This window comes from Mycolicibacterium iranicum (assembly GCF_014190915.1).
GTDB lineage: Bacteria > Actinomycetota > Actinomycetes > Mycobacteriales > Mycobacteriaceae > Mycobacterium > Mycobacterium iranicum_B.
Genome location: NZ_JACHVU010000001.1, coordinates 571058 through 684213, shown reverse-complemented (window position 1 = coordinate 684213; position 113156 = coordinate 571058). Strand labels below are relative to the sequence as shown.

The 113156-nt window shown below is 68.4% G+C and carries 111 protein-coding genes and 1 pseudogene (2 of these 112 running past the window's edge); 50 read left to right on the top strand and 62 right to left on the bottom strand.

Features of this window, described 5'->3' with window-relative positions:
- Window positions 1-75, top strand: the end of a protein-coding gene (locus FHR72_RS03125; RefSeq protein ID WP_311736036.1) for a glycoside hydrolase family 3 C-terminal domain-containing protein. Its footprint begins 2166 nt before the window's first position; the window shows 75 of its 2241 coding nt (coding positions 2167-2241); its start codon lies off the left edge, out of view; the stop codon is at window positions 73-75.
- Window positions 76-313: 238 nt separating this feature from the next.
- Here FHR72_RS03125 and FHR72_RS03120 read toward each other — a convergent pair whose 3' ends face one another.
- Both FHR72_RS03120 and FHR72_RS03115 read right to left on the bottom strand, forming a co-directional pair.
- Window positions 314-1456 (bottom strand): MEDS domain-containing protein, encoded by a 1143-nt coding sequence (locus FHR72_RS03120; protein WP_183466414.1) that lies wholly within the window; start codon window positions 1454-1456, stop codon window positions 314-316.
- A gap of 84 nt (window positions 1457-1540) precedes the next feature.
- Entirely contained in the window at window positions 1541-1852 is a 312-nt protein-coding gene (locus tag FHR72_RS03115; protein WP_183466413.1) for a CBU_0592 family membrane protein, read from the bottom strand.
- 98 nt (window positions 1853-1950) lie between these two features.
- Between FHR72_RS03115 and FHR72_RS03110 the strand changes: the two genes are divergently transcribed.
- Entirely contained in the window at window positions 1951-2877 is a 927-nt protein-coding gene (locus FHR72_RS03110; protein ID WP_183466412.1) for a LysR family transcriptional regulator, read from the top strand.
- A 16-nt stretch (window positions 2878-2893) separates the two neighbouring features.
- Here FHR72_RS03110 and FHR72_RS03105 read toward each other — a convergent pair whose 3' ends face one another.
- The gene (locus FHR72_RS03105) at window positions 2894-3856 is read right to left on the bottom strand and encodes an AraC family transcriptional regulator (protein ID WP_183466411.1); all 963 of its coding nucleotides are present in this window, start codon (window positions 3854-3856) and stop codon (window positions 2894-2896) included.
- A gap of 81 nt (window positions 3857-3937) precedes the next feature.
- On the opposite strand from FHR72_RS03105, the gene FHR72_RS03100 reads away from it, so the two are divergent.
- From FHR72_RS03100 to FHR72_RS03080, 5 genes are all read left to right on the top strand, one after another.
- The gene (locus tag FHR72_RS03100) at window positions 3938-4774 is read left to right on the top strand and encodes an NAD(P)H-binding protein (protein WP_183466410.1); all 837 of its coding nucleotides are present in this window, start codon (window positions 3938-3940) and stop codon (window positions 4772-4774) included.
- A gap of 70 nt (window positions 4775-4844) precedes the next feature.
- Window positions 4845-6104 carry an oxygenase MpaB family protein gene (locus tag FHR72_RS03095; protein ID WP_183466409.1) on the top strand — a complete coding sequence of 420 codons (1260 nt, stop codon included), beginning with the start codon at window positions 4845-4847 and terminating at the stop codon, window positions 6102-6104.
- A 95-nt stretch (window positions 6105-6199) separates the two neighbouring features.
- Window positions 6200-6463, top strand: a complete 264-nt coding sequence (locus FHR72_RS03090; protein ID WP_183466408.1) for a hypothetical protein — start codon at window positions 6200-6202, stop codon at window positions 6461-6463.
- A gap of 161 nt (window positions 6464-6624) precedes the next feature.
- Window positions 6625-7620 carry a hypothetical protein gene (locus FHR72_RS03085; RefSeq protein WP_183466407.1) on the top strand — a complete coding sequence of 332 codons (996 nt, stop codon included), beginning with the start codon at window positions 6625-6627 and terminating at the stop codon, window positions 7618-7620.
- Window positions 7621-7764: 144 nt separating this feature from the next.
- Window positions 7765-8373, top strand: coding sequence for an FHA domain-containing protein (locus FHR72_RS03080; protein WP_183466406.1), 609 nt, complete (start codon window positions 7765-7767; stop codon window positions 8371-8373).
- Here the strand turns inward: FHR72_RS03080 and FHR72_RS03075 are convergent.
- From FHR72_RS03075 to FHR72_RS03060, 4 genes are all read right to left on the bottom strand, one after another.
- Complete coding sequence (locus tag FHR72_RS03075) at window positions 8366-11344, bottom strand: Kelch repeat-containing protein (RefSeq protein ID WP_311736035.1); 2979 nt, start codon at window positions 11342-11344, stop codon at window positions 8366-8368. The two genes, FHR72_RS03080 and FHR72_RS03075, sit on opposite strands and share 8 nt — an antisense overlap.
- Window positions 11345-11434: 90 nt before the next feature.
- The gene (locus FHR72_RS03070; protein ID WP_183466405.1) at window positions 11435-12766 is read right to left on the bottom strand and encodes an ammonium transporter; all 1332 of its coding nucleotides are present in this window, start codon (window positions 12764-12766) and stop codon (window positions 11435-11437) included.
- A 96-nt stretch (window positions 12767-12862) separates the two neighbouring features.
- On the bottom strand, window positions 12863-13690 hold the full coding sequence (locus FHR72_RS03065; RefSeq protein ID WP_183466404.1) for a Rossmann-fold NAD(P)-binding domain-containing protein: 828 nt from the start codon (window positions 13688-13690) through the stop codon (window positions 12863-12865).
- Window positions 13687-14190, bottom strand: a complete 504-nt coding sequence (locus FHR72_RS03060) for a nuclear transport factor 2 family protein (protein WP_183466403.1) — start codon at window positions 14188-14190, stop codon at window positions 13687-13689. The genes FHR72_RS03065 and FHR72_RS03060 overlap by 4 nt, the downstream gene beginning before the upstream one ends.
- Before the next feature lie 103 nt (window positions 14191-14293).
- On the opposite strand from FHR72_RS03060, the gene FHR72_RS03055 reads away from it, so the two are divergent.
- A complete protein-coding gene (locus FHR72_RS03055) occupies window positions 14294-14890 on the top strand; it encodes a TetR/AcrR family transcriptional regulator (RefSeq protein ID WP_183466402.1) in 597 nt (198 codons plus the stop codon).
- A gap of 15 nt (window positions 14891-14905) precedes the next feature.
- On the opposite strand, the gene FHR72_RS03050 is transcribed toward FHR72_RS03055, so the two are convergent.
- A complete protein-coding gene (locus FHR72_RS03050) occupies window positions 14906-15688 on the bottom strand; it encodes a cyclase family protein (protein WP_311736034.1) in 783 nt (260 codons plus the stop codon).
- Window positions 15689-15884: 196 nt separating this feature from the next.
- On the opposite strand from FHR72_RS03050, the gene FHR72_RS03045 reads away from it, so the two are divergent.
- On the top strand, window positions 15885-16283 hold the full coding sequence (locus FHR72_RS03045) for an STAS domain-containing protein (RefSeq protein WP_311736033.1): 399 nt from the start codon (window positions 15885-15887) through the stop codon (window positions 16281-16283).
- A gap of 24 nt (window positions 16284-16307) precedes the next feature.
- Here the strand turns inward: FHR72_RS03045 and FHR72_RS03040 are convergent, their stop codons facing one another.
- The 7 genes from FHR72_RS03040 to FHR72_RS03010 all read right to left on the bottom strand — a co-directional run bounded on the left by FHR72_RS03040 (window position 16308) and on the right by FHR72_RS03010 (window position 26847).
- Window positions 16308-16511, bottom strand: coding sequence for a zinc-ribbon domain-containing protein (locus FHR72_RS03040; RefSeq protein ID WP_183466401.1), 204 nt, complete (start codon window positions 16509-16511; stop codon window positions 16308-16310).
- Between the two features lie 9 nt (window positions 16512-16520).
- A complete protein-coding gene (locus FHR72_RS03035; protein ID WP_183466400.1) occupies window positions 16521-18047 on the bottom strand; it encodes a phospholipase D-like domain-containing protein in 1527 nt (508 codons plus the stop codon).
- 94 nt (window positions 18048-18141) lie between these two features.
- Window positions 18142-19134, bottom strand: coding sequence for a glycoside hydrolase family 6 protein (locus tag FHR72_RS03030; RefSeq protein ID WP_183466594.1), 993 nt, complete (start codon window positions 19132-19134; stop codon window positions 18142-18144).
- An 86-nt stretch (window positions 19135-19220) separates the two neighbouring features.
- The gene (locus tag FHR72_RS03025) at window positions 19221-19841 is read right to left on the bottom strand and encodes a chemotaxis protein CheB (protein WP_183466399.1); all 621 of its coding nucleotides are present in this window, start codon (window positions 19839-19841) and stop codon (window positions 19221-19223) included.
- Window positions 19842-19843: 2 nt separating this feature from the next.
- A complete protein-coding gene (locus tag FHR72_RS03020; RefSeq protein WP_183466398.1) occupies window positions 19844-20692 on the bottom strand; it encodes a CheR family methyltransferase in 849 nt (282 codons plus the stop codon).
- A gap of 5 nt (window positions 20693-20697) precedes the next feature.
- Window positions 20698-24231 (bottom strand): response regulator, encoded by a 3534-nt coding sequence (locus tag FHR72_RS03015; RefSeq protein WP_183466397.1) that lies wholly within the window; start codon window positions 24229-24231, stop codon window positions 20698-20700.
- 6 nt (window positions 24232-24237) lie between these two features.
- Complete coding sequence (locus FHR72_RS03010) at window positions 24238-26847, bottom strand: two-component system response regulator (protein ID WP_183466396.1); 2610 nt, start codon at window positions 26845-26847, stop codon at window positions 24238-24240.
- A gap of 199 nt (window positions 26848-27046) precedes the next feature.
- Here FHR72_RS03010 and FHR72_RS03005 point away from each other — a divergent pair, with 199 nt between their 5' ends.
- Complete coding sequence (locus tag FHR72_RS03005) at window positions 27047-27472, top strand: EVE domain-containing protein (RefSeq protein WP_260155731.1); 426 nt, start codon at window positions 27047-27049, stop codon at window positions 27470-27472.
- Window positions 27473-27532: 60 nt separating this feature from the next.
- Entirely contained in the window at window positions 27533-27955 is a 423-nt protein-coding gene (locus FHR72_RS03000; protein ID WP_183466394.1) for a nitroreductase family deazaflavin-dependent oxidoreductase, read from the top strand.
- Between the two features lie 271 nt (window positions 27956-28226).
- Here the strand turns inward: FHR72_RS03000 and FHR72_RS02995 are convergent, their stop codons facing one another.
- Both FHR72_RS02995 and hadA read right to left on the bottom strand, forming a co-directional pair.
- The gene (locus FHR72_RS02995) at window positions 28227-29216 is read right to left on the bottom strand and encodes an amidohydrolase family protein (protein ID WP_183466393.1); all 990 of its coding nucleotides are present in this window, start codon (window positions 29214-29216) and stop codon (window positions 28227-28229) included.
- A 268-nt stretch (window positions 29217-29484) separates the two neighbouring features.
- On the bottom strand, window positions 29485-29934 hold the full coding sequence (hadA, locus tag FHR72_RS02990) for a (3R)-hydroxyacyl-ACP dehydratase subunit HadA (protein ID WP_183466392.1): 450 nt from the start codon (window positions 29932-29934) through the stop codon (window positions 29485-29487).
- A 120-nt stretch (window positions 29935-30054) separates the two neighbouring features.
- Here hadA and malQ point away from each other — a divergent pair, with 120 nt between their 5' ends.
- The gene (gene malQ, locus FHR72_RS02985; protein WP_311736032.1) at window positions 30055-32043 is read left to right on the top strand and encodes a 4-alpha-glucanotransferase; all 1989 of its coding nucleotides are present in this window, start codon (window positions 30055-30057) and stop codon (window positions 32041-32043) included.
- 103 nt (window positions 32044-32146) lie between these two features.
- Window positions 32147-33178, top strand: a complete 1032-nt coding sequence (locus FHR72_RS02980) for a fused (3R)-hydroxyacyl-ACP dehydratase subunits HadA/HadB (RefSeq protein WP_183466391.1) — start codon at window positions 32147-32149, stop codon at window positions 33176-33178.
- Window positions 33179-33189: 11 nt separating this feature from the next.
- Here the strand turns inward: FHR72_RS02980 and FHR72_RS02975 are convergent, their stop codons facing one another.
- The gene (locus FHR72_RS02975) at window positions 33190-33897 is read right to left on the bottom strand and encodes a dienelactone hydrolase family protein (RefSeq protein ID WP_183466390.1); all 708 of its coding nucleotides are present in this window, start codon (window positions 33895-33897) and stop codon (window positions 33190-33192) included.
- 82 nt (window positions 33898-33979) lie between these two features.
- Between FHR72_RS02975 and FHR72_RS26815 the strand changes: the two genes are divergently transcribed.
- Window positions 33980-34180 carry a hypothetical protein gene (locus FHR72_RS26815; RefSeq protein WP_260155730.1) on the top strand — a complete coding sequence of 67 codons (201 nt, stop codon included), beginning with the start codon at window positions 33980-33982 and terminating at the stop codon, window positions 34178-34180.
- Window positions 34181-34195: 15 nt separating this feature from the next.
- The gene (locus FHR72_RS02970) at window positions 34196-34816 is read left to right on the top strand and encodes a lysophospholipid acyltransferase family protein (RefSeq protein WP_396888383.1); all 621 of its coding nucleotides are present in this window, start codon (window positions 34196-34198) and stop codon (window positions 34814-34816) included.
- A gap of 13 nt (window positions 34817-34829) precedes the next feature.
- Here FHR72_RS02970 and FHR72_RS02965 read toward each other — a convergent pair whose 3' ends face one another.
- Window positions 34830-35069 carry a hypothetical protein gene (locus tag FHR72_RS02965; protein ID WP_260155729.1) on the bottom strand — a complete coding sequence of 80 codons (240 nt, stop codon included), beginning with the start codon at window positions 35067-35069 and terminating at the stop codon, window positions 34830-34832.
- Window positions 35070-35237: 168 nt separating this feature from the next.
- Here FHR72_RS02965 and FHR72_RS02960 point away from each other — a divergent pair, with 168 nt between their 5' ends.
- The 3 genes from FHR72_RS02960 to FHR72_RS02950 all read left to right on the top strand — a co-directional run bounded on the left by FHR72_RS02960 (window position 35238) and on the right by FHR72_RS02950 (window position 39612).
- Complete coding sequence (locus FHR72_RS02960) at window positions 35238-36383, top strand: spore photoproduct lyase family protein (RefSeq protein WP_221192900.1); 1146 nt, start codon at window positions 35238-35240, stop codon at window positions 36381-36383.
- Between the two features lie 94 nt (window positions 36384-36477).
- Window positions 36478-37716 (top strand): glycosyltransferase 87 family protein, encoded by a 1239-nt coding sequence (locus FHR72_RS02955; RefSeq protein WP_183466389.1) that lies wholly within the window; start codon window positions 36478-36480, stop codon window positions 37714-37716.
- A 327-nt stretch (window positions 37717-38043) separates the two neighbouring features.
- Window positions 38044-39612, top strand: a complete 1569-nt coding sequence (locus tag FHR72_RS02950; RefSeq protein WP_183466388.1) for a hypothetical protein — start codon at window positions 38044-38046, stop codon at window positions 39610-39612.
- A gap of 132 nt (window positions 39613-39744) precedes the next feature.
- Here the strand turns inward: FHR72_RS02950 and FHR72_RS02945 are convergent, their stop codons facing one another.
- From FHR72_RS02945 to FHR72_RS02905, 9 genes are all read right to left on the bottom strand, one after another.
- Window positions 39745-40356, bottom strand: a complete 612-nt coding sequence (locus tag FHR72_RS02945) for a hypothetical protein (RefSeq protein WP_183466387.1) — start codon at window positions 40354-40356, stop codon at window positions 39745-39747.
- Window positions 40357-40463: 107 nt separating this feature from the next.
- Window positions 40464-40910, bottom strand: coding sequence for a VOC family protein (locus tag FHR72_RS02940; protein ID WP_183466386.1), 447 nt, complete (start codon window positions 40908-40910; stop codon window positions 40464-40466).
- Between the two features lie 135 nt (window positions 40911-41045).
- Complete coding sequence (locus FHR72_RS02935) at window positions 41046-41483, bottom strand: hypothetical protein (protein ID WP_183466385.1); 438 nt, start codon at window positions 41481-41483, stop codon at window positions 41046-41048.
- A gap of 35 nt (window positions 41484-41518) precedes the next feature.
- A complete protein-coding gene (locus tag FHR72_RS02930) occupies window positions 41519-42301 on the bottom strand; it encodes a TauD/TfdA dioxygenase family protein (protein ID WP_183466384.1) in 783 nt (260 codons plus the stop codon).
- On the bottom strand, window positions 42283-43332 hold the full coding sequence (locus FHR72_RS02925) for a D-alanine--D-alanine ligase family protein (protein ID WP_183466383.1): 1050 nt from the start codon (window positions 43330-43332) through the stop codon (window positions 42283-42285). The genes FHR72_RS02930 and FHR72_RS02925 overlap by 19 nt, the downstream gene beginning before the upstream one ends.
- 1 nt (window position 43333) lies before the next feature.
- A complete protein-coding gene (locus tag FHR72_RS02920; protein ID WP_183466382.1) occupies window positions 43334-44680 on the bottom strand; it encodes an ATP-grasp domain-containing protein in 1347 nt (448 codons plus the stop codon).
- Window positions 44680-45528, bottom strand: coding sequence for an O-methyltransferase (locus FHR72_RS02915; protein WP_311736031.1), 849 nt, complete (start codon window positions 45526-45528; stop codon window positions 44680-44682). The genes FHR72_RS02920 and FHR72_RS02915 overlap by 1 nt, the downstream gene beginning before the upstream one ends.
- Complete coding sequence (locus FHR72_RS02910; protein ID WP_183466381.1) at window positions 45525-46748, bottom strand: sedoheptulose 7-phosphate cyclase; 1224 nt, start codon at window positions 46746-46748, stop codon at window positions 45525-45527. The genes FHR72_RS02915 and FHR72_RS02910 overlap by 4 nt, the downstream gene beginning before the upstream one ends.
- A 10-nt stretch (window positions 46749-46758) precedes the next feature.
- Window positions 46759-47424 carry an HAD family hydrolase gene (locus FHR72_RS02905; RefSeq protein ID WP_183466380.1) on the bottom strand — a complete coding sequence of 222 codons (666 nt, stop codon included), beginning with the start codon at window positions 47422-47424 and terminating at the stop codon, window positions 46759-46761.
- A 201-nt stretch (window positions 47425-47625) separates the two neighbouring features.
- Here FHR72_RS02905 and FHR72_RS02900 point away from each other — a divergent pair, with 201 nt between their 5' ends.
- From FHR72_RS02900 to FHR72_RS02885, 4 genes are all read left to right on the top strand, one after another.
- Window positions 47626-48198, top strand: a complete 573-nt coding sequence (locus FHR72_RS02900; RefSeq protein ID WP_183466379.1) for a TetR/AcrR family transcriptional regulator — start codon at window positions 47626-47628, stop codon at window positions 48196-48198.
- A gap of 68 nt (window positions 48199-48266) precedes the next feature.
- The gene (locus FHR72_RS02895) at window positions 48267-48881 is read left to right on the top strand and encodes a TetR/AcrR family transcriptional regulator (RefSeq protein ID WP_183466378.1); all 615 of its coding nucleotides are present in this window, start codon (window positions 48267-48269) and stop codon (window positions 48879-48881) included.
- A gap of 25 nt (window positions 48882-48906) precedes the next feature.
- Window positions 48907-49563, top strand: coding sequence for an enoyl-CoA hydratase-related protein (locus tag FHR72_RS02890; protein WP_183466377.1), 657 nt, complete (start codon window positions 48907-48909; stop codon window positions 49561-49563).
- A 21-nt stretch (window positions 49564-49584) separates the two neighbouring features.
- Window positions 49585-50763, top strand: coding sequence for a lycopene cyclase family protein (locus tag FHR72_RS02885; protein ID WP_221192899.1), 1179 nt, complete (start codon window positions 49585-49587; stop codon window positions 50761-50763).
- A 211-nt stretch (window positions 50764-50974) separates the two neighbouring features.
- On the opposite strand, the gene FHR72_RS02880 is transcribed toward FHR72_RS02885, so the two are convergent.
- Window positions 50975-51589: a dihydrofolate reductase family protein gene (locus FHR72_RS02880; protein ID WP_183466376.1), complete on the bottom strand. Its 615-nt coding sequence runs from the start codon at window positions 51587-51589 to the stop codon at window positions 50975-50977.
- Window positions 51590-51723: 134 nt separating this feature from the next.
- Here FHR72_RS02880 and FHR72_RS02875 point away from each other — a divergent pair, with 134 nt between their 5' ends.
- Window positions 51724-52791, top strand: coding sequence for an FAD-dependent monooxygenase (locus FHR72_RS02875; RefSeq protein WP_183466375.1), 1068 nt, complete (start codon window positions 51724-51726; stop codon window positions 52789-52791).
- Window positions 52792-52800: 9 nt separating this feature from the next.
- On the opposite strand, the gene FHR72_RS02870 is transcribed toward FHR72_RS02875, so the two are convergent.
- The 4 genes from FHR72_RS02870 to FHR72_RS02855 form a co-directional block, all read right to left on the bottom strand.
- Entirely contained in the window at window positions 52801-54195 is a 1395-nt protein-coding gene (locus tag FHR72_RS02870; protein ID WP_183466374.1) for a fatty acid desaturase family protein, read from the bottom strand.
- 14 nt (window positions 54196-54209) lie between these two features.
- Window positions 54210-55307 (bottom strand): ferredoxin reductase, encoded by a 1098-nt coding sequence (locus FHR72_RS02865; RefSeq protein WP_183466373.1) that lies wholly within the window; start codon window positions 55305-55307, stop codon window positions 54210-54212.
- A gap of 296 nt (window positions 55308-55603) precedes the next feature.
- Complete coding sequence (locus tag FHR72_RS02860) at window positions 55604-56404, bottom strand: SigB/SigF/SigG family RNA polymerase sigma factor (RefSeq protein ID WP_311736030.1); 801 nt, start codon at window positions 56402-56404, stop codon at window positions 55604-55606.
- Between the two features lie 254 nt (window positions 56405-56658).
- A complete protein-coding gene (locus FHR72_RS02855; protein ID WP_183466372.1) occupies window positions 56659-57168 on the bottom strand; it encodes a MarR family winged helix-turn-helix transcriptional regulator in 510 nt (169 codons plus the stop codon).
- A gap of 116 nt (window positions 57169-57284) precedes the next feature.
- Between FHR72_RS02855 and FHR72_RS02850 the strand changes: the two genes are divergently transcribed.
- Window positions 57285-57803: a copper chaperone PCu(A)C gene (locus tag FHR72_RS02850; protein WP_183466371.1), complete on the top strand. Its 519-nt coding sequence runs from the start codon at window positions 57285-57287 to the stop codon at window positions 57801-57803.
- Between the two features lie 24 nt (window positions 57804-57827).
- Here the strand turns inward: FHR72_RS02850 and FHR72_RS26400 are convergent, their stop codons facing one another.
- On the bottom strand, window positions 57828-58784 hold the full coding sequence (locus tag FHR72_RS26400) for a lipoprotein LpqH (protein ID WP_260155727.1): 957 nt from the start codon (window positions 58782-58784) through the stop codon (window positions 57828-57830).
- Window positions 58785-58885: 101 nt separating this feature from the next.
- On the bottom strand, window positions 58886-59863 hold the full coding sequence (locus FHR72_RS02840; protein WP_183466370.1) for an AraC family transcriptional regulator: 978 nt from the start codon (window positions 59861-59863) through the stop codon (window positions 58886-58888).
- A 331-nt stretch (window positions 59864-60194) separates the two neighbouring features.
- Here FHR72_RS02840 and FHR72_RS02835 point away from each other — a divergent pair, with 331 nt between their 5' ends.
- The 3 genes from FHR72_RS02835 (at window position 60195) to FHR72_RS02825 (ending at window position 65462) form a co-directional block, all read left to right on the top strand.
- Window positions 60195-61121 (top strand): serine hydrolase, encoded by a 927-nt coding sequence (locus tag FHR72_RS02835; RefSeq protein WP_183466369.1) that lies wholly within the window; start codon window positions 60195-60197, stop codon window positions 61119-61121.
- Window positions 61122-61273: 152 nt separating this feature from the next.
- Entirely contained in the window at window positions 61274-63307 is a 2034-nt protein-coding gene (locus tag FHR72_RS02830) for a toprim domain-containing protein (protein WP_183466368.1), read from the top strand.
- A 16-nt stretch (window positions 63308-63323) separates the two neighbouring features.
- Window positions 63324-65462 carry a DNA gyrase subunit A gene (locus FHR72_RS02825; RefSeq protein ID WP_183466367.1) on the top strand — a complete coding sequence of 713 codons (2139 nt, stop codon included), beginning with the start codon at window positions 63324-63326 and terminating at the stop codon, window positions 65460-65462.
- Between the two features lie 13 nt (window positions 65463-65475).
- Here the strand turns inward: FHR72_RS02825 and FHR72_RS02820 are convergent, their stop codons facing one another.
- Window positions 65476-66372 carry an SBBP repeat-containing protein gene (locus FHR72_RS02820; protein ID WP_183466366.1) on the bottom strand — a complete coding sequence of 299 codons (897 nt, stop codon included), beginning with the start codon at window positions 66370-66372 and terminating at the stop codon, window positions 65476-65478.
- Window positions 66373-66426: 54 nt separating this feature from the next.
- Window positions 66427-67527 (bottom strand): coiled-coil domain-containing protein, encoded by a 1101-nt coding sequence (locus FHR72_RS02815; protein ID WP_183466365.1) that lies wholly within the window; start codon window positions 67525-67527, stop codon window positions 66427-66429.
- A gap of 331 nt (window positions 67528-67858) precedes the next feature.
- Between FHR72_RS02815 and FHR72_RS02810 the strand changes: the two genes are divergently transcribed.
- The 3 genes from FHR72_RS02810 (at window position 67859) to FHR72_RS02800 (ending at window position 71785) form a co-directional block, all read left to right on the top strand.
- A complete protein-coding gene (locus tag FHR72_RS02810; protein ID WP_183466364.1) occupies window positions 67859-68128 on the top strand; it encodes a hypothetical protein in 270 nt (89 codons plus the stop codon).
- 54 nt (window positions 68129-68182) lie between these two features.
- Window positions 68183-69802 carry a S53 family peptidase gene (locus FHR72_RS02805; protein ID WP_183466363.1) on the top strand — a complete coding sequence of 540 codons (1620 nt, stop codon included), beginning with the start codon at window positions 68183-68185 and terminating at the stop codon, window positions 69800-69802.
- A gap of 63 nt (window positions 69803-69865) precedes the next feature.
- Window positions 69866-71785: a GumC domain-containing protein gene (locus FHR72_RS02800; RefSeq protein ID WP_183466362.1), complete on the top strand. Its 1920-nt coding sequence runs from the start codon at window positions 69866-69868 to the stop codon at window positions 71783-71785.
- Between the two features lie 28 nt (window positions 71786-71813).
- Here FHR72_RS02800 and FHR72_RS02795 read toward each other — a convergent pair whose 3' ends face one another.
- Complete coding sequence (locus tag FHR72_RS02795; protein ID WP_183466361.1) at window positions 71814-72524, bottom strand: FadR/GntR family transcriptional regulator; 711 nt, start codon at window positions 72522-72524, stop codon at window positions 71814-71816.
- 122 nt (window positions 72525-72646) lie between these two features.
- Between FHR72_RS02795 and FHR72_RS02790 the strand changes: the two genes are divergently transcribed.
- From FHR72_RS02790 to FHR72_RS02760, 7 genes are all read left to right on the top strand, one after another.
- Window positions 72647-73162: a gluconokinase gene (locus tag FHR72_RS02790; RefSeq protein WP_183466360.1), complete on the top strand. Its 516-nt coding sequence runs from the start codon at window positions 72647-72649 to the stop codon at window positions 73160-73162.
- Window positions 73163-73198: 36 nt separating this feature from the next.
- On the top strand, window positions 73199-74638 hold the full coding sequence (locus FHR72_RS02785; RefSeq protein ID WP_183466359.1) for a GntP family permease: 1440 nt from the start codon (window positions 73199-73201) through the stop codon (window positions 74636-74638).
- A 93-nt stretch (window positions 74639-74731) separates the two neighbouring features.
- Window positions 74732-75370 carry a DUF3887 domain-containing protein gene (locus FHR72_RS02780; protein ID WP_311736029.1) on the top strand — a complete coding sequence of 213 codons (639 nt, stop codon included), beginning with the start codon at window positions 74732-74734 and terminating at the stop codon, window positions 75368-75370.
- A 146-nt stretch (window positions 75371-75516) separates the two neighbouring features.
- On the top strand, window positions 75517-76461 hold the full coding sequence (locus FHR72_RS02775; RefSeq protein WP_183466358.1) for a DUF5996 family protein: 945 nt from the start codon (window positions 75517-75519) through the stop codon (window positions 76459-76461).
- The gene (locus FHR72_RS02770; protein WP_311736028.1) at window positions 76398-77180 is read left to right on the top strand and encodes a stage II sporulation protein M; all 783 of its coding nucleotides are present in this window, start codon (window positions 76398-76400) and stop codon (window positions 77178-77180) included. Before FHR72_RS02775 ends, FHR72_RS02770 begins: the two co-directional genes overlap by 64 nt.
- 79 nt (window positions 77181-77259) lie before the next feature.
- Complete coding sequence (locus tag FHR72_RS02765; protein ID WP_260155726.1) at window positions 77260-77721, top strand: DUF4174 domain-containing protein; 462 nt, start codon at window positions 77260-77262, stop codon at window positions 77719-77721.
- Window positions 77722-77767: 46 nt separating this feature from the next.
- Window positions 77768-78439: a CIA30 family protein gene (locus tag FHR72_RS02760; RefSeq protein WP_311736027.1), complete on the top strand. Its 672-nt coding sequence runs from the start codon at window positions 77768-77770 to the stop codon at window positions 78437-78439.
- An 18-nt stretch (window positions 78440-78457) separates the two neighbouring features.
- Here FHR72_RS02760 and FHR72_RS02755 read toward each other — a convergent pair whose 3' ends face one another.
- From FHR72_RS02755 to FHR72_RS02730, 6 genes are all read right to left on the bottom strand, one after another.
- Window positions 78458-79285, bottom strand: a complete 828-nt coding sequence (locus tag FHR72_RS02755) for a hypothetical protein (protein ID WP_183466356.1) — start codon at window positions 79283-79285, stop codon at window positions 78458-78460.
- 151 nt (window positions 79286-79436) lie between these two features.
- The gene (locus tag FHR72_RS02750; RefSeq protein ID WP_311736026.1) at window positions 79437-80627 is read right to left on the bottom strand and encodes a cytochrome P450; all 1191 of its coding nucleotides are present in this window, start codon (window positions 80625-80627) and stop codon (window positions 79437-79439) included.
- 4 nt (window positions 80628-80631) lie between these two features.
- Window positions 80632-82215 (bottom strand): bifunctional 3-(3-hydroxy-phenyl)propionate/3-hydroxycinnamic acid hydroxylase MhpA, encoded by a 1584-nt coding sequence (gene mhpA, locus FHR72_RS02745; RefSeq protein ID WP_183466355.1) that lies wholly within the window; start codon window positions 82213-82215, stop codon window positions 80632-80634.
- The gene (locus FHR72_RS02740; RefSeq protein WP_183466354.1) at window positions 82212-84098 is read right to left on the bottom strand and encodes an acyl-CoA synthetase; all 1887 of its coding nucleotides are present in this window, start codon (window positions 84096-84098) and stop codon (window positions 82212-82214) included. Before FHR72_RS02740 ends, mhpA begins: the two co-directional genes overlap by 4 nt.
- The gene (locus FHR72_RS02735) at window positions 84095-85033 is read right to left on the bottom strand and encodes a fumarylacetoacetate hydrolase family protein (RefSeq protein ID WP_183466353.1); all 939 of its coding nucleotides are present in this window, start codon (window positions 85031-85033) and stop codon (window positions 84095-84097) included. The genes FHR72_RS02740 and FHR72_RS02735 overlap by 4 nt, the downstream gene beginning before the upstream one ends.
- Entirely contained in the window at window positions 85030-86151 is a 1122-nt protein-coding gene (locus FHR72_RS02730; protein WP_183466582.1) for a VOC family protein, read from the bottom strand. Before FHR72_RS02730 ends, FHR72_RS02735 begins: the two co-directional genes overlap by 4 nt.
- A gap of 126 nt (window positions 86152-86277) precedes the next feature.
- Between FHR72_RS02730 and FHR72_RS02725 the strand changes: the two genes are divergently transcribed.
- Window positions 86278-86982 (top strand): TetR/AcrR family transcriptional regulator, encoded by a 705-nt coding sequence (locus FHR72_RS02725; RefSeq protein ID WP_183466352.1) that lies wholly within the window; start codon window positions 86278-86280, stop codon window positions 86980-86982.
- A 79-nt stretch (window positions 86983-87061) separates the two neighbouring features.
- Window positions 87062-87454, top strand: a complete 393-nt coding sequence (locus FHR72_RS02720) for a hypothetical protein (RefSeq protein WP_183466351.1) — start codon at window positions 87062-87064, stop codon at window positions 87452-87454.
- Window positions 87455-87469: 15 nt separating this feature from the next.
- Here FHR72_RS02720 and FHR72_RS02715 read toward each other — a convergent pair whose 3' ends face one another.
- The 3 genes from FHR72_RS02715 to FHR72_RS02705 all read right to left on the bottom strand — a co-directional run bounded on the left by FHR72_RS02715 (window position 87470) and on the right by FHR72_RS02705 (window position 89650).
- Entirely contained in the window at window positions 87470-87889 is a 420-nt protein-coding gene (locus FHR72_RS02715) for a DoxX family protein (protein ID WP_183466350.1), read from the bottom strand.
- A 48-nt stretch (window positions 87890-87937) separates the two neighbouring features.
- Entirely contained in the window at window positions 87938-88375 is a 438-nt protein-coding gene (locus FHR72_RS02710; protein ID WP_183466349.1) for a MarR family winged helix-turn-helix transcriptional regulator, read from the bottom strand.
- 78 nt (window positions 88376-88453) lie between these two features.
- A complete protein-coding gene (locus FHR72_RS02705) occupies window positions 88454-89650 on the bottom strand; it encodes a PucR family transcriptional regulator (protein ID WP_183466348.1) in 1197 nt (398 codons plus the stop codon).
- 114 nt (window positions 89651-89764) lie between these two features.
- Here FHR72_RS02705 and FHR72_RS02700 point away from each other — a divergent pair, with 114 nt between their 5' ends.
- The 3 genes from FHR72_RS02700 to FHR72_RS02690 all read left to right on the top strand — a co-directional run bounded on the left by FHR72_RS02700 (window position 89765) and on the right by FHR72_RS02690 (window position 92287).
- Window positions 89765-90676, top strand: a complete 912-nt coding sequence (locus FHR72_RS02700) for an AurF N-oxygenase family protein (RefSeq protein WP_183466347.1) — start codon at window positions 89765-89767, stop codon at window positions 90674-90676.
- The gene (locus FHR72_RS02695; protein WP_183466346.1) at window positions 90673-90939 is read left to right on the top strand and encodes a DUF4873 domain-containing protein; all 267 of its coding nucleotides are present in this window, start codon (window positions 90673-90675) and stop codon (window positions 90937-90939) included. The genes FHR72_RS02700 and FHR72_RS02695 overlap by 4 nt, the downstream gene beginning before the upstream one ends.
- A gap of 157 nt (window positions 90940-91096) precedes the next feature.
- Entirely contained in the window at window positions 91097-92287 is a 1191-nt protein-coding gene (locus tag FHR72_RS02690; protein WP_183466345.1) for a YbfB/YjiJ family MFS transporter, read from the top strand.
- On the opposite strand, the gene FHR72_RS02685 is transcribed toward FHR72_RS02690, so the two are convergent.
- Entirely contained in the window at window positions 92229-93152 is a 924-nt protein-coding gene (locus tag FHR72_RS02685) for a LysR family transcriptional regulator (RefSeq protein WP_183466344.1), read from the bottom strand. The genes FHR72_RS02690 and FHR72_RS02685 overlap by 59 nt on opposite strands.
- 127 nt (window positions 93153-93279) lie before the next feature.
- Here FHR72_RS02685 and FHR72_RS02680 point away from each other — a divergent pair, with 127 nt between their 5' ends.
- On the top strand, window positions 93280-93993 hold the full coding sequence (locus FHR72_RS02680; protein ID WP_183466343.1) for an SDR family NAD(P)-dependent oxidoreductase: 714 nt from the start codon (window positions 93280-93282) through the stop codon (window positions 93991-93993).
- A gap of 1 nt (window position 93994) precedes the next feature.
- Window positions 93995-94360 carry an SgcJ/EcaC family oxidoreductase gene (locus tag FHR72_RS02675; protein WP_183466342.1) on the top strand — a complete coding sequence of 122 codons (366 nt, stop codon included), beginning with the start codon at window positions 93995-93997 and terminating at the stop codon, window positions 94358-94360.
- Between the two features lie 18 nt (window positions 94361-94378).
- On the opposite strand, the gene FHR72_RS02670 is transcribed toward FHR72_RS02675, so the two are convergent.
- The 4 genes from FHR72_RS02670 to FHR72_RS02655 form a co-directional block, all read right to left on the bottom strand.
- Window positions 94379-94888: a cupin domain-containing protein gene (locus tag FHR72_RS02670; protein ID WP_183466341.1), complete on the bottom strand. Its 510-nt coding sequence runs from the start codon at window positions 94886-94888 to the stop codon at window positions 94379-94381.
- Between the two features lie 120 nt (window positions 94889-95008).
- Window positions 95009-95746: an SDR family oxidoreductase gene (locus FHR72_RS02665; RefSeq protein ID WP_183466340.1), complete on the bottom strand. Its 738-nt coding sequence runs from the start codon at window positions 95744-95746 to the stop codon at window positions 95009-95011.
- Between the two features lie 196 nt (window positions 95747-95942).
- A complete protein-coding gene (locus FHR72_RS02660; RefSeq protein ID WP_183466339.1) occupies window positions 95943-97292 on the bottom strand; it encodes an AraC family transcriptional regulator in 1350 nt (449 codons plus the stop codon).
- Window positions 97293-97409: 117 nt separating this feature from the next.
- Entirely contained in the window at window positions 97410-97850 is a 441-nt protein-coding gene (locus FHR72_RS02655; RefSeq protein ID WP_183466338.1) for a pyridoxamine 5'-phosphate oxidase family protein, read from the bottom strand.
- Window positions 97851-97990: 140 nt separating this feature from the next.
- On the opposite strand from FHR72_RS02655, the gene FHR72_RS02650 reads away from it, so the two are divergent.
- Both FHR72_RS02650 and FHR72_RS26810 read left to right on the top strand, forming a co-directional pair.
- Entirely contained in the window at window positions 97991-98359 is a 369-nt protein-coding gene (locus FHR72_RS02650) for a hypothetical protein (protein WP_183466337.1), read from the top strand.
- Between the two features lie 166 nt (window positions 98360-98525).
- Window positions 98526-98701: pseudogene (locus FHR72_RS26810) on the top strand (IS110 family transposase); the annotation flags it as partial.
- Window positions 98702-98841: 140 nt separating this feature from the next.
- On the opposite strand, the gene FHR72_RS02645 reads toward FHR72_RS26810, so the two are convergent.
- From FHR72_RS02645 to rpsF, 6 genes are all read right to left on the bottom strand, one after another.
- A complete protein-coding gene (locus FHR72_RS02645) occupies window positions 98842-99105 on the bottom strand; it encodes an amidase family protein (RefSeq protein ID WP_260155779.1) in 264 nt (87 codons plus the stop codon).
- Between the two features lie 571 nt (window positions 99106-99676).
- On the bottom strand, window positions 99677-102031 hold the full coding sequence (dnaB, locus tag FHR72_RS02640; RefSeq protein WP_183466335.1) for a replicative DNA helicase: 2355 nt from the start codon (window positions 102029-102031) through the stop codon (window positions 99677-99679).
- Between the two features lie 508 nt (window positions 102032-102539).
- Window positions 102540-102995: a 50S ribosomal protein L9 gene (gene rplI / locus FHR72_RS02635; protein WP_183466334.1), complete on the bottom strand. Its 456-nt coding sequence runs from the start codon at window positions 102993-102995 to the stop codon at window positions 102540-102542.
- Window positions 102996-103005: 10 nt separating this feature from the next.
- Window positions 103006-103263, bottom strand: coding sequence for a 30S ribosomal protein S18 (gene rpsR / locus FHR72_RS02630; RefSeq protein ID WP_183466333.1), 258 nt, complete (start codon window positions 103261-103263; stop codon window positions 103006-103008).
- Between the two features lie 42 nt (window positions 103264-103305).
- Window positions 103306-103818, bottom strand: a complete 513-nt coding sequence (locus tag FHR72_RS02625; RefSeq protein ID WP_183466332.1) for a single-stranded DNA-binding protein — start codon at window positions 103816-103818, stop codon at window positions 103306-103308.
- Between the two features lie 98 nt (window positions 103819-103916).
- Window positions 103917-104207, bottom strand: coding sequence for a 30S ribosomal protein S6 (gene rpsF / locus FHR72_RS02620; RefSeq protein ID WP_024444222.1), 291 nt, complete (start codon window positions 104205-104207; stop codon window positions 103917-103919).
- Between the two features lie 175 nt (window positions 104208-104382).
- On the opposite strand from rpsF, the gene FHR72_RS26340 reads away from it, so the two are divergent.
- Complete coding sequence (locus tag FHR72_RS26340; RefSeq protein WP_221193048.1) at window positions 104383-105060, top strand: hypothetical protein; 678 nt, start codon at window positions 104383-104385, stop codon at window positions 105058-105060.
- Here FHR72_RS26340 and FHR72_RS02610 read toward each other — a convergent pair.
- The 3 genes from FHR72_RS02610 to FHR72_RS02600 all read right to left on the bottom strand — a co-directional run bounded on the left by FHR72_RS02610 (window position 105047) and on the right by FHR72_RS02600 (window position 109732).
- On the bottom strand, window positions 105047-106675 hold the full coding sequence (locus FHR72_RS02610; protein WP_311736045.1) for a glycosyltransferase family 87 protein: 1629 nt from the start codon (window positions 106673-106675) through the stop codon (window positions 105047-105049). The two genes, FHR72_RS26340 and FHR72_RS02610, sit on opposite strands and share 14 nt — an antisense overlap.
- A 47-nt stretch (window positions 106676-106722) precedes the next feature.
- Window positions 106723-109236 carry a transglycosylase domain-containing protein gene (locus FHR72_RS02605; RefSeq protein WP_183466330.1) on the bottom strand — a complete coding sequence of 838 codons (2514 nt, stop codon included), beginning with the start codon at window positions 109234-109236 and terminating at the stop codon, window positions 106723-106725.
- Window positions 109237-109297: 61 nt separating this feature from the next.
- Window positions 109298-109732 (bottom strand): DUF5318 domain-containing protein, encoded by a 435-nt coding sequence (locus FHR72_RS02600; protein WP_183466329.1) that lies wholly within the window; start codon window positions 109730-109732, stop codon window positions 109298-109300.
- 145 nt (window positions 109733-109877) lie between these two features.
- Here FHR72_RS02600 and FHR72_RS02595 point away from each other — a divergent pair, with 145 nt between their 5' ends.
- From FHR72_RS02595 to FHR72_RS02585, 3 genes are all read left to right on the top strand, one after another.
- Window positions 109878-110750: a DUF1707 SHOCT-like domain-containing protein gene (locus FHR72_RS02595; protein WP_311736025.1), complete on the top strand. Its 873-nt coding sequence runs from the start codon at window positions 109878-109880 to the stop codon at window positions 110748-110750.
- Between the two features lie 117 nt (window positions 110751-110867).
- Window positions 110868-111413 (top strand): PadR family transcriptional regulator, encoded by a 546-nt coding sequence (locus tag FHR72_RS02590; protein WP_183466328.1) that lies wholly within the window; start codon window positions 110868-110870, stop codon window positions 111411-111413.
- 70 nt (window positions 111414-111483) lie between these two features.
- Entirely contained in the window at window positions 111484-112572 is a 1089-nt protein-coding gene (locus tag FHR72_RS02585; RefSeq protein WP_183466327.1) for an inositol-3-phosphate synthase, read from the top strand.
- A 100-nt stretch (window positions 112573-112672) separates the two neighbouring features.
- Here the strand turns inward: FHR72_RS02585 and FHR72_RS02580 are convergent, their stop codons facing one another.
- Window positions 112673-113156: the 3' portion of a GOLPH3/VPS74 family protein gene (locus tag FHR72_RS02580; protein WP_221192894.1), read on the bottom strand. Its footprint extends 221 nt past the window's final position; only the last 484 of its 705 coding nucleotides appear in the window; its start codon lies off the right edge, out of view; its stop codon occupies window positions 112673-112675.

Here is a 113156-nt window from a genome sequence, read left to right as displayed (position 1 = left end):
CTGGACCGGATGGTGGCCTTCTCCGGCGGAGCGGTGACCCGCGAGGCCTTACAGGCCCTGCTGCAGGACAGCTGACCGCGCGAGAAGGTTACGACCGCCCGCGGGCGGGTAAGCAGGCAGTGCCGTGACGGTCGTTACGAATCACTCAGTAATTGTCACGGTGCCGTGCCCACTACCTGGAAGGGAAGCCTGCGATGACAACGCCTGAGCCTCAGGACGAGACCGAGGAAGTCTTGACCACCCCCGCCACCCCGGGTGCGGAGGCACTGCCGTCGGAATCCGAAGAGGGCGGGGTCTCACCCGAGTAGGGGTCTCACCCGAGGAGGTTCTGGATCTGCAGGAGGAAGTCGGTCGCGGCGTCCCGGTCGGGGCGCGGGCCGTCCGATCTCCACCTCTCGACCAGAAGGCCGGCGACGTCGCGGAGCTTGGCGTTGTTCTGCTGCGACATCACCTTCAACAGGCAGAACGCGTCGTCGTCGGTCAGGCCGTAAGCCTGCATCAGCATGCCCTTGGCCTGTTCGATCGCGGGTGCGTTGGCCAGTTTCGTCCGCAGATGGCTGACTTCGGCGATCAGGTCGACGTCTCGGTTCTGGGCGACGGACCCGGGTGTCAGCACGGTTCGCAGGTGGGTCAGGTCTCCCCCGGCGGCGGCCACTGCAGCGACGTCGGGGTGGGTGGTGCGCAGGGTGACCTCCACACCGTCGTCGCGAGCCACGGTATCGAGAACACGCAGTGTGTCGATCTCGGCGACAGCCAGATCAGTGCCGTCGATCTCGAAGTGCTGTCGACCGGTCTGCCGCCAGATGCGCCGCACGTCGCGCGTGAACGGCACGCTGCCGTGCTTGTCGATCTCGCCGCTGGCGGCGAGGTCCGCATCGTCGGTCGCATACAGCTGAAATGCGGCCGTGGAGTTGACATAGGGGTGCATGCACACCGGTGCCGGCGATCCCGTGGTCGATCCGGCACGGTCGAAGGCGCACAGCGCCGAGACAGGGAGCGACACCATCTGCCGGTCGACGAGGTACTCGAACACCGAGAACGCCTCGGTCTGTTCGGGGGTGCGCGACACCGCGGTGGCGTCGACGATCGCGCGGAATCCGGTGTGACCGTCGCTGATCGCCCGCTCGGTGGCCTCGACGCGGCGTCGCACGGAGGCCTCGGGATCGACGACGTCTGTGCCGGCGACGAATTCGTAGAAATCCGACACCACCGACACCTCGATCGGACCGTCGGCCACATCGGCGGCGAGCTCACCGCGCAGCTGATCGGCCTCGGCGGCCAGCGTCCTCGGTGTACCGTCCGCGACGTAGATCACGTACTGGCCGCACCGCAGGCCGTCGATGGCGTATTCCGCGGCGCGGCGCAGGAACTCGCGCCGGTGCCGGTATCCCCAACCGAGATGTCCGAACGGGACCAGCCCCGCGGCACTGTCGACGACAGCGTGTGCGCGACCCACTGTCATCACCACCCGTCGCCAACCTGGACATGGTCTGGCAATTTTACGCCTCGGCGCTGCCTGCGACGTGCCGGTCGGTGGCGCTCAGTGACTACAGAGGCAGTCCTGCCGTGGGCCGGACCAGTGGTGCGTCACCGTCACGCGGGTTGCGGGGACGACGGTCTTTCTGCGCAATGCGGCGTTCACCGTCACGACACCCACCGCGGCCCAGACGAAGTTCGACACCGCGCTGGGCCACGCGCCGTAGAGCGCGCCCGCGCTGCCGCCGAGCATCCCGCCGACGATGTTGAGCACCGCGTAGCGGCGTGAATTCGACTGCAGCCAACCACGACTCACCATCAGGTAAGCAAGAAGCGTCCCCACGGTTCCCACCCACCCCAGGGCTGCCGCGATCATTGCGCACCACCTTTGCACTCGTTGACGCGAACGAGTATCACGGCAGAACGGGTTAAACACAATTGAATAAGATTGCACTGTCGGTTTAGCATTTGTGAATGGATATCGACCCGCGACGGCTCCGTTATCTGCTCGCGGTGGCGCGCGCCGGCGGAGTGCTGGCCGCAGCGGACGAGATGCAGATGACCCCGTCGGCTGTGTCCCAACAGATCGCCCGGCTGGAGCGGGAGACCGACAGGGTGCTGATGACCCGCACCACCCATGGCTCGGCGCTGACACCGGAAGGGCACGCCCTCGCCGAGGCGGCCCTGCAGATCGAACAGACCCTGGCCTCGGTGCAGGTCCGGCTCGAGCGCGCGGACGCCGAGATCCAGGGCACCATGCGCCTGGGCGGCTTCCAGTCCTTCCTGGCGGTCGTCGTGGCCCCCCAGCTGGCGCAGTGGAAACGGCAACTGCCCGGGGTGCACTTCGAGGTCGTGGAGTCCGAACCCGAACCCCTGATGCGCGCCCTCAAAGACGGCGACCTGGATGCCGCGATCGTCGAACTCGACGCGGAGGACTCTCCGAAGAGGGTGCCGGCCGGCATGATCGAGGTGCCCCTGCTCGACGAGCCGTGGAAGCTGGTGGTGCCGGCGGGCACGCTGGCCTCCGACGTCGCCGAGCTGGGCCGCTTGGCCCTCCCGTGGCTGGGCATGGGGTTCTCCGGTGCCAGCGCCCACGCGGTGGCGCGACTGCGCCGCGCCAGCGGGATGAACCAGTCCACCGTGCACCGCTACTTCGCCACGCAGACCGCGCTCGCCCTGGTCGCGGCCGGGGAAGGGATGGCACTCATCCCGATGCTGGCGCTGCAGGGGGCGTCGCAGGACGGCATCGAGACGCTCGACGTCCCTGGGCTCGGCACCCGCCGCATCGTCCTGCGTAGCTACTCACGAGGGAAGCAGGCCAACAACCTGGTGACCACGATGACCGGTCTGCTACACGAGGCCGTGGCCCACCTGTCACAGGATGGCACCGAAAACGTCTGAGGCACAGTGCCTCTCGTCATTGACAGGATTGCGCCACCGCGTCCAGGCGGCGCAGCGCCGTGCGCCGGAACTCGCTCGGGTTGGCGCCGCGCACCCGTTTGAACGCCGCGCTGAACGTGAACGGGTCGTGATAGCCGACGGCACGGGCGATCTCGCCGACGGTCGCCGTGTCCTGTTCGACCAGCAGATCCATGGCCAGCGTCATCCGCCACCCGGTGAGGTAGCTCAACGGCGGCTCGCCGACGAGATCGGCGAACCGCTTGGCCAGCGTCGAGCGCGACACCCCCGTGCGCGCCGCGAGCGAGGAGACGGTCCAGGGCGCCGCGGGTTCGGCGTGCAGGAGCCGTAGCGCGTCGCCGACGACCGGATCACGTTGCGCCGACCACCATGCCGGCGGCGCGCCGCCCGGCCGGTCGAACCACTCGCGCAGCGTGCAGACCAGCATCCAGTCCAGGAGCCTGTCGAGCACGACCTGCTGACCCGGAATGTCGAGTGCGACCTCGGCGGCCAGATGGTCGAGCACGGCGTCGCCGGTACCGCCTCCGTCGACGCGCAGCACCGTCGGCAGTGCATCGAGCAGCCGGCGGCTGATCTCCCCGCGAACGGGATATGCGCCGACGATCAGTGTCGTGGTGCCGAATTCGCCGCTGTCGCCGTCGTTCCAGCCGAGCCGATGGCGGGTGCCGCCCTGGTCGGGCGTCGCGCAGAACTCCCCGCAGGCCACCGGCTCGGCCCGGGTGCCGACCTCGTCGACGAACGTGAACGTCTCCGGCCCGCGCACCACCACGGTGTCACGATCGCGCAGTTCGACAGGTTCGCCGTGGTCCGGCACGATCCAGCCCCGCCCGCCCAGGACCGTGCACAACGTCAGCGGTGCACCGTCCACGAAGTGCAGGGACCAGGGCGCCGACAGCGTGGAGCTGCCGAAGAGCGAGCCGTGCGCCCGCACACCACGGCACAGATCTCCGAAGACGTCCACTGCGCCCACCTTAGACGAATTCACAGGCAATGCGGCTTCAGACCCATGGAATCGTCCGACATGTTTCGGTTCACTGGGGACATGACTTCAGAAACCGTTCTCGTCCTGGGCGCCACCGGAAAGACCGGGCGCCGTGTCGCTGCACGGCTGCGGCTGCGCGGCACCCCGGTGCGGCTGGCGTCGCGCTCCAGTGAGACACCGTTCGACTGGTCCGATCCGGGCGGCTGGGACGCCGCCCTGCGAGACATCGACGCCGTCTACATGGTGGCGCCCGCGACGCCCGGACCTGCCCACGACTTCGTCGCCCGGGCGGAACGCGCCGGGGTACGGCGGATCGTGCTGCTGTCGGGGCGTGGCGCCGACACGTGGGGTGACTCGGAATTCGGCCGCGACATGCGCTCTGCCGAAGACGCCGTCCGCGGGTCGACGCTCGACTGGACAGTATTGCGGCCCAACAACTTCGCGCAGAACTTCGACGAGGAACTGTGGCTCGAGCCGATCCTGGCGGGCGAGCTGGCGCTGCCGGCCGCAGACGTCCCCGAACCGCTGATCGACATCGAAGACGTCGCCGACGTGGCCGCCGCGGTGCTCACCGACCCCGGCCCGCACGCCCGCCGGATCTACGAACTGTCCGGGCCGGACGCGCTGACCTTCGCCGAGGCGGCCGACGTCATCGCCCGGGCCGTGGGGCGACCGGTCACCTACAAGCAGATCTCGCCTGCCGAGTACACGGCCGCGCTCGTCGAGCAGGGCCTGACCGCCGACGACGCCCACCACATCGCCGAGATGTTCGTGATGATGGACCGCGGGGTGCTCTCGACACCGACCGACGGCGTCGCCGCGGTCCTGGGTAGACCTGCACGGTCATTCGAGGAGTACGTGCTGCGCACGGCGGTGTCGGGGGTGTGGTCGAGGTGACCCGCCCGCACGACTGAGGTCGGCCCCGGAAAGCAGCGCCGTGCGGCCCGTAGTGGGATATGACAGAGCGATGGCGAACCCAGCGCTGCGCCCGGCCGGAGCGCCCACGGCCTTCCGCTTCCCGGACACCACGGCGCGCCGCCGCCGTCTGCGCACCCTCGTGCGGCGGTGCACCGGGGTGGACCCGTTCCCGTCCGACGCGGTCGCCCGGGCGTTCATCGACGGGCTGAACGAGGGTGACCCGGTGGCCGAACGCTTCGTCGCCGAGACCTACCACGGCCCGCTGGGCGCCCGGAAGGCCCGCGACCTCGTCGAGGAGGCCCAGCGGGTCGGCATCGACAACGTCCCGGAGGCACCGGAATCGATGCGCGCTCTGTTCGACGAGTTCGAGCAGCTGCCCGACTGGGTGGTGCCCGAGCTCGTGGAGGAGGGCGCGGCGGTATGGCGGCGCTGGGCCTATGCGCTCGGGGCACTGGGCAACGCCGGCACCAACGACACCTACACCGAAGGCTGGCTGGCCGTGCCGCTCTCGCTGTCGGGCGGGTATGCCGGTGAACGCGCGCTGCACCGCTACCTGGAGACCTCGCGCTGGTGGATCGAGGTGTGCCGGCCGGGGGCGATCCTGACGCCCGGCTCGCCGGGGCGCGCCATCTCCCTGCACGTGCGCATCATGCATGTCAGTGTGCGGGCCAGGGTGCAACAGCACCCCGAATGGGACACGCGCCGTTGGGGTTTGCCGATCAGCCAGTCGGCGATGCTGCTCACCCTGCTCGGCGGCAGCGTCGCGCCGGCGTTCGGACTGTTCCCCCTGGGTCACCTGACCTCGCCGCGCGAGATGCGGGCCGTCCTGCACTTCAACCGGTACTGCGGACATCTGGTCGGCGTCCGCTGCGACGGCTACTTCCCGGAGAGTGTCGCCGACGCCTGGCGCATCCTGCTGATGGCCGACGCCGCCCGCAGCTACGACAGCGCGGCCAGCGGCGCCGAACTCGTCGAATCCTTCGTCCCCGCCTTCGCACCTCCGGCGGGGCTGCGTGGTGTCGCGCGACTGCGCTCCGAGTACCACTACCGCGTGCAGGCCGGCTATCTGGGCCTGTACATGCTGCCGTGGAACCGCCGACGCTATGAGTTGCCCTCGGCGATTCCGGGAATTGCTTTGCTGTGCCTGCGAACTCCGCTGATCGCCGCGATCGAACTGCTGCGCCGCGCCTCGCCTGCCCTCGACCGGCGCTGGCAGCGGTTCAACCTGAGGCGGTGGGAGAACTGGCTGCAGTGGCAGTCGGCGGGCCGGGCCGCGGCGTTCGAAGCAGCTACTCCGCTGCGCCGCTAGCGAGGCCGGATTGTTGGGATCGGTAGCCCACCGCCGCCGATGTACTCAGGTCATCACGTCGCCAACCGGGCGGCCATGACCAAAGGACCACCGCGATGACCTTCCTTCCCGCCCGCCTCCAGGAGCAGATCGACCGCGTCGACCGCACCCGCAGCCTGATCTTCGGCATCTCGGCCGGGGTCACCGCGCTGTGGGCGGTGTATCGCGTGTTCTGGCTGCTGTACTCGGCGTCCGTGCTCTCCAGCGTCGGACTGTCCTCGGCCACCCTGCTGTTCTCACTGGTGCTGTGGACCGCGGTCGGTCTGGCCTCGGCCGCAGTCGGTGCGGCGTTCCTGATCCGCTACGCCAGGAACACCTGACGATCACCCGGGGCCCCGGCGGCGACCTTGCCGCCCGGAGAGGTTTTCCTCACCGCCGGGGTCACCGATCTCCCTGCGCCGGGGATTACGACGGGCCTGCCGGTGACGCGACGATGGTGTCGTCCTGAACGACCCCCGCGACAACCGACCCGAGGAATCCCATGGTCACCACGACACGCATCGACGGCACCCGGCACCGCGAAGAACGCACCGTGCGTCTCCGCCCGATCGACCTGCGCCCGATCGACCTGCGCCCGGTCGACGTGCGCCCGACCGACCTGCGCCTGACCGACCTGCGTGTCCGCCCACTCCCGGCGAAGGCCCCCGTCGCCGACGGCGAGACGCGGCGCCTGCGTCCGCTCGACCTGCCGGTGGTGGCGACCGTGGCCAACACGGTCCGGCAGCGCTACGCCGATCTGAGTTCGATCGACAGTAGGCCCACCGCATGGACCGCCGCCCGCGTCGTCCTGGTGCTGGCGTTGGCGTCCATGCCCATCCTGGGGATCTCGGCCGACGTGTTCGGCCTGGTCCCGCAGAGCACGACGTCCGTGGCGGTGATCGTGCTGAGCGCCGTGCTGGGTGCGGTGATCGTCTTCTCCCCGCACCGCATCGACATGATCGTCGGGCGTGGGCTCATCGCCGGTATGGTGGCGTGCATCGTCTACGACGGGGCCCGACTGTTCGCCGTGCACATCCTGGGCCTGATGGGCGATTTCATCCCCGTGATGGGCTCCTGGGTCACCGGCGAGCCCGACACGACGGGTAGCGCCGCGGTGGGCTACGTGTGGCGTTACCTCGGCGACGGCGGCGGGCTGGGTGTCGCCTTCTTCGTCGTCGCGTTCGCGCTCGGCATCGACCGCTGGCGGAACGTGTACGCCGTGGCGGCCGCAGTGGTGTTCGCGGTCGTCCCGACATGGGCCGGGCTGATGGCGACCGTGGCCCTGGCGCCGCGCGGTCAGCAGATGATGTTCCCGCTGACGACCGCCACGGTGACGATCACGTTGGTCGGCCATCTGATCTTCGGCCTGGTGCTGGGGCTGGCCTTCCTGAAAGCCCCACGCGGACAGGGTCGCAGCGGGTGGCCGTGGCAGCCGCTGCTGTACACCGCACCGATGCGGCGGGTCGTCGGCTCCGTCCGCCGAATCACCCGCCACTGAGTTGACCCACCAACCGCGGGTCGCCGGGAGTTTCCCGGCGGTCCGCGGTGTCGTTGTGCGACTGCTTGTGGGACAACGGCGTTCGCGAGTTCCCTGCACGGCCCGACGCCGGTGGGTCAGAATTGCCGCGAGAGGAGGCCCGCCGTGCCGTCACATCTGGAGATCTCCACACCGGCCGGCCGGGAGCTGGTCGCGCTGAGCGGCCCACGGGCCACCCTCGGGAAGTCGTCGACGAACACCGTCCCCCTCGCACACGACGAGACCGTCTCGCGGTTGCACGCGGTGTTGGAGAACCTCGGATTCGCCTGGTCCATACGAGATCTCGGGAGCCGCAACGGCACCTACCTCAACGGCGAGCGGATCACCGCAGAGCGGGTCCTGCGCTCGGGCGACGAAGTGCGGGTCGGAAAGTCGCGGCTGCTCTTCTGGGAGGTTCGGAACGACGGTGACGGGCCGGAAGAGGAGACGATCTCCGCACAACCGCTGGACCTGCCGCCGCGGCTCACGCCGCGCGAGGTCGACGTCCTCCTCGTGCTGTGCCGCCCGCTGGTCTCCGACGCCCCGTTCCCCGAGCCGGTGTCGGTCCGGGGGATCGCGTCCGAGCTGTTCGTCAGCGAGGCCGCGGTCAAGCAGCACCTGCAGAACCTCTACGAGAAGTTCGGCGTCCCGGCGCAGGGAGATCGCCGCGTGCGGCTCGCCAACGAGGCGCTGCGCCGCGGCGCGGTGACGATCGCCCAGCTGCGCGCTACCTGAAGTCGAGCGCCTCGACGGTGGCCACAGGCCCCTCGTGGGTGGGCCGGTCGGCTCCCCCGATGCAGTAGACGGTGTTTCCGACCGCGGCGACCACCTGACCGTGCACCGGAGTGGTGATCGGCGCCAGCTCCGTCCATTTCCCGGCCGCGATGTCGTACATCTCCACTATGTCCAGCACGCGGGTCGGCTCCTCGCCCCCGACCGCGACGATGCGCCCGTCGAGGAACGCCGCGCCGTAGCTGCCTCGCGCAGTGGGCATGTCGGGCAACCGCTCCCAGGTGCCGGCGGCCGGGTCGAAGCGTTCCACCGCCGCGGAGTTCTCGTCGGCGCTCAGCGACCGGCCGCCGAGTGTGTAGACGTGGACGCCGTCGGACACCGCCGCGAGATGCTCACGGGGCGTGGGCATCGGCGCGCTCTCCGACCACGAGTCGCCGTCGAAGGTCTCGGTCTGCAGGACCAGCTGCTTGTCGTTCTGCCCGCCGAGGACGACCAGCCGGTCGCCCACCACCGCGGCAACAGGTGCGGCCCGCGGATACCGCAGGGGCGGCAGCTCGGTCCACTGCCCGTCGCGGAACGCGTACACCGTGTTCGACGCGCTGGCGATGCCGTCGCCGGCGCCGCCGATGACCACGACCTCGCCCCGGTAGGTCACGGCCGTGGCGTGGTGCAGCCCGACGGGCAGCGGGGGCTGGTCGCGCCACTGCCCGGTGCGCGGGTTGTAGGTCTGGACCGTCCGCAACGTCTCGCCGTGGTGGATGCCGCCGGCGATCCAGATCTCGTCGTCGAGCACCGTCCACGCCATCATCAGGCGGGCGCTCGGCGCGTCGGGCAGGGCGCGCCACGCCGGCGCCGGTTGCGGGCGGCGCGGCGGCAGCTTCAGGGCTTCGGCCGATGCGGTCAGCCGGCCGTCGGCGGTGGTCCCGCCGATCGCGTACACGGTCTTGCCCACCGCCGCGACCGCCGGTCCCTGCCGCACGGTACCCAGCGCGGGCAGGTCGCTCCACGCGGTCCCGGTCCCCTGTGTCGTCGTGAGGTCCAGCGCCACAACGTCTTTGGAGGCGCGCCCGGCGGAGCTCCCGCCGACGACCACGATGCGGCCGTCGGCCACGACGACCCCGGCGTCGCTGCGCCCACCGGGCAGCGGCGTCAGCGTCGCCCACGTGTCCGCGACCGGATCGTAGGCCTCCACGGTGTTCAGGTCGCCCGTTCCGGTGGTCCCGCCGATCGCGTAGACGCGGCCGTCGTCGGACGCCGCGCCCAGCAGGCGGCGGGGGGTCGGGATGGGCGCCGCGCGCCGCCAGGACGATCCGTCGAACACCTCGGTGGACGCCAGCAGGCGGCCGTCGGCGTCCACGCCTCCGGTGACGACGATCCGGTCGCCGACCACCGCGGCCCCGGCGGCGGCTCTGGGCTCCGTCATCGGCGGCAGCTGCGTCCAGTGTCCGTCGACCATCCGCCACACCTGATCGGTGGCGACGGCGGTGTCGGTCCCCTCGGTGCGCCAGCCGCCCAGCACGACGGGGTTTCCCCGCCACGTCACGGCCATGGCCCGCTGGACCGGGACCGGCAGGTCCTCTCCGCTCTTCCAGCCGTCCAGGGCCGGGTCGTACCCTTCGTGCGCTCCGCCGGCACGCCCGTCTGGACCTGCGCCGCCGAAAAGCCAGAGGGTGCCGTCGGTTTGGGTGGTGGCCACGCCACCGCGGACCACGCGCGCATCGGCGGTCGGGGTCCAGCCCGTCACCGTCTGCGCGGCGGGCACCGCCGACGACGCCCCGGCGGCTTCCCGGGCCTCACGGGGCGATCGAGCCATCTGTACTCCGGTGACGACGACCAGCAGGGCGGCCAGTGCCGCGGCCACGACCAGCAGCGGTCTGCGGCGCCACCGCCGCGGGGTGGGTGCCGCAGGTAGGGGTGCCGGGGACACGGATGCCGGAACGGGCACGGCCCAGGGCAGACTCGACGCGCTGATCGACGCGGTGTGGGCGAACATGCTCGCCTCCGGCACCACGCTGCGGGGGCTTTCGCCTGCACCAGCCGCCGCGGGTTCCGGGGGATTCACCGGCTCGCTGAGGGCCATCGGGTCGACGGGAATCCCGTTGCGGCGCTGCACTTCCTGCAGTTCACGCCCGAGCTCGTCGGCGGACGCCTGCCGGTCGCCCGGCTCGCGCGCCATGGCTCGCTCCACGGCGGCGCACACGTCGGCGGGGATCCCGTGGGGGCGCAGGTCGGGTACGGGTGTCTCGGTGATCCGCAGGTAGTGCGCGATCAGATCCTCGTCGGGCCTGCGCTCGTGCGGGGGCCCGCCGGCGATCAGCGCGTACAGGGTGGCGCCGAGGGAGTAGACGTCGGCCGCGGCGGTCGGCGGCCGGCCCCCCAACACCTCCGGGGCCGTGTACGACAGTGTGCCGGTGAAGAATCCGGTGACCGTCTTGTATCCGCCGGCGATGCGCGCGGTGCCGAAGTCACTGAGCTGGGGCTCGCCGTAATCGTTGACCAGCACGTTCGCCGGCTTGATGTCGCGGTGCAGTGTCCCGGTCCGGTGCGCGGTCTCCAGCGCCCCGCACAGCTTCACTCCGATGCGCAGCGCCTCGGGCCAGGCGACGGGGCCTTCGCGCCGCAGACGCTGGGCCAGCGATCCCCGCGCGTGGTACGGCATCACGAGGAAGGGGCGGTTCCGGTCGGTGACACCGACCTGCAGGATGTTCACGATGTTCGGGTGCCCGGACAGCCCGCCCATCGCGAAACCCTCACGCATGAACCGTTCCCGGTCGTCCTCGTCGAGGTCGGAGGCCAGGACCTTGATCGCGACACTGCGGCCCAGCGACTGCTGGTGGCAGCGGTAGACGACGCCGCCACCGCCGCGGCCGACCTCGGTGGCGTCCGGGAAACCGGCCCCGGCCAGTTCGGCGGCGATACCGGCGGAGGCCCGGCCGTCTTCTGCGGGAACGGGGCGATCTTCGACGCTGGGCACGGCAACTCCTTCGATGGGAATGCCGTGAGCGTGCACCTCTGCGTTGACGCCGCCGTTCGAGATTCGTGAAATGCCCTGTTCAGGGGCTTGTCAGCGCTGCGGCTCCGCGCGGTCGTCGTCGTCGCGCTCGGGCCGGGGCGCAGGCGCGCCCGGTGTGCCGAACAGGCCGGGCCGCCGCGGCGCGGCATGCCCGTGCACGCCCTCGGCGTAGGCCGTCTCGGCGTGCTGGGAGAAGTCGACACCCGACGTCTCGTCCTCGGCGCTGATCCGGAATCCCATGAAGCGGTCGATCAGCTTGGCCAGCGCATAGGACACGACGAACGCGTATCCCGCGACGACCACGACGGCCAGCGCCTGCTTGCCGAGCTGCGTCAGACCGCCGCCGTAGAAGAGGCCGCGCGGACCGCCGGTCATCACGTCGGTGGCGAGCAGACCGATCAGCAGCACACCCACGACGCCGCCGACGAAGTGTACGCCCACGACGTCGAGCGAGTCGTCGTAGCCGAGGCGGAACTTCAGGCCGATCGCGAAGGCGCACACCACGCCTGCGGCGATCCCGACCACGGCGGCGCCCAGGGTGTCGACGGTCCCGCAGGACGGGGTGATGGCGACCAGGCCGGCGACCACGCCCGAGGCCGCACCGAACGTCGTCGGCTTGCCGTCGCGCACCTGTTCGACGGTCAACCAGCCCAGCATGCCGAGGCAACCGGCGACCAGGGTGTTCAGGAAGATCGCCGCGGCGGTTCCGTTGGCACCCAGCGCCGATCCGGCGTTGAACCCGAACCAGCCGAACCACAGCAACCCGACCCCGAGCAGCACGAACGGCAGGTTGTGCGGACGCATGGCGTCCTTCTTGAACCCGATGCGCGGCCCCAGTACCAGAGCCAGTGCCAACGCCGAAGCGCCCGACACGATTTCGACGACCAGGCCGCCGGCGTAATCCAGCACGCCGAGGTCGAACAGCCAGCCGCCCGGCGCCCACACCCAGTGCGCCACAACGGCGTACACGACGACCGCCCACACCGGGACGAACACCACCCAGGCGGCGAACTTGGCACGGTCGGCGATGGCGCCGCTGATCAGCGCCGCAGTGATGATCGCGAAGCTGAGCTGGAAGGTGGCGAACAGCAACTCGGGTACCTGGCCGTGCGCCGTGTCGGGTGCGATCCCGCTCAGGCCGATGTGGGAGAGCCCGCCGATCAGTCCACCGGCGCTGTCCCCGGTGAACGCCAGGCTGTAACCGACCAGCAGCCAGGACACCGTGACCAGCGGGATGGCGATGAAGCTCATCATGATCATGTTGAGCACGCCGGTCGTGCGGACCATGCCGCCGTAGAAGATGGCGAGCCCCGGGGTCATCAACAGCACGAGGGCGGTACTGGTCAGCAGCCACGCGGTGGCGGCGGGATCGATCTCGTTCAACGCCCGGCTCCTTCGACGTCCGACTCCTTCGGCGGTCCCGAACGAGGATGTCGGGCTCGCGTTTCGGCTACGCGGCGATCGTGTTTCCGGAATGTTTCACAGCATCGACCGGTGGCGGGCCAGGAATTCCGCCACCGAACGCGCCGGGCGGCCCGTCAGCCGCGGCACCGTGTCGGTGACCCGGTCTTCGGAGCCGTGGCTGATCGCCTCGTCCATGCCGGCGAGCACTGCGGCGAAGTCGGCAGGGACCCCGCTCGCGGCGATCTGTTCGGCGCGCTCGGCGGCGCCGACGGCCTGGTGCCGGATCCGGCGTCCGGTGAGTTCGCCCGCCAGCGCGCACACCTCGGCGTAGCTCAGCGCCTGCGGGCCGGTGATGACGTGGGCGGCGTTCGGCGGGCGGTCCTGCAGCAGGCAGTGCGCGGCGACAGCCGCGATGTTCTCGGCGTCGACGAACGCGACACGCCCGTCACCGGTGGCCGTCGTGACGACCCCTGCCCGCAGCCCCGCCGCGACGGGGTGGTCGCCGAGAAAGTTCTGCATGAACCACGACGGCCGCAGCACGGCCCATTCCGGGGCGATCTCGGTGACCAGCCGGTACAGCGCGCCGAGCCCGCGGTCCGCGGGTTCGGTCGCCGACGAGCTGAGGAGCACGACGCGACGCAGGCCGAGCCGAAGCCCCCTCGTCAGGAACGGTTCCACGATCGGGGCGGGCTCGGCCTCGCCGACCGGAGCGACCAGGTACATCCTCTCCACCCCCGCCAGGGCCGGGTCGTAGGTGTCCGGGTCGTACCAGTCGAAGACCACGCCGCCGGGCGCGGGCCGGCGGCTGGCCTCCCTCACGTGCGCGCCCTGGGCGGTCAGCAGACGGCTCACCGCCTGTCCGGTGTTGCCCGTCGCGCCGGTGACCAGGATCGGGGCGCTCATGCCGGCTGCCCCAGCACCTCGGCGGCGGCTTGCGGGCTCCAGTAGTCCCGGTAGGTGACGATGCCGTCGTCCCCGACGCTGATCACCGCGATGTAGCCGAGCCGGTAGGGCTTCTGCGTCGCCACCGCCACCCCCTCGACCTCGAATTCCACGACGACCGTCGACGGATCTGCGGTCTGATGCCGGGTCTGGGAGGCGATGCCGCGGACGTCGAGCATGGCGGTGTATCCGGCGAGGTAGTCGACGACGGCGGCCTGCCCGTCCAGGCGGGCGGGCTGTCCGGCGGCAGCGAACGGAAACTCCATCGTGCCGTCGGGCGCCCACAGCAGCGCGAACGCCGTCATGTCGTGCGCCAGCAGCAGCTCCAGCCCGCGGTCGACGACGGCGTTGGTGTGCAGGCGCCGGGCCTCGTCGGTGGTCGGCCGGGACGCCGCGGTGGTCGGGCGGGACGCCCCGGGGTGATGAGACGCGGGGCGATGAGACGCGGGGGGATGAGACATCGGGGCTCCTCGTGATCGCGGGCTGTGGACGGGACGGTTCCGTCCCGTTCACAGTAACGCGGAAGCGGACGGGTCTGTTCCGTCCGTCCGTTACGGTGGCGTCATGCCCGAGACGCGACGCCCGGCGACCGGGGCGGCGGTGTTCAAGCCGGAGGTGACCGACGCGATCACCGCCGCCGCCATCGAGACCTTGGTCGAGGTCGGTTACGCCAGGTTGTCGATGGAGAGCGTGGCCAGGCGCGCCGGTGTCGGCAAGAGCGCGCTCTACCGGCGGTGGCCGTCCAAGGTCGACCTGGTCACCGCGGTGCTGGCCCAGCTCAGCGTGCCGACCGACCCGCCGCCGGACACCGGCACGCTGCGCGGCGACCTGCGCGCCATCGTGCAGGCGGTGGCCGACTGGTTCACCGACGCGCGCCTGCGGGCGATCCTGCCGAGCCTGATCGCGGAGTACCAGCGCAGCCCGGCACTGGCCGAGGCCAGCGCCGCCCACATCGGCGAACCCCGCCGGGCCTGGGCGCGGCAGACCCTCGACCGTGCCGTGGAGCGCGATGAGGCGACCCCTGCGCAGGCCGAGCTTCTGCTCGACCTGCTCGCGGCGCCCACCTATTGGCGCGTCCTACACGACAGACCCGTCGACGACGCCTACCTCGACGAGCTCGCCGAGATGCTGACCCGCGCGGTCGGGACGTCTCCGGGCTGAGCCCGCGACAGATCGTCAGTCGGCGTCGAGGAGCGCGACCGCTCGGGTCCACCCCGCCGATGCGGCGTGGACCTTGACCGGGAAGCAGGAGATGTGGAACCCGGTCGCCGGCAGTTGCTCCAGGTTGTGCAGCTTCTCCAGATGGCAGTAGCCGATGTCGCGTCCGGCGCGGTGACCCTCCCAGATCAGCGACGCATCGTGGGTCTCGGCATAGCGCCGCGCGGTGTAGGAGAACGGCGCGTCCCAGCTCCACGCGTCGGTCCCGGTGAGGCGTACCCCCTGCTCCAGCATGTGCAGGGTCGCGTCGCGCCCGACGCCGCATCCGCGCTGCACGTAGTCGTCGTGGCCGTATCGCGTTCCGGCGCTGGTGTTGACGACGACGATCTCCAGCGGGGACAACGTGTGACCGATGCGGCGGAGCTCCGCGTCGATGTCGCCGGGGGTGACGACGTAACCGTCGTCGAGATGCCGGAAGTCGAGCTTGACGCCGGGCTGGAAGCACCATTCGAGCGGAACCTCGTCGATGGTGATGGCACGCTCGCCGTGGTTCATGGTGGACGCGAAGTGGTACGGCGCGTCGAGGTGGGTGCCGCTGTGGGTCGTCATCGACACACGTTCGATGGCCCACCCCTCGCCGTCGGGCAGATCGGCTTCCGTCGCGCCCGGAAAGAAGGCCAGGACGTCGCCGACCGTGTCGCGGTGGGTGAAGTACTCGAGCTGGGGCCGCAACCCGGGCGGATCGGAGGCGATGCCGTCGCGGAGGGGCACGGAGATGTCGATCAGGGTGCGCTGGCTCACCAAGCACGAATACCGCGTGCGGCCGGGAGACGTGTCGATTTCGCCGAATACGGGTACCAGCGGTGCGGGGCAGGGCAGTTCTCATCTGTAGACGAAGTGGAGTGTTGATGGGCCGCAAGATCCAGCGGACAGGTACCGGCATGCCGGACGCACCAGAGATGGCGTGCAGCACCGCGAATCCGACGGACATCGGCTCGTGACCCGCTCGACCGACACCCGCGTGAACGGCTTGCGCGTGGAGAGCAGCACCCGGGATCGCGTCACCGTCATCAGCGCTGACGGCCCCGTCGACCTCGCCACGTGTCCGGTGTTGGTGGAGGCCATCAACGCCGCACTCGCCACCGACCCCGCCGCCCTCGTCCTCGAACTCTCGAAGGTCGACATCCTCGGGTCGGCGGGCCTGGAGGTCCTCGTCCGGACCCGGCACGCCGCAGACCCACAGATGTATCTCGCTCTGGTCGCCGACGGGCCGGCCACCAGCCGGGTCATCGAGATCACCGGCCTGAACCTGGTGATGCCGCTGCACAAGTCGCTCGACGACGCGATGGCGGCATGGCGTGCGCGCCAGGACGAGACAGGCGGGCAGCGCGGCTAGTGCCCCGGCCCGCCGGGCGTTCGATCAGCCGGCGACGGACGTCCCGCAGATCCCGCACACCTCGAATGTCCGGCGCTTCCATCGCGCGACGGGGATGAAGAACAGACTCGCCTGACGGTACTGCCGCATCCGGGTCCACTGGGTGGTGTTGTGGCAGCGCGGACAGGTCCGCACCTGACCGGCGCCGAGGATCGTCTGCTTGGTGCCGAACCCGAAGAACAACAACACCGTCTCAGCCTAGCCGCGTGCCTCGTTGTCGACCGCGGTGGTCTCGGCGCGCACGAACGACAACATCCGCGGCAGCACCCTGGACAGGGGCCAGCCCACCACGCCGGTGAGCAGGCTGACGGCACTCTGCGTGAGCGACGGCGGGACCCGGTCGGGGTCCATCAGGTCGTTCTCGGCGAACGGGCTCGCATCGGCCGACACCATGAACTCGGTGAACCTGCGCAGGGAGCGACCGGTGCTGCGCAGGGCGTCCACCGCGCCGACGAAGGACCCGCCGCGGGCCAGCTCGGCGCGGAAGGTCTCCTGGGGCACCCCGAGGTGTTCGGCGACCAGACCGTCGCGGGTGTCGACGATGTGGCGGCAGACGTCGTCGCGGTCTCCGGCGGCGTTGTCGATCGCGAGGTCACACTCGCTGTCGAACCCGAGCGACCGGTTGTTCAGGTTCGACGACCCGATGCGCAGGAACCTGTCGTCGATCACCATGACCTTGGAGTGGACGTAGACCGAGTCGCCGCCCTTGACGGCAGGCCAGTAGACGCCGAGTCGGCCGTGTTCGTCGGCGTCCCACAGCAGCCGCAGCATGCGCTCGCGCGCGCTGTCCATCGATTCCTGCTCCAGACGGCTCTCCGAGCTGCGGGGCAGCACGATCACGATCTCGGGGCCGTCGGGTTCGCGGAGCCGTTCGGCGACGGCCTCAGCCAGCGTGCGCGACGCCAGGTACTGGTTCTCCAGGTAGATCACGTCCCTGGCCGCGGCGATCGCTGCCAGGTCCAGTGCTTCGACCTCGCGGACCTCGGCGCGTTGCCGCAGCGCGGGCAGCGTCCGGGCGATTCCCACCTCGACGTTGCGTAACGACGGTTCCAGCCGCAGGGGCCAGACCGGTTCCTGGGTGCGAAGTCGGGGCAACGTCTCGCCGGTGGCGTTGTACCACCGTTCCCGCGCCTGCTCGGCCAGCCCGCGCGCCGCGGCTCCGTCGACGGCCGCCGCGACCTCGTGGCGGGGTCCGTAGGGCTGGCCCGAGGTGTTCCGGCCCGGGTCGTCGGGGGTGTGCTCGCGGGTGTCCCACCGGCCGACGGTCAGGTCGATCCCGCCGCAGAAGGCCACCGCATCGTCGATCACGACGATCTTCTGGTGGTGCACCGCGCCGGTGGGGTGCGCGCCGTCCACCGCGAAACGCATTCGGCGCGAGGTGATCTGGTTGAGGAATGCGACCGGGGTGACGCCGAACCAGAAGCCGTCGAACGCCGGCAGCAGGCGCAGGTTGGACTTGAGCAGGTACACCCTCAGGTCGCGGCGCCCCAGCAGCAGCCAGTGCAGGAACAGGCCGAGATGGTTGGGGCCCGACATCGTCGCGCCGCCCGGTTCGAAGGAGGTCCGGTAATCGAGGTCCCAGCCGATCAACATGATGCGGCGTTCGGCCCGCAGCATCGCCGCCTTGACGTCGGCCAGGTAGTCGGCGCCGTCGATGATCGTGGCGAACCTGTCCGCGCGTGCCGTACGCCAGCACGTCTGTCCCGGCACCAGCAGGGGTTCCATGGGTCTCCCTTCCCCCATCACTGTCTATAAGACGGTGGCGCGGAACGAAACCGAATGTCCCAAACCGGTGGCGTGGCTCACAGCCGCGCCCGTGTCACCACCCGGCGTTGCGGGCCAGGTCGATCGCGTACTGCGCGACGAAGGTGCCGGCGCTGGCGGCGCCCCGGCACGAACCGTCGGACTCGCCGGGACGCTTGACCCACAGGAAGGCGTCGACCGACGGGTTCCCGGTGTCGGTGGTGGGACGCACACCCAGGGCGCGGCCGCTGGGATTGCACCAGTAGAGGGGATCTCCCTCAACCGGTCCGGCGCCGTTGCGCGACGTGTCGATGACGTAGGGCTTGCCGCCGGTCATGCCCGAGACGGCGCCGCCGTAGCCCATCGACTCCTGGGTGGTGAAGAAGTTCGCGGTGTTGAGGCTGAAGCCGCGTGCCTTGGCGATGCCGACCTGGTTCAGCCGGTCGGCCATCACGTCGGCCGCCACCCAGCGTGAGTGGCCGGCGTCGACGTAGACGGCGGTCGCCGGGTTGCGGGTCAGGGTGTCCACGGCGTAGCGGATCAGGTCGAAGCGCTCCTGCTGCTGGCCCGGTGACAGGCAGTCGGCCATCGCCAGCGCATCGGGTTCGAGGATGACCGCGGCGGGCCCGCCACCGATGGCGGCCGCGACCCCGTCGATCCAGGCGCGGTAGGAGTCGCCCGAGCCGAATCCGCCGGCGGCGAAGCTGCCGCAGTCACGGTTCGGGATGCCGTAGAGCGCCAGCAGCGGCATCGTGCCGGCCGCCTGCGCGGTGGCGATGTACTTGGCGTCCACCGCGGGGGTGGAGAGATGGTCCATCCAGTACGCCGTCGGGGTGTTGACGACCGCGGCGAGCAGCGGGTCGGAATTGCCCTGCGCGGCGCGCATCCCCTTGGAGTTCGGGTTGACGTAGAACGGCCGCCCGACCAGCGGGTTCCCGTCGGCGGCGAGCCGGACGGACGGTGCCGGTCCGACTGATGTCGGCGCGGCGACGGCGCCGACACCGGCGACGGCGGCCACGGTCAGGACGGGGGCGATCCAGCGTGCGACTGCACCGGCTGCGGAGAACATCACGATTGTGAAACTTAGTGCGGCTTTGCTAGGAGCGCCAATTCCCGACGATGCGCCCCGGGTCCGGCGGATGTGACGGTCGGTGACTACCCGAGTGCCTGCGACAGCCACGTCCCGATCCCGGCCGGGTCGGCCATGTGGTCCGGCGCCACCGTCCGCAACGCCGCTTTCACCGCGACCGGCGCTTCGCAGCTGTCCGGATCCTGCAGCACCACGCGACCGCCGGCCGCCTTCACCGCCTCACACCCGGCGGCCCCGTCCTCGTTCGCGCACGAGAGAAGCACCGCGACGGTCGACTTCGTGAACTCGGCGGCGCTGATGAACGTCACGTCGAGCGACGGCCGCGAGTAGGCCACCGGCGCATCGAGGGTGAGGTGGGCGCGCACACCGGGTGCCGACGCGTACGGCGACAACGGGGTGGCCGGGTTCGCGGCGGTGGCCCGGTTCCTCCCGACCAGCAGGTGGTAGCCCGCGGGCGCCACGGTGACCGCGCCCGGCGGGCACGTCCACGGGCTGTCGGCGGGCTCCGCGACCGGGATCCCGGTGTAGGTCTGCAGCACCTGGGCCAGCGGCGAATGGTCGGGCGAGCGGTGCAGCACCACGCAGACCACGCTGTCACCGGCATCGGGGAACGTGCCGAAGATGCCCCGTAGTGCCTTCATCCCGCCGGCGCTGCCTCCGATGACGATCACGCCGGCGCCCGGCACGCTTACTTCTGGCCCTTGAGGAAGATGCCGAGGCGACGATCCACCGGGGAGAACAACCCGTTGCCCTCGGCGGTCAGCGCCTCGCGCGGCCCGATGACGAGGTTGCCGAACGGGGCCAGGCTGTCGCGGAAGATCACCTCGACCCGGCGCTGCAGCGTGTCCTCGAAGTAGATGAAGACGTTCCTGCACAGGATCAGGTTGAACTCCCCGAAGGTGCTGTCGGTGGCGAGGTTGTGGGAGAAGAACTCCACACGCGCGCGCAGCTCGGGGCTCAGGATGCACCGGTCGTACTTGGCGATGTACCAGTCCGAGAAGGGGCGCTGCCCGCCGCTGGCCTGGTAGTTGCGCGTGGCCCGCACCATGGCGTCGGCGGGGTAGATCGCCGCCGCCGCCGAGCGCAGCGAATCGTTGTCGATGTCGGTGGCGAAGATCGTGGTGCGGTCCAGCAGCCCCGCTTCGTCCAGCAGGATCGCCATCGAGTAGGCCTCCTCGCCGGTCGCGCAGCCCGCGATCCAGATGCGGATGCGCGGATAGGTGGCCAGCCGCGGCAGCAGCTCGGCGCGAATCTTGGCGAACACCTGGGGATCCCGGAACATCTCGGTCACGTTCACCGTCATCGAGGCCAGGAAATCGGTCAGCAGCGTGGGGTCGCGCAGGACCCGCCCCTGCGCCTCGGAGATGGAGCCGAAGCGATGCCGCTCCACGAACGCCGCGAGCCTCCGGTTGCGCGACGCGTCGCTGTAATGGCGGAAGTCGTATCCGAGGTACTCGTAGACGGCGTAGAAGAACGCGTCCGCCTCGATCACCCCCAGTTCGCGCGACGGGGCCGAATCGGGCTGTCCAGCAGTCATTCTCGTCAGATCTCCGAGGGCGTCCGCTGCCCCCGCGGCTGTCCTGCCAGCCAGACCCGCAGCACGGACGTCAGCTGGTCCATGTCCACGGGCTTGGTCACGTAGTCCGAGGCGCCGGCGTCCAGACACTTCTGACGGTCGCCCTTCATCGCCTTGGCCGTCAGCGCGACGATCGGGAGGTTGCGCCACCGGGCTTCGGCGCGGATCCGGCGCATGGCCTCGTAGCCGTCCATCACGGGCATCATGATGTCCATCAGGACGAGCCCGATCTCCGGATGCTCGGCGAGCGTGTCGAGACCGGCCTGACCGTTGCGGGCGGGCAGCACCGTGATGCCGTACCGCTTCAGCGCGCTGCCGAGCGAGAAGACGTTGCGGACGTCGTCGTCGACCAGCAGCACCGTGTTGCCTTCGAGCGACTCGTCGATACGCCGTGGGTTGGAAAGGATTTCGCGCGCCGAGTCCGGCATGTCGTTGGCCACGCGGTGCAAAAACAGCGCCGTCTCGTCGAGCAGCCGTTCCGGTGATTTCGCGTTCTTCAACACGATCGCGGCGGCCAGGGCTTCCAGCCGTTCGGTCTCGGCCAGTGTCAGTTCCCGGCCCGTGTGCACGATGACGGGCAGGCTCTTCTGCTTGAGCTGGTCCTTGATCTGCTCGATCAGGTCGATGCCGTCGATGTCGGGCAGACCGAGGTCCAGGACGAGGCAGTCGTAGGACGTCGGGCCCGACAGCTCGGCGAGCACCTGCTCGCCGGTGGCGACGCAGGTGATGTCGATGTCGTCGCTTTCGATCATGTGCTTGACGACCTGGCGCTGGTTGGCGTCGTCCTCGGCGACCAGCACGTGCCGCGGGCCGGGTTTGAGGAAGTCCGCCGTCGAGGTGAACATCGAACGCAGGGCCGAGATGTCGGCGGGCTTGTTCAGTGTCTGGATCGCGCCCATCCGGCGGCCGCGGCCGTCGTCGTTCGCGCCGGAGACGACGTTGACGGGGATGTGGCGCGTCGCGAGGTCGTGCTTGAGGACGTCGAGCACCACCCAGCCGGCCATGTCGGGCAGCCCGATGTCGAGGGTGATGGCGGCGGGCTGACGCTCCTTGGCCAGGGCCAACGCGGTCCGGCCGCTGGCGGTGACCACCGAGTCGAAGCCCGCCTCGGACGCAAGCTCCCCCATCATCCGCGCGAAGGTGGGGTCGTCCTCGACGATCAAGAGCACGGGCTTACCGTTTTGCGGCCAGTCGACGTCCGACACGTCGACCGCGTCGAACCGGGCCGCAACGTCATCGGTCACCGGCTCCGAAATCTGCTGTACGACAGGCGGTGCCGGGGCCGGTGCAGGACGGCTCGGCGCAGGGCGGGCCGGCGCGGGACGTTTCGCCGGCGCCCGCCGCGCCGACGGTGTGGCGTTGACGGAGGCGGGGGGCTCGACGGGCAGACAACAGGTGAACGTCGAACCCTCGCCCAGAGCGCTGCGCAGCGAGATGTCACCGCCGAGATGGCGGGCCAGCTCGCGGCTGATGGCCAGCCCGAGGCCGGTGCCGCCGTACTGCCTGGCCGAACCGCGGCCGGCCTGCTGGAAGGACTCGAAGATCAGGTGGTGGTCCTTCTCGTCGATGCCGATCCCGGTGTCGGCCACGGCGATCGACAGGAAGCCGTCCCCGGGGTTCCCCTCGGCGTCGGCCGCCCCGGCCAGGTCGACGGTGACCGAGCCCTGGTCGGTGAACTTGATCGCGTTGGCCACCAGGTTCTTGGCGATCTGTTTGACCCGCGTGTAGTCGCTGACGAGTTCGGTGGGCGCCGACTCGTGCACGACGACGTCGAACACGACGCCCTTGTCCTGGGCGATGGGGCGGAAGGTGCGCTGCAGGAAGGTGACGAGCTCGGCGACCTCGATCGTCTCGGTCTCGACGTACAGCGAACCGGATTCCACCTTGGCCAGGTCGAGCACCTCGTCGATGAGGTTGAGCAGGTCCTTGCCGGACTGCTGGATCGTCTCGGCGAACTCGTGCTGCTTGGCGTTGAGCGGTTCGTCGGAGTCGGTAAGGAGGCCGGCGAGGATCAGGATGCTGTTCAGCGGGGTGCGCAGCTCGTGGGACATGTTGGCCAGGAAGTCCGACTTGTAGCGCGAGGAGACGGCGAGCTCCTCGGCCTTGGCCTCCAGGGAGCCGCTGAGCCGCTGCAGCTCCTCGTTCTTGAGCTCCAGCGATCGGGACTGCGCCTCGAGGCGCTCGGTGCTGGCCTTGAGCTCCTCCTGCTGCGAACGGAGCTCCTCGGTCGTCTCCTCCAACTCGGCGTTCTGCGCCGACAGCAGGTCCTCGCGTTGCGTCAGTTGTTCGTTGGTCGCCCGGAGCTCTTCCTCCTGGGTCTGAAGCTCCTCGGTCTGGGCCTGCGACACCCGCAGCAGTTCGCGGGTCTTCTGCGCCGACTCGACGGCGCTGATCGCCACGCCCGCGCCCAGAGCGATGCTGTCGAGAAGCTCGATGTCGTCCTCGGAGAACAACCGTAGACCGGCCAGCTCGAGCACGCCCAGCACCTCGGACTCGAACTTGATCGGGATCAGGATCAGCGAGACCGGGCTGGTCTTGCCCAGACCCGAGACGATCTCGACATAGTCGGAGGGGGCGCCGGTCACCTCGATCCTGTTGCCCTCCAGTGCACATTGGCCGACGAGACCGTCCCCGAGCCCGTAGGAGCTGGGCAGGTCCTTGCGCCGGTGGAAGGCGTACGAGGCCACGAGGGCATACCGGTCGTCCTGGTCGGGCTGCTTCAAATACAGGGCGCCGTGTTTGGCGCGCACGGCCTCGGCGGTGCGGGAGACGATCAGATTGCACGCCGCCGCGAGGTCGTCGATGGCCTGCACGTCGGTCATCAGCTTGGCCTGGGTCTCCTGGGACCGGCGGGCCTTCTCGCTGTGACGGGCGGACGTGGTGACGGTGCGGTGGATGTTGCGGCTGGTCAGGAACAGCAGCGTGCCCAGACCGACGACGATGACGCTGGCGAACGTCCACAGCAGCGCGCGGGTCGTGCTGATCGCCTGTGCCGCGGCATTATTCGCGTCGTCGACGACCCGCAGAGTCTCCCGTTCGATTCGTCGGAGCTGAGTGTCGAGCAGCGCGGCCTGGTCGTCGCCGTCGCTTTCGGCCTGTGCGGCATTCTCGATTCTCTGCAGCCCCGCACGGTGCGCCGACTGCAGGTCGGACCATGTGCTCAGCGCCTCTTCGTACTGCGTGCTGATCGTCCGATCCGTCGCATCGGCGGCCGCGTCGCTGAGTTCGGTTTCGAGGGCGCTTTCCAGCTCGCCGAGTTCGTCGATGAGCTGGGAGCGCCGGGTCGGTTCTGCGGTGTCCAGAACCTCGTTGTAAGAAGCCAGGTACGTCTGCAGATCCCGGCCGATGTCGATGGCGGTGACCTGGGAGACCCTGGCTTCGGCCCGCTGCTCGTACAGTCCGCTGATCCGGTTGGTCTGGATCGTGTACAGCGTGTTGGCCAGCACGACGGCGAGAAGCGCTGATCCGCACAGGATCGCCAACCGGGTCGCAAGTTTCATGTCACCCTAGCTCTCGGCAGCACCGCGCCGGGCCCCGACGGCCGCACGGCTGTGGACATAGGCGGCCAGGTCGGTCATCTCGATCGGACGCGCGTACAGAAATCCTTGCTGCAGAACGCATCCCGCATCGCGGAGCCAGTCGGCCTGCTGCTGCAGTTCGACACCCTCGGCGATGACGTGCGCCTGCATACACGCCGCCACGGCGATCTGGCTGCGGACCAGCCGCTGCACCCGTTCGTTGCGGTGGACTTCGGCCACGAAGGAACGGTCGATCTTTAGCCAGTTCACCGGGACGTGCATCAGGTTCGTCATGCTGGCGTGCTCGACACCGAAATCGTCGATGGCCAGGTTGAATCCGTAGTCCCGGGCGCCGCTGAGCGCGATGTGGGCCGGCGCCGGATCGCTGTTGAACGCTCGCTCGGTGAGCTCCAGGCACACGCTCTCCGGGGCGATGCCGAGCAGCTGGTGGGCGGTGAGCAGGTGCTCGATGAAGCTGTTGTCGAGGACCTGCTCCGGGGAGACGTTCACGTGCAGCTTCAGATCCGCCCGTCCCAGGGTGGCGAAGTCCTCGAAGCTGCGCATCAACACCCACCGGCCCAGCGCACCCGCCTGCCCGGAATCCTCGGCCAGGGAGACGATCTCGGACGCGGGCACCTCCTCGTCGCCCGCCCGCCAGCGCACCAGGGCCTCCACCCCGAACAGCCCGCCGGTCGCCGCGTCCACGATCGGCTGGTACACCATCCGCAGATCCGACCGGGCGATCGCCTCGGACACCTCGGCCCGCCGGTTAGCCTTGCCGTGATGCCGCGAACCGATGCCGTCGGTGTAGAGCACGCACTCGTCGAGGCGGTTCTTCTTGGCCTCGAACATCGCGATGTCGGCCTGGTTCAACAGGTCTTCGGGGGTGTGGGCGTCGGCGCCGAAGCACGAGATGCCGAGGCTCAGCGACGGTTGCAGCGTCGCGGACTTGCAGATCACCGGCTGCGACTGCACGCGTTCGAGGATGGTGTTGCCGGCGACCACCGCCCCCGCCGGACTCGATACGTTGTCGAGCACCACCACGAACTCGTCGCCGCCGATACGGCACACCAGCGTGTCGGGGCTGACCGCCGACCGCAACCGCGCGGCGACCTCGAGGAGCAGTTCGTCCCCGGTGTCGTGGCCGTAGGTGTCGTTGACCATCTTGAACTGGTTGACGTCCAGGTACAGCAGCGCGATCAGCCCGGTTCCGGTCTGCTGCCGAGCCAGGGCCGCCAGCCGCTCGGTGAGCTGTCGCCGGTTCGCCAGGTCGGTGAGCGGATCATGGCTGGCGAGATGACGGATCTCGGTCTGCGCGCGCTTGATCTCGGTCAGATCGTGGACGACGACGGCGACCAGCAGATCGACCGAGTCGCCGATCGGTGAGAGCGTCGCCATGACCTCCACGCCGCGCCCGTCGTGGGCCGTCAGGGTCATCTCTAGCGAAACCTCCTGGCGCGTGGCCAGTGTCACGTCGAGCTGTTCTTCGAGCCGTTGCCTGTCGGCGGGCGCTGCGAGCTCCACGATCGACCTGCCCAGCAGAGTGTCGTCGTCGCCGTCGAACAGGGCCGTGGCGGCCTTGTTCCTGCTGCGGATCACACCGGAGACGTCGACGGCGAGGATCGCGTCCCCGGTCGCCTGCATGACGGCGGCGTACTCGGCCTGCACGCGGTACAGGGTGGCGTTGGAGATCGCGAGCGCGGCGGCCGCGGAAGCGCCACGGAACAGGGCGGATTCGGCCTCGGTGAACTCCGGTCCGTCGACCCGGCCGACGCACACGACGCCGAAACGCTGACTGCGCGCGGCGAGCTCCTCGACCATGACGGCGCGGTACGCCGTCGAGTTCTGGATCTGTTCGGCCGAGGGATCGACCATCAACGCCTGCAGCAGTTGCGACGTCGATCCAGACTCGGTGTGCGACAACGACTCATGCCACCCGTGATCGGGGGTGGGCAGCCGTAGGACGCATTCGGCGTCGAACAGCTGGCTGAGCTCGGAGACGATGGTCCGCTCCAGCGAGGGCAGGTCGATGCTGGCCTCGGCGAAGATGTTCGTCAGGCGTTCCCGCCGGCGGGTGAAGGCGAGTTCGTCGCGTTGCCTGATCTCGGCGGCCCGGGCCACCTGCAGCTGCTGTTCGTGCAGGTCTGCGGCCTCGCGGCGCAGCCGGGTGAATGATCGATCCAGTTCGAGCAGGGCCTTGACCTTGGCGAGGAAGACCTGCCTGGACACCGGTTTGACGAGAAAGTCCACGGCGCCCAGGTCATAACCGCGGTCCAGGTCGCCGGCCTCGGCCTGTCCGGTCAGGAAGATGATGGGCGTCGAGGCGAGTTCCTCGACGTCGCGGATCAGTTGCGCGGTCTCGAAACCGCCCATCCCGGGCATGTTGATGTCCAGCACGATCACGGCGACCTTGCGCTGCAACAGCGCGGTGAGCGCTTCTTCGCCGGACCCGGCCTGCGCGATGTCGCAGTCCAAAGGTTCAAGCACCGTGCACAGCAAATCGCGCAGCCGGGCGTCGTCGTCGACGACGAGCACCATCTGCTTGTCGTCGGCCGTGCTGCGTTCCCCCGCGGCACCCTCCACCGACACAGGGATCATGAACCCCTCCTGTGTCCCCTCCGGGACAGGCACATCCAGCTCTCCCCGCCTAGGCCTGCGATCACCACCACTCGTCCCATCTCGAGCCGCTGACGGCTGTGGCGGGGTCGACTGCGTGATCAGCATAGTGGGCCGACCCGTTTTCGGCAGCAAACCGGCAAAGAGCGGGTACTGCAGTTCATGTGGAGGTTTTCGGCTGATGCCGCAACGCAGTGTGACAGTGGAGACGCTCGGCGCCTGGGTCATCAAGTGCAACCCGCAGGCGACCGCGCTGGAGCCGATGCGCGCCGCCGGTCGGGCCAAATCCGAGTGGTGCGTTGCTGACAATTACCGCTCCCGGCTGATGCTGGCGGGCCAATGCGTCCTGTTCTGGGTTTCCGGCCATCCGCGCCGCGGAATCTGGGGAGCGGGCACCGTAACCGGCACGGCGGTGGCACGGGACGGTCGATGGCATGTTCCGGTCGACATCCCGCTGTTCGACGAACCCCTGACCGCGACCGAACTGGCGTCGATCCCCGGGTTGCGGGACATGGAGGTCTTCCGTTCTCCCCAGCAGTCGAACCCGTCGTGGATCAGCGCCGCACACTTCGCGCTCGTCGAGCCGCTCTTGCCGTCCGCTGATTAGATGTGCCCGCACCGGCAACAGTGGGAATACCGGGGCGGTGCGAGAAAGTTGGAGGCAACGATGAGCGAGAACGCAGAACTGAGTCCCACCGATTGGGTCCGCGAACAAACCGAGCGCATCCTGGCGCAGGGTACGACCGACGGCGTCGAGGTCCTCGACCGGCCGATCGTGCTGTTCACCACCACCGGCGCGCAGTCGGGCAAGAAGCGCTATGTGCCGTTGATGCGCGTGGAGGAGAACGGCCGCTACGCCATGGTGGCGTCCAAGGGTGGTGATCCCAAGCATCCGAGCTGGTACTTCAACGTGAAGGCCAACCCGTCGGTCACCGTCCAGGACGGCGAGAAGGTCATCGAGGGCGTAGCCCGCGAGATCGACGGCGAGGAGCGCGAGCACTGGTGGAAGCTGGCCGTGGAGGCCTACCCGCCGTACGCCGAATACCAGACCAAGACCGACAGGCAGATCCCGGTCTTCCTCGTCGAGTGACGCGTCCCCGGGCGCGCGCCGGTCAATGAGAACCGGCGGCGGAGGACCTTGGGGGTGGGGACTTTGTGCCCTACTCGGGCCCTGGTCCGTGTCCGTAGAACGGTAGAAGGACGGTGACGATTGAGCGGGCCGCGCTCTAGGCACAGTCAAGATGACCGGCGGGCGCGGCCCCCAGGTGTTGAGCAGCTAGCCCCTGAACCCCATGGTCATCGCCCGCCGCAGGGCTGTCAGTTTCCCGGTGTCAGTTCCCCGGGTGTCGATTCCCCTGGTGTCAGTTCCCCAGGTGTGCGGGGAGTCGGCCCGCGAACAAGCCGATCGCGTTCTCGGAGGCCACCTTTCGCCGCGTGGCGTCCTCCATGGGGAACGACGCCAGGAAGTCGGCGCCTGCCCGGTTGTCGTCCATCGGGTAGTCCACCGAGAACATGACGCGGTCGGCGCCCATCACCTCCAGCGTGCACGCGAACGACGGCGGGCAGAAGTTGCCGCTGGTCGTGACGTGCACGTTGCTGCGTAGATAGTCCGACGGCAGGCGCTGCAGGCGACCGGCCGAGGCATCCCCACCCAGGCCGTAGTAGCGGTCGATGCGGTAGGCCGCGAACGGCAGCATCTCCCCGAGGTGGCCGATGATCATCTGCAGCCGCGGGAATCTGTCGAACAGACCCGAGTAGATGAGCCGCAACATGTGGGTGCCGGTTTCCGCGGCGAAACCCCACGACGCCAGATGCAGGCCATCGCCGACGTACGGCGCGAACCACGCCTCCATCACCGCGGGGTGGGGTGTGGTCGGGTGCAGGTAGACGGGCACGCCGAGCTCCTCTGCCCGGGAGAACAGCGCGTCGTAGGCGGGGTCGTCGAGGTAGCGGCCCTGGCAGTGGCCGTTGACCAGCGCCCCGAGAAGGCCGAGCTCGGTGACCGCGCGTTCGAGCTCGGCCGCGGCCGCCTCCGGGTCCTGGGTCGCCAGCGTCGCGAAACCGCCGAAGCGGTTCGGGACGGCGCGAACGGTGTCGGCCAGGTCGTCGTTGGCGCGCCGGGCCAGATCGACCGCGTGCCCGGCGTCGGTCTCGTCCTGCACCCCGGGGTCGAACAACGACAGGATCTGGAAGTCGATCCCGGCAGCGTCCATTTGTTCTAGCCGTAGCGACCCCCTGTCGTAGAGCCGCTGATGGGCGACGCGGTCATGGGAGCGCAGCCACTCACCCACCACATTGCCGGCACTGGCCGGATCCCAGGCGTAGTGCTCTTCCAGCGCGATCACCGTCATGGCCCCTCCGCGTGTCGTCGTCCTGCACCGCCGTCACCGTGTTTGCACCGTAGCCCGGGATCTCCGCAAACCGCTGAATATTGAATGCAATATTCGTCGCGACACTTTCGCTAAATGGACAGCTCGCAACCATTGTCGCGCCCTACACTGTGAGGTGCGTTGGACGGGGAACGGTTGCTTCTGCTCCCTCGCTAGGCGACGAAGCGGACGCAACCGGAGTGTTGAGAACACAGCACTTACCCTTGGTCGCCACCCCGGGGAGCGGGTGTCACTGCTCCTCGCTGCGCCCCGCCATCGTCGTGTAGTCCTCCTGCACGATCTCGCCGTGCTGGTTGGTGATGCGGCTGCGGATGGTCAGGACGTCCGCACCGAACGCCTGCCGCAGTGAGTCGAGCCGGATGTGGCAGTAGAGCTTGTCGCCGGCCTTGATGGGCCGCCGGATCGTCAGACCCTGCTCGGCCTGGACGATTCTCTCCTCGGTGATCGGGATGTTGGCGTGTTCGAAGAATGCGAGCTGCGCCTTGAGGCCGAAGATCGCGATGAAGGTCAGCGGCGCGAGGATCGTGTCGTGTCCCAGCGCGGCCGCGGCGTCCTCGTCGAAGTAGGCGGCGTCGTCGTTCTTGACCGCGACGGCGTACTCCCGGATCTTCTCCCGGCCGACCTCGAAATGATCGGGATACAGGTAGGTCATGCCGACGATGTCCGGTGAGAGCGCCACAGGGTCGAACCTAGGGCAGGCGGCGGGCTGGTGTGGAAAATCCCAGCACGGGTATAGCCGCGGCGTGCTTTCACACCGCGCCCGCACCCACTCTTCCGCGCCCGCGATGGGGAGCCTTCGGTGACGGCTGGATCCACGACGGTGCCCGACGATCTGCGTCGGCTGGCGGCTGCCCACGGCGTGGCCACCACGTACCGCAACGAGCGCCGCGAACCCGTCGAGGTCGACGCCGACGTGGTCATCCGGGTGCTCGGGTTGCTCGACGTCGAGGCCGGAACCGAGGCGGCCCGCGCCGCCGAGTTGGCCAAGCTGGCCGAGCGCGACCGCGCCGGCGTGATCGCCCCGACCATCGCTGTGCGCGTGGACGGCCGGCCGCAGCCGCTGGCCGGGGCCGCGGCACTGGTCGGCGAGGACGGCACCCGCGTCGACGTGCAGGACGAACTGCCCGCAGACCTGGCCCCCGGCTGGTACCGCCTGCACACCCGGGACGGTCAGGAGGCGACGCTCGTCGCCGCCCCGCCGCAGGTCCCGCCGTCCCCGTCGACGTGGGGCTGGATGCTGCAGCTGTACGCGCTGCGCTCGGCGCGGTCGTGGGGAATCGGCGATCTCGGCGATCTGCGGGAGTTCGTGGACTGGACCGCCGCCGAGCACGGGGCCGGCGCCGTGCTGCTCAACCCGTTGCACGCCCCGGGGCCCACACACCCGGTGCAGCCGTCGCCGTACACGCCCTCGAGCCGTCGGTTCGCCAATCCGCTGGCGCTGCGCATCGAGGACATCGACGCCTATGGCCGCGCCGACGCCGTCACCCGCGCAGAAGTGGACTCGCTGCGGGTGTCGGCCACCACCGAGCGGATCGACCACGACCTCGTCTGGGCCGCCAAACGCGATGCGCTGGAGCTGCTGTGGCGCTCCGAGGGACGGCCGGACCCGTTCGCCGAGGGTGCGGCCTCCGACGGCCTCCGCGACTTCGCGACCTACTGTGCGCTGGCCGAACGGCACGGCGGCCGGTGGTCGACGTGGCCCGAGGCGCTCCGGGACGTGACGGGCCCGGCGGTCGCACAGGCGCGACGGGAGTTGGCTCCCCGCTTGGCCTTTCACGCCTGGGTGCAGCAGCGGTGCGCCGAGCAGCTGATGTCGGTGCGGGCAGCGGCGCGCGACGCCGGGATGGCGCTGGGGGTCTTGCACGACCTCGCCGTGGGAGTCGATGCCGACGGCGCCGACGCGTGGGCGCTGGCCGACGTGCTCGCCGCCGGGGTCAGCGTCGGGGCGCCGCCGGACAATTTTACGCCCCGCGGCCAGGACTGGGGCCTGCCGCCGTGGCGGCCCGACCGCCTGGCGGCGACCGGCTACGCCGCGCTGCGGGACATGCTGCGCGCGGTGCTCGCCCACGCCGACGGGTTGCGCATCGACCACGTGGCCGGACTGTGGCGCCTGTGGTGGATACCGCCGGGCGACGGACCCGACCGGGGCACCTATGTCCACTACGACGCGGACACCATGCTGGCGGTGCTGGCCCTGGAGGCGCACCGGGCCGGCGCGACGGTCGTCGGGGAAGATCTCGGCACGGTCGAACCCGAGGTGACCCAGGCGCTGGCCGACAACGAGATGCTGGGCTGCGCGGTGTCCTGGTTCACCCGCGACCAGGACGCTCCCGGTGAACCGTTGCTGCCGCCGGACCGGTGGCCTTCGCGCGCGGCCGCCAGCATCTCCACCCACGATCTGCCGACCGCGGCGGGCTTCCTGCGCGGGGAGCACGTGCGCGCACGGGCCGATCTGGGGCTGCTCGACGACGTCCCGGCCGAGCAGGCGAACGCCGACCGGGAACGCGCCGAGTGGCTGACGCTGCTGCGGGGACAGGGGCTGCTGCCCGACGGCACCTCGGATCCGGACGAGACCGCGATCATCGCGGCGATGCACCGGTTGCTGGCGGCGGCGCCGAGCCGGCTGAAGCTGGTCTCGCCCTACGACGTGATCGGCGAGACCCGCCAGCCCAACCTGCCGGGAACGGTGGACGAGTATCCGAACTGGCGGCTCCCGTTGCCCGTCACCCTGGAGGAGCTCATGGGCGATCCCCGGGTCGCCGAGATCGCGGCGGCCTTCCGGCGCTGACGCGATCGGTGTGTCTCGCGCCGGCGGGCACGCGTTAGTGTGCGTGATCGGCCATGCGCAACACCCCATGCGCCGGTACGCGACAGAACGGTTGAGCACATTCATGACTGCAGCAGCAGAATCGTCGCCGCTCGAAGCCCGGGTCGGCCATTACTACCAGATGGACGGCACCTACCTCGTCGGCCGCGAGAAGGTCCGCGAGTACGCGCGCGCCGTGCAGGACTACCACCCCGCGCACTGGGACGTCGCTGCCGCGCAGAAGCTGGGCTACGCCGATGTCATCGCGCCGCTGACGTTCACCTCGGCGCCGGGCATGCAGTGCAACCGCCGCATGTTCGAAGAGATCGTCGTCGGTTACGACACCTATCTGCAGACCGAAGAGGTCTTCGAGCAGCACCGCCCCATCGTGGCCGGTGACGAGCTGCTGATCGATGTGGAGCTGACGTCGGTGCGCCGGACCGCGGGCCGGGACTTCATCACCGTCACCAACACCTTCACCGACACCGAGGGCGAGCGGGTGCACACGCTGCACACCACCGTCGTGGGTGTCACCGCCGAGGACATCGACGCCTCGGTCAAAGAGGCCGTACAGAACGCGATGATGCACGACATGAACATCCTCGACATCGGGGGTAAGGACGCCGAGTACGAGAAGACCGTGCGGCCCGACGGCGAGATCCGGGTCTCGGAGGGCGGGGCGACCCGCACACCGGGCACCCCGTCGTTCGAGGACGTGACGGTCGGCGACGAGCTGGAAGTCCGGCACGCCCGGTTGTCCCGAGGTGACCTGGTGAACTACGCCGGGGTGGCCGGTGACGCGAACCCGATCCACTGGGACGAGGACATCGCCAAGCTCGCGGGCCTTCCCGATGTGATCGCCCACGGCATGCTGACGATGGGCCTCGGCGCGGGGTTCGCCTCGGCGTGGACGGGTGACCCCGGCGCGGTGACGCGGTACGCCATCCGCCTGTCCCAGCCGGCGATCGTGTCCGCCAAGGGCGGCGCCGACATCGAGTTCACCGGCCGCGTGAAGTCACTGGATCCGCAGACCCGCAGCGGGGTGCTCTTGGTCGGGGCGAAGTCCGAGGGCAAGAAGATCTTCGGCCTGGCGACCCTGAACGTGCGCTTTCGCTGACACCGCGCGGCTCAGCCGTCACCGCGCAGATGATCGCCGAAGAAGGCGAGGATCCGCTGCCAGGCGTCCTCGGCCTGCGGGGCCGAATGGTGCAGCCCGGCGATCCGTTCCACGACGTGCAGCGGTGACGGCATTTTCCACTGGTTCATGAAGCTGTGGCCGACCCCCGGATACTCCTTGATGTCGCGCGTCACGGCCGGGTCGAGGCTCTTCTCCAGCGTGGCGGCGGCCCCGGGCAACAACCGGTCGTCGGCGCCGTAGCTGGCGACGAGGGGGCAGGAGCGGGTCGGCGCGCCGGTGGCCGGCGGGAACGGCCCGTAGTTCGGTGCGGTCGCGTCGAACACGCCGCGGTCGGCCAGCAGCAGGCAGAATCCGCCACCCATGCAGAATCCCGCCGACCCGACCTTGCCGTTCGAGCGGTCGTCGGCGCGAAGCTGCTCAGCTGCGGCGATGATGTCGTCGACGGCCGAGCCGGACCCGGTCGCCAGCGCCCGGAACGCGCTGACGATGCACATCGGTTTGGGGCCCCGCTGGAAGAGCGCCGGCGCGAACGCCAGATAGCCGTTGTCGGCGAACCGGTCGGTGATGCGCCGGATGTCGTCGTTCAGTCCGAACACCTCGTGCAGCACGACCACCGCGGGCCACGGGCCCGGCCCGGTCGGAACGGCGAGGTATCCGGGCAGCCGGCCCTTCGGCGTGGGTAGTCCGGCATCGGCCATACAGATCGTCCCTCCGTCGGTGGTGTCAGATCTCTACCCGTTCCGACGTGGCGCGAACGCGGTTTTCGGGTACCGCACGTGCGTGGAATCAGCGCCGCACGTCCCCGGCCCTCCGTCCGCCGAGACGCTGGGGCGCATGCTGCGACTGCTCGAACCGGCACGCAAGCTGGTCAACCCCAAGGTCTACGGGCGTGAGAACCTCCCCGCCGGGGGCGCGCTGCTGGTGGGCAACCACACGCTCATCGGCCTGCTCGACGCGCCGCTGCTGTGCGCAGAGCTCTGAGAGCACGGAATCGGTGTGCGCGTCCTGGGCAACCACGCCCACTTCAAGCTGCCCAGGTGGCGGGACCTGCTATCCGCTGTCGGCGTGGTCCCGGGCACCCCGGCCACGGCCGAGGAACTCATGCGGCGTGGCGAGACGATCCTGGTCTTCCCTGGAGGCGGCCGTGAAGTGGCCAAGCGCAAGGGCGAGAAATATCAGCTGCTGTGGGAGAACCGGATGGGTTTCGCACGGCTGGCGGTCAAGCACGGGTATCCGATCGTCCCGTTCGCCACCGTCGGCGCCGAAGATTCCCTGGACGTCGTCGTCGATACGGACAACGCGCTGTGGGCGCCCGCGCGCCGGCTGTTCGAGAGGGTGTCGGGAAGCCCCGACCTGTTTCCGATCGTCCGCGGTATCGGGCCCACCCCGATCCCGCGGCCCGAGCGGCAGTACTACTGGTTCGGCGAGCCGATCGCGACCGACGACATCGCCACCACCGACGACCGCGCGGTGTCAGAGGTCCGGGACCGGACGAAGACGGCGATCGAGGGGGGTATCTCGTTCCTGCTCGACGAGCAGCGGGCCGACCCCCAGAGGTCGGTCGCTGCCCGCCTGTTCGGACCCGAACGCCGCACCACGAGGCCGCGGTCGGGCTAGTGGGGCGAACGGGTCAGTTGCGGACGCTCGTGTCGACGTGGGGCACCTTCACGGTGGGCACCAGATCGTCGAGCCAGGGGCTGTTGCTGTCCTCGCGGCCGTAACCGTGGTGCCACCCTGAATCGTGGCGGGGACCGCCGAAACCCCATCCGCCGTCGTCGGCCTGCGCCGGGCCGGCGAAGCCGACCACCGCTGCGGACAATGCGCCTGCGAGGATGCCTGCCAATCGGATTTTCGTCGTCGATGTCATCATCGATTCGCCTCTTCCACTTATTATTTCGGTCGTCAGGCGGCATCCCGGCGACATCGCGTGTAACCCGGGGCGGCACGGTTTGATTCCCCCTGTTCCTCTGGTCACATCGGTGCGCAAGCCGCCTCGGCGAGGAATCGGCGTGGGGCCCCATCCGTTGGACAGAGCACGATGACGATGCCGGACGCCGCTGCTGTGTCGAGCCCCACCTTCCTGCCGAGCCCCATTCCCCTGTCCGCTCCGAGACCCCCCGTGCTGTGGACGCCCGCGCGGGTGCTCGCGACGCGATCGGCCGCGCAACTGCCCCACGGCGAGGAGATCCTGCGCCGGTGCGAAGCCGCCGGCGTACCCGACATCCAGGTGCTGGCCGGTGACCGGATGCCCTCGATGCGCGGCGACTCCGACCGTGCCGCGTATGCCCGTGCCAAGCAGACGCTGGCCGTCGTGGTGGCGCCGCCGTCGAAGCGCCGCCTCCAGCCCATCCCGCCGAGCGCGGACTGGCGGGTGGACCTGGCCGAGGGCTGTCCCGGCCACTGCCAGTACTGCTATCTGGCCGGGTCTCTGTCGGGCCCGCCCCTGACGCGGGTGTATGCGAACCTTCCCGAGATCCTCGCGGGAATGGACGACTACGTCGGGCGCGGCACCATCACCTCCTCCTCGATCGAACGGGCGGGCGAAGGCACCACCTTCGAGGCGTCCTGCTACACCGACCCGCTCGCGCTGGAGCATCTGACCGGTTCGCTGTCGGCGACCATCGCCCATGTCGGCGCCACGGACTGGGCCGCTCCGGTGGGACTGCGGTTCACCACCAAGTACGACAACGTCGCTCCGCTGCTCGACCTCGACCACCGGGGGCGCACCCGTGTCCGCATCTCAGTCAACGCCGAGGAGATCACCGGCCGCTTCGAAGGCGGCACGGCCCGTCTCGCACAACGGATCGCCGCGATGCGCGGACTGGCGCTCGCCGGGTACCGGGTGGGTCTGACGATTGCGCCGATCATGCCGATCCCGCAGTGGCGCCTGCACTACGGACAGCTGCTCGCCGACGTGGCGGCGGCGACGGCGGACATCCCCGACCTCGACCTGACCGTCGAATGCATCACCCACAGGTTCACCGAGGTCAGCAAGAACGTGCTGACGACCTGGTACCCGCGCACCAAACTGGAGATGGACGAGGCACAGCGCACCCGCAAGTTCGGCAAGTACGGTGCCGCGAAGTATGTGTATCCCAAAGACGTGATGTCCGAGCTGCATTCGTGGTTCGATGCCGAGATCGAGGCGGTGCTGCCCGGAGCCAGGGCGCTCTACTGGACCTGATCTTCGCGGCGGGCTGCGCTGGGCGGTAATTTGGTCCGATGACCACCGCGCCGCTCCCTGACCCGGACCGGGCGGTCCTCGTCGGCGAGGTGGCATGACACGGCTGACGGTGAGCCGGTCGCTGGTGGCGGTCCTTGCGGTGTGGGCGGCGGTGTCGGTGGCGCTGGCGTTGACCACCGTGGGTCCGACGGACAACTGGGGATTGTTCGACGGGGGCGGCGATCTCGACGTGTACCGCAAGGGCGCCTGGCACGTGATGTCCGGTGTGCCGCTCTACGAGCTGCCGGTCGACAAGAAGTTGTTCTACACCTACACGCCGTTCTCGGCGCTGTTGTTCATTCCACTGGACCTGCTGCCGTCCGTATCCGACCGGCACCTTTTCCTCGCCGCCAACCTCGTGGTCCTGACGGCGGTCGTCGTCCAGTGCTGGCGCCTCGTGGGTTACCGCGTGAGCGTCCGCCTGGTGGGTGTCTCGGTTCTGCTGGCCCTGGGGTGCGTCTTCCTGGAACCCGTTCGCACCACGCTGTTCTTCGGTCAGATCAACCTGATTCTGATGTTGCTGGTCCTCGCCGACGCCGTGGGCGGCACCCGGAGTCGCGTCGCCGGGGTGGGCACCGGCGTGGCGGCAGGCATCAAACTCACGCCGCTCTTCTTCGTCCTCTACTTCGCGGTGCTGCGCCAGTGGCGGGTGGTGGCCGTCGCGGTGTCGGCGTTCGTGACCACACTCGTGATCGGGTTCGTTCTGCTGCCGCAGGATTCGCGCACCTACTGGGGCGGTACCTTCCTGCGCTCGGAACGCATCGGCGACACGCTGATCCACCCGTCGAACCAGTCGCTGCGGGGTGCGATGGCCCGGATATCCGGGGACTACCCGCCGACCTGGTTGTGGCTGGCCCTGGCGGTGCCGATCGTCGCCGCCAGCCTGTGGACGGCGTTGCGGCTCTACAGGTTCGGGGATCGACTGCTCGCGGTGACGCTCGTCGGACTGACCTCGGCGGTGGTGTCGCCGTTCTCGTGGACACACCATTGGGTGTGGGTTGTGCCGCTGATCGTATGGCTCGTCCACCGCGCCCTTAATTCGTGGACGTGGTGGCTGGTACCTGCCGGGCTGTTCGTCGCGATGGGTGCGTGGCCCCACTGGTTCCGGGGTCTGCGCGATCCACGCATCGGCTTCTATCTGTTCCCGGACACCTATGTGCCTGATGTAATGCTGCGCAATTCCTACGTCTGGCTCTACGCGATACTGCTGGTCGCCTGCGTCGCCTACACGCTCCGCGTCGGCCGGCGGGCGAACGTCGTTGACGGGCAGAATCTTTCGGTCCTCAGCGCGTAGCAGGGCGCGGTCCGGGCGAACCCCTGGCGTCACGCACGCCCCGTCTGGCAAACACGATGAGCAATGACTGCCCTCCGCCGCGGCTCGTGGATGCACCGTGCCCAGCGACGATAACAACTTTGCGGAGTCCCCCGACCCTTGCGCTTTCTTGCTGCTTGACCTCGATTCCTATACTGCGTGAGCGTCAATAAATTGTTTGCTCGTATGGTTTATACCAAATCCTTGACCCCGGGTCTGGCAAACACTTACATTGCAGCTGTCAGTCGACAGCAAATCCACAGAATCCGCCTGCAGCGGGTCTGACATCAATCGTCGAAGGGGCCGATTATGTCCACACACCACAAGCTCACCCGCTCCACGGGCGTATCGGCTCGCCACTACGTTACGGCCGGGCTGGGCGCCGCCGCGGTCGTGAGCGTGGGTGCGCTGTCGGCCGCACTGGCCGGCGAGGCGCCCACCGAGAGTGCCGCCCCCGCCGTCCAGCTGGTTTCGACGGAATCCACTCTGACGTCGAACGACTGGTTGTACCTGTACACCCAGCGCGACGGCGCCGCCTCGCCCGCAGCGTTCACACCCACCGCCCTCGCGGCCGCAAGTGCCAACGGATTCAATCTCTTTCGGCCGATAGGGTCCGGCGGATGGCTCATCGGCAACGGTCTCGACGCCCAGGCGGGCTGCGAGGGCGCCGCGTGCAACGGCGGTAACGGAGGCCTGCTGTTCGGCAACGGCGGCAAGGGCCTCAACGGTGGCCACGGGGGTAACGGCGGCATCTACTTCGGCATGGGTGGCGACGGCGGCGAGGGTGTCGCAGGCGGCACCGGCGGCCGAGGTGGCGCGGGCGGGTTGTTCTTCGGCACCGGAGGCAACGGCGGCAAGGGTGGCACCGGCGCCAACGGCACGGAGCCCGGCCAGGACGGCCAGGCGGGCGGCAAGGGCGGCGCCGGGGGTGCCGGCGGGTTCTTCTTCGGATCCGGTGGTACGGGCGGGCAGGGTGGCACCGGCGGCGACGGGTTCAGCGACGGTCTGTCGACCCTGCCGCCCGGCGACGGCGGGGACGGCGGCGACGCCGGATCCGGCGGCAGCGGTGGGCTTTTCGGCCGGGGTGGAGCTGACGGCAACGGTGGCGACGGCGGGGACGGCGGCGACGGGATCACCGGAGACGGCAGCTTCGGCGGCAATGGCGGAGACGGCGGCGACGGCGGCGACGGCGTCGTGGGCGGCGCCGGCGGAGACGGCGGGCTCGGCGGGCTCGGTGACGAAGGCTTCGGTGGCGGAGAGGGCGGCGAGGGCGGCACCGGCGGTGACGGTGAGGTCGGCGGTGCCGGCGGTACCGGCGGCGCCGGCGGCTCGGGTTCGGCTGGATCCGACGGAGGGCTCGGCGGTTCCGGCGGTGACGGCGGCGAAGGCACGACGACCGGTGGAGCGGGCGGCACCGGCGGCACAGGTGGGCTCGGCGGCCAGGATCTCGAGGACAACGCCGACGGCGGTGACGGCGGGCAGGGCGGTGAAGGCGGAGCGGGCGGCGTCGGACCGACGGGCGGTGCCGGCGGCACCGGCGGTGACGGTGGACTCGGCGGCGGTGGCGGTGAGAACGGCACCGGCGGCGACGGCGGCACCGGCGGACCCGGTGGCCTGGGCGGGAGCAGCAGTCTCGACGACGGCGGCGCCGGTGGTACCGGGGGCGACGGCGGCACCGGCGGCGACGCACTCGAAGGCGGCACCGGCGGCTCGGGCGGGTTCGGCGGTGGCGGCGGCACCGGCGGCTTCGGCGGCAGTGGCGACGCCGGCGATCCCGGAGCCCCGGGCGGCGCAGGTGACGACAACGACGGCACCGACGGCGGCTCCGGCGGCGAGGGCGGAAGCGGCGGCTCCGGGGGCGACGGCGCCTCGGATTGAGCCTCGGCCGCCCGGTCGGCGGACGCGGTAGGCACTGACGGCGGCCCGCACCCTGCGCGCAGGGTGCGGGCCGTCCTCGTGTCAAGCGACGCTTGCTGTCAAACGACGTCTGCAATCAAACGACGCTTGCAATCAAACAACGTCGACGACCTGTCCGGACGCGTCGGTACGCACCTGCTTGCTGCTCCGTTCGCCCTCGACGTTGAGGAAGATGGTGATGTCCTCGCCGAACGGCAGGTTCCGCTTGATGGTCAGGCTCTGCACCTCTGCGCCGGGGATCTCGCTGGCCGTGACCGCATTGCCCACGGCGGTGACGATGGCGGCGCTGGGCACCTCGTCGGTGCCGAACAGGTTCTGCCGCAGCGCTTCCGTGTCATCGTCGTAGTCGACGGGGCGCGATGCCCCCACTGCGCCGGCGGTGTAGCTCCACTGGTTCAGCTCGGTCGGCGCCGCCGGGTCGATGGCCTGCACCGTCAGCACACCCGGTACGACGGTCACCTCCACGACCTGCATGGGGTTGGCGCCCACCTTCTCCGAGATCGCGGACATCGCGCCGTCGATTCCCTCGGCGGTGAACAGGTCGCCCGACACGCTGTGGACGATCTGCTCGGTGCCCGACGCGACGACCTGCGCGGCGGTGTCGGCGGCGGCGTTCCTGATCTCGGCGACCTTGGTGCAGCCGCTCAGCGCGGTGGCGGCGATGGCTGCAGCGGTGAGGGCGACGCCGAGGCGGGTGGACTTCATCTGTTCTCTCCTGTGTCTCCGGTCCCGCGGTGTTCCGGCGGGGCGTGGGCACAGCGTGTCCGGGCGGCCTCGCTACCGATCCCAATTTCTGTGGAGGCGTATCACCGTCAGCGGCCGGGCAGCCGCGTCGTGACTTCCTGCAGCACCCAGGAGTTGCCATCCGGATCGTCGAAGGCCGCATAGGAGGCATACGTCCGTCGCTGCGGATCGGGGCCGGGGACCCTGGCCGCGGTGCCCGCATGGTTGAAAATGCCTGTGCGGTCGTGGAACACGGGGCTGATCTCGACACCGCGGTCCTCCAGCTCGGCGCGCGCCCCCTCGATGTCGTCGACGACCAGGTACAGGCCGTCCGCGGAGCCGGGCAGACCCGAGGCGACACCGTCGCCGAAGATGACCGACGCCCCCGATCCCGGCGGCGTCACCTGCACCACGCGGTAGCCGTCTTCGACGGCGAAATCGGCGTCCAGGCGCCAGCCAAGGATGTCGTGGTAGAAGTGGACCGACTTGTCCACGTCCGACACCGGGACCACGATTACTTCCAGTGCGAATTTCATGGCGATTCGCCTTTCACTCGGTGCGTTCGAGCCGTGGCGGATGTCGCGGTTCGGACAGTCTTCCCCGGCCGAACTGCCGGGATACGCGTCCCAACGCCCGCGGCGCCGACATTCATCCCGTCGGAGAATGCCGAGTCAGGGAGTGATGCGCAGTTCTTCGCCAGGATGTGAGCTCAGCGTGACGACCACGGTGCCGCCGCCCGTCACGAAGGTGGTGTTGGCGTAGCCGATGAAGCCGTAGTGGCCGTCGATGGTGGAGACCGCGGAGATGTCACCGTGCCCGGTGGCCCCGGTTTCCAGATTGGTCCACGTCGCGGTGACGGTCAGCGCGCAGGACCCGTCGTAGACCCCGGCGTCGTAGTTGATCGCCACGCGCACACCGTCTTCGACGCGGTCCACGACCTGGACGGGCACGACCTGGGCCTCGGCCCGCACGGTACCCCCGCACGACGGGGATGCCACCACCGGCACCGCGGGCAGTAGCGCGAAATCCTCGGCCGCGGCCGGCGCCACACAGAGCCACGGCGCCAGCAGCGCGAGCGACAGCACCCCTACGGCACGCATCGAAGTCATGCCGGTGTATCGGCGCATGCCGCCCCGGCGTTAGCTCACGGCCGAGCGGCGGTTCCGTCGGTCACCATGCCGCGGTGCATGACGCGGTCCCCGACCACACCGGCATGGTCGGCGCGGTGCATCACGCAGCGGTTGTCCCACATCACCACGTCGCCCGCCGCCCAGCTGTGCCGGAGCACGTTGTGCGGCCGGATGGACATCCCGAACAGATAGTCGACGGTCTGGGCCGATTCGTCCGGTGACATCCCGCTGATCGACACACAGCGTTGGGGCGTGGACAGGTACAGCGCCCTGCGTCCGGTGACGGGATGCGCGAGGAGCACCGGGTGCTCGGCACGGCACTCGTCGTCCTCGGTCAGCGTGACACCGGTGGCGACATGGGTGATGACGCGGCCGTCGAGGCCGGCGCGCATGTCGTCGGGCAACGCGTCGTGGGCCCGGTACTGGTTGCTGAACAACGTCTGCCCGCCCTGCTCGGGCACCGTGACCGCGCGCAGCGCGGTGTAGGCGGGCGGCTCCTGCACATAGCTGGTGTCGACGTGAAAGGTGGACCGCGGCGGGCGGGTCCGTCCGACGTTGGTGACCACGTTCAGATCGGGATGGGTCGCGACGGGTGTCTCCCCGGTGGTGAAGACGATGTCGCCGAAGCTGCGCAGGAACCGCAGCAGGCTGTCGTCGTCGGCGTCCTGACCACGCAGGATCACCACTCCGTGCTCGGCCAGGAGCGTCCGAACGGCCGCGGTCTGTGACGGCTCCAGCGCGTCCACGGCCAGATCGGTCACGAGGGCGCCCAACGGTTCTAGAACTGTGACATGCATGCGGTCCCCTCCCTGTCGAGCTCGTGCAGCGCGTCGGCGAACAGGTCGGTCAGGCCCGTGCCGGCAGCGTGGGCCATGGTGGCGATCACGCTGCTGGGGGCGAACGAGCAGTACAGCCCGGCTTCGAGGAACCACGGGTTTCCCGCCGGGTCGATCCGGAAGTCGAACAGGCTGTAATCACGGCAGCCCAGCGCCTCGTGGCAGCGACGTGCTGCGGCCCACACGGTGTCGGTGACAGGATCGTCGGTGGGCACGATCCAGGCCCGGCCCGCATCCTTGGCCACCAGGTACATGTCGCCGGCCTCGGTGCGGTCGAGCTTGTCCTCGCGCAGGCGGATGGGCCGGCCGTCGCCGAGCGGGTATTCTTCCAACGGCAGGCAGACCAGCTCACCGTCGCGAACCACGATGCCGCAGCGCACTTCTCGCCCCAGCTCGATGTAGGACTCCACCAGCGCAGCCTCGCCGACCGAGAGCGCGTCGTCGACGGCGCGGGCGTAGTCGGCGTCGCCATCCACGAAGGTCACGCCGACGGAGTTGTCAGAGGCAACCGGTTTGACCACCACGGGGTAGCGCATGCCGGTGCGGGTCCGGTCCCGGACCACCCGCGCCGAGGGTACGGACACGCCGGCCGCGCTCACGACGGCGCGGGTGCGCACCTTGTCGGCGCCGACGGCCATGACGTCGCCCGGGCTGCCGAGGTAGGGAACGGCGAGGGTGTCGAACAGCGACCGGTAGACCGTCATCCCCGGCAGGCAGAACATCTGGGGGACCATCACGTCCACACTGAGCTGCTCGATGTATGAGATCGCTTGCGCCAGTGGCATATCAGGCGCAAGATCCAGGGCCTGCGGAGAGAGATCGGTGGGAAACGACCAGCGGCCTCCGGGTCGGACATAGGCGATGCGCATCCGGTAGCGGGCCGGATCCTCCAGCGCGGAGATGCTGGCGGTGGCATAGAGCCGGGAGAGTTCGGCGTGGAACTCGTCGACGGGCGATCCGACGAGTTGCAGCACGGTGCGAGGAGCGGGCATGTCAGTCGCCCCCGGACTCGACGAGCTTGCCGATGTTGAAGTCGATACGGCTCCATCCGCGGCGCTGCCGGAAGTTGGCCAGCAGCAGCGAGGGGATCTGGAGGTGGTGGACCATCAGGTACGGGACAGGATCGTCCCAGGAGAAGATCGCGTCCTTTCCGGTCAGGATCGTGCGCAGCCGCTGCAGGCGTTTCGGCTGGGTGAGCAGGCGCCACAGCTCGTGGTAGATCCAGTAGGTGGGCCGGGCCTCGGGGCGGGGAACGATGGTCGGGTGGTCACCGTCGAGATAGGCCGGGGCGACCCGGGGGTCGTCGTAGAACATCGTGATCGCCGAGTGGGTGCGGGGGTTGCACTCGATGGCATACGCATGGCCGTCGGCGGCCTCGATGAAGTCGAACGAGACCTGGCCCGTCAACCGCAGTTCGCGAACGAAAGTGCGGACCCACGAGGCGATCTCGGGCTTGTCGAGGTGGGCGTAGTTCAACTGGAATGCTGACGACGCGCAGCAGCCGTACACCTGGATCTCCCCGTCGCGAACGGTGGCGTGGGTGCAGTACTCGGTCCCGGTGACGAACTCCTGCAGAATCCATGGGTCGTCGTCGGAGATGCCGAGCGAGTGGGCGAATTCGCTGTTCGACCGCGGCGTCTCCGAGGACAACGGGGTGAGATCCATCCGGCCGACGGGGTTGTAGGCGATGCGCTTGAGGATGTAGCTGCGTCCCGGCGGGAACGCGAACGAGTCGACCTGACGGGCGTCGGTGATGCGGTGCGAATCGGGCACGCGCAGCCCCAGCGACGCTGCCGTGCGGGCGAATTCGGCCTTGTCGTCGACCCTGCGCACCATCACCGGATCGAGGTGCAGCATTTCACACATGTCGCGCAGCTGCTCGCCGGCGTCGGCGTCGGGGATGCTGGCCGCCGGCGCGGAGACCGGCACCACCACGTCGACGCCTTCCCGGCGGATGATGTCGGCGAGCGCCCGTCCGTAGTTGGCCGCGGTGGGTTCGGGGACGGTGTAGAAGGCATCGACCGCACGGGAGAAGCGATGGCCGGTGTACCGGTACTTCGCCGATTCGACCAGGACGACGCGATGGCCACCGGCGTGGAACGACCGTGCCAACTGCAGGGCCTTGGTCATCTTGCCGCCGGTCACCAGGATCGTCCTGGCGGGCTGTGTCTGCGACGCCGCCCTCGGCGAGCGCGTCGCAAGAGCCAGCGCGACCAGCGCGACGTCCACGGGCAGCGTCAGGGTCAGACCCAGCAGCGTGAGGATCGTCCGGCCCGCGTCGGACGATCCGCTCTCCACGGCGACGTCATCGGCGCGAGACGCGTTGGCGGTCAGGGTCATCAGCGCACGCGCCGGATCAACGTCACCCCGTCACGTATCGGAATCAGCACCTGTTCCAGCCGTGAGTCCTCGGCGATCGCGCGGTTGAACGCCGCGATCGCGTCGCCGTTGGCGGTGCGTCCGGCGCCCGCGTACGGCTGTCCCTGCATCAACGTGTTGTCCACGGCGATCACGGCGTCGGGGGTGAGCAACGGGTTGTCGAGCAGGTAGTCGAGGTAGGCCTGATAGCCGGCCTTGTCGGCGTCGATGAACACGAAGTCGAACGGCGGCCCGCCCGGAGTCTGCGCGAGCATGCGCAGGGTGTCCATCGCCGGCCCCACCGCGACGGTGATGCGTTCTCCTACCGTTGATTTCGCGAAGCACTGCTGCGCGAACTCCGCGACGTCGGCATCGACCTCGCATGCCAGGACCGTACCGCCGTCGGGGAGCGCTTCGGCCATGGCGAGCGCCGAATAGCCGGTGAACATCCCGATCTCCAGCACCCTGGTGGCGCCACTGAGCCAGATCAGGAACTTGAGCAGCTGCCCCTCCACGTGGCCGGACAGCATCTCCTGTTCCAGGAAGACCGCTCCGTCCGGTGCCTCCCGGTGGGCCCAGTCCGTCACCGCCGTGCGGGCGGCCAGCGCTGCGAGATCCGGCGACTCGGGTGTCGTGCACTCGGCCACATAGGGGTCCAGACCTGCCGCCAGATCCCGTGCCCGCTGTAGCCGGTCCGCGAATTCCGGTGCGAAGTAGCCGAATTCTTGCAGCTCTCGACTCAGTGCCGCGAGCTCGCCGGCCAGGATCGTCGTCGGCGTGACGGGGCGCGGGGCGCCGACGTCCACGGCCGGCACGGCGGTGCTGCTCACCGTGTCTGGCCCGCGTCGGCGGGGGCGAACATGTCGACGCCGTCTCCGCCGCGCGGCAGGTCGAGACACACCTTCTTGTGCAGGGTGAGTGTCTCCGCCAACTCCTCGATCGTGACGTCGTTGAGGAAGCGGCACTGTCCGATCGGATCGGGAATGGCGGCGCGCAGCAGCCCGTCCCGTGTCTTGAGGATCGACGCCGTGGCGCTCTCCAGCAGTTCAGGGGTGAGGAGTTCACTGTCGAGAGCCAGGCCCAGTGCGCTCATCACGCCCAGCACCCGGTCGCGCTCGGCGGTCGTGAGATGGCCGCGCTGTTCGGCCAGGGTGGTCGACAGCGCCATGTCGATGTTGATGGCGTGCCCATGGAAGAACGGCGGGTCGGGGGTGAGTTCCAGTGTGGGACTCCATGTGTGGCCGAAGGCGATCACCCGGTCCAGGTCGATCTCATGCAGGTTGGGCGCCTCCAGTTCGAGCATGGTGGCGATGGCACGGAAGGTGACCTGATCGCCGATGCGGCGCAGTTCCGGGGTGCCGTCGAGGTGCCCGAAGCGGGTGCGCAGCAGGTCGGGGCCGTGCGCCTCCAGCAGGTCGAAGATCTCGTCGTTGCCGACGACGGCGATCTTGATCAGCTCGGCCATGCCGTTGCGCACCTGATCCTCGGGCAGCGTCTGCAGGAACGAGAAGTCGAGGAACACCTTTTGGGAAGCGTGATAGGCGCCGAGGCGGTTCTTGTGCTTGCCGTGGTTGACCGCCACCTTGATCGAGACGCTGGCGTCGATCAGTCCGATCAGCGTGGTGGGGATGCGGATGTACGGTGTGCTGCGCCGGTAAGCGGCACAGGCGAATCCGGCGACGTCGGTGGTGAGACCGCCGCCGACCACCAGCACGGGTTCGGTGCGAACCAGGCCGTAGGCATCGAATTCCTCGACGATCTGCTCGAACGTGTCGAGCGATTTGGCCGTCTCCCTGATCTGGATCGGTATCACCGTCGGTGTGATCCCGTGGTGGTCGAAGTACGCCTCGATCTGTTCGCGGTAGTGGGCGTTGACCGTCTCGTCGACCACCATCAGAGTGCGGCCGTAGGGGCGATAGCAGTCGGCCAGAGCCGGGTGCGCGGTGTCGAACACGTTGTTCACATACTGCAGGTCGTATTCGATCTTCTCGTAGCCCTCGACGTGGAACGTGCTGTCGGAGACGTTCACTCGGGCCTTCATGGTGCTCATGGTTCTCCTGTCAAGCCTTGATCAGCGCGACCACGTCGTCGGGGCGCAGCGCCTCGACCGTCGTCGCGGCGCCGCTGAAGTCGGCGTCTGCGGTGTTCTGGTTCGGGAAGGCGATGCAGGTCAGACCCGCGGCGGTGGCCGAGCGAACCCCGCCCTCGTTGTCCTCGATGGCGACGGCCCCGGCTGCGTCCTCGCCCAGCGTGTCGAGCGCGTACTGGTAGGCGGCGGGATCGGGTTTGCCGGTGCTGACCGACGAGCTGTCGACGATCACGTCGAACGTGTCGCTGGTGATGTCGGGTGAGAGCGCCCGCAGGAGTGCGGCAATGTTGTCCCCGGAGGTCGTCGTGACGAACCCGACCCTGGTGCCGTCGTCCTTGGCGCGCCGCACGGTGTCCAGCACGCCCGGGCGCGCGGACACGTCCTGCGAGGACAGGAGCTCTTGGAAGATGGCCGATTTCGTGGCGTGTACCTCGGCGGCGTCGACCTCCTGCCCGCGTTCGCGGGCGAAGTCGGCGATCCGGTCCTTGCCGCCGTTGCTGCCCAGCATGGAGACGTAGTCCTCACGCGACCAGTTCCAGTCGAGTCCGTGGGCTTGAAAGGCTTCGTTGAAGGCGCGGCGCTGAAGTTCGGAGGTGTCGGCCAATGTGCTGATGGAGCCGAAGAAAAGTACAGACATGGAGATCCTTCCCTGGCGGCGCGACATCCCTGCCGGCACCGGCCTGGCGGCAGTCCGGTCAGAACCGGCCCCCGCTGATGGATTAGCAGTACAGTACTGATCAAAACGTCCATCTCTGTATTTGTCTACCACTAATGGACAAAATGTCCATTAGATAACTTTTGTCGAGTTAATTGACGCGACGCTCGGCTGGGAGGTGACGTGGCACGGTCCGACCGGACACCGTCGGAGACCCCGGACGCCCGCGTTGCGCGGACCCGCGCCGACGTCGGACGCGCGGCGTTGCGGATACTCACCGACGACGGCGCCGAAGCGTTGACCCACGCCTATGTCGCGGAGATCGCCGGCTACTCGAAGACCACGCTGTACGCGCACTGGCCCTCGCGGCTGGACCTGGTGATGTTGGCTCTCGACGCCATCGGGGAGATGCCGCACAACGAACGCACGGGCGACCTGCGCACCGACATCATCGGTGAGCTGCAGGTCTTCCGTCAGGCGGTCATCGACCTGCGCCTCGACCACATCCTGTCGGTGATGGCCCAGTGGGCCGGAGTCGAGGAGATGGCCCAGGTCCGCGACCGGATCAACTCCCAGGGCCAGCAACCGCTGCGCACGATGCTCGCCGAGATTCTCGACGGGGCCGAACTGCAGGCTGCGACGTCGATGCTGACCGGTGTCGTCGCCTGTCCCACATTGATGTTCGGCACCCTTCCCGACGACGACGTCATCGAAGCGGCCGTGAACCTCGTGCTGCAGGGCACCCACGCGAACTAGACCCCACCGGGCCCACTTATCTGCCTGTTGGCAGATAACAGAGCAGACGCTCTGTTATGGTGGCCCGCATGCCTCGCCCCCGGGTGCACGATCTCGACGCGGTGCTCGATGCCGCGGAGCGGTTGGCGGTCAGCGCCGGTCCCGCCGCGGTGACGATCCGCGCCCTGTCCGAGGCCACGACGATGTCCAACGGCGCGCTGTACCACGCCTTCGGCTCGCGGGCCGCGCTCCTGGCCCGCGCCTGGGTGCGGGCCGCGCAGCGATTCCTGCAGTTGCAGCGTGACGGCGTCGACCTGGCCCTCGGGGCACACACAGGCACCGCCGTCGACGCCGTCGTGGCGGCCGCGCTGTGCCCGGCCACGTTCCTCGATCGAAGTCCCGCGTCGGCGCAGTTACTGCTCACGGTCTCTCGGGACGAACTACTGCGATCCGCCGAACTTCCCGCCGGAGCGGCCGACGACCTGCGCCGGCTCGACGACGCACTCGGGGAACTCTTCGCGCGTCTGTCCGATCGACTGTGGGGGCGCATCGACCGGCCCGCCCTCGCGCTGGTGCGTACCTGTGTCGTCGAACTGCCGACGGCATTGCTGCTGCGGGGCAATCGAACCGCCGACCCCGATGCCCGTCTCCGCCTCGAAGCAGCCGTGCGCGCCGTCCTGAGCATCCCGCCCGTCCACCCCTGAGCCGCCCCCGTCGAAAGGATCCACCATGCCCGCAGACCTGCAGTACCGCGACAAGGTCGCCGTCCTCACCCTCGGCGAGGACGAGAACCGCTTCTCCCCGGACTTTCTGGACACCCTCGATGCTCAACTGGCCGATGTCGAGCAGCATGCGCACGCGTTGATCACGACGGGCATCGGCAAGTTCTACTCCAACGGCTTGGACCTGGAATGGCTGGGCGCCAACGGCTCTCGCCTGCCGTGGTATGTCGGCCGGGTGCAAGAGCTGTTCGCCAGGATCCTGACATTTCCTCTGCCGACCGTGGCGGCGGTCAACGGCCACGCGTTCGGTGCGGGGTCCATGCTGGCCGTCGCCCACGACTTCCGCGTGATGCGTGAGGACCGAGGCTTCTTCTGCTTTCCCGAAGTCGACATCAAGATCCCGTTCACCCCGGGCATGGCGGCGCTCATCCAGGCCAAGGTGCCACCTCAGACCGCAGTCGAGGCGATGACCACCGGCCGGCGCTACGGCGGCGCCGAGGCCCGGCACGCAACACTCGTCGATGACACCGCGCCCGAGGCGGGCGTGCTCGACAACGCCCTCGCGCGGGTGCAGCCCCTTCTCGGTAAGGATTCCGGAACGCTCGGCGCGATCAAGTCCACGATGTACGCCGCCGTCGTCGAGGCGCTGCGAAGCACGGAGTGAGCGAAGGGCACGATAGGACGGATGGACGTTCTGGTGGTCGGCGGCGGCCCCGCGGGGATGGCTCTGGCGGGGGCGTGCGCTCGGCTCGGTCTGGACACCGGGCTTCTCGACCCCCACCCCGAGCGAGCGTGGACGGCGACGTACGGGATGTGGAGCCGGGAGCTGCCGGCCGACCTGCCGGGGTCCACCGTGGCGGCCACGGCCGCCGGGCGGGTCATCGCACTCACGGAACACCATTTGGGCTGGGACTACGCCGTTCTCGACGTGCCGGCCTTCCGTGCGCATCTCGCCGGTCAGCTCACCGGGGTGCACCTGCACGCCGGCCGGGCCGTCGGCTCCCCGGAACGGGGGGTGGTCGCACTGGCCGACGGTTCGCAGTTGCGGGCGTCGGTCGTGGTGGACGCCGGGGGCCGTGCCCGCCCCCTCGCTCCGGCAACGCCGTCTCGTACACCTGCTGAACAGACGGCCTATGGGGTGATCGTCGACCGGGACGCCGCGTCACCTCTCATCGCCGACGGCGAGGCGTTGTTCATGGACTGGCGCGCCGACCACGGCGAGACGGGGTGGCCGACGTTCCTCTACGTGATCCCGCTGGGGGGCGACGAGGTGCTGCTGGAGGAGACCTCGCTGGCACGGCGGCCCGGGCTGCCTCTGTCGACGCTGCGCAGACGACTGCACGCCCGGCTGGCCCGCCACGGGATCGAAGTGCCGAAAGACACCCGCTCCGAGAAGGTTTCATTCCCGGTGGACCAACCCCGCCACCACGGCGCGGGCACCCTCGGGTTCGGTGCTGCCGCACCGTTGATTCACCCCGCAACCGGGTACAGCGTGGCGTCGTCGCTACGTCTCGCTCCCCAGGTGGCCGGTGCGCTCGCAGCCCACCTCCCCCGCGATCCGGACGCCGCCCTGTCTGCGGCTCGAGACACCGTGTGGCCGTTGGCCGCACAGGTGATCCACCGCTTCCGCCGGATCGGGCTGGAAGCGCTGCTCCGGATGCCTCCGGACGACGTCCCCGGCTTCTTCGAGCAGTTCTTCACCCTGCCCGACAGGCACCGTTGGACCTACCTGACCGCCAGGGATGACGTCCGGGGCACCGCGGCGGCGATGAACTCCCTCTTCCGCGCCTCCGGTGGCCGCCTGCGACGACACCTCGTCACCTCCGCCGTGCTCCCCCGGGTCCGAAGCAATGACGCGCCGTAGGACGAGCCGGCTCCGAATATCCCCATCGTGATTGTCGTTGTGAAAGAGCGGTGCGTGGGCGGTCACCCACGCGCTGGCCGTTGACGGCCCCATCCACGAAACCCACCTGGTGGACCCCCGGGACACCGACGACCCGGCGGGCTGGCGCACCGAGATCGGCCGGCCCGTCTTCCATCGCTGCCACGGCGGACTGACCGGCACGCGTTCTCAATCAGCGCAGGACGCGGTACCGCAGGTGGGCGACACCCGGAGCCTCCAAGACGCGCACGAGTTCGAGCGCGGGAGCGCCGCGGTCGAAGCCGTCGAACAGGCGCTCGCCCGAGCCCAGGATGTGGGCGCTGATCTGCAGATCGATCTCGTCGACGATCCCCGCGGCAAGGGCCTGCCTGGCGCACGAGCCGCCTCCCGCGATGGAGATGGGGCCGCCGTCGGCAACCGCACAGGCCTGCGCGTACGCGGACTCGATCCCGTCGGTGACGAAGAAGAACGTGGTGCCGCCGTTCAACTCGATGGGGGCATGCTCATGGTGGGTCAGCACGAAGACCGGGCAGTGATACGGCGGTTCGTCACCCCACCACCCCTGCCACTGCGACGCGCCCCAGTCGCCACGTACCGGGCCGAACATGTTGCGTCCCATGATGGTTGCCCGCATCCCGTCGAGCATCTCTGACACGACCTGCCGATTGACGGGATGTGCACTGGCAGGCCCGATGTGCCATTCGTGGAGCAATTCGCCGCCGATGCCGAGTGGGTGCTCCATCGACTGGTCCGGTCCGGCCACGTATCCGTCCGCTGATATGGACATCGAGAGATTCGTTCTGGTCATCCGGCCTCCTTCACCGCCACGCGCGCACCTGCGCCACCCATTGGACCCGTCGGTGCGGAAAATCTCATCGCCGGCCGTTCACGTTCTGCGGCAAATGCGCGCCCCCGCTCTACTACAGGCCGTAGTATGAATTGATGCGGGTGGGGATCATCGGGGGTGGCTTCGCCGGCCTGGCCGCCGCCATCGCGTTCCGCCGAACGGGTCACGACGTCACGGTGTTCGAGCGGAACGCCGGCCCGTCGACGGCGGGCGGGGCCATCGTGCTGGCCCGCAACGCGCTGACGTGCCTGGCGATGCTGGGTATCGACCGTCGTGAGGATGCCGCGGCATGGTCGCGAATCCCCGCGGTGATCCGCCGTCCTGACGGTCGAGTATTGGTGCACAGCACCCTCTCCGGGCTCACCGGAGGCGGCGACGTCGTCACCGCACCCCGGGCGCGGGTCATCGAGTGGCTGACCGGGCAGGTACCGCCTGACTGCCTGCACTATTCGGCGCCGGTGCGCGCGGTGGACCCGGACGGGACGGTCCGGGTGGGGGACCACCTCGAGCGGCGTTTCGATCTGGTCGTCGCCGCCGATGGGGTCCACAGCGTGGCCCGCCGCCTGCTGTGGCCTTCTGCCCTCGCGCCGCGATCCACCGGAACCGCGGGATGGGCGTGGATCGTCGACCCGGGGCTCCGCGAGGGATACGGCACGGTGTGGGGCGCCACCGCCGACTTCGGGATCCTGCCACTGGTGGACGGTCGCACCTACGTGTACGGCGGAGCGCCCCGAGGGGCCGAGCTCGCACAGTTCCGGCGGTGGGCTGATCCTTTGCCGGCGTTGATCGACGCCGCCCGCCCGGAAAGCACCGCCACCCCCGAGATCTACGAAGCGCGTCCGCCCCGCCAACTGCGGCGCGGGGCGGTGGTCCTGATCGGCGATGCGGCGCACGGCATGCGCCCGACCTTCGGGCAGGGCGCCGCGCTGGCCATGGAAGACGCAATCACGCTGGCCTACCGCGGCGTGGCGGGCCTGGCGGCGCGCCGGTCGCGCATACTGGCGATGTACTACGCGTCCAAGGCCGGATCCTGGTTCGCCACACCAGGTTCCGCGCCGCTGACGGCCGTGCGCGATGCGGCGCTGCGCGTGACGCCGGACCCGCTTTTCGGTGCCATGGCGGGTGCTGTCAGCCGGTGGCGGCCGCCGACCATTCCGCCGTGATCGTGTGGGCTAGTCCGAACCCCGCGGCGGCGGATCGACAGCGACCCCGCTGGATTGGTGTTCAGGGCCGGCGTCCGGGTGCTCGGCGGGAACGCGCTCGCGGAAGCGGGCGGCCTCACTGTCGCCTTGCGGGCGCCGTTCGACGTCGTCCCCCCGGTAGGGGCCCGGCTTCGGCCGCGGCTTTCCGCCGGGGAACGCGAGGCGGACGATGGTGCGCTGCACGGTGAACCACTGCTTACCGAAGCGACCCGAGTTGTACGGCAGGTCGTAACGCTGGCAGATCTCCTTGATCTTGGGCGCGATCTCGGAGTACCGGCTGCTCGGCATGTCCGGGTACAGGTGATGCTCGACCTGGTAGCCGAGGTTGCCGCTGATGACATGGAACAGGGGGCTGCCCTCGATGTTGGCCGCGCCGAGGAGTTGGCGCACATACCAGCCGCCGCGGCTCTCGTTGGCGACCTCCTCCTCGCTGAATGTGTAGGTCTGATCGGGGAAGTGGCCGCAGAAGATGATGGCGTGCGCCCACACGTTCCGGACCAGGTTGGCCAGCACGTCGGCGCCCAGTGTGCGCAGATAGGTGCTCTCCACACCCGGGAGCACGGTGTCGAGGACGTTCGCGACCCGCGACGCGCGTGAGCCTTTGGAGAGCTGGCGCACGCGGCGGCCGAGGCGCGACCGGGCGGGCTGGTCGATGCGGTCGCCCAGCAGCAGTTTGGTGAGCGCGAAGGCGCCGGCACTGACGATCGGCCAGCCCAGGTAGTCCTTGACGATCTGCTGGCGGGCCTTGCCGGCGATGCTCTTGAAGTCGTCTTTGAGGTCCGCCATCGTCTTCTGGCCGCGCCACAGCGCCTCGACGTCCGTATCGTGCAGCGCCACCCCCCATTCGAACAGCATCATCAGGAGGAAGTTGTACAGCGGCTGCCCGAGGTTGGCGCGGCGCCACTTCTGGTTGGGGTCGACCCGCATGATCTCGTAGCCGAGATCCTTGTCCTTGCCCCTGATGTTGGTGAAGGTGTGGTGGATGTAGTTGTGCGAATGCTTCCACGCGTCGGCGCTCGACGCGGTGTCCCAGTCCCAGACAGACGAGTGGATATCCGGGTCGTTCATCCAATCCCACTGCCCGTGGAGGATGTTGTGGCCCAACTCCATGTTCTCCAGGATCTTGGCCATACTCAGGCACGCGGTGCCGAGGACCCAGGCGGTGCGCGAGCGTGAACCCAGCAGAAGTACCCGGCCTGCGACCACGATCTGACGCTGCACCGAGATCACCGTCTTGATGTAGTGGCGATCGCGGTCGCCGAGTTCGGCGAACACCTCGTCGTGGATGGCGTCGAGTTCCTTGGCGAGCTTTTCCAACTCCTGCTCGCTCAAGCGGGAGAGCGGGCTCTCGATTGATGTGCTCACGTCAGTCCTTCCGATCACAATTCGACGGCGATGTCGCCCTCGGGCGCATGGATGCAGATCCGGATGTCCCCTCCGGTGGGTTCTGTGACCTCGCCCGAACGCAGGTCGCGGACCCGTCCGGACTTGAGCGTGCCGACACAGGTATGGCAGATGCCGATGCGGCAGCCGTAGGCGAGGTTGAGCCCGGCCTGCTCTCCGGCCTCCAAAATCGGTGTGCCGCCGTCACACTCGGTGGAGGTGTCGCTGTCGAGGAAGGTGATCTCGCCTCCCTCCCCGGCGCCGGCGTTGCCGCCGATCTTGGGCTGGAACCGCTCGAAATGCAGCCGGTCGGGGTCGCCGTTGTCCTCCCAGAAATCGATGAGCCCGTCGAGCAGTTCGCCGGGTCCGGAGCAGAACGCTTCGCGGTCGCGCCAATCCGGACACAGGTCGTCGAGGTCGCCCGGAGACATCCGGCCGCGCTCCGAGGTCAGCCGGATGTCGAGGCGCATCGTGTCGTAACGGCGATCGAAATCCTCCAGGACCGGTAGGAACATCACCTGTTCCCGGGATCGGTCGGAATGGAAGACGACCACGTCGCCGAGTTCGCCCCGGCGGTCCAGATCGCGCAGCATGCTGATGATCGGGGTGATGCCGCTGCCCGCGCTGATGAACAGCATCTTGGCCGGAAGCGGATCCGGCAGCACGAATTCACCCTCGATCTCACCCAGACGCACCACCTCACCAGGCTGGATCTTCTGCACGAGATACGGGGAGACGACCCCGTTGTCCACCTTTTTCGGCGTCACGCTGACCAGCCCGTCGCTGGGGTGGGGCTCGGAGGTCAGCGAGTACGCGCGCCAGTGGTAGCGGCCGTCGATGACCAACCCCAGGCGCACGTACTGGCCGGGCTTGTGCCCGGGCCACTCATAGCCCGGCCGGATCAGCACGCTGGCCGCCTCACTGCCCTGCGCCTCGACCCGCTCGACACGTCCCCGCAGCTCCTTGGTGGTCCAGAGCGGGTTGACCATCTCGAGGTAGTCATCGGGACGCAGGGGCCGGAACAGGTGCCGGATCAGGCGTAGGAACATTCGCCGTCCCCGCGGCACCGTCGGTTGCGCGCCCCGCTCTGCCATGCTTGTCCCCTTCGCTCATGGACTTCGAAGCCGCGTAGTGACTCGCGTCACAGACCGTTCCGGCCACCGTGTTGCCGCTTCGGTGACCGGTGAAACATGAACCCTGATCTTTTTGTCGCTGGACCCCGCCGGCGACCGGGGAATCGGAATCGCACGGCGCCGACTCGGCGTCGATCCAGTGTCGTGCAACGGTTTTCGCATGCCTCGGCGGCCTCTGTCAGATCCCTGCCAGCTTGCTGCAGAAAGGCGCAGAAAGGTTAGTGGTAGCGATACTTGCGATGCCGCAACGAACACGGTCACGCACAGGGTTCGAGGTCGTCGGCGCACACCAGCCTACGCATCTGCCGCAACGCATCCTTCAGCAACCGGCACACCTGCACCTGGGAGACGCCAAAAGTCTCGGCCACCTCACGCTGGGTCAGCCCGTCGAAATAGATCAGCCCGACGATCTCGCGCCGCCGCGGGTCGAGCTGCGCCACTGCCGTCCGGAGCAGGATGCGGTCCTCCACGAGCGAGAAACCCGGGTCGTCCACACCGCACCGCGCCCCCAAGGTGTCACCGCCGCCGCCATCGCCCACCGCGGACACGGCGTCCAATGACACGGGCCGGTAGGCCGTGTTAGCCCTGCGGGAATGGTCGAGTTCCGCGGCGCCGACGTCCAGTTCCTCGGCGACCTCGTGGACGCTCGGCGCCCGCCGCAGCCGTTGAGCGAGGGACTCCGTGGCCTCCCGTGCGCGGAGGTGCGTTTCCTGCACGCGGCGGGGAACGCGCACGGCCCAGGTGCTGTCACGAAAATACCTGCGGACCTCCCCGCGGATGGTCGGTACCGCGAACGCCAGGAAGTGGCCCTTGGCCGGGTCGTAACGGTCGACCGTCTTGATGAGCCCGATCCGGGCCACCTGAAGGAGGTCCTCCTTCGGCTCCCCCCGGTCGATGAAGCGGTAGGCGATGTTGTCGGCGAGGGGCAGACACGCCGTGATGATGCGTCGTCGCCAACCCATCCGCTCGTTGGCGTCGGCGCTGTTCCTCAGCTTCTCGAAGAGTTGCTCGACGCCGGGGGCGGATCCCCGGCCGTCGTCTCCCACAGAAGTGTTCACTGCCCTCTCCCGATCTCGGTGGAACCTGTGGATTCACGCCTACCCGGTGCCGTGGCTCAAACACGCATTATCGCAATCGTTGCGTAATCGCAATAATTGGGGACTGGTCAGCATTGCGCCAAGAGGCGGCTGCCGACCAAGGAAGTATCAGGTCTTCACTGACGGGAAACACTGTCGGAACGCAGAGGGACGCACCATCGAGATTAGAGCGGACGAGACTCTTGGCAGACCATCCGACGGATGACCGCGGCGGTTCAGCGCAGCGGCGGCCACAGGGCAGCAACAACCGGTCCGTCGCCGCCCGGCTCTCCCGCCGCCGCGGCGAAGGTGGCCAGCGTGTCGGCCAGGTCGTCGACGGCGTCGCGGGGCATCGCGCGCAGGACCTTCTCGATCGCGGTGCGACGCTGCCGCGTGACCTTCTGCACGAGACGCCGCCCTGCCGCCGTCATCGTCAAAGTGATGTTGCGACGGTCGGTCTCCGCCTCGCGGCGGTCCAACAGCCCGCCCCTCGCCAACCGGTCACAAGTTCTGCTGGCATTGGACGGATTGACGCCGAGTTCGGCGGCCAGGGACGCCAGATTCATGGGCCCCCGCGTGTAGATCAGCACCAGAACCCGCCACTGCGGAACCGTCACCACGTCTTCGACGGTTGCCAGCGAGGTCGCGGCAATACCGACCAGCGCCCGCGACGCGCGCAGCACCGCGTCGACCTGATCGGCGCGGGGGCCCTCATCGGCCCCGTGAGCCTTGTTCGGCGCAGCCACCACTGCATCTTGATCCCGGCCGGGGGGCAACGCAAATCACGGTTCGGCGCGCCGTGGTGAAACACCGCGGCGTATCCGCATGCCGCACAGAAATGACGACAACAGAAGGAGACACCGTGCAACACACCTCGCTGTACCGCTACATCGCCCCTGTCCCCCTGGCTCTCGCGGCGGTGGTTCCGATCGCCGGATGCGACGACACCTCCCCCAGCGGCTCATCGAACCGCGGCTCCGGATCACTCACCGAGGGAACGACTGTCGAGAACGCTTTCATCGTGCCGAGCTTCCTTCCGGGACACTGCGCGATTCAGCTCGACGCCGGCGCCGCGATGAGGTTCACCGTCACTAACGGACATCCCGCGGAGGTCGAGCATCTGTCGGGTCTATCCACCGATGCCACCCCCGCCGCCTCCATTCCCGTCGCGGTGGACATCCCACCCAAGTCGACGGTCGGGGTCGGGCAGCCCAGCGCTGGACCCGAGGACGCGGGCGGGTCCCTACCCGCGGTGCGGCTCAGTTCTCTGGATCCGCAGCTACGACCCGGGATGTCGGCGGAGGTGACCTTCCACTTCGAGCGCGCCGGCGAGATCACGATGCGGGTGCCGGTCGAGGCGTGTCCCACCCAGCAGCGCTGACGCCGGCCGCACGGCCGGCCGGCCTCAGCAATCGGTGCGGATCGCGAACCGGGCGGTGGCGCGTTCGGCGGGCGCATCCTGGTAGTAGCCCTCGGCGGTTCCGACGACGATGAGCGTCCCGTCGACGATCTCCGCGGTGGCGTCACCGACCGTCTCGTCCCAGAAGCTGCCCGAGAACGTACCGAGACCATCGATCTGCACAGCGCGCGCTTGCACGGTCGGGCCGGTGTTCACCTGGGCCTCGAAACCCGGCGTTTCCTTCAAAGTCTTGATGTGCCAGGTCCACCCGACCTGCTCGCAGTCGATGCGGGGTCGCGGATCGACCGCCACACCGTTGATGATGACCTCGGCTTTGTGCGTGCCCAACGCCGCGTACCCGTCGGTGCATCCGCTCGCCAACACGCCGGTGAACACTGACGTGACCATGACGAGGCTCGTCCGGTGCCGATTCGCCGCAGCAGTCGAAACAGACATGTGGGCAGGTACCCCCGGCGCAGGCAGATGATACGGGCGAAAGCCGTTGCGGTGGCGTATCAGGACGAAGCCGGGGGGTACGTCACCGGCATGCGATTCACTGTGCTCCTCGCCGCCGTTGTCGCGGTGATCGTCGGTGTCGTCGGCCTTGCGGCTCCGGTGTCGGTGTCTCCGGCATTGCTCGACGTCGAATGCGGTAGTGCACTGTCGCCCGATCTCTCGGCGGCCCGTGCGCTCGATGACGGGGATGCCGCGAATACCCCGACGGCCGAGGGGGTTCTCGTCGATGTCGACTACACGGATCTGTGCCGTATGGATCTCGGCGATCGGCGGCTGTGGACCAGCCCCGTGATTCTCGCCGGTCTCCTCACGTTGACAGTGTTGACGGTCGCACGCGTGCGGGCGCGACGATCGGCAACGGCGCCACAGCGATGACCGTCGATGGACGGGAACGTTTACATTCCTTGCGCCTGAGCAATCATGTTCGTAGCGCACGTGCTCGTCCATGCCGAGGAATGGTGATCCGATGACCAACGGCTCCCACGTCGAGATACTCGCCGACCAGGACGGTCCGTCTACCGACGACAGGGTCTCATGAGGATTCCCCGCTAGCTGCGCAGTGTGCTCTCCGGATCGCACCCATAGGTTCTGGCGTAGAGCTCCCGGAAGCGTTCGAGGCGCCAGAATCCCCACCGGTGGGCGATGTCCTCGACCGAGGTACCGGACGGGTCGGCGGCGACGAGCGCCTCGTGGGCGTGGCGCAACCTCACCTGGCGTAGGTAATCCGTCGGGGTGCTGCGGTGGTGCCGGCGGAACATGCTGTGCACCGATCCGACCGACACGCGCGCAGCGCGTGCGATGTCGCAGACCGAGATGTCCCGCCACGCTTCGTCGTCGACGAACGCCGTGGCACGGCGCAGTGCCTCCGGGTTGTCGTCGTCGCCCGTCGGCCGGACCGTCTCGCCGGTCCGCCCGAGCGGAAACGACGCCAGCACGGAGGCCGCGAGGTACTGCATCACGGCACCGCCCACCAGCGGTTCAGTCGCCGCCGACGTGTTGGCCAGCACACCGTGGCGGATGTGGTCGACCACATCGACGAGGTGTTGGTTCGCCGCCGCGGTCACGGGCCGGGAGCTCTGCAGGCTCAGCGTTTCGGGACCGTCCAGGCCCGCGGCCTCGGCAAGCGCACGGCGCGGGATCGTGAGCAGGTGATAGTGGGCGTGGAAGACACGACCGGCGAACGGACGCCCTTCCTCCCCGCCGTAGACGACGACGTCCCCGGTGGTGTGCGCGCGGGCGGGCTGCCGATGCTGTGTCTCCTCCAGGACCCCGGACCGCACCCGGCACAGGAGCAGGCCGTCGGTGGGCTCCATGTCGAAGCTCATCTCGTAGTTCAGTTCGGCGTCGTCCACGCTCAACGAGCCGACGTAACTGCGCCAGATGCGGGTGCGCGTGCTGGGCTGATCGCCGCTGCTGCGGATGTGGATCGCACCGAACGAGTCGCTGAGTTGCTGTTCAGCCACTCCCAGATCGTCGGTGTCGATCAGGATGCCGTTGTCGACCATCGCTTCACGAGTCCCCGCCATCGCCCAGTTTCGCTGACCGCCTGCCCCCGCAGCCGGATCCGGCCAGTGTACCCAGATGAGTGACCCGATACGCGACACAATTCGCAGACGTCATATTTGCTGTACCGGCGGGCCCGATTCGACCAGCGCCGAGCTCCATTAAAACGACGCGGATTGCCGCCGCGTCGGCGCATTTGCTGCCGCGGCGGGAAGCCCTGCCTTGTCGCCCGCGAGGACGGCCCCGCGCTCACGCTGCCACCGCCTGCAGTTCCTGCGGCGCGGTTAGGCTGGGACAACGGTGAGCGCAGCGTTGATCTTGTTCCCGTGATCATGACTTGTCTGGAGGGCATCTATGCGTCGGCGGCAACTTCCGAAACGGACGTTGACGGGAATGGCGATCGTCTGCGCGGCTCTGCTCGTCAACGGCTGTGAGGCCCAGGTCTGGGGAACGCCGCCCGGGCAGGACGCGCCCCGGGCACCGATGGCTCCACAGGCCCCGGCTCTCGCCCTTCCCGCGGCGCCGCCGGCGCAGCCGACGGCATCCTTCGACGGCCTGGATGCGCGCGTGAGTCAGGCCACCGCCGACGCGGCCGACACCGGGGCCGACATCGAGGTCGTGGTGCAGGACCGCACCACCGGACAGACCGTGTCGAACGGATCTAACAGGCCGTTCCCGATCGCATCGGTGGTGAAGCTGTTCATCGCCGACGACCTGCTGATGCAGGAGTCGGAAGGCAGAACGACACTGTCCGCGGCCGACCGGCAGTCCCTCGACATCATGCTTCGCTCGTCCGACGACAGCGCCGCGCAGAACTTCTGGGACCGAAGCGGCCAGAATGCGATCATCGCGCGGGTCGTGGCTCGCTACGGACTGACCGGCACCACCGCGCCGTACAACGGACACTGGGACGTCACCCAGAGCACGGCAAGCGATCTCGTCCGCTACTACGACAAGCTGCTCGACGGCAGCGGAGGGCTGCCACCGGCGCAAGCCGACATCATCCTCGATAATCTCGCGCAGTCGACACCGACGGGAACCGACGGATATCCGCAGCGGTTCGGCATCCCCGAGGGCCTCTACGCCGAACCGGTCGCGGTCAAGCAGGGCTGGTTCTGCTGCTGGAACGGCGGCAATCAGCTGCACGTGTCCACCGGCGTCATCGGACCCGACCGCCGCTACGTCATGGCGATCGGCTCGCTGGACCCCACCAGCGAGGCCGCCGCCCGTGCGAACATCACCCAGGCCGTCAAGACCATGTTCCCGGCCGGGAAGATCTGACCGCTTCGGCCCGACGACCGCCGCGGCTGCACGACGATGTCGGCCGCGGCCTTTAAGATTCCTGCGGCACACCCTGGTTGCCGAGTGGATCACCGTCAGCATCCTGCGCGTTTCGGTCCTTACCTGTCCGGTCTCGATGGAAAGGACGAGCTGTGAGTTACACCGCCGCCGACATCACCGAACTCGACGATGTCCAGCACACACGGCTGCGGCCGGCGGTGAACCTCGGACTCGACGTGCTCAACACCGCGCTCCGCGAGATCGTGGACAACGCGATCGAAGAGGTGGCCGACCCCGGCCACGGCGGGTCCACCGTCACCATCACCCTGCACCCCGACGGATCGGTCAGCGTCGCCGACGACGGCCGGGGACTGCCGGTGGACTCCGATCCGGTGAACGGGAAGAACGGCATCGTCAAGACCCTCGGCACCGCGCGCGCGGGCGGCAAGTTCTCCGCGCATTCCGATGCGACCAGCACGGGCGCGGGGCTCAACGGGATCGGCGCGGCAGCGGCCGTGTTCATCTCCGCGCGCACCGATGTCACGGTCCGCCGCGCCGGCAAGACGTATCTGCAGAGCTTCGGCGGTGGCTACCCCGGTGTGTTCGACGGCAAGGACTTCGACGCCGCTGCCCCGTTCACCCGCTCCGACACCCAGAAGCTGCGCGGGACGGCCAACCGCACCCCCGAGGTTCACGGCACGACGGTGCGCATCCTGTTCGACCCGGCGGTCGTCCCCGACTCGACCGTCGACATCAATGAGGTCCTGCTGAGGGCGCACGCCGCGGCGCGGATGTCCCCGGGCGTTCACCTGATCGTCGTCGACGAGGGTTGGCCCGGTGACGAGGTGCGCCCCGAGTTGGTGGAGCCGTTCGGCGGCCCGTGGGGCACCGACACCCTCCTTGACCTCATGTGTGCCGCCGCCGCCACCCCGGCGCCGGAGGTGCGTGCCGTCGTGGAGGGGCGGGGTGAATACACCACCGGTCGCGGCCCGACGCCGTTCCGCTGGTCGCTGACCGCGGGCCCGGCCGAACCGGCCACCGTCGCCGCATTCTGCAACACCGTGCGCACCCCCGGTGGCGGGTCGCACCTGACCGCGGCGGTGAAGGGGCTGTCCGAGGCCCTCGCCGACCGCGCCTCCCGCATGCGCGACCTGGGCCTGGCCAAGGGCGAAGACGGCCCGGAGGCACAGGATTTCGCCGCGGTCACCGCGCTGGCGGTGGACACCCGCGCTCCGGACGTGGCGTGGGACTCGCAGGCCAAGACGGCCGTGTCCTCCCGTTCGCTGAACGTCGCGATGGCACCGGACGTGGCCCGCAGCGTCACCATCTGGGCCGCGAACCCCGCCAACGCCGACGTCGTCTCGCTGTGGACGAAGCTCGCACTGGAGTCGGCCCGGGCCCGGCGCAGCGCCGAGGGCGCCAAGGCCCGGTCCCGGGCGGCGTCGAAGGCCAAGGGTCTCGGCACGAACCTGTCGCTGCCACCGAAGCTGTTGCCCAGCAGAGAGACCGGGCGCGGGTCCGGCGCCGAACTGTTCCTCTGCGAGGGCGATTCGGCGCTGGGCACGATCAAGGCCGCCCGCGACGCGACGTTCCAGGCCGCGTTCCCGCTGAAGGGCAAGCCGCCGAACGTGTACGGGTTCACCGTCAGCAAGGCCCGGGTCAAGGACGAATTCGATTCGATCGAGCGCATCCTGGGTTGCGGTGTGCGCGACAACTGCGATCCCGAGGCGTGCCGCTACGACCGGATCCTGTTCGCCTCCGACGCCGACCCCGACGGCGGCAACATCAACTCCAGCCTGATCTCCATGTTCCTGGACTTCTACCGCCCGCTCGTCGAGGCGGGGATGGTCTACGTGACCCTGCCCCCGCTGTTCGTCGTCAAAGACGGCCAGCAGCGCATCTACTGCCAGGACGAGTCGGAGCGCGACGCCGCCGTGGCGCAGATGAAGGCGACCTCGAAGCGCAAGGTGGAGGTGCAGCGCAACAAGGGCCTCGGCGAGATGGACGCCGACGACTTCTGGCATACGGTGCTGGATCCGCAGCGGCGCACCGTGATTCGCGTGCACCCCGACGACGGTGAGAAGAAGCTGCACCACACCTTGTTCGGCGGGCCACCGGAGGGCCGGCGGACGTGGATGGCCGATGTGGCCTCCCGCGTCGACACCTCAGCTCTCGACCTCGACTAGGACATAGGGAAACATCGTGACCGCCACCCTCGACCTGCCCGAGCAGAATCCCGATCTGGTGCTCGAGCAGAGCGCCGACGACTACTGGAACCACTACCAGCTGACCTTCGCGCTCTACAGCGTCAGCGACCGCGCCATCCCGTCGGCGTTCGACGGGCTCAAGCCGGGGCAGCGTCGCCTGCTCTATCAGATGCATGAATCGCGACTCCTGCCCGGCAACAAACCGCAGAAGTCCTCGAAGGTCTGCTCGGCGGTCACCGGAAACCTGCACCCTCACGGCGGTGCGTCGATGTACGGTGCCGCGGCGCTGATGGCCGCGGACTTCCAGCGCGTGAAAGTCATTGACGGACAGGGCGCTTTCCCGCGCATCCAAGGTGACATCCCGGCGGCCGACCGCTACACCGAGATGCGGTTGTCGGCGCCCGGGGCGGCGCTGACCGCCGAGCTCAGTGATCACGCCGTGCCGATGGTCCCGACGTTCGACGGTGAGTGGATCGAGCCGACGGTACTGCCCGCGCAGTGGCCGGTGCTGCTCTGCAACGGCGCGGTCGGCATCGCCGAGGGCTGGGCCACCAAGGTGCCGGCCCACAATCCGCGTGAGGTGATGGCTGCGTGCCGGGCGCTGCTGAAGACCCCGAACATGACCGACGACAGACTGGCCAAGCTGATCCCCGGACCGGATTGGGGCTGCGGCGCCACCGTCGTCGGCACGGCCGGGCTACGGGATTACCTCACCACGGGCCGCGGCGCATTCACGGTGCGCGGCACGGTGTCCGTCGACGGCAAGAACTGCGTGATCACCGAGTTGCCTCCCGGTGTCGCGAGCAACACTGTGCAGGAACGGATCCGAGCGCTGGTCGACTCCGGGGAACTGTCCGGCGTGGCCGACATGTCCGATCTCACCGACCGTCGCAACGGGCTGCGAATCGTCGTCACCGCCAAGCGCGGCCACAGTGCCGAGCAGATCCGCGAGCAGCTGCTGGCCCTGACGCCGCTGGAGGGGACGTTCGCCGCCAGTCTGGTAGCCCTCGACGAGAACCGGGTGCCGCGCTGGTGGTCGGTGCGGGAACTGATCGCCGCCTTCCTGTCCCTGCGTGACTCGGTGGTGCTGCACCGCAGCCAGTACCGGCTCGAGAAAGTCACCGCGCGACGGCATCTGGTGGCCGGCCTCATGCTCATCCACCTCGACATCGACGCCGCCGTCGCGGTGATCCGCGGATCCGACACCGTCGACGAGGCCCGTCAGGGTCTGCAGGACCGGTTCGCGATCGACGCCGTGCAGGCCGATTACGTACTGGCGCTGCAGCTGCGCCGGCTCACCAAGCTCGACGTCATCGAACTGCAGGCCGAAGCGGAGAGGCTGGACGCCGAGTTCGCCGAGCTGACCGAACTGGTCGACAACCCCGAGGCGCGCCGGAAGGTCATCGACCAGGAGCTGGTGGAGACGGCGAAACTGTTCAAGGGGCCGGAATTCGACCGCCGCACCGTGCTCGACGTGGACGCGACACCGACGGCATCCAGCTCCGACGAGGACGGTCCACGCGAGCGAAAGGTCAACGTCGCGTGGCGACTCGACGACCGCGGCGTCTTCTCCGACAGGCACGGCGAGCTGCTCACCACGGGACTGGGCTGGGCCGTGTGGACCGACGGACGCGTGAAGTTCACGACGGGGGGCGGTCTGCCCTACAAGATCCGCGACATCCCGGTCGCACCCGACATCACGGGGCTACTGGTTTCGGGGGTCCTGGCACCGGGAGCGCACCTCGCTCTGGTGACGCGCCGCGGCAGGGTGCTGCGGATCGATCCGGCCGCGGTGAATCCGCAAGGTGCCGCGGGTAACGGCGTGGCGGGGGTCAAGCTGGCGGGCGACGGAGACGAAGTGGTCGCCGCGCTGCCCCTGACGTGTGCGAACGGCGAGGCCATTCTGTCGATCTCGGAAAAGGGCTGGAAGGTCACCGAAGTCGCCGACATCCCGGTGAAGGGCCGCGGCGGCGCCGGTGTCGGCTTCCACCCGTTCGTCAACGGCGAGAGCGCGCTGCTGGCGGCGACGGTCTCCCCGACGGGATATGTCCGTGGCACGCGGGCGGTGCGGGCCGAGAAGCGGTCGAAGGCCTCGACCAAGGGGTCCGGCGCGGACGTGACGCCGGCCGGTTAGCGGACCGCGCGGTCTACCGGGCAGCGAGTTTGACGACCCCGGAGGGGGTCCACTTCGCCGACGCCATGACGTACACGTTGCCGTCGCTGTCGACGGCGATGTCGGTGGGCGACTGAATGTCGGTGAACGGCAACTGAACCCAGTCACCTCCGTCGGCGGCCCTGCGCGACACGGTGCCCGCCCGATTGTCGGTGACGTACAGATTGCCCGCGGCGTCGACCGCGAGCCCGCCGACGTCGCCGGGTGCGTCGATGGGTTCGGCGCGTGTTGCATCCCTCGGGATCTTCAGCAGCGACCCGTCGGCGTACGCGTACACGGTGTCGTCGGCATCGACGACCATGTGTCCGATGTCGTGAACGCCCTGCACCGGCAACTCGGTCGGTGCACTCGCGCCGGGATCGAGTTTCATCAACCTGCCGCTGTCGTTGTCGCCGAGATAGACGGCGCCGTCCTTCCCGACGGCGATCTCACTCCACTGCCGCAGCACTCCGAACGGGAGGGGCTCGGGGCTGGTCGATCCGGGTGCGAGGGTCTCGACAGTCTTGTCGGGACCCACGAAGGACAGGGTGCCATCGGGGGCGACGGCAAACGTCGACACGGGCGTGCCGCTCAACGGGGCCGGCTTGTCCGCCTCCGGCGCGAGCGTCACCACCCCGAACGCCCCGCCGAGGTAGAGAACGTTCTGGGCGTCGACGGCGATGCGGTTGTATCCCGGTGCGTCGGGAAGCCTGGTCTGCGGGCCGGACTGCAGCGGGACATCGGCGGCCGAGGAGCTGGCCGGGGTGTCCGACGAGCACGCGCTGAGAGCAGCCACCACACCGACCGCGGCGGCCGCGACCGCGGCCCGAAGGATCCCCGTTGCCGGGATGCGCGTCGGAGTCGTGCTCGCTGTCGACTGCGGTGCGTCCATTCCAGGGATCCTAGGCAGCGACGGCGTCGTGCTGGGCCCTCCCGGGGCCGGCGATCAGCGTCGCGGCGTCACCGTGATGTGCACGTGGTCGAAGTGGCCGTAGCCGGAGGCCTGCGGACCGGCCGGCGTGTAATAGGTTCCGCGCCAGATGACGTCCTGCAGTCCGAACCGGCCGGCATTGCTCATCGCGTACGCGAGGATCTGGTCGCCGAGCGCGATGCCCTCGGGGCTGTCGGGGTTCGGAATCATGATGTCGATCGCCAGACCGTTCGGGTGCCACGGCTTCGAGTCCGGCCGCACCCCGTCGATGTCGGAGATCTGCGGGAACTGCCGGCTGACAGCGCGGGCAGCCAGGACGGCGTTGGGCTGCAACCCGGCTTCGTAGGCGACGCCGACCGGCAACGCCTCGGGGTTGTCGGGGACAGCGCCCGCGGGGGGCGGAGCAAGGTCGCCGGGCGGCACTCCGGGCAGCGCGGCGATGGCCGGGCCTCCCGGTGGGAGCGCGCCCGGCGGCGGGGCACTGTCGACGATCGCCCGCTGTTGCGGTGTCAGCGCCGCGTACTGCGCCTCCGCGGCGGCGATCTGGCGCAGAAGTTCGCTGAGCTTCGCCTGCAACTCGGCGCGCACCGCGGCGGCCGACTCGGCGGCCGTGCGGGCGTCATCGGCCGACCTCGCGGACGCCTGGGCCGCGGCGCCGGCACGGTCACGTGCGGTGTGGAAGGCCGCGATCTGCTCGGCGATCCCGGCGCCCACCGTGCGCTGCAGGGACAGCTGGTCGATCAGCTGCTGCGGGGAGGCTGCGGTCAACACCGCCGCGAACTGGCCGTCGCGGCCGCTCATGTAGCTCATCGCCGCGATCCGGTCGGCCGCGGCCTGAAGGGGCTGCAGCTGAGCGTCGGCCAGCTGCAGTGCCGCCAGGTCGCCGCGGTGGCGCTCAGTGGCTGCTGCCTGCGCGGCGCTCTTGACCTCTGCATCGTGCTGGGCCGCGGTCACGGCCTCGCGACTCTGCACCGCCTGCTGGGACAGCTCGTTGAGTTTGGCCAGCGCGTCCGCGGCCGGGTCGGCTTCGACGTCGCCCACCGGGAGGGAAAGCACCAGGACCGCGGTCGCCACAGCAGCGGCTGTTCGGCGAAGGTACGAGCGCACCCCGGTCACGCGGATCGGCACATCCTTGGCTCAGGGACCCACACGGCCCGGCTGTCGATGACCCGGCAAGGCTACGAACTGGCACCGGCGATGTCTACTCGTCCCGGCGCGCCGCGGGCCGACACCGTCGCGCCGCCACTCCATCCCGGCGCCCCCGACGGTGGGGTCGGGTGATCGGCGCAGGTCCAGCGCAGGTGAGCAGGGGAATGGCCCGGGCCCGGCGATGCGTTAGTCCTCATGATCGAGATCTTGAACCTACGATGAAAGCGCCCCCGCAAGGGTCCGCAGGTCATCGGCTTGGCTGAAGACACCCCCGTAGAGAACTAGTAAAGGACCGAACATGGCTTCACAACGTCTGGGCCGTCGCATCTCGGCAGCGGTCGGCGGAGGCGCCGTCATCGCGATGATCTGTTTCACCGCATCGTGCAGCACTGACAGCGAGACCCCCGAAGAGTCACCCACCACGACCACGACCACCACGACGACCACGCCTCCGCCGCTGAGCCCGACCGAGAAGGCCCCGAACCCGGACGGCCCGGGCATCTTCACTCCCCCGGTCACCGCGCCTCAGCCCACGGTCAACCCGGGCCGCGACGACTACGGCAACTGATCGCAGGACATGCCCGGACCCCGTCCGGGCATGTCCTCCAGTTCGAGCCCAGCCATGACAGCGCCGGTCACACCCAAGGCGACCGTCCGCTCGCTGACCGCCATGCTCGCCGTCGGGGCAGTGCTGGCGGGGATAGGCCTGTCGGTCAGCGAGCCGGAGCGCGATGAGGCGGTCATCGACGGCCCCTTTGCGTCGCTGCTGGATGCCTCGACCGATCTGGGGCCGGCGCAGGAGCAGCGGATCGAGCTGACCGCGAGCCTCATCGACCGGTCCCGGCCGACGGCGCTGATCGATTGGGCCGAGGATCGGTCGCTGTCGGTTCGGTGGCGACCCGGCGACGACTGGGTGGTGGTCGAGGGATCACCCGGTGCCGTCGGGCAGGCCTTCGATGTCTCCGTCCGTGACTACCGGGGACGGCGGGGTCAACTGTTCTATGCCTCGCCGCACCAGCCGTCGGTGCCCGAGCATCTGCGGGCGGAGGTGGCCGAGATCGGCCGGATCCTGAGCTACCTGCCGCACCGCATGTCGCGGCCCGAACACGTGCCGCTCGACGTCCCCGACCGTGGCTTGTCCCCCGCGGCGCTGCTGAACACCTACAACGCCGACGATCTGGCCCGGGCAGGGTTCACGGGGAAGGGGATCACGATCGTGGTCTTCGCCTTCGACGGTTTCGAACAGTCCGACCTGGACTCGTTCACGGGCATGTTCGGCCTGCCGCAGTTCACCCCGGAGATCGTCGGGGGAATGCCGGGCGAGTCTCGGGGTGAGCTGTCGATGGATCTGCAGGTCGCCCACGCACTGGCACCCGACGCCCGCAAGGTCGTGGTGAACGCCCGCCCGACGTTCGAAGGTGGTGGCGGCTACCGCAAGATCGGCGAGATGCTCGAAGACACCGACCGCAGGTTCCCCGGCGCAGTGTGGAGCTTCTCGATCGGCTGGGGCTGCGACAAGCTCATCACCGCCGCCGACCTCGCACCGGTGCGGTCGGCGCTGCGCACCGCCCAGTCCCACGGCACCACCGCCTACAACGCCAGCGGTGACCTCGCCGGCATGGAATGCCGTGGCGGACAGGACTGGTCGTCGGTGCCCAGCGAACAGGACATCGGTCTGGACTCGATCGCCTCGCTGCCCGAGATGACCAGTGTCGGGGGCACCACTCTGTCCACCGATGCGGACGGAGGCTGGGTGTCGGAGCAGACCTGGTTCGACGTGCCCCTCTCCCAGGGCACCGGCGGCGGGGTCTCGACGTTGTTCGAACTTCCGCCCTGGCAACGCGTGGCGGCGGCGTCGGTGCCGCGGGAGCGCAACACCGGGATGCGCATGACCCCGGATGTCGCCGCGGTGGCCGACCCGTTCACCGGCGTGAAGATCGTGCTCAACGGGCGGGTGGTCGTGGGCGGCGGTACGTCGCAGTCGGCGCCGATCTGGGCCGGCCTGACAGCAGTGATGAATCAGTACCTGCTGGAGAACAACGGGGCGCTCATCGGCGACATCAACCCCCTGCTGTATCGCATCGCCGAAGGCGCTCCGCGCCCGGCCTATCGCGATATCACGTTGGGCGGCAACGCCGTCGACAATGCCGGCCCCGGCTATGACCTGGTGACCGGTCTCGGTACGCCCGACATCGACAACCTGGTGCGGAATCTGCAGATCGCGCAGAAGGTGCAGGCCTGATGAGCGCTTGCGCGAAGAAGCGAGCGCACTGATGAGCGCTTGCGCGAAGAAGCGACGGTACTGATGAGCGCTCCTGGCATGACGGAGTGCCCGACCTGCGAGTTCGATGTTCCCGCAGGCGAATTCTGCGGGCACTGCGGCATGCCGCTGGCTGACCACCGGCGCGGCGACGGGCCGCACTGGCTGCGGGCGCGTGCGTTCAGCGCGGCCTCCGGGCAACGGCTGCTGACGCCGGCGCTGACGAGTTCGCTCTTCCCGCATCTGACGCCGCGCGCTCGCACCGTGTTCCTGATGGGCCTGGGGCTTCTCGCGACCGCCCTGACTGTCGCCACCGTGCTGCGGATGCCGGCGGCATTGATCGCGGTGGCCTCGCTCGGCCTGCCGATGCTGTTCGCGCTCTACCTTCGCGAATCCGATGTCTTTCATGATCTTCCGCGCAGATGGCTGGTGCTGACAGCCGCGCTGGGTACCGGACTGGGCGCAGGGTGGGCCTTGTTGACCGGGGCGGCCGTCGCGCGTGCCTACGGCGTCCCGCTCGGCGCGGGCATCGCCGGCGAACGGATCCTGCGCGACGGGCTCGCCGTCCCGATCGGCAGCATGCTGCTCATGCTGGTCCCCGCGCTGGTGACCCGATGGTCATGGCGCGGCAGCCGGGAGGCGCTGGACGGCTACATCATCGGAGCTCTGGGCGCGCTCACCTTCACTGCGGCCGCCACGTTGACACGGCTGGCGCCTCAGTTCACCACCGGCATGATCAACCGCGTGCGACCGCTCGACGGACTGCTGGTCGAGGCCGGTGTCCGCGGCATTGCGATGCCCCTGACCGCAGCCGCGGTGGGTGGGCTCATCGGCACGGCGCTGTGGTTCACCCGCCCGCCCACCAAAGCCCTGGAACACCGCAACTTCGTCCGGGCCACCCTCGTCCTCATCGCGGTCGTCGTGGTGGCCATCTATGCCTCGGTCGGTCTGGTCGACGTCGCCCGTCTGCCCCAACTGTGGCAGCTGGCCGTGCATTTGGGATTGACCGGCATCGCCCTGCTGGCTCTGCGGATCGGCCTGCACCTCGCGCTGCTGCACCAGGCGCACGGCGATGTCCACGCCGACGAGCCCATTCTGTGCGTGGAGTGCAACCACGTGGTGCCGGATGCGCCGTTCTGCGCCCGGTGCGGCGCGGCGATGCAGGCGTGCTCGCGGCGCTCGCTCGACGCCCGGCGCGCGGAACGTCCGGTCCGTCTCGCCGACGACGTCGCGCCCGGGGAGATCACCGTGGGCCTGTTACCGGGCTACTCGATACACGCCGGCACGTACGAGGCGCCCCCACGACGGACCACGTCGTTCCGCACGGTGGCGCTGGGGCTCGGCATCGCGGTCACGGTGGTCGCCGCTGGGTTGGTCGGGCTCTCCGGCCTCATCTCCGACCCCGCGCCCAGGTACATCTGTCCGCCCGACTGCGGTAGTCCGCCGATGAACCGCGCGGTGGAGATCAATCCGCGGTTCACCTCATCGGACGGGGCATTCTCGGTGTCCTACCCGGCCGAGGGGTCTGCCTACGAGGTCACCACCCGCGCCGACGGGGTGACCGCGGTGTTGCAGGCCGGTGACGGCGGCACGATGCAGTTGGTCAGTCGCCCGGCCGCCGGGCGCAGCGCCGAGGAGATCGCGGTCGAGCTGGTGAACGAGACGTTCCCGGACACCAGGACCGCCTACGAGATCCCGAACACGATGGTCGGCTACCAGCCGGGTTACGGGTACGCCGCGGACCTGTGGCCGCAGGGTGCGATGAACAGTTCCACCCGCATGCGCATCATCGTGATGGTGGCGGTGAAGAACGACCTGGCGTTGATCGCCGCTGCGGTGGGGCCGTATCGGGCGTTCGGACCGGACTTCGGTTCGGGCAAGCCGTCGGCTGTCTCCCTGCAGTTGGCGCTCGACATGGGCAAGTACGTCAACAGTTTCAGCTGGCGCGGCGACCCGCCGCGGTAGTCCGCGGGACGTCGTCAGCGCGGGCGAGTCACGAGGGGAACTCCTCGACAACGGCCGACGCGGCCTCGTCGATGATCGCGCGCATCGCCTGCTCGGCCTGCTTCGTCTCACCCATCCTGATCGCGCGCGCGACATCGTCGTGCAGGGCGATCGCCGCGATGTTGGGCTTCTCGGGCATCATCCCGTGCTGGGTCCGGCCGGTGAGCACCTCGTCGACGACGCCGGTGAGGGCCCGGAACATCCCGTTCCCGCTGGCCTCCAAGAGCGTCTGGTGAAACAGCTTGTCCGCCAGCAGGTATGCGTCGAGATCGCCGGATCGGCCGTGCACCATCATGTCGGAGACCGCCGACGCCATCACCCGGCACTGGTGCGGGGTCGCCCGACGCGCGGCCAGTGCCGCCGCAGCCGGCTCGAACCCCAGTCGGAGTTCCGACAGCGACACCAGCAGCGCTGTGCGGTCGCCGACGTCCAGCCGCCACCGGATCAGCATCGGATCGAAGACGTTCCACTTCTCGGCGGGCTGCACCGTGATGCCGACCCTTCGCCGGGACTCCACCATGCCCATCGACTCGAGCACACGAATCGCTTCGCGGGCGACGCTGCGGGACACCCCGTGCTCGGCATTCACTCCGTCGAGGGTGAGAACCCGCCCGGGTGGGTACCGACCGGACACGATCGCGGTCCCCAGGGCAGTCAGCAAACTGCCGTGGAGGGCGCCGGGGTTCGGCCGATCGAGCATCAATTGATGATGTCAGAGACGTACCGGCATCGGTAGAGAATCTCTTTCCCTCGTAGCCCTTGCAATAGTATGACGATTGCGCCAAGCTATGTGATGACGGACACATCGAATAGGTAGAGGGCATGGCATCACCAATCGTCGTCATGGGTGTATCGGGGTCAGGAAAGTCGACCGTTGGCGCCGCGCTGGCGCAACGACTGCGCGTTCCCTTCGCCGACGCGGACGACTTCCACCCGCCGGAGAACATCGCGAAAATGACGGCCGGCCATCCCCTCAACGACCAGGACCGCCACCCATGGCTGGAATCGATCGGCGAGTGGCTGGCGCTGCACCGCGACGGCGGAGTGATGAGCTGCTCGGCGCTGAAACGCCGATACCGCGACCAGCTGCGCAGACACTGCGCCGGGATCGAGTTCCTGCACCTTGAGGGCACCCTCGAAACCATCGGCCGGCGACAGGCAAGTCGCCCGGGACATTTCATGCCCGCAGCGCTGCTGGCCTCTCAGTTCGAGACGCTGGAACCCCTCGAACCCGATGAGCACGGTGTCGCCATCGACGTGGCCCAGACCATTGATCTGATCATCGAAAGTTACATCGCCACAACTGTTCCGGAGAAAGCCGAGAAGGAGGACCGATGATTCGACGCGCTGACATCACCGCGGGAGGGACTTTCCATGGAAGCCATTGATCCGGCATACGGGACGTCCACGCTCCTCTTGATCGCCGCGGGCGCAGTGGCCCTGCTGCTGTTCCTGATCATCAAGGTCAAGCTGCACGCCTTCGTGGCCCTGGTGCTGGTGAGCGCATTGACCGCGCTGGCCGCCGGGATCCCGGTGGCCGATGTTCCGAGCGCGTTGACGTACGGCTTCTCGAACACGCTCGGCTCGGTGGCCCTACTCGTCGGGTTCGGCGTGATGATCGGCAGACTGCTCGAAACCACCGGTGGTGCACAGGTTCTCGCGGATACGCTGATCGGCCGGTTCGGTGAGAAGCGCGCTCCCCTGGCGCTCGGCGTGGCCGCGCTGCTGTTCGGTTTCCCGATCTTCTTCGACGCGGGCCTCGTGGTGTTCCTGCCGATCATCATGACGGTGGCGCGGCGCTTCGGCGGTTCGATCCTGCTGTATGCGTTCCCGGCGGCAGGCGCCTTCGCGGCCATGCACGCGATCGTGCCGCCTCACCCGGGTCCGGTGGCTGCCTCCGAACTGCTCGGCGCCAACATCGGTCTGACCCTGATCATCGGCGTCCCGGTCGCCGTCGTGTCCTGGTATGTCGGCGCCTTCCTGGTCTCCCAGGTGATCGGACGACGGGTATACGTCGACATCCCGGCCTCGCTGTTCGGCGAGATCAACGGCGGTCGCGACACTGATACCGACGACGACGGCGTGCCTGCGGCTGGCGGACGCGGCACAGGGACCACCGTCACGCGGACGGCGCCCTCCTTCCTCACCGTGCTCGTGGTCCTGCTCCTGCCGTTCGTCCTGATCTCGTTCAACACCGTGCTCGACACCCTGATGACCGCCGGTGTCATCGAGGAAGGCGCGACGTGGGCCGAATACTTGAAGTTGTTGGGCAACACACCGATTGCGCTGTTGATCACCGTGTTGGTGGCGACACTGCTGCTGGGGTTGCGCAACCGCTCGATGGCCGATGTCAGCGACATCCTCGACAACGCGCTGGGGCCCATCTGCGCCATCATCCTGATCACCGGCGCCGGCGGCATGTTCGGCGGCGTGCTGCGACTGAGCGGTATCGGCGACGCGTTGAGCTCCTCGCTGTCGAATCTCGGCATCTCGTTGATCCTTCAGGCGTTCGTCATCTCCACCCTGCTGCGGGTCGCGCAGGGGTCTGCCACGGTCGCGCTGACGACGACCGCCGGGCTGCTCAGCGCGGCCGTTGCCTCAGCAGGGCTCGGCAGTATCCAGCTCACAGCGCTGGTCATCGCCATCGCCGCGGGTGCGACCGTGCTGTCGCACGTCAACGACTCCGGCTTCTGGTTGGTCAGCCGGTTCTTTGGTATGGACGTGAAGACCACGCTGAAGACGTGGACCGTGCTGGAGACCACGCTCGGCCTCAGCGCCTTCGTGCTCAGCCTGGGATTGTGGGCCATCGGGTAGGGGCCCTCGGGCGGGGTAGGGCCGACCGCGTGCGGGTATGGCCGTGTCAAGATAATCTTGACAGCGGCTCCAGTGTCAACCTAAACATGACACGTGGCCGAGTCATCCACCGACCTTGCCCAACAGCTCCACCGCCAGCTCGGCAGGGTGCTGGCGGCCCCCGTTCTGGGGGGTCACCACGATGCGCTCGAGCTGGTCCGCACCGCCCGCGGCGTTCAGGACGGCGCCGAGAGGTTCCTCGCCGCGGCGGTGCAGCAGGCCAGAGACGCCGGGCGCACGTGGCAGGAGATCGGCGACGTCCTCGGTGTGTCGCGTCAGGCCGCGTTCCAGCGGTACGGCAAGCCCATCGATCCACGAAACGGAGAAGCCATGACGACGAGTCCACTACCCGGGGCCGACGAGCTCGCCCGGTCGATCATCGAGGATCTCGCCCATTCCCGGTGGGCCGAGGTCACCGCGCGCTTCGACGCGACGATGCGTGCCGGGCTCACCGAGGACGGTCTCGCCGAGGCGTGGGCCTACTTCGCGGGGTTGGCCGGGGCGTACGAACGACACGGCGACACCGATGTCGTGCGCGCCGGCGACTTCACCACGACCAACACGCCGCTGCATTTCGAGGCCGGGGACTTCGTCGCTCGTGTCACGTTCCGGGACGACCGGTCGGTCGCCGGGCTGTACATCCTCAATCCCGATCCGGCGTCCGATTCCGACGGGTCCGCGGGTTCGTCGTAGCCCCCGCCGGGGTCGCGGTTGCCGCCTTCTCTCCCGCAACGGCATTCGCGCCAGTCGACGCAAGGGGCCAAACGATGAAGGATGGTGTCGTCGTCCGGGCTGCCCCGGCGGAACTCGTTCGGTGCTGCAACATCAGGGAGGTTCGAATGACGGATGTCCGAGCGGGCGCGGGCTGGCCGGCGCTACGGGTCGACGACTGGGAACCGACCCGCAGGTCGCTGCATATGTGGAGCCAGATCGTGGGCAAGGTGCGGCTGGCGCACGCGCCTCTGGTCAACCACTGGTGGCAGGTGCCGCTCTACGTGACGCCGCGAGGCTTGACGACGTCGGCGATCCCGGCGGGCACCGAGACCTTCGACATGGAATTCGATTTCGTCGACCACGTGCTGGCCCTACGCGTGAGCGACGGCGGGGCAGACACCATCGGCCTGCGCGACGCCTCCGTGGCCCAGTTCCACGGGGCGGTGCTGGGCACCCTCGCCAGATTGGGGATCGACGCGGACATCTCGCGGGGCCCCAACGAAGTAGACCCGGCGGTGCCGTTCGCCGAGGACCACCACACCGGTTACGACCCCGCGGCCGCCACGGCCTTCTGGCGACAGCTGGTGCAGGCCGACCGGGTGATCGGAGCCTTCCGTGCCCGGTTCGTCGGCAAGGTCAGCCCTGTGCATTTCTTCTGGGGCTCCTTCGACATGGCCTGCACCCGGTTCTCGGGTCGCCCGGCACCCCCACATCCGGGTGGCGCGCCCAACTGCGGCGACTGGGTGATGGAGGAGGGTTACTCCCATGAACTGAGCAGCTGCGGTTTCTGGCCCGGTGGCGGGGAGGAGGGGGCGTTCTACTCGTACGCCTATCCCGAACCGGACGGATTCGCCAAGGCCGCGGGATGTCCGGCGGGAGCCTTCTACGACACCGGATTGCGGCAGTATCTGTTGCCCTACGAGGTGGCACGCCAGGCCGAGGACCCCGATGCGCTGGTGATGGACTTCCTCGAGTTCACCTACGGCGCTGCGGCCGATCTGATGGGGTGGGACCGGGCCGCTCTGGAGACCGACCCCGACCGCTGGACGCACAAGGCCAGGCCGTCCTGACCGCCGACGACAGCAACCGCGGAGGCAACGGCGGCGCTACTGACGGCGGCGCCACTGACGGCCCGCACCTGCCGACCTCGAATCCCGGGAGCCGTACACCCCTGTGGCGCCGTCCGTTTCGGCTCATCCGCAGCAATCTGCGCGCGTACCTCGTCATCAACGCGGCCGCGTACGGGTTGGCTCTCCTCGGTTTCGGTCTCGGGCTCGCCTTCCCCGCGCTGTCCGAAGCGCGAGCCGCCGAGTTGGTGGACGACGGCACGGCGGAATTGGTGGGAGCGCTCTTCGCCAACCCGCCGCTGTTCGCTCTGACGATCCTCGCTGTCAACGTCTTTCGGCTCAGTCTGCTGACGATCGTGGTGCCGTCACTGGTCGTGCCGTTCGCGGGTTGCGCGCTCTTCGCGTACTGGGCCGTGGAAACGGGCATCACCCTCGTCCCGGCCACGCCCACAGGCTGGGTGGCGCTCATCCCCCACTCCCTGACCTTCGTCATCGAACTCCAGGCCTACGTCCTTCTGTTGCTCGGTGCCTATCTACTCGGCACGAGCTGGCTGCTCCCCCGAACCGTCCACGCGCAGAACCGCCGCCAGGGCTACCTTCGCGGACTCCGGCGGATGGGTCTTCTCGCCCTCCCGGCGCTCGCCCTGCTGGTCGTCGGCGCCGTATGGGAGGCCTACTCGCTGCGGTACCTCGTCCACCCGCTCAGCCAAATGCTGCTGTGAAGGGCGACCGCCCTGCTCGGATCTAGTCAACCACGCCACCGGACGTGAATCGGTAGACTCCGGAAGCACTATGCCCCTCATGCGCAGCGTCGTGCGGCTGGCGCTTCTCTTCACGGTTCTGGTCACCAGCGCTGTCGCCGTGTCCGCTCCGGCCTTGGCCACCGAACTCGGTGACTATCTGTGGCAACGCCGTCCTCTACTGCTGTTCGCGCCCGCGGACACCGATCCCAGGCTCGTCGAGACGCTGGGCCGCATCGAGGCGGGCGAGTGCGAGTTCGCCGATCGCGACATGGTGACCGGGGTCGTCGTGCGCGAGGGCACCAGCACTCTCGGCGGCGAGATCATCGGAGCCGACGAGGCTCACGAGCTTAGGGCAAAGTACGCCATCGACACGGGAGCCTTCACTGCGCTGCTGATCGGCAAGGATGGAAGCGAGAAGTTCCGCGTGGACGGTGTGCCGGATCTACAGACGATCTATGCCGTGATCGACGGTATGCCCATGCGGGGCAACGAGATCGGATCCTCCCCGAGCGGGTGCTGACCGTTCCGATGCCCACTACGGTGACCTGACGGGAGGATGGCGCGCAGTGCTGGGCGATCGTCGGAACGGGCCACAGCTGGCCGGTGTCGCGGCCGGCTGCTGCTGGGCGCTTCTGGTGGTGTCCTGCGCCGGGCACGCCCCGGGCCGTGACGAGACGACGCCTGCGGCGTCTCGCGCTTCTGCACAGGTCCCCGCAACGGAAGGGGCCGCCGTCGTACTCGTCGACCTCGGCACCGCGGATGCGGTGGCGACCTGGACGACGGTCAACGACCCCGTCATGGGCGGCAGGTCCACCTCGAGGATCACCTTCGACGACGGGCTCGTGTTCTCCGGCGTCCTCTCCCTGGAGAACAACGGCGGGTTCGCCTCGGCCCGTAGTCCGCAAGACCCCGGTCTCGGGCGACGGGCAGCCGGAGCGACGTCGCTTGGTGTGCAGGCGCAGGGCGACGGGAAGACCTACGTGATGAAGGTCGGCGTCGTCGACCAGCCGTGGTCCTACATTCAGCGCTTTCGGACCGAGGCCGGCGTTTCCCGTCGCTACGACCTGCCCCTCGGGTCCTTTGAGCCGGTCGGTATGCGTCTCGACCCGGCACCCGATGCCCCTGCGGTTCTCGACCCGTCGACCATCGACCAGGTGTCGGTCTACATCCTCGACAAACAGCAGGGCCCCTTCCAGATCACCGTCGGTGCGATCGACGCCGTGACGGGGGCTGCCTGAGCGTCCCGAACGGTGGAGTTATCGGGCGGTGAAGAACACCGGGTCATTGAAGACGGCGATCGTCAGTGCCCACAATCCGTCGGCACCCGCCGGCACCGCCACACAGGTGTTCGCTTCCACGACGTCTCCCACGTGCATCTCACCTACGGCGAGCAACGAGTCGGGGATGACGCCGCAGCCCTCGCGGAAGTTGCGGTTCTCGGCATCGCGAAACTCCACCAAGACCTCCACCGACGGGTACACCGGCGTGCCACCGGCATGGGTGTACGCCGCGCGTACAGGCACGATCCAGAACTCCATCCCAGCAGGGGGCGGTGCATTCGACGGGTCGGCGGCCGCCACCTCCGCCCCGGCCTCACGTGGTGTGCCGAGCGTTACCGTCCAGCCGGGATCGGTCACCGTTTCGCCGATGGGCAGAGGGTTCTGGCGGGTTCCCGGCGCAGCATTGACAGTGGGATCGTCACTCGGCCGCGGGTTTTCGGCCGACTGCGCCGGATCAGAGTCGCCGGGGATCGTCGACATCAACCGCGCGGCGCTGATCACCACGCCGACCACCGACACGCCGATTGCGCCGACGCTGGTCGTCTTGGGCCGTCTCGGTAGGCACAGGGCAACAACCCCGAGAACGAGCGCCATTGACAGCAAGACGCCGCTGACCGTCAGTACGAACGGAACACAGGCCACGCCCAGTAGCGCGGTGATCAAAGCGACCAGGCCGAGCGGGTTGCCGCGCTTGGCGGCCGGCTGTTCGGACCACAGCGGATAGCCGTAGTTCGGCGGATAGCCAGGCGGCGGCGGATAGCCGTAATTCGGGGGATAGCCGTTGTTCGGCGGCGGTGTCGTCACGGTGTCCCTCTGTCGAGATGCAGCGGCAGTCGACCCCTACTGTGCCAAGACGCGGCGGGCCGCGGGGGGCTTGCTGTACTTCTGCCCCGAAGACCACGTCATAAGGCCTTCGCGGTGTGACCCGCCGCTGCGTGTGCAGTGGGCACTGTCATCACGTGGGGATGAGCCTCACCGGGAGGTGCTCATGCCGGTGGATGATGTTGTTGACGGCCCACGTCGGCTCGGCGACGATCTCGATGCGGTCGACCCGTTCGACGAGCGCTGTGAGCATTGCGGTGGTCTCCAGCCGTGCCAGGCCCTGCCCGGCGCACGCGTGCGCGCCGCTGCCGAATCCGAGGTGGCGCCCCGCATTGTTGCGGATGTCGAAGGTGTCGGGCTCGTCCCATTCCCGTTCGTCACGGTTGGCAGAGGCGTACATCACCAGCACACGCGCACCGCCGGGCAACTGCATCCCACCGATATCGCTGTCGCCCAACATCTTCCGAGTGAACGCGCGCAGCGGTGACTCGAAACGCACGATCTCGTTGACGGCGTTGGGCATGAGGGTGGGCTCTTGCTTGAGCAGCTGCCACTGTTCGGGATGAGTGGCGAACAGGTACATCCCACTGGAGATCGCGCTGATCGTTGTGTCGATTGACGGGGCGATGTAGTCGATGAGAAGGGCCGGCACCTCCTCGACGGCCACAGTGCCCTCGTCCACGGCGAGGAGCAGCTCGTGCGCCATGCTTCCCGGCAGCACGTTGCGCTCACGCACCACGCGGCGGGCGAAGCTCAGCATCTGCAGACTGCGCGGCACCGCCTGGACGGACTGCCGGTTGGTCGGGCCGAGAATGTCGAACGTGGCCGCAGCCCAGTCGAGGAGATGCGCCCGCTCATCCCGGGGCCAGCCCACCAGGTCGGGCACCACTGATAACGGGAGGGCCGCGGCGAGGTCGGCAACCGCGTCCACGGTGCCCTTGCGCACGGCGTCGTCAACCAGGGACCGGGCCTGCGCGTCGACATCGTCACCCAGGCTGCGCAGAGCCCGCGGCATCAACCTGTGCGCGACGAGCTTGCGCCGCCGATCGTGGTCGGCGCCGTCGCTGTTGAGAGTGGTCCCGCGCGACAGTCGATTCGCCAGCGGATTGGCCGCCACTCCGTGGCCGGATAGAAACATGCCGTCGTCGCGCAGGGTCTGTTTGCACTCGGCATAGCGTGGGAGCGCGTAGAGGCGGTGACGGGCCAGCCACACCACAGAACCCAGCTCGCGCAGGGCGCGGTAGTGCGGGTAAGGGTCCAGAAGTGCTGAGCGAGTGTAGATGTCGGGCCGGTACACCGGTACTGCAGGAGGCCTGCGATGCACCGGATCAGTCTCCTTCCGGTACAGGGACGCCGGTACGCGCCGGTCGATGTTCCGCCAGGTACGGTGGAAGAGCCCGGCACACCGAGGTGACGTCGCGTCCCGCGACCAACACGGTGCGGTCGGGTCTCACCGCCGCCGCTGTGAGGCGACGGCCACCAAGCCAGCGGGCCAGCTCGGACCCCGCTGCCGCGTGCACCGCCTGTGCGCCTCGGGTGGTGACCAACTCCTGCTGCGACGGGCTCAGCGCCACCGTGGTGACCACACCGAATCCGAGGCCCAGCTCGTCGTCGATCCGATTGCCGTTGGGCAGCAGTGCATTAGGGCACAGGTGCCCGCTGATGCCCCGCGTCTGCAGCTTCCGCCGGACAAGCGGTGAGGACCGCAGCGGCGGGGTTCGGGAGTCGGTGACTTTCGCCCGCAGTCCCGGCATCCTGCGCAAGCGCGGCAGCAGCAGGGACCGCACCGCCGCGCCTAGGCGGCCACCTGCGGTCATGGCCCGACCGACGGTCAGCCCCAGCGAGATCATGTGGCGTGCGTGCGGGCGGCGCTCGACTTCGTAGCTGTCCAGCGTTCCAGGCGGCAGATCGCCGCGGTGCACGCCGGCGATCTTCCAGGCCAGGTTCATCGCGTCACGCAACCCGGCGCCCAAACCCTGTCCGATGAACGGCGGGGTCAGGTGCGCCGCGTCCCCGAGCAGGAAGACGTTGCCCTGGCGCCACCGGTCAGCAAGCTGGGCCCGGAAGGTGTACTCGGCGACTCGGACCACCTGCAGATCGGTGTCGGCGACGTGATTCGTCCACGGCGCGATCAGCGGGCGCAGCGCAGCCAAATCGGCGTAGTCGGAGGCTGATTCGTGGTCGAGGAGGCGGAACTCCCATCGATAACGGGTAGGTCCGATCCGCATGTACGTGCCTGCACGGCGGTCGTCGCAGACCTGGTGCACGCCTTCCCACTGGTGCAGGTCGGCGTCGGTGGCGATGTCGACCACCAGCCAGCGTTGATCGAATTTTAGGTTCCGCATCGAGGCACCGACCGCGGTGCGCACCATGCTGTTGGCGCCGTCGCAGCCGAGCACGAAGTCAGCGGTGATCACCGACTCCCGGTCACTTCCGCGGTCGCGGATCCGCAGACGCAGCGGGGCGGCTCCCTCCGGTGGGGACACGTCGAGCACCTCGACATCGCCACGGAATTCGGCGCATGCGTACCGGGTCAGGTTGGACCGCAACAGCTCCTCGAGACGCGGTTGGTCGAACATGCTCGCCGACGGAAACCCGTTGCGCGTCAGAGCTTTATCGCGGTCGAACTGCGCCAGCACCGACATGTCGCGGTCGACGAGCCGCAGTCCGCGGGTCGGGCGGGAGATGGCGGCGAACTCGGTCGCCACGCCGAGCCGGGCCAGGATGCGGTACACCTCGTCGTCGAGGTGGACCGCACGCGGTTGCGGATACACCTGCGGCCACCGGTCCAGCACCAGGGTCTCGACGCCGTACTGCGCCAGCAGGGTCGCGGCCGTGATCCCGGTGGGTCCGCCTCCGACGACGGCGACCGTGACGTGCTGGGCCGGTGCGTCGTTCGTCGTCTTCGTCATTGCCGGCGGATCTCGTAGTTCACCGCGAACGACTTCACGATTCGTTCGACGGCAGAGCGGTCGGCGGACGAATCGAGGGTGACGACGACGACAGGCACTCCGGCATCGACGTGGCCGGCGATCTCCGTCAGGCCGGGTTGGCCGGCGAGCGCATCGGTCAGCGCGTGTTGGGCGGCGGTGGCCCGCAACGGCACCTTGTACGGCTTACCGACATCGGTCACAGGTATCGCATCGATGATGTTCACCGCCTTGGGGGCCGCGGCGCGTTCACTGATCCGCTGACCGGCGAAGGCGGTCAGTTCCTCACCGGTGACGGTCGCACCGGGCTGCACCGTGACGAATCCGACGGGTACCTCGCCCGAATGCACATCGGGACGCGCCACCGCTGCGGCCGCGGTCACGTCGGGATGGTTGAGCAGCACGTCCTCGATCAGAGCGGGGTCGATGTTGTGGCCCCCGCGGATGATGAGGTCTTTGGCGCGCCCCGCGAGGTAGACGAAGCCCTCGTCGTCCACGGATGCCAGGTCACCGGTGTCGAGCCAGCCGTCGCGCAGGTCTCCGCGACCGTCGAGTACGTACCCGTCTTCGGTGCGCGCGGTGACATAGCCGGGAAAAACGTTGGGGCCGCTGAGGACCAGCGCTCCGACCTGCCCGGCCGGCAGCTCGCGCCACGCGCCGTCGTCACCCATCTCGACCGCTCTGGCCTCCTGGTAAGGCATCCGTTGGCCGACCGAGCGGGGCCTCGGATGGCCTGCGAAGCTGCGCGCGCTGGCACAGGTGGCCTCGGTCAGCCCGTACCCCTCGACCAGCGCCACTCCGGTGGCGTTGCGAAAGTTCTCACGCACGGTCTCCGGCAGTGCCGAAGCACCCGATACAGCGGAGCTGAGGCTGGAGATGTCGGCATCGACGGGGATCTGGGCAAGCACCGCGTAGACGGTCGGCACGGCACTCATCGCGGCCAGTCGGTAATGCTCCACGATGCGCCAGAAGTTCTGATACAGGCCCATATCGCGGTATCCCTGGGGACCGGCCCACACCACGGGCTGCCCGCGCAGCAGTGGGGCCAGCACGGTGACGATCAAGGCATTGACGTGGAAGAGCGGAAGAGCGGCGAACACCACGGCGTCCTCGGCGAGGTCCGCGCTGACGGCGACCATCCAGGCGTCGGCGACCTCATTGCGGTGGGTGTGCGCGGCCAGTTTCGGGGTGCCGGTGGTGCCACCGGTGTGGAACAGCGCGGCCAGGGCCGCTGACTCTGCTCGCCCACCGTCGAGTGGATGGGCGTCGTGCTCTGCGGCCAGTGCCGACAGATAGGCCACCGTGACGCCGGGCAGCACCGGCACGGCACCGGGCGCCCCGTCCGCCAGCGTGGGGCGCAGCAGCACCACGGTGTCGATGAGGCCCTGCTCGGCGAGGCCGGCGGCGCGTTCCAGGCCGACGGGGTCGAGCTCCGGTGCGGCAGTGATCAACACGCGCGCGCCGGAAAGCCTGGCCAGCTCGGCGACGTGCTCGCCGGACAGGGATCCGTTGATCGGCACCGCGATGCCGGCGGCCTGAGCGGCCAGGGTGGCCGTGATCAGCTCGTCGCAGTTGGGGCTGATCAGCAGCACTGCATCCCGTCGACCGATACCGCAGCGGGCCAGAGCTTTCGCGGCGCGCGTCACGTCGGCGGCGAGTTCACCGAAGGATCGGCGCGCGCTGCGCTCATCGCCGGTTCCGTCGGGCAGGACGGTGACCGCGGTGCGGTCGGGCCACAGCCGGCCGGCGCGCAGGACGACGTCGTAGGTGCAGGCGGGCAGTCCGCGACGGTCCAGGGGAACCCGTTCGATGGCATCGATGTCGCTCGGCGCCTGCGCGGTGGGCCAGAGCATGTCGGCGGTCATGTGTGTCGCACCGTCAGCCGCTGTGCACCCAGGTCGAGGGTGCCGTCGTCGGTGGCGACGGAGGCCTCGATCACATCGCCGTGCTGAAGGTATTTCGGGTTCTTGGCCTGTCGGGCGAAGAACGCCTTCCACTTGACGGCCGAGGGCAGCAGGTTGCCGATCATCTCGATGGGTTTGGGAGGGGCGGTCAACGCGGTTCCTGCCGGGGTCCCGGTGAGGATGAGGTCACCGGCGGCCAGCTCTTGGAAGCGGGTCAGCGCCTGCAGCGCCTGCAGGGGTCGATACAGCATGTCGCCGTCGACGAGGGCGTTCTGCCGTTCGTCGCCACTGACGCTCAGTCTCAACCGCAGGTCGCCGAAGCGGGCAAGTTCGCCGGCGTCGACGAGGAGCAGCGCCGGGCCCACCGGGGTGAAGGTCGGATAGGACTTGGCTTCGTAGAACTGCGTCTGGGGCAGTTGGATGTCGCGAGCGGACACGTCGTTGGTGATGGTGAGCCCCGCGATGTAGTCGGCAAGATCGGCATCGGTGATCCTGGTGCCCACCGGGATGTCCCGCCCGATGACGAGTCCGATCTCGATCTCGTAGTCCAGCAGGCCCACGTGCGCAGGGCGCACGATGTCCTCGAAGGGACCGCTGATGGACGCCGAGGATTTGCGAAAGAAGGTCAGTGGCACCGTCTTCGGATTCATCCCGGAATCGCGGACATGTGATTCGAAATTCGTCATCTGGGCGACCACGCGGCACGGGGCGGTGACCGGCGAGAGCAGGTGCAGTTCGTCCACCGCAACAGTGCCGCCGGCGGCCGCCGCCGTGGCGATGGCTGCCCTGTCGGCCAGCAGTTCGGCGGTGGTGGCCGCGGAGGTGTCGATCCGGGCGGCGCCGGTGGGCGTGTGCACCCACCAGCCGTCCGCGGTACGCAGTACGGAAGTGGTCATGAGGTCGCAACTTTCAGTAGGCCGATGAGACGGTGCAGGTCGAATTCGTTGTCGCCGCGCAGCGCGGTGAGCATCGAGGCCACCTGGTGCCGCGCCGCGCGCGGGCCGGCGTCGAGGAAGTCCTTGCTCGCCGGTGGTCCCCATTGCGCCAGGCCCGAGGCGGTGAACGGGGCCCAGCCGGGTTCGAGGGTGTTGTCGAACATGTCACCGTCGGCGAAGTGCTCGACCAGGAAGCCGTCGGGATCGCGCCAATAGTCGAACAGTTGGCTGCCCTGGATGTGGCGGCCGATTCCCCACGATCGGAAATAGCCTCGCTCACTGAGGAACTCGCCGCCGGCGGCCAACGCATCGAGGTCGCTGACCTCGTAGGCCGAGTGGACGTAGCGATTGGCCGGCCCGAGGGCCAGGGCGAGGGTGTGGTGGTCGGCGGGGGTGGTGCCGCGATCGCAGCGGATGAAACTCATCGCAGGTCCGCGGTCGCGCTGCCCGGGGAAGAACAGGAAGTCGCTGACGATCATCCCGAAGGTGTCCAGATACCAGTTCAGCGTGCGCAGGTACGAGGTGGACTGCAGCACCACATGGCCCAGCCGCTGCACGCGCGCGGGTACCCGTGGGGGCCGGACCGTGGCGTTGAGCCGGGCGTCGCTGACGCCCGTGTTGCGGATCTGCGTCGGCTGCGCAGGTAGGGCGGGCAGGGTGTGCAGACCGGCGACGACCTTTACCGGCATGCCGCTGGGGTCGGTCAGGTGCACCGCCATTCCGCCCAGCTGCTCGGGAAGCGGTTGCAGCCGAGCGCCCGTCTTGTCGGCCAGGCGGAGAAGGTCGACCTCGTCGGCCGCACGCAATGCGAGACCCGCGAAGCGGGTGCGCTCACCCCGCCGGATGATCACGCAGGGCGGCCCGGCCTTCGTCCCGCGGAGGTGCAACTCGTGCGGATCGCGCACAGCGATGCCGAAACCGAAGGCCCGGGCGAACGCCTCAGCTCGGACGAGGTCGGGCTTGTCGAACTCCAGCCATGCGATGTCCTCCACACGTATGACCGGACCCCGCGCGCGGCCGGAGTGTTCACCGGATAACGCGCCACGTTCGCTGTGCATATTGCGGTGCCCGTCGGACATGGTCGCGGCCTTCACCATCATCTGCCCCTTTTCCCGTAGTTGAGGAAATCGTCACATACGACTTATTCGTCAGTCAACCGTAGTTGACGAAATCCTCATTAATGAGGGGACTGGTATCTTCGGTCCATGGCCGGGCCCGAGCGCACCCCCGAAGCGCCTGACGCTGCGGTGAACCGCGTACAGCGTCGCAAGCTGCGCACCCGCAGCGCCCTGATCCGCGCGGCCCAGCGCTTCATCGCCGAGGGCAAGCTGAACGCACCGATCCTGGACATCACCCAGGCGGCCGACGTCGGAATGGGGTCCTTTTACAACCACTTCGGCAGCAAGGAAGAGCTGTTCGATGCCGCCGTGGCCGACGCTCTCGACAACCTCGGCGCCCTACTCGACGGTTTCACCGGGGGAATGTCGGACCCCGCCGAGGCTTTCGCGGCGAGCTTCCGCGTAACTGGTCGACTCTTGCGCTACCGCCCCGACGAAGCTGCGCTTCTGCTCGCCAACGGCGGTTCGCTGATCCTGTCCGACCGCGGGCTGTCGCCGAGGGCGCTGCGCGACATCGCGGCGGCGATCGAATGCGGCCGTTTCACCATCGACGATGCCGAACTCGGCCTCGCCATGGCCGGCGGCATGCTCGTCGGTCTCACCACGCTTCTGCGCGAACGGCCCGAGCGCGACACGGACGCCACCGTCGACGAGGTGACGGAGAAATTGCTGCGCGCCCTGGGTATGACATCGGCGCAAGCCAAAGCGGTGTGCCGCAAGCAGCTCCCCGACATGTCCGCACTGCACGACTCTCCCGCCGACTGGCCGACCCCCCTGGCGCCTGACGCGTGATCTCCCCGCGTTCTCGACGGCGCGGCGGAGTTCGCCATTATTGGGATCGGTAGCGATTCGGCGCTGTGTACTCGACACCATGATCACTCATACGTCGAAGCGCTCCATCGCCGGAGCTTTGATAGCCGCCGCCCTTGCTGGCGCCGGGATGGGAACGGCCGCCGGTACGGCCGAGGCGCAGACCCCTCCGGGCGGTCCCTACACCTGGTGCCCCGGCGATCCGCCGGTCGAGACCGGGAATAAGAGAGTCAATCCGGTGCGCTGGGATGAAGGCATCTGCCACGAGTACTGGTTCGTCTATCACGGGCAGGGCAACGTCGCGCTGAACATCTGGGACGGACCGAATCCGCCGGGACCTCCCCCGGGCCAGGGCGTCGGTGCGCCGCCACCGCCGTTGCCGCCGGGTTGGTGCTGGTCGTTGTTCCTGGCAGGGCCGTGCCCGCCGGGAGTCCCGGGACCCCGGCTGGGCTAGGCGCCAGGACAGAGGTCAGCGCTTCGAGCGCGGGATGCCCGTGGCCCACAGCGCCCAGGCGATGAGCACCGGTTGGAATAGGAGCCGGACAAAACGCTTGGTGTCGCTGTCGAGCCCGAATCCGTCGGCGTGGTTGAGGAACTGCGCGATGTTGCCGGGGAAGATCAGGATGAAGAACGCCGCGAGGAGCCGCCCCACGAGGACGCGGTCCCGGTTCAGGAGGGCCAGACCGACACCCAGCGTGATCTCGACACCGCCCGAGGCCATGACGACGCCGTCGGCATCCATGGGAACCCACTGAGGTACCTGCGCCTGGAATTCCTCACGAGCCCAGAACAAGTGGCTGAATCCGGCGAAGATCATCGCGCCCGCCAGCACCAGTCGGCCGACGGTACGGGCGCGGGTGGTCGGTGGCGGCGCAGGAAGTTCGGACATGAGTCAGCCTTTCGTCGCAGTCGGGTGGTGCGGTGAGGTGGTGAGAAGCTAGGTGGCGCTTCGGCCGTGCAACTCGGCGGTGATCAGATGGAGGGCATCGCGCAGTGCGGCAAGCTCCTCCCCCGCCCCGTCATTCGTGCCGAGGAGCCGATCGGGAATGCACGCTGCCCGATCCTCGAGTGCCCGGCCCTGGGGCGTGAGCGTGATGTCGACACGCCGCTCGTCGTCCTCGCTTCGACGCCGCCGGACGAGGCCGGCCGATTCGAGACGTTTGAGCAGGGGCGACAGCGTGCCCGAGTCCAGATGCAGCCGGTCTCCGAGATGCCCCACCGAGCACGGCTCGTCCTCCCACAACACCAGCAGCACAAGGTATTGCGGGTAGGTCAGGCCGAGTTCCTCCAGCAGCGGCCGGTACGCGGCGGTGACAGCCCGCGACGCCGAGTAGAGCGCGAAGCAGAGTTGCTCGTCGAGTCGGGGACCGGGCATACGCAAACCATATCGCACGCCGTTTAATTGCGCACAATCAAAGTCGCGGCGATTTGAGAGCTCCGGCGCGCCCCGTGGTCAGTTGTTCACGGCCAGCGCGACCGTCAGCTCGGCGATGACCCGCGGATCACGCAGCCGGTCGCCGTAGGCCTCGCGCAACTGGCGCAACCGGTATCGGATCGTCGACGGGGACACGAACAGGTCGGCGGCCACATTGTCGCGGCGACCGTGGTGCAGCAGCCACGACCGCAGCGTCTCGACGAGACGGTCCCGTGACGCTTCGGGGACATCCGCCAACGGCGCGAGGACGCGCGCACGCAGATCGGCAAGTGCGTCGGCGTCGGCGCGCAGGATCAGTTCCGGAAGGAGCTCCTCGGTATCCAGCACATCTGCGGCCTCCGGCGGCTGCAGAGCAACGGCGCGCATCACCCGCCGGATCGAGGATTGCGCGTCCTTCCACCCGCGCGCGGGTCCGACGACAGCCCCCGTGCCGGCGACCGAGGCCAGGAACGGCGGCCGCGCCGCCCCTCCGACGTCGCAGACCAGGACGACGCGCACGCCGATGTGCGAGTCGATGGCGTCGTGGGGAACGTGCAGCGTGCGGGGATCGGTCGTCACGGCCGCGGCGCCGCGCTGCCGCCCGCTGGGGATGGCAACGGCGGTCACGGTCCGCGGCACTGCCCACGACGCGTATTCGGCGGCCAGTTCGAGTTCCTCGGAGGTCGCGTCGCTCAACAACATTCGGACCAGTCGTTCGCGTTGCCGCTCGCGGTCCCGACCCGATCTCGACTGCTCGTCGGCGTGTCCCGCGACGCCGGCCGCCGAGATCAGGTCGAGGTAGGCGAAGAACATCTCGGCAAAGGCGCTGATCTGGTCGCGGTCCACGCCGTCGTGCGCGGCCAGAGCGCTCCAATCGCGCCACAGTTCGCGGGCGCCCACCCGGTAGGCGGCCAGCTGCACTTCGGGGGGTCTGCCGTTGCGGGCCTCGCGGCGGCCGAACCGGTAGGCGGTGTCGAGCACCTCCTGTATCGGCCCCGACGCGTGCAGGTCGGTGGACGGACGGAGCCCGTCGATCAGCGAACTCAACAGCTGGCCGGCCGACGCGTCGATGACCGGCCGCCAGGACTCCTGGGCGGCCTGGGCCAGCGGCGGAACCTCGGCGATGACGGCGTGCACCATCCGGTCGATCAGCGCCGGAAGCCCGGCTCGCATCGCTTCGAGGGTGCCCGCAGGCAGCTCGACGATCCTCGCGGTGTGGCTTCGGGGTTCCGGCATACCGGCGATGGTAGGTCCACAGGGCCGCAGACTGACCGCAGAGGTCAATCAGTGTCGCCATTTTTAGCCCGTCGGGGTGAGAAATTGCCCCTAGCGGTCACGAACACTGAGGGGGTGACCACAACGTCTGCGCCCCTCACAAGCGCCCGTGATCGAGAAGACTTCGCAGTCCGACTGCTCAAAGGGTCTGCCAAGAAGTCCTACGAACCCGTTGTCGACATCGACTGGGATGCCCCGCTGGCGGACGATAAGTACTTCCTGCCGCCACAGATGTCCTCGCTGTACGGGACACCTCTGTGGGAGCAGATGAGCCCGCAGCAGCGCATCGACCTGTCCCGCCACGAGCTCGCCAACTACCTGTCGATGGGCATCTGGTTCGAGAACATGCTCAACCAGTCCCTGCTGCGCGGCATGATCCACTCCTCACCCACCTCGGACAGCACTTTCTACGAACTGACGGAACTGGGTGACGAAGCCCGGCATATGTTGATGTTCGGCAAGGCGATCCGGCGCATCGGCGTCGAGCCCTTCTGGCCGACGGGGCGCCACGCGCGCTCGGTCAATGCGATGCCGTTCCTCTTCCGCGGATCGATGCTATGGATCGCCGCGCTCGTCGGTGAGGAGATCTTCGACGCCCTGCAACGCAGGATCCTGGACGACGGTCAGGATGTGCAGCCGTTGGTCCATCGGCTGATGCGCATCCACGTGACGGAGGAGGCGCGCCACATCCAGTTCGCGCGGGACGGGATCCGTCGCGACGTCGCCGCACTCCCGGCCCGTACCCGGTGGATCGTCTCCAACCTGCACGGGCTCGGCGCGTCGCTGTACCTGAAGAACTTCACCCGCCGCGGGCTCTATCAGCGGGTCGGCCTCGACGCCGCCGAAGCGCAGCGACAGGCATTGGCCAACCGGCACTTTCACGACATGCAGAAGCTCGGTTTCGCATCGCTGGCGCAGTTCCTGGACGAGGCCGGGTTGATGGGCCCCCTGGCACGCCGGATGTGGAAACGGAACCACTTCCTGTGAGCGTCTACACCGGTTCGGCCAGTCTGATCGTCGACGACGCCCGGCACGCGGTACGGGTACACCTCAAGGGGGCGGTCAATCCCTTTGACGGTCACTACCATTGGCAGGGCACGGTCTACGCCGCACCGGGTCATGTGACACCGGCCGGCGCGCCGGTGCGGTTGTGCGTGGACGACCACGACGCGGTGGGCCGCCTCGTCGAGCGAACCGTCGACGGTCACCTGATGATCAGCGGGACCGGGCGCCCACCGTTTCCGTTGTGAGGGCCGTGGTGTGGGGGCTCGTGGCACCCGGCACGGATGTCCTGACCAGCCCGAGGCGGTGCTGCTCGTAGCTCGAACGCTGCTGTGAGACTGAGGCTTCCAGCTGGGAGAGAACCTGTCCTGGCGCCCATGGATCGTCGGTGTCCACCATGGCGGGATGACCTGGCATCGATCCCACCTCCACATCGCCCGCGGGGCAGCGGCATTGGCCGCGACCGTGGGCGTCGGCCGGTTCGTCTACACACCCATTCTGCCGCTCATGACGTCCCAGGCCGGTCTGAGCCCGGCCGGCGCCGGCGCTCTCGCGACCGCCAACTATGTCGGCTATCTCGCTGGGGCGCTTGCAGGGGTGGCGTCACCCCGGCTGATCCGGTCGACCACCACGTGGCGGTGGGGCCTCGTCGCCGTCGTCGCGAGTCTGGCGTTGATGCCGATGACGCATCACGTGACCGTCTGGCTGGCGATACGCGCGGTCGCCGGGTTCGCGAGCGCCGTGCTGTTCGTGATGGCTGTGGATTGGATGATGGACCACGCCCGGGGTCGTTCGGTGCAGCTGCCGGGGTGGGGATTCGGCGGCGTGGGCCTGGGAATCGCACTGTCCGGCGTCCTGGTGTTGGTCCTGCCCGCCGCAGGGTGGCGGGCCACCTGGTGGGCTGCGGCGGCACTCGCCACCGCGGTCGGCGCCATCGCATGGCGCATGCGGGGCGCGGGCGAGACACCCACGGAGAAGGCCGCTTCGGCGGCCGCACCTGCAGGTTCGCGGCGTTGGTTCCTGGTTCTGCTGGCCTGCTACACCCTCGAAGGGGTCGGGTACATCATCGCCGGAACGTTCCTCGTCGCAGCCATCAGCCAGACGTCACCAGGCACGCTCGGTAACGGTGCCTGGTTGGTGGTCGGGCTGGCCGCAGCACCGTCCGCGGCGCTGTGGGCGATGGCCAGCGCGCGGTGGTCGCGTCCGACGCTGCTGGTGGTGGCACTGTTCGCGCAGACGGTGGGAATAGCGCTGCCCGCTCTCGTCAGCGGCGCGACACCCGCGCTGATCGGTGCCGTGGCATTCGGCGGCACATTCATCGGGGTGAGCACCCTGGCGTTGGCGGCAGGCCGGGACTTGGCCTTTCCCGGGGCCGTCGCCGTGCTCACGGCGGGGTACTCAGCCGGTCAGATCGTCGGCCCGCTCGTGGTGACTCCCCTACTGCACCACGGTTTTCGCGCTGCGCTCCTGACGTCGGCACTGATCGTGGCAGCGGCGGCGATGACCGCTGCGTGGCTACGTGTCGGCTGCCGGGAACTCAGCCCGCCTGTGCGCGGTGCGGATCGTCTGCCGGCAGCCACACGCCCGGTTCGGTGAGGCCTGACCGGTCGACGCCGGCGGTGAAGGCGTCGACGACCGCGTGTATCAACGGGTTCGGCTCCTCGCGCCGCCACACCAGCGACCACGTCCACATCGGGCTCGGGCGCTGCACCGGCCGCCGTGTCATGTCCGGCGGGGTGACGTCGTTCTGGCCCTTGGGGTTGTTCAACACCGGACGCCGGAGTCGCCGAATGTGGTCGAAGAAGGTCGAGCCCGTCACTCCCCCGTCCTCGACGCGAAGGGTCTGCGCCCCCGACTCGGCGGCGAACTGCGCGGCGAACCGGTTCCACGAGGACCAGCTCGCCTCGTCCGAATCCAGCAGCACCGTCAGGTCGCGCGCATCGACGGGTGACGGGTCCTGTCCGACACTCAACGCGTACAGCCGGTCGGCCCCGACCAGTCGGGCCTGGAGTGACATCGCCTCGAGGTCGGCCTGCTCGACCCAGCAGATCGCGAGGTCCAGGCTGCCGTCCGCGACGCGGGCCGCCTGCGTGTGCGAGGGCATGACCCAGGTGTCCACCCGCAGCTGCGCGACGCCGGCCGCCCGCTCCGCCCAGTCCGTCGGACACCACTGCACGTACCCGATCCGAACCGGCTCCGACGAGGACAAACCGAGGGCCTGGCGACGTAGCTCGACGGCCTGATCGATGAGGGCCCGTACCCGCGGAAGCAGTGCCGAGCCGGCGGCGGTCAAGGCCACCGATCGCCGGTCGCGGTCGAACAGCTGCACCTTCAGGTCCCGCTCGAGTGCCTTGATCTGTTGTGAGAGCGAAGGTCCCGCGATACGCAGCCGCTCGGCGGCCCGCCCGAAGTTCAGCTCCTCGGCCACCGTGACGAAGTAGCGCAGCTGTCTCAGCTCCACAGAGGTCAGCGTAATGCAGTAGGAGTCTGCGCCTACCAGCAGCGAGCGAACAGGTCCCGCCGACCCGGACTGTCCGGCGGCCCCCCACGCGTTCGGTTGAGTATCACCACGAGAAGGGACCACGATCATGACATCCACTCCCCGCGTCGCACTCATCACCGGCGCATCACAAGGAATCGGCGAAGGCCTGGTAGCCGGATACCGAAAGCTCGGCTACGCCGTCGTGGCCAACTCCCGGACGATCGCGCCCAGTGAGGATCCGATGGTGCTGGCGGTCCCGGGCGACATCGCGCAACCCGGCGTCGGCCGACAGATCGTCGACGCCGCGGTCGAACGCTTCGGCCGCATCGACACCGTGGTCAACAACGCAGGGATCTTCATCGCCAAGCCGTTCGTCGACTACACCGACGAGGACTACGACGCGATCACCGGTGTGAACCTCCGGGGATTCTTCGAGGTCTCGCGGGCGGCGGTAGGCCAGATGCTCGAACAAGGCGAGGGAGGCCACCTGGTCACGATCTCCACGACGCTGGTCGAACACGCCAACTCCGACGTGCCGTCGGCACTGGCCTCGCTGACCAAGGGTGGACTCAATGCCGCAACGCGTGAGTTGGCCGTCGAGTACGCCACCCGTGGGATTCGCTCCAACGCAGTCGCTCTCGGCATCATTCGGACCCCGATGCACCAGCCGTCGGACTACGACGCACTGGCGGCACTGCACCCGGTGGGTCGCGTCGGCGATGTGGCCGACGTCGTCAACGCGGTGCTGTACCTGGAGAACGCGCCCTTCGTGACCGGCGAGATCCTGCACGTCGACGGCGGACAGAGCGCAGGTCACTGACATGGATTCCGCACAGATCCTCGCCGACGTCATGGACGAGTGGAAGGCCGGTATCGATGCCGGCGATCCCGGCCGGGCGGCCGCCGCATTCACCGAGGATGCGGTCTTCCGAGGGCTCCGCCCCTACGGCGTGGGCAGGCACGCGGTAGCCGACTACTACCGCTCCCGACCCGCCGGCATGACCGTCACCTACCGCGTCCTCGAAACCCGCCGGCCGACAGACGATGTCGTGCTCGGCTATCTGGAGGCGACATTCCGCTACCTCGACCGCCCCGCCGTGGAGCTGGCCATCGGCGTCGTGCTCACGCGGCGTGGCGGCCGATGGGAGGTGGCGCAGTACCAGGCATCGCCGGTGGTTCAGAGGTAGGAGGCTGACGACCGCTGGTCAGAGGAAGTAGCTGTCGTGGCGGAAGTTCCATTCGCGACGCTCGTCGTCGGTGAGCTTGGAAAGATGCGACAGGCCCTCGAAATAGGACTCGCGCGGTGCGCCGGGAGAGAAGAGGACGAGCACCTGGGCTGGTTCGTCGGCGTCATTGCGAAACCCGTGCACCCCGCCCGGCGGGACGTAGAGGAAGTCGCCGGTCGTCGCCTCGACCCACTTGTCGCCGTCGAACAGCCGCATCGTGCCGTCGAGAACGTAGAAGGCCTCGGAGATCGCGCGGTGATAGTGAGCGGCGGCACCGCCGGCGCGGGGTCCGAGCTCGACGCGGTACAGGCCATAGTCACCGTCGGACTTCGTCTCGGTGACCAGGTAGTCGAACTTCATCGGCCCCACCGAGTAATCCTCGGGCTCGGTGGCGAACCGCAGGGAGGCACTGTGCTCAGGTTCACCGTCGAAGCGGTCGGGCGGGTAGGGCGGGACGTCCATGATGTTGTCCGGGGTCCACAGCGACATGCTTCTCCTTCACAAGTGATTGGGGACAGCCGTGCCCGCCTGACAGGCACACGGTGGTCAGGATCGGCGAGGTTTACGAGCTGACCCGCCGGTCTCCATCGGTACCGTCGGACAGCTTTGTCATCGCTGTGCCAGCCATTCCGAGAGTCGGGTGGCGCCCAGCTCACCGTCGTCACCGGTGACCAGACTGCCGTGCCCCAGGGCAACCCCGAAGTAGGTGGCTTCGGGGTCGACCCTGACAGTCAGATCCTCATCTGCGCAGATGATTTCAGCCATCTCTGCGAACGACATCTTCTCCGGGCCGCCGAAGCTCAGCACGCCGTTGCGTGGCGACCCGGTAGCCGTCCTGGCGACCACAGCGGCCACCTCGGCCGCGGCGACCGGTTGGATCAGCGCATCCGGTGCGCGTACTTCGTGGTCCACGATCAGCGATCTCACAATGCCATCGGCAAACTCATGGAATTGAGTGGCACGCACGATGGTGTAGGGCACCCCGGAGGTCGCTACCAGCTCCTCCTGCAGATGCTTGCCTTGCAGGTAGCCTTCAGCCTCGACCCCACCGACTCCGACGATGGACAACACCACATAGTGGTCCACCTGCGCCTCTCTGGATGCCGCGACCAGGTTGGTCGCCGAGGTCCGGAAGAACTCCACTGCGGCAACGGGTTCCATGGTGGGGGAATTGAGTACGTCGACCACCACGTCGGCACCATCCACCGCGGCGCGCACTCCCTCGCCGCTGACCGCGTCCACCCCTTCCGTCCGCGAAGCAGCGATGACGTCATGACCCGCTGCAGTCAACACGTCGACCACCTGGGCGCCGATCTGACCGGTGGCGCCGAAGACCGTGATCTTCATTTCTTGCCCTTCCGCGACTCGGCGACCTCGCGTTGGTCGAGTTCCGCCTCGACCAGGACGGCACCGGATACGGGCCAATCTAGAAGCTGGGCCCTCCCACGGATATGCCTGCAGCGCTGACATCGTGCGACGATCGCGCTCACTGTGGGTCCCGCTTGTTCAGGTCGGCAATCGCCCCAGCCACGCGCGATTGCTGCTACGTCATGAGGATTGCCTGGACATCGAGACCATGTTGCTGACGAGCACTGTCGATGACCTGGTCGACCGCGGTGCGCACATGAAGGCCCGGGTAGGCCAACCAGATGATCGCGTCCATGGCCACCGCCGCACGCATCGCCTCGGCGAGCGTGTTCACCAATGCCAGAGTTGCCGCCTTACTGGTGAAGTCGAGCACCAGACACGGTGTGGCGGTGATATGGCTCAGGGACATCAGCACCTTTGTCAGGTCGTTGATGTCCCCTTCCGAGGAAACTTTGATCGGCACCAAGTGGCGATTGCGCACCGGCGGCATCTCTGCTGACGGTGTGAGTTCGTGACGGTCGGAGCCGTAGCTTCGTAGCTTCTCGAACAAGTCAAGTTGCGATCCAACGTTCTTCAACAACAACGGTGTCATGGACAACTGCGGTTGCTCGGGGTCGGAGCGGTCGCCGTGACGGTGCTCTGCCACTAGCGCCGCTGCGCATGCCGGTGAGACGTCCCTTATCTCGTTGTCGCGCAGTGTTTCCGGGCGATGCCGGCGTCGAAATTCTGCGGGCGTCTGCTTCAACCAGTCCTGGAAGCAACGGGTGAAGTATTTGACGTGCGAGAAGCCACACGCTGCAGATATCTCCGACGTTGTCGCGTCGGTGGTGAGCAACAGCTTCTCCGCTGGCGCCATGCGCAGACCATTCACCAGATCGCCGAAGGCCACGCCGGCCAAGTCCTTCACGACATGGGATACATACGATTTGGAGTAATGGTGCTCCTGCGCGACCGCGGCGAGGACATCGCGCCGGAACAGGTGGGCACGCACCAAACTGACGATGCCGAGCAGGCGGTCTCGCTGAACGCTCGACAACACGGTGTCACGGTTGTAGTAATTCTCCAGAGAGTAGCCATGACAGAGCAGTCGAACGAATTCGGCTGCACGCGAATCGAGTCGGACCGCATTCTTCTCGAGCGTCCCTGACTCGATGATGTCGAGTAGCAGTTCTCGCAACAGCGATTCTTGCCGGCGGTAGCGGGCGAGGCCAAAGGATTCACAGCAGAACACGACGGCTTCGCAGAAGGCATCGACATCGGCGAACGCGCTGAGGTCCATCGAGATGATGGCCGTGACGTTGTCCTCCGACCCGACCAGGAAGTGCGGGTCATCGCGATTGATCACGACATAGTCGCCGCTGCCGAGGTCGAAGCTGTCGATGCTCACCCGTACGTGCAACGTCCCCCGCAGCACATACACGATCTCCAGCGCGTTGCCATGCGTGTGCAGATTGGTCCGCGACACCGCGACGGCAACCACCGACACCCGGGAGTCCTGGCCGAAGTCCGCGGGCACGTCAAACACCTCATAAAGGTAGGGCCTCCAGCCGTGACCACGCAGCGCATCATCGGCAGACGCATGCAGTTCGCCGCGGTGGATGGTGCGGGAAGCCCCGTGCGGCGGACGTGACGTCCGCCGCGGCTATTCGTCGTTCGCCGCCGAGTCGCCGTAGTCCCAGGACCGGGTCCGCACGGGGGTCACGTAGATGTAGGTGACACCCGGTCTCGGCGCGGTGGGCCACTCGGACTCCGGCACGCCGCGCGACCGGGCACCGTGCCGTGCGAGCTCCAGCGTTTCGGCGGCGTCCCGAACGATGCGTGCGTGACCTTGGAACATCACCCCGCGGATATCCGCCATGGTGGAGCCGTCTTCGAGCATTACGCTCACGGCCGGGTTGCGCTCGATGTTGGCCACTTTGCGCGTGCCATCTCGCACACCCATGACGATGTCGCCGCCCACCCGGAAGTACCCCAGCGGGACGGTGTGCGGGAATCCGTCCTTGTCGATGGTGGTCAGGATTGCCCAGCCCGGTCGGCTGTCGAGCAGCGCCGTGACTTCGTCGTCAGTGAGTTTGCGCGGCATGTGGCGAGGTTACCCGCGAGGCTGCTCACGCCCGCACTGCAGTGAAAGCTCCAAGGCAGACCACTGCTCTTAGTCAGCCCCGGCAGACTGCGCCGCTCACGTGGCGGCTTCGGAGTTCTGCGAGGTCTACCGTTAGCGGAATGGGCCTGTTCAGCCATGAGGAGTTCCGGGGATCCGCCGACCACGCTGCAGGCGGCCCCGGTGGTGGGGCCGTCGAGAGGGCGCGCCGTACCGAGGTGGAGGGAATCGGCGCGGATGATCCCGTGGTGGTGGGTCCGGGGACGGCACCCGAGGATGGTTCGTGCGGTCAGTTCGCCGTGCAGTTTCACGTGTCTACGTCGATGCTGATCGGATTGAAACGTATCGCCGATATGCGTGGGGTGAGCGTGCCGGAGGTGTGCCGCCAGGTGATCGGGGTCTTTGTTGCCCAGCAGGAGGGCGAACTGGGTGCGTTGCTTGCTGCCGAGTCCGAGGTGGCCGACTACCGGCCGAGTTTGGGCCCCTCGTAGTTGAGTCCCGCTACGGTGAGCCGCCCTCGAAGCGGGCATTGGCCACTTCCGAGGACGTCGGCACGGCGGTACAGCGCGCAGAACGACCGAAGCAGCGCGCCGAAGCGCCCTCCTATCGCCCGTTCAATACAAGCCACGCTCGGACGACTCGATCGACGGGTAGCGGCTGGCGGCGCTCTTAGCTTGCGCCGACCGAGGGGCCATACGGCAACGTTATGACCGAAGCGGATCGAGCGATCGGTCCACAGCCAGACCCTGCTGGCCTTGGCGCGCCGTCTCGTCGACGTTCTCTGGGCGCCGCTTCGCGACGGCCGCGAATCACTCACGCGCAGCCAGCTCTGACTGCTGCGGCATGATCACGCCAGTTTCCCGCTCTTCGCGTGGGTGCCGCTACCGGTGAGGCTTTCTGTCGCGAAAGCAGTCAAGATGACGGTGAGTACGGAGATGACAAGTTCACTGAGAGCGACTGCGCCAGCACTGTCTCAGTGAAGTTGGCACCTTCGCAGCTGACGAATGACAACCAAGATTGAGACCGAACAGCTATTCTCCGTCGTTGTCAGAACCTCACGACCCTGCGGTGTGAGACGGCATGGCCGGCGGCCGGAAGCGCCGACCTCTCGTTCCCAGAGTCGGGCCAGTCGCAGCAGTAGTGCGTCGTTGCCACGTGGCGCGATGAGCTGCAGTCCCACGGGTAGGCCTTGTGATGTCACGCCGGCCGGGAACGAGATGGCCGGTGTCCATGCCATCTGGTGCGGGACGTCGCCCAGCTCGTCGCCGCGATGGGGCCAGAGCCCGTCTTCGCTCAACGCGGCGTACAACTCGGCTCCGGTGACTTCGAGCCAGGAGTTGATCGCCATGGAGAACTCGACGTCCTGGTCTCGACCGCCGCTCGCTCATCCGATCCCTGGCCTCCTTCGAACAGATCAAAGCGACGCCCTGCCTTGTGGTGCGGTTCGTCAGCAAGACGTCGACCACCGCTGAACCGACAGATCTGCGAGACCGCCTGACCGAAGCCGACGCCGGTGAGGTCGCGGTGTGGCTGGTGTATGGCGCGCGATGTCCGAGCGACAAGCGGTCGACGAGACGGTTGCCTACGCGCTTGAGCACCTGGGCCTCCACATTCAGCCGATCGCGCAACCGTGATCAAGGAGAACTCGATGGCGACGGTGGCATTCGTGACGCACGAAAGCTACCTCCAGCACCAATCCCGCGTCGACTTCGGACCCGACGTGACGTGGCTGGCTTTCGGGTCATTCGGTGCTCAGTGCCGACGAGATTTGGTCATGAAGTATGAGAAGCCACAAACTCACCCACCGCCTACCGGGCCATGTTCGAGAAGCGCGACAGGTGCAGCTGATGGGCGACAGTGACGGTCCGGGTCGGACCGGCGCGGTGTTTCGCCACGATCAGATCCGCCTCGCCGCCGCGCGGGTCGTCGGTCTCGAACGCATCCGGGCGGTGCAGCAGGATCACCATGTCGGCGTCCTGCTCGATCGATCCTGACTCACGCAGGTCCGAGAGCATCGGCTTCTTGTCGGTCCGCTGCTCCGGGCCGCGGTTCAGCTGGCTCATCGCCACCACGGGCACTTCGAGCTCCTTGGCCAAAAGCTTGATCTGCCTGGAGAACTCGGAGACTTCCTGCTGGCGCGACTCGACCCTCTTGCCCGACGTCATCAGCTGCAGGTAGTCGATCACGATCAGCCGCAGGTCCGCCTTCTGCTTGAGCCGCCGGGCCTTCGCGCGGATCTCCATCATCGTCAGGTTCGGCGAATCGTCGATATAGAGCGGCGCCTCGCTGATCTCGCTCATGCGGCGCGCCAACTTGGTCCAGTCGTCATCGCTCATCCGGCCCGACCGCATGTCGGCGAGCTTGATCTTCGCCTCCGCCGACAGCAGACGCATCACGATCTCGGTCTTGCTCATCTCCAGCGAGAACACGATGCTCGGCAGCTGCTGTTTGATCGAGCACGACCGCATGAAGTCCAGCCCGAGCGTCGAGTTGTGCGTCGGGATCATCGCGCGGCTCGCCAGGTACAGGTGGTCCTCGTTGTCCACTTCGACGCACCGCACCGGGACGCTGTCGACGGGGCGAACGTCGGTGATGAACCGCGAGCTCGACCGCGACGTGTTCGGGCTGCGACGACGTTCCTTGTGCAGCAACACCTTCCGGTGGATCCCGAACACCACGTCGTCGGTGGTGAAGGTGATCATGTATGACGTCGCCTTCTGCGACACCTGGCACCGGTACCCCAGTGACACGATCAGCTCGGCGACGTCGGCCACCAGGCGGGGGCTGGTCTGCGTGTACTGCACCGAACCGGTGTTGTTGACGGTGCCGCCTGCATCGAGCAGCCCCGCCAGCAGCGCGCGACGCTGCTCCTCCGAGGCGCGCAGATAGTCGATCGGGATGTGCCGCTCCTCGACGACCCCGATCGCCTGCAGGTCGCTCTCGCAGGCACGCCCCTCGCCCTCGACGCGCATCACGATGTCCGGGTCCGCGGCCGGCATCCCTGGCGATGACGTCGCATCGCCGAGCCATGCACCGAGGGTGTACGGCGGCACCCGCAGGGCCTTCTCGGATCCCTGGATCGGCGCGGCGTTGACCACCGAGTGGTTGAGGCGCCGGTCGGCCGACGGGCACCGCAGCGTCGCGGCGATCTCCTCGGTGGTCCGGATCGCGGCGAACGTCTTCTGGTTCTTGTACCGGTGGTAGCCCGCGGCGGCGGCCTGCGCCGACTTGCGCGAGGCGCGGGTCTCGGTCAGCCACTGGTGCTCGGCGTCGGCGACAATGACTGTGCCGTCGGAGAATTCGACCTCGTAGCACGGGCGGCCCACCATCACGTCGGTGGCTGCGACCACGCGCGTCGGCGTTCCGTCTGCACCGATCAGCAGGTCCCCGACCGCGACGTCGGCCATCGTGGTCCACCCCGAGGGGGTCGGCAACGCAGTGTCCAGGGCTAGCGCCTTGCCCATACCGGGCCTCGCCGCGACGACGATCATCTGGCCGGGGTGCAGCCCGTTGGTCAGCTCGTCGAGTTCGACGAACCCCGTCGGCACACCCTTGGAGACACCGCCCTCGGAGGCGATGGCGTCGATCTCGTCCATCGTGGGCTGCAGGATCTCCTCGAGAACCACGAAGTCCTCGGCGGCACGGCGCTCGGTGACGTCGTAGATCTCGGCCTGGGCTCGGTCCACGATCTCGTTGACATCGGCGCCCTCGGCGCCGGCGTAGCCGTACTGCACCACTCGCGTGCCTGCCTCGACCAGGCGGCGCAGCAGGGCCTTCTCCGAGACGATCTCGGCGTAGAAGCCGGCGTTGGCCGCTGTCGGCACCGTCGAGATCAGCGTGTGCAGATACGGCGCACCACCGACGCGGCGCAACAGCCCCCGGCGGTCGAGCTCGGCGGCGACCGTCACCGCGTCGGCGGGCTCGCCGCGGCCATAAAGATCGAGAATGGCGTCATAGACGAGTTGGTTGGCCGGCTTGTAGAAGTCACCGGGGCGGAGCTTCTCCAGGACGTCGGCGACCGCGTCCTTGCTCAGCAGCATGCCGCCCAGCACGGCCTGCTCGGCCGCGAGATCCTGCGGGGGTTGGCGACCGAAGTCCTCCCCGGGAGGTGGTTCCAGCTCCGAGGTGTTTCCCGCCCGTCCACGGTCGTCTACAACAGCCACGCAGCTCCAATCCCTCGTCGCTCAACAGTCAGAACATACGTTCGAAGCCTACGGCCGCGATGCTAGTTCTCGCCTCCGACAAACCCCCGCCGGGAAGGGCTTTACAACCCCGCGACGGCTTACGCTAGACGTTGCTGGCTACAGCGCAACCGGGCCCTGTTGATGACGTTGTGGATGGCGTGTGGATAGTGCTGGTGGCCCATGTTGAGGGCCTGGGGAGAACCTGTTAGCAAAAGACGTGACTGCGCTTATCGACCCTGGTCACAGCACGGTAGGACGGTGTATTGGCTGTGGATGGGAAATAGCCCGGCGTGTCGTGTCCGGTTTCCTTCTCGGGCGTGTTGTGTTTCGTGCGAGGGCCGCGCAGGTTAACAGCAGGTGAGGTTCGCTGGAGCTGCTTTGCGACGAAATGTTCGCCACCGGGAAACGGCAACGGCCGGGTGCCGACCCCGTAAGGTCTTCACCCGGCCGTTTCGAGCCGAAGCGGGCGAGCCCGCGGTCGTACAGGTTAGTTCGCGACCACCTGCAGCGAGACGGTGGCGTTCACGTCGGGGTGCAGGCGCACCGCGACGGGATGGGTGCCGGTCGTCTTGATGTGCGCCTTGGGCAGGCTCACGGTGCGCTTGTCGAGGTTCGGTCCGCCGGCCTTCTTGATGGCGGAGACCACGTCGGCTGCGGTCACCGAGCCGAACAGCTTGCCCGAGTCGCCGGCGGCCTTGACGGAAAGCTGGACGGACTCCAGGTTCTCGATGGCGGTCTTGAGCTCGTGAGCGTGCTCGAGGCTCTTGACGCCCTTGAGTTCCTGGGCGCGACGGATGTCCTCGGCCTGACGCTGCGCGCCACGGGTGGCGACGATGGCCAGGCCGCGGGGCAGGAGGTAGTTGCGGCCGTAGCCGTCCTTGACCTCGACCGTGTCACCGGCCACCCCGAGGTGTTCGACCTCTGCGGTAAGAATCAATTTCATCTCTTCGCCCCTATCGCGTCGACGAGCTGAACGGCAGCAGGGCGACCTCACGGGCGTTCTTCACCGCGATCGCGATGTCGCGCTGGTGCTGAACGCAGTTGCCGGTCACCCGGCGGGCACGGATCTTGCCCCGCTCGCTGATGTAGGTGCGCAGCAGCTGGGTGTCCTTGTAATCGATGGTCTGCCCCTTCTTCGAGCAGAACACGCACTTGCGTGTCTTGACCGGCTTCTCCGGAGCCGGACGCCTCTTGGTGGAGGACTTGGCCATGTGTCTATCTCTTTCTGGAAATCACTGAAGATGAGTTGTGTGTCAGAAGGGCGGTTCGTCGTCGGCGCCGCCGAACGAGCCCGACGCGGGCGCACTGCCCCACGGGTCCTCGGCCGGTCCGCTGTTGGATGCGGGACGCGAATTGCCGCCTCCCGAACCCGAACCGAATCCGCCGCCCCCGCCGCCACTGCGGCTTGCCTTGTTGACCTTGGCGGTCGCGTAGCGCAGCGACGGCCCGATCTCGTCGACCTCGACCTCGACCACGGTGCGCTTCTCGCCTTCCCGGGTCTCGAAGGAGCGCTGCTTGAGACGTCCCGTGACGATGACCCGCGAACCGCGGGTCAGGCTCTCGGCGACGTTCTCAGCGGCCTCACGCCAGATGTTGCACCGCAGGAACAGCGCTTCGCCGTCCTTCCACTCGCCGCTCTGGCGGTCGTAGGTGCGCGGGGTGGACGCAACGGTGAAGTTGGCCACCGCGGCCCCGGAAGGGGTGAATCGCAGTTCTGGATCGGCGGTGAGATTTCCGACGACGGTGATGGTGGTGTCACCAGCCACGAGGTGCCTCCTAAGGTCCTGTGAGATCAACGGCGGTGTACGCGAGGACAGTCGCAGGCGAGCCTACGGAAGGTCCCCGACGACCACAGCCATTACGGCTAGTGCTTCTCGGTCCGCATCACCTTGGTCCGCAGCACGGACTCGTTCAGGTTGAGCTGGCGGTCGAGCTCGGACACCGTCGCGGGCTCGGCCTTCACGTCGAGAATCGCGTAAATGCCCTCGGCATGCTTGGCGATCTCGTACGCCAGGCGCCGACGTCCCCAGATGTCGACCTTGTCGACAGAGCCGCCGTCCTTGCGGACGACATTCAGGAACGTCTCGAGGGACGGAGCGACAGTGCGCTCGTCCAGCGTGGGGTCGAGGATGACCATGATTTCGTATGGACGCATAAGGAACCCATCACCTCCTCTGGTCTGGTGCGGCCACGGACTGTCCGTGGCAGGAGGGTCGCCTGCGTCGGCAACCCGCCCAGGTTACAGGGACCCGCCCTGATCTGGGAAATCGCTGCATTCGGTCACCCGTGGGGGCCGTTAGGCTTCAGTGGTCCACAGTCGAGGGGGTTGAGTGAACTATCCGAACGAGCCCTACGGGCAGGGCTTCCCGGGGCAGCAGCCCGGCTATCCCCCACCGCAGCAGGGCTACCCGCCGCAGGGATATCCGCAGCACGGCTATCCGGCCTACCCCCAGCAGACGGGCTACCCCCAGCAGCCCGGCTACCCCCAGCAGCCCGGCTATCCGATGCCGGGCGGGTACCCGCAGCCGACACCCCCGGCGTCGCCGAGCGGCGTCACCGGGATCATCGCAGCGGTGATGGCCGGTCTCGGCGCGCTCGCCAATCTCGCCGGGGGCTTCCTCGGCCTGTTCGGTCTGCTCGGGCTCAGCACCCTGGACAGCAGCTCGTCGCTGTCGTCCTCCGGATTCGGCGGGCTGTTCGCGATCCTGGGCTTCGTCATCCTGCTGAACATCCTGGGCGGGGTCCTGCTCGCGGCCGGGACGGTGACGCTGGTGCAGCGCAAGATGATCGGCCGCTGGCTGGTCATCGCGGGCTGCGCGGTGTCGATCGTGCTGAGCCTGCTGAGCTTCGCGTTCGCGGCGTCGGCCGAGATCCCCTACGGGGCGTACGACGGCAACGGCTTCACGGTCCTGAACATGCTCTTCCCGGTCGCGACGATCGTCCTGGTCATGCTGCCGTCGACGACCGAGTGGATCAACGCCAAGCAGAACCGGGTCAGGACGTACTGACGCGCGACGCGACCGGCTCGGCGTCCGACCCCGACGCACCGGTCATCGCGGGTGTCGGCCGCAGCCAGTCGGGCAGCCAGCGCGGTGGGGCATCCCTGGCCCCGTCGAAGACACCGCCGGCGGGGTCGTCGACCCCGCCCTGCCGGACCAGGTCCACGTTCGGCCGGTAGATCTGGTGAATCACCAACGCGCACAACAGGATCACGGCGATGTCGCGCAGCAGCACGGTCGCGGTGAACCACTGCTCGGGTAGGCCCATCTTCTGTTCACCGAACAGGTACAGCATGCGCGGCACCCACACCAGCATGTCGATGGTCATCCACGCGAGCAGGATTCGCCGGTGCGGGAGGGCCAGCACCGCCAGCGGCACCAGCCACAGCGAGAACTGCGGGCTCCACACCTTGTTCGTCAGCAGGAACGCCGCCACCACCAGGAACGCCAGCTGAGCGACCCGCGGGCGGCGCTTCGCGGTCAACGCGATGTAGCCGATGCCGATACAGCACGCCACGAACAACGACGCGGTGATCGCGTTGAGCACCACCGGCGGCTCCCAGAAGCCGAGATCGCGATCGAATCCGCCCCAGCCGGTGAACGACTTGACCACGTTGTAGATCGAGTCCATGTCGTCGCCGCGGCGGGTGTTGAGCCGGAAGAACTCCGACCACCCCCGCGGGAACAGCAGCATGATTGGCAGGTTCACCACCAGCCACGCGATCACAGCGGCCGCGGCGGTCTTGGCGACCTCCCGCACCCGGCCCGTCCGCACGGCCAGCACCGTCAGCGGGACGAGCAGCAGCAGCGGATACAGCTTGGCCGCGACCCCCAGACCGATCAGCACGCCGGCCAGCACGGGTCTTCGCCGCGCCCAGGCCAGCAGCGCACAGGCCGCGAAAGCTGTTGCCAGGGCATCAAAATTGGTGAAGATCTGAAAGACGACCAGCGGTGACCCGGCCAGCAACGCGGCGTCCCAGATCCGCCGCGGGCCCGCCAGCATCGCCGTCGCCCACAACGTCGTCAGCCACGCCAGCGCCAGCCCGAACGCGGCGATGTTGAAGAACATCACCACCTCGGCGACGATCGGCACCGACCCCAGCTTGGTCAGCGCCGTGTAGGTCTTCGCCACGGTCATCGACAGGTACTGGTAGAGCCCGGTCAGCACCGGATACTCCATGTAGCGCACCGCGGGTTCGCCGTCGTACTGCACCTGCGGCCGGCCCTCGGCGTCGGTCTCCACCCAGCTCGACTTGTACGGGAACTTGCCGAGGTTCAGCAGTTCGGCCGTGTAGAGCGGGACGGTGTCCGAGTAGCACATCGAGTAGTACGCGCGCTGGTTCTCCCAGTTGCCGACGCGCTGGTCCGCGGTGCCCGTCCCGGTGGTCTGCAGGCATGCGGCTTTGGTCGAGTAGCCCAGCGCCAGGAACACCAACGCGATGATCATCATGACCCGTAGCGGGGTCATGAACCTGGTCCGGCCGATCAGCGCGTGACGACCGACCGGGCCACCGATGGTGCCCGACAGCGCCGCACCCAGAGTGTCGGTGCGACTGGGGAAGTCGCGGTCGTCGAGGCTCCGGAGGTCTGCTGCTGTCGGAAACGGCGATCGGACATGCGCCACCGGGGCGGGGGATGTCCGCTGTCCCTCGCCGTCGACGTCAGCCGACGTCACGGAGGCGGAGGAGGACCTGGCGGCAGCGGTGCACCGGGCACCACCGGCGGCCCGGGCGGCACGGGAGCTCCGACGGGGGCCCCGGGTGCCCCGGGCACTGCGGGAGCTCCGACCGGGCCCGGTACGACGCCCGGATCCGGTGCCGGCCCGACGGGCACCGTGGTCGGCGGGCCCCACGGAATCGTGATGCCCGGCGCGATCTCCAGCGTCGGCTGGATCACGGTCTCCGACGGCGGCGGCGGAACGGTCGAACTCGGCCGCGGCGGCGGTGCCTGCGGCACGCCGGCGTATCCGCCGATCTCCTCGGGCTTGGGGAACGATTCGTTGTCGGTGCCGTCGAGGGCGCCGTCCATCGTCGCTTTCCAGATGTCGGACGGCAGGCCGGAGCCGTACACCGGTGAACCCCACTGGTTGACCAGCGGCTTGGTGCCGTCGACCGTGCCGACCCACACCGCCGTCGAGAGCGACGGGGTGACGCCGACCATCCACGCGTCCCGGTTGTCGCCGGTGTCGCCGAGCTGGTTGGTGCCCGTCTTGGCCGCCGACGGCCGGCCGCCCGCGAGCGCATGGCCGTTGGAGTAGCCGGCGATGGGCTGCATCGCCGAGATCGCGTTGTCGGCGACCGCCTTGTCGATGCGCTGCTCGCCGGTGTTGTCCTCCTGCGTGGCGTCGAAGAGCACCTGGCCCTCGGAGTTCACGACCTTCTGCACGAAGTGCGGCTTGTGGTAGGTGCCCGAAGCGGCGAGCGTCGCATATGCCGAAGCCATGTCGATGACGCGCGACTGGTACTGGCCCAGCACGATGCCGTTGTTCGGCGGCCCGCCCTGACCGTCCTCGGAGAGCGTGTGCTCGACGCCGGGGAAACTCTCGGCGATGCCGGCCTTGTGGGCGGCGTCGGCGACGTCCTGCGGGCCGTTCTTCAGCTGCAGCATCAACCGGTAGTAGCTGGTGTTCAACGACCGCTTCAGCGCCTCGGCGATGTTGCAGGTGCCGCAGCTGCTGCCCTCGACATTCGAGATCTTGATGCCGTTGACCTCGACGGGTGAGCTGTCGACCTGATAGCCCAGGCCCATGCCCTGCTGCAGCGCGGCCACGAGCGCGAACACCTTGAACGACGAGCCGGTGGGCAGCCCCGCCTGGGCGAAGTCGAAGCCGTTGGCGTCCGAGCCGCCGTAGTAGGCCTTCACCGCGCCGGTCTTCGGGTCGATGGAGACCACCGCCGTGCGCATGTCCGGGTCCTGGCCCTCCATGTACTCGGCGACCGCGTCCTGCGCGGCGGACTGCATCTTCGGGTCGATCGTCGTGGTGATCTGCAGGCCTTCGGTGTTGAGCGCCTGCTCGTTGATGTCGAAGATCTCCATCAACTCATTGGTCACCTGACGCTCGATCAGGCCGTTCGGGCCTGTCGTCTGGTTCTGCGTCACCGCCTGATCCGGCGGGATCGTCGGCGGAAAGATTTGAGCGGCCCGGTCCTGTTCCGACAGCGCACCGATCTCCACCATGCCGTCGAGCACCCAGCTCCACCGCACAGCAGACGCATCGGGGTCCACCGCGGGGTCGAGAACCGACGGGCGCTGGATCAGCGCGGCCAGCAGCGCGCCCTCGGACACGTTGAGCTGCTCGACGGGCTTGCCGAAGTATGCCTGCGACGCGGCGGCCACGCCGTAGGCGCCGCGGCCGAAGTAGATGATGTTCAGATACGACTGCAGCACCTGGTCTTTGGACCACTCGCTGGACATCTTCGTGGAGATCACCAGCTCTTTGGCCTTGCGGATGATACCGCCGACCCCGGAGCGGGCATCGCCGACCAACGCGTTCTTGACGTACTGCTGCGTGATCGTCGACCCGCCCTGCAGATCCCCGCCGAAGATGTTGTTCTTGGCCGCGCGCAGGAAGCCGGTGAAGGAGAAGCCGGGGTTGGAATAGAAGTCCCGGTCTTCAGCGGCCATCACCGCGTCGCGCACGTGCACCGGGATCTGGTCGATGTTGACGTCCACCCGGTTGCCCTCCGGCGGGACGATCTTGGCGATCTCGCTGCCGTCGCTGGCCAGGATCGTCGAGACCTGCGCGGTGCGGATGTCCCCGGGCTTGGGGACGTCGACGATCATGTACGCCATCCCGAAGGTCAGCAGCGGCAGCAGGATGAAGACGACGGCCGCGATGACCGATCCGCGCCGGACCCACTTCCAGTTGATCTGCTCGCGCAGGCTGCGCTTCGGACCCGTCGGGCCCTCACCGGACGGTCCGCCGCCACCGGGCGGACGCCCCGGCGGCGGGGGCGGCGGCTGCTTGGGCGGACGCCGGTCCAGCGCGCGCTTGACCGCGTCGATCGGGTCGCGGGTGGGAGGCGGACCGCCGTCGCGCACGGGCGGGATGATCGCGGTGCGCCGGTCGTCCGCGGGCACCGGACGGGGCGGGCGCTGAGCACCGAGGGGCGGCGGCCGGTGCCGTCCGGGCACGGGCGGGCGGCCCGGTGGTTCGGGTCGGTTGACGGGGTTTCGTGCGCCCACGCTCTCAGCTGCTCTCTGCCCGTCGCGGGCGTTCCTGGCCGAGGGGTCGTGGCGCCCTTCGCTATTCACTGGCCGTGCGCGCTGTACCGCGCGCGGTCTCGGTGCGGCGCGGTTTGCCCGACCCCTTGGGGGGCGGGATCGCGCCGAGCACGTAGGACTTGACCAGATGATTCCAGCTGCACGTGCGGCATACCTCCACCACGTGTACGGAGAACTCGTCGTAACGGGTGGCCAGCAGGACCAGCTCCTCGGCGGTGCGGGCGGACCCGGACACCGCACCGAGGTGGTCGCCGAACACCCACGAGACCAATGTCAGTTGTTCCTTGCGGCAGATGGGGCACATCACCGTGCTGGGCTTGCCGTGGAACTTCGCGGCCCGGAGCAGATACGGATTCGCGTCGCAGACCTCGGTGACCCCGGTGCGTCCCGAGTAGACCTCGGCCAGCAGGGATCGCCGCCGCAGGGCGTAATCCACCACCTGTCTCTGCAACCGCACGAGGACCAGAGTACGTCGGCCCCTCGGGCGCCGAAGCTCGACGTGCATCCCGGGATCGCATCAAAGCGGCATCATCGCCACCCGGAAAGCATCCGGATCGGATCTGGCCTGCGATATCAGCAGACGACCTCTTACCATCTTCGTCGTGGCTTCGGGCAGCTCAGGACGTCGCGCATCGTGGATGCGGGCAAAGGACAGCGATCGCAACGAGACGTGTCAGATTCTCGACACCGCGCTCGCCGAGGGTCAGCTGTCGATGGCCGAGCACGGGGAGCGGGTGAAGGCCGCCACCACGGCGTCTACGCTGAGCCAGTTGCAGGACCTCGTGGCCGACATCCAGACCGGCAAGACGCTGGACGTCCCGATGGTCACCAAGGTGATCAACCGCCGGCCGGCGGGGCCCGGCTGGGGCATCAAGGCCGCGATCGCCACCGTCCTGGTTCTGCTGGGCGTGGCCATCGGCTGGGGTCTGTACGGCAACACCACCTCGCCGTTGAGCTTCGAGTCCGACCCCGGCGCGAAGTTCGACGGCATCCCTGCGCAGGTGCTCACCCCGCCACGGCAGCTGCAATCGCTCGGCGGGTTCACCGGGCTGTTCGAGCAGATGCGCAAGAAGTTCGGCAGCACGATGGGCTACGAACTCGACATCCACAGCGACATGGCCTACCTGGAGCGGCCCGACCCCCAGGACAACCGACGGACCATGGACTACCAGTACCGCGGCGGCTGGGGCGACCCGTCGGGTTCGCCGTCGGCCCTCGACGCATCGGACCGCCTGGTCGATCTGTCGAAGTTCGACTACGAGAAGGTGCTGGCCATCGTGCGCGGCGCACCGGACACCGTCGGGGTCGCCCGGGCCGACGTCAGCGACACCTGGCTGCGCGTCAGCCCGTCGGAGGACCCCAGCACGCCCGAGGCCGTAGAGATCGAGATCCACGTCAGCAGCGACTTCGGCGGAGGCCACATCGAGCTCTACCCGGACGGCTCCACCAAAGCCATCTGGCCCGCCAACCGCTGACCTGCGCGAACACCGGCACGGGGACACACTTGTCGCATTCAATATATCGGCGCGATACACTTGCCCGAGGTGTTGAACCGTCGTAGCGGCGGATGCGTTCTCGAAGGAGGTGGCCGGATGCTCGAACTCGCCATCCTGGGCCTGCTCCAAGAGGCGCCCATGCACGGCTACGAGCTGCGCAAGCGGCTCACGGGTCTGCTGGGCGCGTTCCGCGCGTTCTCCTACGGCTCGCTGTACCCGGCCCTGCGCCGGATGCAGACCGACGGTCTGATCGTCGAGGACGCCGCGCCCGAAGGAACGGTGAAGGTGCGCCGTGCCCGCCGGGTGTATCAGCTGACCGACGCCGGTAAGCAACGCTTCACCGAACTCGTCGCCGACACCGGTCCACAGAACTACTCCGACGACGGGTTCGGAGTGCACCTTGCATTCTTCAACCGCACCCCGGCCGAGGCCCGGATGCGGATCCTGGAGGGCCGTCGCCGCCAGGTGGAGGAACGTCGCGAAGGCCTGCGTGAAGCAATCGCGCGGGCGAGCAACTCATTCGACCGGTACACCCGGCAGCTCCATCAGCTGGGGCTGGAGTCCAGTGAGCGGGAAGTCAACTGGCTCAACGAGTTGATCGCGGCGGAGAAATCGGCACAGGGACGCGCCGAACAGACCTGAGCCCACGCTCATCGCAACAGCCAGCAGTACCGAAACCACGCAGTGAAGTTAGGACAGAGGAGAAGCCGTCATGACCGCAAGCAATGACGTCCGGGTCGCGATCGTCGGCGTGGGCAACTGCGCGTCCTCGCTCGTACAGGGCGTTCAATACTACAAGGACGCCGACGAGAACGCCAGTGTTCCCGGCCTGATGCACGTCAAGCTCGGCGCATACCACGTGCGCGACGTCAAGTTCGTCGCCGCGTTCGACGTGGACGCCAAGAAGGTCGGCTTCGACCTCTCCGAGGCCATCTTCGCCTCCGAGAACAACACCATCAAGATCGCCGACGTGCCGCCGACCGACGTCGTCGTGCAGCGCGGTCCGACGCTCGACGGCATCGGCAAGTACTACGCCGACACCATCGAGATCTCCGACGCCGAGGCCGTCGACGTGGTCAAGGTCCTCAAGGACGCCGAGGTCGACGTCCTCGTCTCGTACCTGCCCGTGGGGTCCGAAGAGGCCGACAAGTTCTACGCCCAGTGCGCCATCGACGCCGGCGTGGCGTTCGTCAACGCGCTTCCGGTGTTCATCGCCTCGGATCCGGTGTGGGCCAAGAAGTTCGAGGACGCCGGTGTCCCGATCGTCGGGGACGACATCAAGAGCCAGATCGGCGCCACCATCACCCACCGCGTGATGGCCAAGCTGTTCGAGGATCGCGGCGTGACGCTCGACCGCACCTACCAGCTCAACGTCGGCGGCAACATGGACTTCCTCAACATGCTGGAGCGCACGCGCCTCGAGTCGAAGAAGGTCTCCAAGACCCAGGCCGTCACCTCCAACCTGTCCGGCTCGCTGGCCGGCAAGATCGAGGACAAGAACGTCCACATCGGCCCGTCGGACCACGTCGCCTGGCTCGACGACCGCAAGTGGGCCTATGTGCGCCTGGAAGGCCGCGCCTTCGGCGATGTGCCGCTGAACCTGGAGTACAAGCTCGAGGTGTGGGACTCCCCCAACTCGGCCGGTGTGATCATCGACGCCGTGCGCGCCGCGAAGATCGCCAAGGACCGCGGCATTGGCGGCCCGATCGAGGCCGCGTCCGCGTACCTGATGAAGAGCCCGCCCAAGCAGCTCGCCGACGACCTCGCCCGCGTGCAGCTGGAGAAGTTCATCGAGGGCTGATAAACAGCCGTACCCGCCGAGAGTGCGGGGAGATCGCGTTTCCTCGTGAAACGGCGATCTCCCCGCACTCTCGCGTTGAAAGGCTTATTGCTGACAGGCATCAGCCGGGTGGCCGGACGGCGGTCGCCACGATGACGCTGTTGATTACGATCGCGTTCATCGTGCGCGTCACCGCCTCGCCGGCGGCCGAGGCGCCCACATTGCCCCGGGCGATCTCACCCGCACGGGTGATCACGGGTGTGGTCCACGGGATGACGGGGTGGAATTGGGGCAGCGAGCCACTCGCCCAGAGCAGAGCGGTGAGCGCCGCGGTCCGTGGAGTCGGTTCAGCCGGGTCGACCAGCACGGCGCGGATGTCATCGAGCAGATCGGCCCGCCGCCCCGTCCCACCCTCGACCAGGGCGGTGGTCGTGAACAGGCGCAATACCTTTCGGCGTTCCTTCCTGATGTCGCCCCGCGCGATCAAGCGATTCAGAACGGGTGCGCGGAGTTGCGGCCCGATTGCGGCGAGCACAGCCTGCACGCCTCGCGGACGTGGCGACAAATACTCCCAAGCCGGATGAAACAGCTCGTCGGACGGTCGT

What these genes read in the sequence shown, in the direction of transcription:
- FHR72_RS03115 (WP_183466413.1), bottom strand. Translation starts at nt 1,852, where the DNA reads ATGATCGCGGCAGCCCTGGGGTGGGTGGGAACCGTGGGGACGCTTCTT.
- FHR72_RS03110 (WP_183466412.1), top strand. Translation starts at nt 1,951, where the DNA reads ATGGATATCGACCCGCGACGGCTCCGTTATCTGCTCGCGGTGGCGCGC.
- FHR72_RS03100 (WP_183466410.1), top strand. Translation starts at nt 3,938, where the DNA reads ATGACTTCAGAAACCGTTCTCGTCCTGGGCGCCACCGGAAAGACCGGG.
- FHR72_RS03095 (WP_183466409.1), top strand. Translation starts at nt 4,845, where the DNA reads ATGGCGAACCCAGCGCTGCGCCCGGCCGGAGCGCCCACGGCCTTCCGC.
- FHR72_RS03090 (WP_183466408.1), top strand. Translation starts at nt 6,200, where the DNA reads ATGACCTTCCTTCCCGCCCGCCTCCAGGAGCAGATCGACCGCGTCGAC.
- FHR72_RS03085 (WP_183466407.1), top strand. Translation starts at nt 6,625, where the DNA reads ATGGTCACCACGACACGCATCGACGGCACCCGGCACCGCGAAGAACGC.
- FHR72_RS03065 (WP_183466404.1), bottom strand. Translation starts at nt 13,690, where the DNA reads ATGAGCGCCCCGATCCTGGTCACCGGCGCGACGGGCAACACCGGACAG.
- FHR72_RS03060 (WP_183466403.1), bottom strand. Translation starts at nt 14,190, where the DNA reads ATGTCTCATCCCCCCGCGTCTCATCGCCCCGCGTCTCATCACCCCGGG.
- FHR72_RS03055 (WP_183466402.1), top strand. Translation starts at nt 14,294, where the DNA reads ATGCCCGAGACGCGACGCCCGGCGACCGGGGCGGCGGTGTTCAAGCCG.
- FHR72_RS03035 (WP_183466400.1), bottom strand. Translation starts at nt 18,047, where the DNA reads ATGGAACCCCTGCTGGTGCCGGGACAGACGTGCTGGCGTACGGCACGC.
- FHR72_RS03030 (WP_183466594.1), bottom strand. Translation starts at nt 19,134, where the DNA reads ATGTTCTCCGCAGCCGGTGCAGTCGCACGCTGGATCGCCCCCGTCCTG.
- FHR72_RS03020 (WP_183466398.1), bottom strand. Translation starts at nt 20,692, where the DNA reads ATGACTGCTGGACAGCCCGATTCGGCCCCGTCGCGCGAACTGGGGGTG.
- FHR72_RS03015 (WP_183466397.1), bottom strand. Translation starts at nt 24,231, where the DNA reads ATGAAACTTGCGACCCGGTTGGCGATCCTGTGCGGATCAGCGCTTCTC.
- FHR72_RS03010 (WP_183466396.1), bottom strand. Translation starts at nt 26,847, where the DNA reads ATGATCCCTGTGTCGGTGGAGGGTGCCGCGGGGGAACGCAGCACGGCC.
- FHR72_RS03005 (WP_260155731.1), top strand. Translation starts at nt 27,047, where the DNA reads ATGCCGCAACGCAGTGTGACAGTGGAGACGCTCGGCGCCTGGGTCATC.
- FHR72_RS03000 (WP_183466394.1), top strand. Translation starts at nt 27,533, where the DNA reads ATGAGCGAGAACGCAGAACTGAGTCCCACCGATTGGGTCCGCGAACAA.
- FHR72_RS02995 (WP_183466393.1), bottom strand. Translation starts at nt 29,216, where the DNA reads ATGACGGTGATCGCGCTGGAAGAGCACTACGCCTGGGATCCGGCCAGT.
- FHR72_RS02980 (WP_183466391.1), top strand. Translation starts at nt 32,147, where the DNA reads ATGACTGCAGCAGCAGAATCGTCGCCGCTCGAAGCCCGGGTCGGCCAT.
- FHR72_RS02975 (WP_183466390.1), bottom strand. Translation starts at nt 33,897, where the DNA reads ATGGCCGATGCCGGACTACCCACGCCGAAGGGCCGGCTGCCCGGATAC.
- FHR72_RS02965 (WP_260155729.1), bottom strand. Translation starts at nt 35,069, where the DNA reads ATGATGACATCGACGACGAAAATCCGATTGGCAGGCATCCTCGCAGGC.
- FHR72_RS02960 (WP_221192900.1), top strand. Translation starts at nt 35,238, where the DNA reads ATGACGATGCCGGACGCCGCTGCTGTGTCGAGCCCCACCTTCCTGCCG.
- FHR72_RS02955 (WP_183466389.1), top strand. Translation starts at nt 36,478, where the DNA reads ATGACACGGCTGACGGTGAGCCGGTCGCTGGTGGCGGTCCTTGCGGTG.
- FHR72_RS02950 (WP_183466388.1), top strand. Translation starts at nt 38,044, where the DNA reads ATGTCCACACACCACAAGCTCACCCGCTCCACGGGCGTATCGGCTCGC.
- FHR72_RS02945 (WP_183466387.1), bottom strand. Translation starts at nt 40,356, where the DNA reads ATGAAGTCCACCCGCCTCGGCGTCGCCCTCACCGCTGCAGCCATCGCC.
- FHR72_RS02940 (WP_183466386.1), bottom strand. Translation starts at nt 40,910, where the DNA reads ATGAAATTCGCACTGGAAGTAATCGTGGTCCCGGTGTCGGACGTGGAC.
- FHR72_RS02935 (WP_183466385.1), bottom strand. Translation starts at nt 41,483, where the DNA reads ATGACTTCGATGCGTGCCGTAGGGGTGCTGTCGCTCGCGCTGCTGGCG.
- FHR72_RS02930 (WP_183466384.1), bottom strand. Translation starts at nt 42,301, where the DNA reads ATGCATGTCACAGTTCTAGAACCGTTGGGCGCCCTCGTGACCGATCTG.
- FHR72_RS02925 (WP_183466383.1), bottom strand. Translation starts at nt 43,332, where the DNA reads ATGCCCGCTCCTCGCACCGTGCTGCAACTCGTCGGATCGCCCGTCGAC.
- FHR72_RS02920 (WP_183466382.1), bottom strand. Translation starts at nt 44,680, where the DNA reads ATGACCCTGACCGCCAACGCGTCTCGCGCCGATGACGTCGCCGTGGAG.
- FHR72_RS02910 (WP_183466381.1), bottom strand. Translation starts at nt 46,748, where the DNA reads ATGAGCACCATGAAGGCCCGAGTGAACGTCTCCGACAGCACGTTCCAC.
- FHR72_RS02905 (WP_183466380.1), bottom strand. Translation starts at nt 47,424, where the DNA reads ATGTCTGTACTTTTCTTCGGCTCCATCAGCACATTGGCCGACACCTCC.
- FHR72_RS02895 (WP_183466378.1), top strand. Translation starts at nt 48,267, where the DNA reads ATGCCTCGCCCCCGGGTGCACGATCTCGACGCGGTGCTCGATGCCGCG.
- FHR72_RS02890 (WP_183466377.1), top strand. Translation starts at nt 48,907, where the DNA reads ATGCCCGCAGACCTGCAGTACCGCGACAAGGTCGCCGTCCTCACCCTC.
- FHR72_RS02885 (WP_221192899.1), top strand. Translation starts at nt 49,585, where the DNA reads ATGGACGTTCTGGTGGTCGGCGGCGGCCCCGCGGGGATGGCTCTGGCG.
- FHR72_RS02880 (WP_183466376.1), bottom strand. Translation starts at nt 51,589, where the DNA reads ATGACCAGAACGAATCTCTCGATGTCCATATCAGCGGACGGATACGTG.
- FHR72_RS02875 (WP_183466375.1), top strand. Translation starts at nt 51,724, where the DNA reads ATGCGGGTGGGGATCATCGGGGGTGGCTTCGCCGGCCTGGCCGCCGCC.
- FHR72_RS02865 (WP_183466373.1), bottom strand. Translation starts at nt 55,307, where the DNA reads ATGGCAGAGCGGGGCGCGCAACCGACGGTGCCGCGGGGACGGCGAATG.
- FHR72_RS26400 (WP_260155727.1), bottom strand. Translation starts at nt 58,784, where the DNA reads ATGGACGAGCACGTGCGCTACGAACATGATTGCTCAGGCGCAAGGAAT.
- FHR72_RS02840 (WP_183466370.1), bottom strand. Translation starts at nt 59,863, where the DNA reads ATGGCGGGGACTCGTGAAGCGATGGTCGACAACGGCATCCTGATCGAC.
- FHR72_RS02835 (WP_183466369.1), top strand. Translation starts at nt 60,195, where the DNA reads ATGCGTCGGCGGCAACTTCCGAAACGGACGTTGACGGGAATGGCGATC.
- FHR72_RS02820 (WP_183466366.1), bottom strand. Translation starts at nt 66,372, where the DNA reads ATGGACGCACCGCAGTCGACAGCGAGCACGACTCCGACGCGCATCCCG.
- FHR72_RS02810 (WP_183466364.1), top strand. Translation starts at nt 67,859, where the DNA reads ATGGCTTCACAACGTCTGGGCCGTCGCATCTCGGCAGCGGTCGGCGGA.
- FHR72_RS02805 (WP_183466363.1), top strand. Translation starts at nt 68,183, where the DNA reads ATGACAGCGCCGGTCACACCCAAGGCGACCGTCCGCTCGCTGACCGCC.
- FHR72_RS02800 (WP_183466362.1), top strand. Translation starts at nt 69,866, where the DNA reads ATGAGCGCTCCTGGCATGACGGAGTGCCCGACCTGCGAGTTCGATGTT.
- FHR72_RS02795 (WP_183466361.1), bottom strand. Translation starts at nt 72,524, where the DNA reads ATGCTCGATCGGCCGAACCCCGGCGCCCTCCACGGCAGTTTGCTGACT.
- FHR72_RS02790 (WP_183466360.1), top strand. Translation starts at nt 72,647, where the DNA reads ATGGCATCACCAATCGTCGTCATGGGTGTATCGGGGTCAGGAAAGTCG.
- FHR72_RS02785 (WP_183466359.1), top strand. Translation starts at nt 73,199, where the DNA reads ATGGAAGCCATTGATCCGGCATACGGGACGTCCACGCTCCTCTTGATC.
- FHR72_RS02775 (WP_183466358.1), top strand. Translation starts at nt 75,517, where the DNA reads ATGACGGATGTCCGAGCGGGCGCGGGCTGGCCGGCGCTACGGGTCGAC.
- FHR72_RS02765 (WP_260155726.1), top strand. Translation starts at nt 77,260, where the DNA reads ATGCGCAGCGTCGTGCGGCTGGCGCTTCTCTTCACGGTTCTGGTCACC.
- mhpA (WP_183466355.1), bottom strand. Translation starts at nt 82,215, where the DNA reads ATGACGAAGACGACGAACGACGCACCGGCCCAGCACGTCACGGTCGCC.
- FHR72_RS02740 (WP_183466354.1), bottom strand. Translation starts at nt 84,098, where the DNA reads ATGACCGCCGACATGCTCTGGCCCACCGCGCAGGCGCCGAGCGACATC.
- FHR72_RS02735 (WP_183466353.1), bottom strand. Translation starts at nt 85,033, where the DNA reads ATGACCACTTCCGTACTGCGTACCGCGGACGGCTGGTGGGTGCACACG.
- FHR72_RS02730 (WP_183466582.1), bottom strand. Translation starts at nt 86,151, where the DNA reads ATGTCCGACGGGCACCGCAATATGCACAGCGAACGTGGCGCGTTATCC.
- FHR72_RS02725 (WP_183466352.1), top strand. Translation starts at nt 86,278, where the DNA reads ATGGCCGGGCCCGAGCGCACCCCCGAAGCGCCTGACGCTGCGGTGAAC.
- FHR72_RS02720 (WP_183466351.1), top strand. Translation starts at nt 87,062, where the DNA reads ATGATCACTCATACGTCGAAGCGCTCCATCGCCGGAGCTTTGATAGCC.
- FHR72_RS02715 (WP_183466350.1), bottom strand. Translation starts at nt 87,889, where the DNA reads ATGTCCGAACTTCCTGCGCCGCCACCGACCACCCGCGCCCGTACCGTC.
- FHR72_RS02710 (WP_183466349.1), bottom strand. Translation starts at nt 88,375, where the DNA reads ATGCCCGGTCCCCGACTCGACGAGCAACTCTGCTTCGCGCTCTACTCG.
- FHR72_RS02705 (WP_183466348.1), bottom strand. Translation starts at nt 89,650, where the DNA reads ATGCCGGAACCCCGAAGCCACACCGCGAGGATCGTCGAGCTGCCTGCG.
- FHR72_RS02690 (WP_183466345.1), top strand. Translation starts at nt 91,097, where the DNA reads ATGACCTGGCATCGATCCCACCTCCACATCGCCCGCGGGGCAGCGGCA.
- FHR72_RS02680 (WP_183466343.1), top strand. Translation starts at nt 93,280, where the DNA reads ATGACATCCACTCCCCGCGTCGCACTCATCACCGGCGCATCACAAGGA.
- FHR72_RS02675 (WP_183466342.1), top strand. Translation starts at nt 93,995, where the DNA reads ATGGATTCCGCACAGATCCTCGCCGACGTCATGGACGAGTGGAAGGCC.
- FHR72_RS02670 (WP_183466341.1), bottom strand. Translation starts at nt 94,888, where the DNA reads ATGTCGCTGTGGACCCCGGACAACATCATGGACGTCCCGCCCTACCCG.
- FHR72_RS02665 (WP_183466340.1), bottom strand. Translation starts at nt 95,746, where the DNA reads ATGAAGATCACGGTCTTCGGCGCCACCGGTCAGATCGGCGCCCAGGTG.
- FHR72_RS02655 (WP_183466338.1), bottom strand. Translation starts at nt 97,850, where the DNA reads ATGCCGCGCAAACTCACTGACGACGAAGTCACGGCGCTGCTCGACAGC.
- FHR72_RS02650 (WP_183466337.1), top strand. Translation starts at nt 97,991, where the DNA reads ATGGGCCTGTTCAGCCATGAGGAGTTCCGGGGATCCGCCGACCACGCT.
- FHR72_RS02645 (WP_260155779.1), bottom strand. Translation starts at nt 99,105, where the DNA reads ATGGCATGGACACCGGCCATCTCGTTCCCGGCCGGCGTGACATCACAA.
- rplI (WP_183466334.1), bottom strand. Translation starts at nt 102,995, where the DNA reads ATGAAATTGATTCTTACCGCAGAGGTCGAACACCTCGGGGTGGCCGGT.
- rpsR (WP_183466333.1), bottom strand. Translation starts at nt 103,263, where the DNA reads ATGGCCAAGTCCTCCACCAAGAGGCGTCCGGCTCCGGAGAAGCCGGTC.
- rpsF (WP_024444222.1), bottom strand. Translation starts at nt 104,207, where the DNA reads ATGCGTCCATACGAAATCATGGTCATCCTCGACCCCACGCTGGACGAG.
- FHR72_RS02590 (WP_183466328.1), top strand. Translation starts at nt 110,868, where the DNA reads ATGCTCGAACTCGCCATCCTGGGCCTGCTCCAAGAGGCGCCCATGCAC.
- FHR72_RS02585 (WP_183466327.1), top strand. Translation starts at nt 111,484, where the DNA reads ATGACCGCAAGCAATGACGTCCGGGTCGCGATCGTCGGCGTGGGCAAC.